This window comes from Xanthomonas sp. SS (assembly GCF_014236835.1).
Lineage (GTDB): Bacteria > Pseudomonadota > Gammaproteobacteria > Xanthomonadales > Xanthomonadaceae > Xanthomonas_A.
On sequence record NZ_CP051190.1, the window covers coordinates 1,656,938 to 1,772,280 of the forward strand.

The window sequence follows — 115,343 nt, forward strand, 5'->3', positions numbered from 1 at the left end:
TTGGTTTGTATTGGTTCCACTGATTTGGGGCGGAATTGAAGTCGCAATTTCCCTGTACGACGCATATGACACAGGGAGAACGCTGCTCGATCCCTGCGAAACCACCGAAGCCAAGGTGATCGCTGCTGTTGGATTCGGTGTGGGCCTTTTCGCACCAGGGGGCGGTTACGGCTCGGGCTCAAAGAAGGTCTATCAATATGCGCTTCGAGCAAAAGCAGATGGCTGGTATCCTGTTATGACCAGGGGAAGTAAGAGCCCAACTTCGCAAGTCTGGCTATCCGAAGGTGAAGTGTGGAAATTTGGTACGACTCAGAATCCGAATAAAAGGTATCCTAAGCAATATCTGCAAGGCATTGGAACCGGTGGTGTCGATATGGTGAAGGAGTTTGACGGGACTAGGTCCCAGGCGCTAATGCTTGAGCAAATGAAGATCGATAACTTCCATTTTCAGAATGGCCAACTCCCGCCAGGAAATAAGGTTAGAAGGTAGGTTGAGATGAAGCTAGATTTTACGGCCGACTACGACTGGGAGGCGCGGATTGATAGGATCAAAAGTCACTACGCGCGCAATGCTGATGATTTTACCCATCGATCTTACGGCAGTGAGGTGGCCACAGTGTCTCTACTTTTCATGTGCCGCGATCCGTCCATAAAATTTAAACGAAGAGTTCGGTTTTTTTCTAAAAGCGCGGAGTTTTATACCGACGTCATGTTGGATCTGCCAACCATCGTCCCGCTTTCGATGAAGGAGAAAATGCACTACGTTTCCTGTGAGCTTCTTCAGCAGCTGTCAGAACAGTTGAACAAACGAAAGTTCAAGGACTTTGATCATGCTCGGTTTCTCAACGATCTAGAGAAATGGCTCGAGGGAATTGAAGAGCGCTATGACGGCCAGACGTCGGGACCTTGGCGTTATGCGTCGGGCGAAGAGGTTGAGCAATGAACGCAATTGAGATCGGCCTTTCCTTGATGCCGTGTCCATGCTGCGGAAATCTAACGATTGAAGAGCCCGGGCAATATGAGATTTGTCCAGTATGTCAATGGGAGGATGATCCAGTTCAATCAAGCGATCCAGGATACTCTGGTGGAGCCAACGAATTGTGTCTTAATCAAGTCAGGATCCACTGGGGATTGAATAATTTAGATGTATAATCTCGGGCTAAGGATTTTGTGGCCGTTGGTTTATCTCGGGTGCCAATAAGGCTAGTGGCGAAATTGCAGTGAAGGAGGTTTATAAAATCTGAATATGAGGTAGGTCGTGAAAGCTGACGATTTCGTATCAGCAATTGAGACGTACGTGCTTGAGTCTGCCGTAGATGACACGATTTCCCTTCTCAAGCATCCGCCCGGACGCAAGGTTGCTCCTGATGTGGCGGCGCGCTCCGAATGGTTCAACAGCTTGTCTGATGCAGAGGCCGAATTGGTGCGCGCAGTCATCCACGATGCAGCGCACTCAGCGATCTTCGGATTTTTTGCGGTACTTGACCGTGCGCGTGTTATCGATGATGAGAAAGGGGTCTTCGAGCTCTACTATGTCGGTCAGAAGAAGACTTTGTTGAATCCACCTGACATTGCTCTGCACGAATTACTTCAGTGAGGAAAGAACGTACGGAGGCATGTTGCCGCTCATTTGAACTAGAGAAATCAAGCGCAACGACAGAGATGCGGGCTGCTGATGCTGGACTCTATTAGCAAATACAAGGTTTAAGAAATCGGCAGTCGCCTCCTGGACGATAAATGCGCCACCTAACTCATCTGGACGTAGGAGCCAATCTTGCTGCTGGTCGTGATGTTGAGCAGTTGCTATCCGAGCGACATGAGATGAATAAACTCGTAATTTGCTATATCTCCATGAGAGAAATAAAATCAGATGGTTGGGGGAGTCCGCCCCAAACGGAAGTGGTGCTGCCACTTCGGCTGACGCTGGCGTGGTCGGCGGCGCTCTGGCGAGTCCGCGTGTCTATTGCCGTGCTACCTCCTGGTTTGGCTGGATGGCCCTCGCGAACGCGCCTTCCGCGGGTGGCTGAAAGGGTCGTGATGCCTCGTATCCAGGCACGGCAAGAATGCTGAAGCGGGCGAGATAGGTCGTTGGCGGGAAACGTATGCTTGTAGGAGCACTACCAAGTGGCTAGCAGCCCAACAAAAATGTAAACAACTTTGGTTGGTACGCAAGGTTGTTTACACTTGTTGGATCCCGGTAAAGGCCAAGCCGTTGCCTGTCAATGCTTTTCCATGCTTGTTTACACTGTTGATACACACAACCGTTCTAGAGGATACCTTTGCGTAGATGTAAACAAAGGCTCTTGGCGCGTTTGCCAAGGGCCTTTTTTAATTGTTAACGTTTTCCTGAGGGCTGTTGGGGCACTCACAGGAGCACGAGCATGCTCATGCCCGTAGCCACGAGCGAACTTCCGAGCATGAACACGATTGTCCCAGCCTGTGAACCACGCTCAGGCGGGCAGTGCATCGGGGGCTGGAAGACTCTAACGTCGGCGTGGCTGTGCTCGCAAGATTAGAGGACGTTATCGGGGTAGGGTGGAGGTCCGCTGATGCCGTGACGGCATCTCTCCTTCAGGCTCGCCGGCGAGCGCGGCACTCGGATGTCAAAACGCGCTCAGGACCTATTGCGTGACCTCGCTGTTGACCGAGGTCGCGGCCAGCGCCGCCAGCCGTCGAATCGCCACGACGAACGCATGGGTAGGCCGGCTCCACGACGAGCGGGTGTCACGATCGCGATGCGCGAGGCGCAGCACGTGCTCGTAGACTCCCCGCCACACGGCCTTCGCCTTCGTCCGAGGCACTCTCGAACTGACGCATTAGTTTGTCATCGGCCAGTTCCGGCTCAGTCAGGAAAGCATCGGCCAAGCGACCTGGAAGTCATGTGCGATTTTTGCTCAGTTCGGAATCGCACTCGATCTCGACCAGGAAATCCAGTCGGGGCAGGTGCGCCGCCAGCGGACGCACGAAGGGCCTGACCCAACGCTGCTTCGAGTGGTCAACAGCCCACAGCACAGGCCGTTACGTCCATCCTTGGTTGCCAGATGCGTGTTAACGCCTCATCTACGTCAGGTGCACATCTGAAAAATGTGATGAGAACCACATTATTTGTGAACGCACGCTGTACGTTCGTGGGGTTATCATCGTCTGGCGGGGAAGACGTTTACGGGGAACGTTTTCCATGCCGACCGCTTGCTTCGCTGCAGGAAGCGCCGGCATCGGCGCAGTGCGATCCGTTCGCGCTCGCCACCGTCGCACGTCAATCGGTTCACAGCGAACGTACAGGCCATACGCACATCCGTTTCCGCCTTTTGAGGGGCGAGCCGGGCCGGCGCTGGACGTGGCTGGTCCGTGAACCGAATGCGCCAAACGATGCCGATTGCTGCGGTTCAGCTAGGGAAAGGCTGGGGAAAATCGTGTTGAAGCAATACCCGTTAACGTTGCGATTCGTGTTGTTCATCGTTGTTCCATTGCTGGCGCTGGCCGCCTGGGGAATCTCGCACCTCAGTTCCAGCCTGCCGCAGCAGGACGGTACGCTTGCCGTCACCGGACTGCGCGCGCCCGTGGAGATCCATCGCGACTCCGCGGGTGTTCCGAGCATCGTCGCAAGCAACGACCGCGACGCTTTTTTCGCCCTCGGCTATGCGCATGCGCAGGACCGCATGTGGCAGCTCGAGCTGCAACGACGCATCGCCAGCGGCCGCTTGAGCGAAGTCTTCGGCAAGGACAGCATCGATCAAGACATCTGGTTCCGGACGTTGGGGCTGCAAAGCTCGGCGCGCGAGGCGTGGAAGGCGTTGAGTCCGCAGGCGCGCGATTCGCTGCAGGCCTATGCGGACGGGGTCAACGCCTGGCTCGCGGGACATCCGAGCTTGCCGCTGGAGTTCTCTGCGATGGCGATCAAGCCCGAGCCCTGGTCGGTGTACGACTCGCTGGCCTGGATCAAGGTGTTCGCGCTCAATCTTGGCGGCAACTATCGCCAGGAAGTCGAGCACATGCTGGCGCGGCAGATGCTCGACCCGCACAAGTTCGCCGCGTTGTACCCGAATCTCCACGCGGAACCACCTATACCGGCGCCGCTCGCGGCCGCCTCGGTCGGCATGTCGCTGCAACGCATGGCGGATTTCCAAGAGAAACTGGAGCGCGATTTCGGCCTCGGCGGACGCTACGTAGGCAGCAATGCCTGGGCCGTGTCCGGTCACCTCACCGGCAACGGTGCGGCGATGCTGGCGAACGATCCGCACCTGGGCCTGCAGATACCCTCGCTCTGGTACATGGCGGCGATCAAGGGCGACCGCATCGATGCGCGCGGTGCGACCATCGTCGGCTTGCCGGTGGTGATCTTCGGCCGCAACCAGCACATCGCCTGGGGCGGCACCAATTCCATGGCGGACGTGCAGGACCTGTACTTCGAGGAGGCCGATCCTGACGACGCGAACCGCTATCGTACCGAGAACGGGTGGGAAGGCTTCAAGAGCACGACCGAGCTGATCGCCGTCCGCCAGGATTTTCCCGCCTTGCTCAGCCCCAAGCTGCGGCCGCTGCGCATCCAGGTCCGCAGCACGCGTCACGGCCCGGTGGTGAGCGATCTGTTCAAGGTGTTCGATGCGCCGGTGTCGATGCGGTGGACCGCGCTGGACACGGACGATACCTCCTACGAAGCGTTCTATCGGCTCAATTACGCAGAGGACTGGAGCGGCTTCCGCCACGCGCTGGCACCGTTGGTCGCGCCGGCGCTGAACCTGCTCTATGCCGACGATACCGGCAACATCGGGATGCTCACCGCCGGACGCATTCCGATCCGCACGGCCGGTGGCGGCGACGTGCCCGTCTCCGGCTGGGACGGAGGCCATGCATGGCGTGGCTACATCGCCCCGGAGGCGATGCCGAGCCGCTATAACCCGCCCAGTGGCGTGCTGGTGTCGGCGAACGAAAAATTCTTCGACTCCGATTACCCCTATCCAATCAATGGCGAATGGGCGCCGCCGGACCGCGCGCGCAGGATCGAGCACCTGCTTCTGGCCCTGAAGGACAAAGGCGGCGCGTTGACGCCACAGGCCATGGGCCGCATCCAGACCGACACGGTAAGCGAGCCGGCGCGGCGCCTGCTGGCGCGCATGCTGCGCCTGCAGCCTTCCAACGACCAGCAACGCAGGGCATTCGCGCTCCTGCGGACGTGGAACGGCGACATGTCGCGCGACAGCCGCGCGGCCAGCATCTTCAATGCGTGGGTGCAAACCCTCCGCCGCGAGTTGATGGCCGACGAGCTGGGCGGCAGCTGGAACCGGGAAACCCAGAACCGCTACGTCAAGAGCGTGGCGGGCGACGTCGACCTGGACACCCTGGGCGCGATGCTGGTGGACGGGCCGGACAGCTGGTGCCAGAACCTCGATACACCGGAACCCGATACCTGCGACGAGGTGCTCGACAGCTCGCTCAACGACGCCCTTTGGGAGCTTCTGAAGATGACCGGCGATTCATCCATGGACGATTGGGCGTGGGGCAAGTTACACGCCACGGTCTACAAGCACACGCCTTTCAGTAGCATCAACGTGCTGCGCAGCGTCTTCGAGCGCAGCATCGCCAGCGGCGGTTCGCCGGATACGGTCAACGTGGCGTCCTATCGCTACGATCGCGCAGGACGCTTCACTCAGGATTTCGGCGCCGGTTTCCGTCAGGTCATGGCGTTGGGCGGGAAGGGCGGCGCGCACCTGTACATAAACTCGACGGGCCAGTCGGGAAATGTCGTCAGTGCCCACTACGACGACATGGTCGAGCCCTTCCGCGACGGGGTGCTGCGCGCCTGGCCGTCCGCCTCCGCCGGCCAGGCGCTGCGCCTGACGCCGGCCTCCCCCGGCCACGTCCAGGATCCACGATGAAACTGTTGGGCACCTTCGCCAGGCGCGCGCCGAACCGGGTATTCCTGTCCATCGTGCTCGGCGCGCTGGCTGGCGTCAGCTACGCGCTGATCATCCCGTTGGTGCTCAGTGCCATCGACCCGGGCAAGGACCGGTTCGCCAAAGTCGATCCTGACATCGCGGTGTTCTTCGTCTGGCAGGTATCCAATTACCGCTATGCCGTGCTGTTCGTGCTGGTCTGCCTGCTGATCCTGGTCGCGCGCACCGCCTCGCAGGTCATCCTCACGCGCATCTCGATGGACGTCACCACCGATCTGCGCACCCGCATGTACCGCCGCATTTCCAGCGCGCCGATCGCCGATCTCGAGCGCGTCGGCATGCCGCGGCTGATCGCGTCGATCACCGCCGATGTCCCCGTGATCATCGCCGGCGCGCGCCTGCTGCCGGAACTGCTGACCAATGGCGTCACCCTGGTCGGCATGCTCGGCTTCCTGCTGTACCTGAATGCGGGTGTGTTCTGGTTCGTGCTGGGCTGTATCGGTTTCGGCGTGGTGACCTATCAGGTGCCGATGATGATCGGGCGCCGCTACCTGGTGCGTGCGCGGCGCAATCTCGACGACCTGCACGAGGCGATACGCGGCTTGGTCCACGGCGCCAAGGAACTCAAGCTCAACCGCGACAAGCGCGTGGATTACTTTGATTGGGTGTTGGCCCATAACGAGACGCGGGTTCGCGAAACGGCCAAGACCGGGCACTCGATCATGGGCGTGGCGGTGAACTACGGCGGACTGATCGTCTTCTTCGTGATCGGCGCGGTCAGCTTCGTGTTCGTCAACCATCATGCGATCGACAGCCAGGAGCTGAGCGGGGTGATCATGGCGCTGCTGTACGTCACCGGGCCGGTAGGCGCGCTGCTCAATTTCATTCCGCAGTTCACCACCGCGCAGATCGCGCTGAAGCGCTTCAACGAGCTGTTCGACCGCATTCCCGAGGAGTCGATCGACCATGCCGCGCCCAAGCGCAGCGGCTGGTCGACCCTGCGCCTGGAAGGCGTGACCTACCACTATCCGAATCGCGCCGACGACAGCGGTTTCGCCGTCGGACCCCTGGATCTGGAAATACGCCGCGGCGAGATCACTTTCATCGTCGGCGGCAACGGTTCGGGAAAGTCCACCCTGAGTAAGCTCGTCACGCTGCACTACCTGCCTGACGGGGGCAGCATCTACTTCGACGGCGAGCGCGTGGACCAGGACAACATCTCCGGCTTTCGCTGCGGCATCGCCGCGATCTATTCCGACTACTTCCTGTTCGACCGCCCGCTGGGGGTCGACCCCGCGCAGGCGCGCCCGCAAGTCGAAGAGTACCTGCGCGAGTTCGCCCTGGACCACAAGGTGCGCTTCGAGCATGGACGCTTCTCCACGCTGGCGCTGTCGGATGGGCAGAAGCGCCGCCTGGCGCTGGTGGTGGCGATGATCGAGGACGCCGAGATGTATCTGTTCGACGAATGGGCCGCCGATCAGGACCCTGCATTCAAGGGCGTGTTCTATAACCGCATCCTTCCCGATCTCAAGGCGCGCGGCAAGGCGGTCGTGGCGATATCGCACGACGACCGCTATTTCCACTTGGCCGATCAGATGATCGTGATGCGCGACGGAGTCGCGGTGCGCGACGATGCGCTCGCGCCCACCGTGGCGCCCGAGTCGCTGCTGGCCGCGCCATAAGGAAAGACAGGACAGTCTCATGATGAGAGCCGCATTCGCCGAATTTCCGCTGACGCTCGCGCAGTCGGATATCTATCTGGACCAGCAACGGTTCCCGGCCGACCCGATCTACAACATCGGCGGCTACATCCGGATGCAGGAAATCGACCTGGCGCGGCTGCGCGATGCGCACCGCAGGCTCGTGCTCGACAACGAGGCGTTCGGCCTGCGCATGCGCGCTGGCCGCGACGGCGTGGTGCAGTACGTCTCGGCGCAGCGAAACGCGGAACTGCCGGAGTTCGATTTTTCCGCGTTCGCCGATCCTGAGGCCGAGGCGCGGGCGTGGATGCAGGAGCGCTTCCAGCACGCGTTCGATTTGCACGACAGCGAGCTCTACCTCGCCTGCGTGTTGCGGGTTTCTTCGCGGCAGCACTGGTACTGCGTGATCGCGCACCACTTGATGATCGACGGTTGGGGCTACGCCAATCTGGCTCATTGCCTGGCGGGCCACTACCGCGGCGAGAGCCAGGCGCCGTCGCTGCAATGGCGCGAAGTGGCGAACGATGACCAGGAGTATGTGGCCGGCGCACGCTACGTTGCGGACCGGGACTATTGGGCGGCACGCATCGGTGCGGTACCCGATCCGTTGCTGCCGCCATACCATCGCCGGCGTTTTGCCGTCGAACGCGCGACGCCGAGCGGACGCGAGACCACGGTTGTGCCGCTTGCGGACTACGCGCGGCTGGCGGATCTGGCCGCGCATTATCGGGTTGGGTTGCCGCAATTGCTGCTCGGCGCGTTCGCGTTGTGCGTATCACGCCTGGCCGACAGCGAGGAGGCGGTCATCGGCCTGCCGGTGCACAATCGTCGCGGCCACGCGCAGAAGCGAGCCATCGGCGTGTTCACCGGGATGCTTCCCCTAGCGTTGCACCTGCCGAACGACACCACTTTCGCCGCGCTGTTGCAGACGCTCGCGGAGCGGCAGCGCAGCGACTACCGGCGCCAGCGCTATCCGATCGGCCACCTCGGCCGCGACCTGGGCATCGCCGGCAGCGGTCGTAGCCTGTTCGACGCCAGTTTCAACTACCTCAAGCTCGACAGCCGCTTCGAGGTCGCCGGACGAACCGCGGAGATCTACTACCTCAGCCATGGCTATAGCCAGGCGCCGTTGGCGCTCACGGTATGGGAGTACGGCCATTCGCAACCGGTCGAGTTCCATTTCGACCACAACCTAGCGTACCTGGACGCGGTGGAGGCGCGCATGTTCGCGGCGCGGTTCCACGCGGTGCTGCGGCAGCTGCTCGAGACGCCCGGGATCGCCCTGGACGACATCGTGGCGATGACCGAAGGCGAGGCGACGCGCTGCGCGGGTCTGGCACTCGGCCCACCCGCGAGCGTCGCCGGCTTCGCCTATGCGCACCAACTCTTCCAGGACTATGCATTGCGCCGGCCCGAAGCGGTCGCAGTGGTCGACGACCAGCGCAGCGTGTCCTACGGCGAACTCGAGCGTCGTGCCAATCGCCTGGCGCGCACGTTGCGCGACTATGGCGTGCGCCCGGACGACCGTGTCGCGCTTTGCGGCGAACGCGACTGGACCTTGATGCTCGGCGTGCTGGGCATTCTCAAGGCGGGCGGCGCCTACCTGCCGATTGATCCGTCGCAGCCGGATGCGCGCATCGCCGCAATACTGGCGGACGCGATGCCGGTGCTGTGCCTGACCAGTACGGCGCTACGCGAACGGATCGGGGGTATCTGCGCCAGCCCATTGCTGGCCCTGGATGCGTGGGTCGACGACGCGATGCAGGAGGCGGACGAGGGGCTGGATCCCGACGCAATCGGTCTGGACCCCGGACATCTGGCCTATGTCATCTACACCTCCGGTTCGAGTGGAACACCCAAAGGCGTCATGCTGGAGCACGCCAGCCTGGCGCACCTGACCCAGTCCCTGCGCGACGTGTACGGCCTCGGCGCGGATGATCGCGTGCTGCAGTTCTCGTCGATCGCTTTCGACGCCGCGACCTGGGACTGGGCGCGCGCGTTCGCCGCAGGGGCGACGTTGTACATCTGTCCGGAGGACGCGCGCAGTTCCGGCGAAGGCCTGGGCCGCTACCTTCTGCAACACGGCATCACCCATGCCTTGATCCCGCCTGCCGCGTTGGCCCATCTGGACACCGCGCCCGGCTATGCGCTGCGTTCGTTGATCATTGGCGGCGACGTGTGCGATGCACGGCTGGCGGATGCTTGGACGCGCAAGTGCCGGCTGTTCAACGCCTACGGCCCGACAGAAGCGACGGTGGTGGTCAGCCAGGCGGAATTGACCCCGGGGACACAGGTGACGATCGGTTCGGCACTGCCGGGCTATGCGTTGCAGGTGGTCGATCGCGCCGGTCGGCTCGCGGCGATCGGCGCGCCGGGCGAGCTGTGGATCGCCGGTCCGGGCCTGGCGCGGGGCTACCTCGGGCGTGCGGACCTCACCGCCGCGCGCTTTGGCGAGGGCCGCGGCGCATTGGCCGGGCAACGCTGGTATCGCAGCGGCGACCGCGTCCGTCGCAACGCCGACGGCGCGCTCGAATTTCTTGGGCGTGTCGACGCACAGGTCAAGATCCGCGGGTTTCGTATCGAGCCGGGCGAGGTCGAGTCCGCCTTGCATCGCTGCGAGCAGCTGGCGTCCGCGTTCGTCGGTGCGGTGGGCGAGGGCGCGGGCAAGCGCCTAGTCGCCTGGATCGTCGCTGCGGCGGACAACGCCTTGGACGATGCGGCGCTGTTTGCGGCGCTGCGTACGACCCTGCGGCGCGATCTGCCCGAGTACATGATCCCGACGGCTTGGGTGAGGCTGGAACGGATGCCCCTGAATACCAGCGGCAAGGTCGACCGGAGGGCGCTCCCCATGCCTCCCGCCGTCGACGCCGACGTGGAAAATACGCCCGACACCGAAACCGAGCGGCGCATCGAAAGGTTGTGGTGCGAAGTACTGGGAATCCCGCGCGCGGATGTCGATCGCGATTTCTTCGCGCTCGGCGGTCATTCGTTGCTGGCTGCGCGTCTGGCGGTGGCGCTCAGCGAGGAGTTCGGCCGCAGTTGCGCGCTGCGCGACGTGTTCGAGCACCGCAGCATTCGCCAGCAGGTGCTTCACCTGGAGCACGCCGCAGCGGCATCCGCGGCGATTGTGCCCGCGCCTGCCGGGACGCCGCTGCCGCTGTCGTTCCAGCAGCGGCGCCTGTGGCTGACCGACCGCATCGAGGGAGCCGGCGCGCATTACAACATTCCGGCGGCCATGCGCTTACTGGGCGAGCTGGACCGGGGCGCGCTGGCCGCGGCCCTGCAGGCCGTCGCCCAGCATCATGCGGTACTGCGCACGGTCTACGCCGAGCATGACGGCGAGCCCGTCCAGACGATCCTGCCGCGCGCCATCGTGCCGCGTATCGTCGATGCTTCCACCACCCCGGAACACGCACGCCACGCTACGTCCCTCGCGTACTGGCGAACCGAGGCGTCAACCCCCTTCGATCTGGCCGCGGACCTGCCGCTGCGCGTGGTATTGGTGGCGTTCGCGCCACGCGACCACACGCTGTTGCTGACCCTCCATCACATCGCCGCCGATGGCTGGTCGATCGAGATCCTGGTGCGCGAACTTGGAGCTGCATATGCGGCGGCAATGCGCTGCGAAGATCCGCGCACGGCCTTGCTCGCTCCGAGCGTGCAGTACGCCGACTATGCCGTCTGGCAACGGCGCACGCTCACCGATGAGGCGCTGGCGGCGTCGCTGGATTTCTGGAGCGGAGCCTTGCATGGCGCGCCGCCATTGCATGCGCTGCCGCTGGATCGGCTGCGGGCGCCGCAGCCCGACGCGTTCGGCCATCATTTCGTCACTCCTATCGCACCATCCGCCGCGGCAGCGTTGCGTGGACTGGCGCAGGCGCACGATGCCACCGTGTTCATGGCGCTGCGCGCGGCGCTGGTGGCGTTGCTGTGGCGATGGAGCGGAGAGACCGACCTGATGGTCGGCGTGCCCGTCGCCGGTCGCGACCGGCCCGAGGTCGCGCCGCTGATCGGCTTCTTCGTCAACACCTTGGCGCTGCGCAGCGACGTCTCCGGCGACCCCACCTTCACCGAATTGCTGGTGCGCAGCAGAGAGGAGGTACTGTCCGCGTTCGCGCACCAGCTGTTGCCGTTCGATCACTTGGTTCACGCGCTGGCGCCGGCTCGGGTTCCCGGAGCCGCGCCGCTGTACCAGATCATGCTGTCGTTCGGCGCCGAGCCGCTTCCGGCGCTCGAACTCTCCGGTGTGGACGTACTGCGGTACGGGGGCGACGCACAGCTGATCCCGTTGAACGTCGATCTGGATGTCGCGGTCGAACGTGACGGAGACAGCTATGCGGTCCGTTGGCATTACCGGGCCGATTTGTTCGATGCGGCCAGCGTAGAGCGATTGGCCTGCGCTTTTCATCGGTTGCTGGAGGCCGCCGTGGCGAGTCCGCAGCAGCGGATCGGCGCGTTGCCGCTGCTTGGCGTCGGCGATGCCGCCGTGCTCGATGCCTGGGAAGGAACCGGCTGCGCCGCCGCCGACAGTTGGGCGCACGAGCGCATCGCCGCGCAGGCCATGCGTGCCGGCACGCATCCCGCGCTGGTCGATGGCGGTGTCGCGCTCGACTACGCCACGCTGGACGCCCAGGCCAACCGCCTAGCCCAGTGGCTGCGGGCGCGCGGTATTGGCGAGGGCGCCTGCATCGGCGTGTGCCTGGCGCGCGGCTGGCGCCAGCCGCTGGCGGCGCTGGCGGTCCTGAAGGCGGGGGCGGCCTATGTGCCGCTGGATCCGGTGACTCCGCAGGCACGCCTGCGCGATGCGGTCGTGGATGCCGGCATCGCGGTGGTGCTGAGCACGTCCGATCTGGCGGCGGAACTCGACCTCGGCGCCGTGGAAATGGCACTGCTCGATGCGCCGGGGATCGCGGCTGAACTGGAGGCGATGCCGGCGCAAGCGCCGCCGCTCGTCGTCACCGCTGCGACGCCGGCCTACGTGATCTTCACCTCCGGCTCCAGCGGCCGTCCCAAGGGCGTGGTCGTCGGCCATGGGGCGCTCGCCGCGTATCTGGACGGATTGCAGACACAGTGCAACGTCGGGCCCGCGGACAGGTTGCTGCAGTTCGCCTCGTTCGGTTTCGACGTCTATGTCGAAGAGTGCTTCATGGCCTTGTGCCATGGCGCGACCCTGGTGCTGCGCGACGAGGAGACGCTCGCCGACGGCGAGCGCTTCTGCTCCTGGGTGATGCGCCACCGCATCAGCGTGCTGAACCTGCCGACCGCGTTCTGGCACACGTTGGTGGAGACGCTGTCGCCCGAGGTCGCGCGCATGGCCGCGGACGTGCGCCTGTGCATGATCGGCGGCGAGGCGGCGCAGCCGGGCAAGATCCTTCGCTGGAACGCGCTCATGCCGCCCACGCTGCGGCTCCTGAATGGATATGGCCCTACCGAGGCGACGGTGACCGCCACGGTGGCGGACCTGGCGGACTTCGATGCGGCCAGCGCAGCGGTGCCGATCGGGCGGCCGTTGCCGCACGTGCGCTGCCGGGTGCTGGGAACGGCGCGCGAACGGGTACCGGTCGGCGTGGCCGGCGAGCTGTATCTGGGGGGCGCCAGCCTGGCGCTCGGCTACTTGCGGCAAGAGGCGCTCACCGCCGAACGCTTCGTGCAGTTGGACGGCGAGCGTTGGTACCGCAGCGGGGACCGGGTGCGCTGGCGCAACGACGGGCAGCTGGAGTTCCTGGGGCGGCTGGACGACCAGGTGAAGCTGCGCGGGTTCCGGATCGAGCTCGGCGAAATCCGCCTTCGTCTCGAAGCCCAGGCCGGCGTCGCGTCCGCGTTCGTGCAGGTGCTCGACTGCGGCGGCGAGCCTCGCCTGGCGGCTTGGGTGGTTCCCACCGCTCCGGTCGCCGACATCGCCTCGTTCGCCGCCGAGCTGCGGCATCGCCTTGGCCTGAGCTTGCCCGGCTACATGGTGCCATGGCAGATCGTGCCGATCGATGCGTTCCCGTTGACGCCCAGCGGCAAGGTCGATGCGCGCGCATTGCCGGAGCCGGCCGTCGGACAGGCGGACTTTGTCGCGCCGTCAACCGACACCGAGCGGGTCGTCGCGCAGGTGTGGAGCGAGCTGCTCGGCGGCGGGCCGATCAGCGCGGACGACGATTTTTTCGAGCTTGGCGGGCATTCATTGCTGGCGATGCGTGTCGTCGGCCAGCTCAGCCGGGCGCTGCGCAAGCGGGTGGGCGTGCGCACGTTATTCGAGCATCCCAGTGTACGCCGCCTGGCGGCCTGTCTGGACGCAATGGCGACGACCGAGGCGGTCGCCATCGTCCCGGTCGAACGCGGCGGTTTGCTGCCGCTGTCTTCGGCGCAAGAACAACTGTGGTTCCTGGCGCAGCTGGCGCCCGACTCGACGGCCTATCACATGTCCACCGCGCTGCGCCTGCATGGGGCAATGTGCGGCGATGCGTTGCGGGCGGCGTTCGCGGCGGTGGTGGCGCGGCACGAGGCGCTGCGAACGGTGTTCGTCGATGTCGACGGCATTCCGATGCAGGCGATCCGCGACGACGCGGACTCGGCCTTGTCCTGGACCGAGATCGCCGGCGCCGACGGCGCGGCGCTCGAAGCGGCAATGCGGACGCAGGCCTGCACACCGTTCGATCTCGGAGGCGATGCGCTGCTGCGCGTATGCCTGGCGCGCGAAGCGGAGGACCGCCACGTGCTGCTGGTAAGCGTTCACCATATCGTGTTCGACGGCTGGTCGATGGCTGTGCTGATGGATGAGGTGGCGGCTTGCTATACGGCGCTGCGCGAGGGACGCACGGCGCCGTTGCCACCGTTGTCGATCCAGTACGCCGACTATGCGGTCTGGCAGAGAGCGCAAGCGGACGCGGCGCACGATGCTTGCGCTGACTACTGGACGCGCACGCTGGAGGGCGCTCCGCGCTTGCTCGAGTTGCCGACCGACCGCCCGCGGCCGGCGCGACAGGTGCTGGCCGGCGACCGCGTCCCCATCGTCCTGGACGCAGGGCTGACGGCGGCATTGAGGGCGCTGGGCAGGCGCCGCGGCGCGACCTTGTTCACCACCTTGCTGGCTGGATGGGCCACGCTGATGGCACGCCTGAGTGGGCAGGAGGACTTGGTGCTCGGCATCGCCAGCGCCAACCGCGAACGTGAGGAGGTCCAAGGCCTGATCGGATTTTTCGTCAATTCCCTGGCGTTGCGCCTCGATGCCTTGAGCACTCTCACCGTCGCGCAATGGATCGACCAGACCCAGACACGTGTACTGGAGGCGCAGTCGCAGCAGGCGTTGCCATTCGACCGTGTGGTCCAGCGCGTGGCGCCCACGCGCAACCTGACCCACAGCCCCGTGTTCCAAGCGTTCTTCGCCTGGCAGGATGGCGATGTCGCCGACCTGAGCTTGCCGGGGATGCGGGTGGAGCCGATGGCGAGCGGCGAGGTGGTCGAAGCCAAGTTCGATCTCTCGCTGGCATTGCACGAAACCGCCGGGGGCGGTGTCGAAGGCGTCCTGGAATACGCCATGGCCTTGTTCGACCGCGAGACCGTACAGCGTTTCGTGGCGTGCTGGCGCACCTTGTTGCGCGCGATGGCGGATGGCGATGCGCTGGAGTTGGCCGAGCTGCCGCTGTTGGACGATGCCCAACGCCTGTGCCTGTTGCGCGATTGGTCGGGCCGGATTCTGCCTTACGCCGACGACGAGAAACTCGAGCAACGTTTCGACCGTATCGCCGCATCGATGCCGGACGCGATCGCCATCGTCGAAGGCGAGCGCAACTGGCGCTACGCCGAACTCGCCGCGCACTCGCGCTCGTTGGCCCGGCGCTTGCGCGCGCATGGAATCGTGGCGGGCGATCGGGTGGCGATCGAAGCGCCGCGCTCGGCGCTGCTGGTAGCGGCGCAGATCGCAGCGCTACGCTGCGGTGCGATCTATGTCCCGCTGGATCCGAACGTCCCGCAGGCGCGGCGCGACTTCATGCTCGATGACAGCGCGGCCAGGGTGTTGCTCGTGCCGACCGGCGAGGCCGACGAACTCGAACTGCGCCCGTTGGCGCATGCGTCGCAGGCCATGCCGGGCGAGGGCGTGGATGCGGTCGCCTACGTGATGTACACCTCCGGGTCCACCGGCAGGCCCAAAGGCGTGGCCGTGACGCACCGGGGCGTCCGTCGCCTGGTGGTCGACGGCGGCTACGGCGATTTCAGCGCTTCGGACCGCGTGGCGTTTGCCGCGAATCCGGCCTTCGATGCCAGCACCCTGGAGGTGTGGATGCCGCTATGCAATGGCGGCCGCCTCGTGATCGTCGATCAAGACACGCTGCTGGAGCCGCTGCGGCTGGCCGCGTTGTTGGAGCGCGAAGCGGTGACCGTGCTGTGGATGACGGTAGGCCTGTTCAACCACTATGCCGAAGAGATCGGTGCCGCATTGGGACGGCTGCGCGTGTTGATGATCGGCGGCGACGCGCTGGACTCGGCGATCGTGGCGCGCTTTTTGGCTTCGCATCCGCAGGTGCGCCTGTTCAACGGCTATGGCCCGACCGAGACCACGACGTTCGCATTGACCTATCCCGTCGTCTCGGCCTCGCCCGGACAGCGTATCCCTATCGGCCTGCCGATCCGCAATACCCGTATCTACGTGCTCGATGCGCGGCGCGAACCGGTGCCGGTGGGCGTGGTAGGCGAACTGTACATCGGCGGCGACGGCGTGGCTGCCTGCTATCTCAATCTTCCTGAACTGACCGCCGAACGTTTCCTGCCCGATCCTTTCCTCGGAGACCGCAGCCGCATGTATCGCAGCGGCGACCGGGTGCGCTGGCGCAACGACGGCACGGTGGAATTCATCGGGCGTACGGACCGGCAGGTGAAGATCCGCGGCTTCCGCGTCGAACTGGGCGAGATCGAAGCCTGCATCGGCGAACATCCAGGGGTGCGCGATGCCATCGTCGTGGCGCAGCAGGGCGCGAGCGGACGCACGTTGGCGGCGTATGTCGTATTCGATGCCTCGCTGTCGGGCGTGGACGCGGCGACGACGCTGCACGCACATCTCGCTGCTCGCATGCCGGACTACATGCTGCCGCAAGGCATCGTCGCGCTCGAGCGCTTCCCGCTGACCGCCAACGGCAAGGTCGACGTACGCGCACTGCCGCAGCTTACAGGTGCCGATGGCGGCCTCCACATTGCGCCGGCCACTCGGACCGAACAGGCGCTGGCCGAGATCTGGCAGCGCCTGCTCGGGCGCGAACGCGTCGGACGCAGCGACAACTTCTTCGTGCTCGGCGGCCATTCCCTGCTGGCCACGCGCGTGGCGGCCGAGATCGGGCGGCGCATGGGGGTGAAGACGCCGGTACGCATGCTGTTCGAGCTCCCGGAGTTGCACGCGCTTGCCGCCTGGGTCGATGCCAAGGTGGCGACGGACGCCATGCCGATCGCCAAGGTCGACCGCGCCGGTAGGCTGCCGTTGTCTTCGGCGCAGGAACGGCTCTGGTTCCTGGCGCAGCTCGAGCCGGAATCGACGGCCTACCACGTTCCCTTGGGGCTGCGCTTGCGCGGCGAGCTGGATCGTGCTGCGTTGCGCATGGCACTGGAGCGCGTGGTCGCGCGGCACGATGCCTTGCGTACCGTGTTCGTCGATGTCGACGGTACGCCCGCGCAGGTAGTGACCGCGGCCGGATCCGCAGCATTCGACTGGGAGTATCTCGACGCCCGTGATACGGGCGACGCCACCGCGCACCTCGCCGTCTCGGCCCAGAAGGCCTTCGACCTGGCCCATGGCCCGCTGTTGCGCGCCTGCCTGGTACGGGAGGCGGACACGCGCTATGCACTGCGGGTAACGGTGCATCACATCGTCTTCGACGGTTGGTCCGTGGGCCTGCTGATCGACGAGATCGCGACGCAGTACACCGCGTTGCGCGCGGGTGGCGCCGACCTCTTGCCGCCGTTGCCGATCCAGTATGTCGATTACGCCGCTTGGCAACGCGCACAACGCGAAGGACCGCAACAGCGCGTAAACGCGGAGTATTGGCGTCGCGCGCTCGCCGGCGCGCCCGGCCTGCTGGAGCTGCCCACCGACAGGCCGCGCCCGATGCAGCAGTCCTTCGCCGGCCAAACCCTGCCGTTCGTCTTCGATACGGAGTTGACGTCCGCGCTGAAGGTGCTGGGCATGCGTCGCGGCACCACCTTGTTCACAGTCGTGCTGGCCAGCTGGACGGCATTGCTGGCGCGCCTGAGCGGACAGCAGGACCTGGTGGTCGGCATCGCCAGCGCGAATCGCGGGCACGAGGACGTCCACGGCCTGATCGGACTGTTCGTCAACTCGATGGCGCTGCGTTTCGACCTGTCCTGCACGCCAACGGTGGCGGCCTGGATCGAGCAGGTGCGCACCCGCCTGCTCGAGGCCCAGGCGCATCAGGATCTGCCGTTCGATCGCGTGGTCGACCTGGTCGCCCCCACGCGCAGCCCGGCCCACAGTCCCTTGTTCCAGGCCTTCTTCGCCTGGGAGGACAGCAGTGCCGTCGATCTGTCATTGCCTGGGCTGCAGGTCGAGGCGTTGGCCGAGGATGTGGACGGGGAGGCCATGTTCGATCTCAGTGCGGCGCTTGGAGAGGTCGACGGCCGCATCGTCGGCGCACTGGAATATGCGACCGCGTTGTTCGACCGGCGGACGATCGAACGTATTGTGGTCATGTGGCGCCGCCTGGCGCGCGCCATGGCCGAGGACGAACTGTGCGCGCTGTCGGTATTGCCGTTGCTGGACGACACGGATTTGTCCGTGCTGCAGTCCTGGGAAGGCCGAGGGCACGCCGGCGGCGGCGACTGGGCGCACGAGCGCATCGCCGCGCAGGCCATGCGCGCCGGCGCGCATCCAGCGTTGGTCGATGGCGAGGTGGTGCTCGACTACGCCACGCTGGAGACCCAGGCCAACCGCCTGGCGCAGTGGCTGCGGGCGCGCGGTATTGGCGAGGGCGCCTGCGTTGGCGTGTGTCTGGCGCGTAGCTGGCGCCAGCCGCTGGCGGCGCTGGCGGTCCTCAAGGCGGGTGCGGCCTATGTGCCGCTGGATCCTGCACATCCACAGGTACGCCTGCGCGATGCGGTCGAGGACGCTTGCATTGGCGTAGTGCTGAGCACGTCCGATCTGGCGGCGGAACTCGACTTGGGCGGTGTGGAAATGGCGCTGCTGGATGCGCCGGGGATTGCGGCTGAACTGGAGGCGGCGCCGGCGCATGCGCCGCCGCTCGTCGTCAGCGGTGTGACGCCGGCCTACGTGATCTTCACTTCCGGCTCCAGCGGCCGTCCCAAGGGCGTGGTCGTCGGCCATGGGGCGCTCGCCGCGTACCTCGACGGATTGCAGGCACAGTGCAATATCGGACCTGCGGACAGGTTGCTGCAGTTCGCCTCGTTCGGTTTCGATGCGTACATCGAAGAATGCTTCATGGCTCTGTGCCACGGCGCGACCCTGGTGCTGCGCGACGAGGAGACGATCACCGACGGCGAGCGCTTCTGGTCCTGGGTCCTGCGCCACCGCATCAGCGTGCTGAACCTGCCGACCGCGTTCTGGCATGTCCTGGTGGAAACGCTGCCCCCTGCAGTGGCGGAGATGGCCGCGGGCGTGCGCCTTTGCGTGATCGGCGGCGAGGCGGCGCAGGCGGCGAAGGTGCTGCGCTGGAATGCGGCCATGCCGCTTGCCCTGCGGCTATTGAACACCTATGGCCCTACCGAAGCGACGGTGACCGCCACGGCAGTGGATCTGACGACTTTCGATGCGGCCAGCGCAGCGGTACCGATCGGGCGGCCGTTGCCGCACGTGCGCTGCCGGGTGCTGGGAACGGCGCGCGAACGGGTGCCGGTCGGCGTGGCCGGCGAGCTGTATCTGGGGGGCGCCAGCCTGGCGCTCGGCTATTTGCGGCAAGAGGCGCTCACCGCCGAACGCTTCGTGCAGTTGGACGGCGAGCGTTGGTACCGCAGCGGGGACCGGGTGCGCTGGCGCAACGACGGGCAGTTGGAGTTCCTGGGACGGCTGGACGACCAGGTGAAGCTGCGCGGGTTCCGGATCGAGCTGGGGGAGATCGAGAGCCGGCTGCATGCCGAGGGTTCGGTACGCGAGGCGGTGGTGGTGGTGCGCGGGGAGGCGGCGCAGGCGCGGCTGGTGGCGTACGTGACGCAGGCTTCGGAGGTGGCGCAGGCGCAGGCGTGGATCGACGAGCTGCAGGCGGCGCTGGCGTCGTCCCTGCCGGGCTACATGCAGCCGTCGGCGTACGTGGTGCTGGAGGCGCTGCCGCTGACGGTGAACGGGAAGGTGGACAAGGGCGCGCTGCCGGAGCCGGTGCACGCGCGCGGGGAGGAGGAGGAAGCGCCGTCGACCGAGACCGAACGGGCGCTGGCGCAGATCTGGAGCGGCATCCTCGGGCACGCGGACATCGGCGTCACCGCCAACTTCTTCGCACTGGGCGGTCACTCGCTGCTGGCCACGCGGATCGTGAGCGAGATCGGGCGAGCGCTGGGCAAGCAGGTGCCGGTGCGGGCGCTGTTCGAGCAGCCGACGCTGCGGGGCTTGGCGCAGTACGTGGAGCGTCAGGCGCGCAGCGGCTATGCGCCGATCCCGAAGGTGCCGCGCGTGGATGCACTGCCGTTGTCGTTCGCGCAGCAGCGGCTGTGGTTCATCGACCGTCTGGAGGGCGGCAGCACGCAGTACAACATGCCGGTGGCGCTGCGGCTGCGCGGCGGGCTGTCGGTGGTGGCGCTGGGCCAGGCGTTGGCGGGGTTGCTGGCGCGGCACGAGGTGCTGCGCACGGTGTACCGGGAGGTGGACGGCACGCCGTGGCAGGTGATCCAGGCGCAGGCGCAGGTGCCGTTGGCGCACGAGGACCTGAGCGCGTTGCCGGCGGAGGCGCAGGACGCGGCGGTGCAGGCCTGGGTGCAGCGGGAGGCGGGTCAGGGGTTCGACCTGGCGCACGAGCCGATGCTGCGGTGCCGGGTGCTGCGGCTGGAGGCCGAGGAGCACGCGGTGCTGTTCACGCTGCACCACATTGCCAGCGACGGCTGGTCGATGGGAGTGCTGGTGCGCGAGTTCGTGGCGCTGTATGCGGGTGCGCTGCGCGGGGAGGCGGCGGCGCTGGCGCCGCTGCCGGTGCAGTACGCGGACTATGCGGCGTGGCAGCGGGAGCGGTTGCAGGGGGCGTCGCTGGAGGCGGCGCTGGGGTACTGGCGGGAGCGGTTGCAGGGCCTGCCGGCGGTGCACGGGCTGCCGCTGGACCGGCCGCGCCCGGCGCGGCAGGCCTACGCGTCGGACTCGGTGGATCGGCTGCTGTCGCCCGTGTTGCTGCAAATGTGCAAGGACTTCGCTGCCGCGCATGACGCCACACTCTTCATGGTGCTGGAAGCGGCATTGGCGGCGCTGATCGCTCGTTGGAGCGGCGAGCACGACGTCGCAATCGGCACGCCGATCTCCGGGCGCGCCCACCAGGAACTCGAACCGCTGATCGGCTTCTTCATCAACACCGTGGTTCTGCGCAACGACCTGTCTGGCGACCCCGACTTCCAGACGCTGCTCGCGCGTACGCGCCGCACCGCGCTCGACACCTATGCGCACGATATCCCGTTCGAATTGATCGTCGATGAAATCAAGCCAGAGCGCAGCCTGGCCTACAATCCGCTTTGCCAGATCAAATTCATGCTGCAACACGGGGAGTCCGAAGCGCTGGCGCTTCCCGATGCGCAGGTCGACGTGATCGATGGCCTCTCCGGCAGCATCCGTTTCGACTTCGACCTCAATGCAGTCGATACCGACGACGGGTTGCAGCTGTACTGGAGCTACCAAACAGCGCTGTTCGATCGCGAGACGCTCGAACGCATGGCGCATGGCTATGAATGCCTGCTTGCGGCTGCGTTGCGCGAACCGGGCAAGCCGTTCAACCAGCTTCCGCTGCAGGATGAAAGCTTGCGCGAGCAGTTGCTGACGCAGGGCCGTGGCCCGCACAGCGAGCGCGGCCGCGAACAGCCGTTGATCCGGCAACTGCAGGCGCAGGCGCAGGCGACGCCGGAGGCGGTGGCGGTGCGCTGCGGAGCGGCGCAGATGACCTATCGCGAGCTGGACCGGGCGTCCAACCGGCTGGCGCAGGCCTTGGCCGAGCAGGGGGTGGGGCTGGGCGCGCGGGTGGGGGTGGCGCTGGAACGGTCGTTGCCGCTGCTGGTGGCGCTGCTGGGCGTGATGAAGAGCGGTGCGGCGTATGTGCCGGTGGATGCGCAGCAGGCGCCGGCGCGGGTGCAGGCGATCCTGGAGGATGCCGAGGTGGCGCTGGTGCTGGGAACGGGGGCGGCGTTGGCCGGCACGTCGGTCCAGGTCCTGGCCATGGACGGGGCCGCGGAGGCCTCGTGGCTGTCGGCGTACCCGGACGCGGCACCGGCGGTGGCGCTGGAGGCCACGCACAGCGCGTACGTGCTGTACACCTCCGGTTCGACCGGGGTGCCCAAGGGCGTGGAGGTGCTGCAGCGCGGGCTGACCGACTACTGCGCCTTCGCGCGAGGGAACTACTACGCCGAGCATCTGGCCGGTGCGCTGGTGGCGACCTCGCCGGCGTTCGACCTGACGGTGCCGAGCTTGTACGTGCCGTTGCTGGCGGGCGGGTGCGTGACGCTGCTGGCGGAGGCGGACGCCATGGCGGGCCTGGCGGCGGCGTTGGAAGCGGCGTCGGCGCCGGGGTGGTTGCTGCGCCTGACGCCCTCGCACGTGCAGGGGCTGCTGGCGTTGTCGGATGCGCAGCCGCGGCCGGGAGCGCATGTGTTCGTGGTGGGCGGGGAGGCGTTCGCGGCGGAGTTGGCGCAGGCGCTGCGGGCGAAGTACCCGCAGGCGCAGGTGTACAACCACTACGGTCCGACCGAGGCGGTGGTGGGGAGCAGCTGGTATGCGGTAGACGGCCAGGCGCCGTGCAGCGGGATGCTGCCGATCGGCCGGGCGATGGAGAACACGACGCTGTACGTGCTGGACGCGCGGATGGGGCTGCAGCCGGCGGGGGTGGCGGGGGAGCTGTACATCGGCGGGTGGGGGGTGGCGAAGGGCTATGTGAAGCGGGAGGCGTTGACGGCCGAGCGGTTCGTGGCCAGTCCGTTCGTGGCGGGGGAGCGGTTGTACCGCAGCGGGGACCGGGTGCGCTGGCGCAACGACGGGCAGCTGGAGTTCCTGGGGCGTCTGGACGACCAGGTGAAGCTGCGCGGGTTCCGGATCGAGCTGGGGGAGATCGAGAGCCGGCTGCATGCCGAGGGTTCGGTACGCGAGGCGGTGGTGGTGGTGCGCGGGGAGGGGGTGCAGGCGCGGCTGGTGGCGTACGTGACGCCGGCTTCGGAGGTGGTGCAGGCGCAGGCGTGGATCGAGACGCTGCAGGCGGCGCTGGCGTCGTCCCTGCCGGGCTACATGCAGCCGTCGGCGTACGTGGTGCTGGAGGCGCTGCCGCTGACGGTGAACGGGAAGGTGGACAAGGGCGCGCTGCCGGAGCCGGTGCACGCACGCGGGGAGGAGGAGGAAGCGCCGTCGACCGAGACCGAACGGGCGCTGGCGCAGATCTGGAGCGGCATCCTCGGGCACGCGGACATCGGCGTCACCGCCAACTTCTTCGCACTGGGCGGTCACTCGCTGCTGGCCACGCGGATCGTGAGCGAGATCGGGCGAGCGCTGGGCAAGCAGGTGCCGGTGCGGGCGCTGTTCGAGCAGCCGACGCTGCGGGGCTTGGCGCAGTACGTGGAGCGTCAGGCGCGCAGCGGCTATGCGCCGATCCCGAAGGTGCCGCGCGTGGATGCACTGCCGTTGTCGTTCGCGCAGCAGCGGCTGTGGTTCATCGACCGTCTGGAGGGCGGCAGCACGCAGTACAACATGCCGGTGGCGCTGCGGCTGCGCGGCGGGCTGTCGGTGGTGGCGCTGGGCCAGGCGTTGGCGGGGTTGCTGGCGCGGCACGAGGTGCTGCGCACGGTGTACCGGGAGGTGGACGGCACGCCGTGGCAGGTGATCCAGGCGCAGGCGCAGGTGCCGTTGGCGCACGAGGACCTGAGCGCGTTGCCGGCGGAGGCGCAGGACGCGGCGGTGCAGGCCTGGGTGCAGCGGGAGGCGGGTCAGGGGTTCGACCTGGCGCACGAGCCGATGCTGCGGTGCCGGGTGCTGCGGCTGGAGGCCGAGGAGCACGCGGTGCTGTTCACGCTGCACCACATTGCCAGCGACGGCTGGTCGATGGGAGTGCTGGTGCGCGAGTTCGTGGCGCTGTATGCGGGTGCGCTGCGCGGGGAGGCGGCGGCGCTGGCGCCGCTGCCGGTGCAGTACGCGGACTATGCGGCGTGGCAGCGGGAGCGGTTGCAGGGGGCGTCGCTGGAGGCGGCGCTGGGGTACTGGCGGGAGCGGTTGCAGGGCCTGCCGGCGGTGCACGGGCTGCCGCTGGACCGGCCGCGCCCGGCGCGGCAGGACTTTGCCGGCGGGCGGATCGAGCAGGGGATCGCAGCGGCGACGCTGGCGGGCCTGCAGGCGCTGGCGCAGCGGCACGATGCGAGCCTGTTCATGGTGCTGGAGGCAGCGTTGGCATGGTTGCTGGCCCGCTGGAGCGGGGAGCGGGACATCGTCATCGGCACGCCGATCGCCGGGCGGGTGCACCCGGACGTGGAGCCGCTGATCGGGTTCTTCGTGAACACGCTGGTGCTGCGCACGCAGCTGAGCGGGGAGGAGACGTTCGAGGGGCTGCTGGCGACGACGCGGGAGCGGGTGCTGGAGGCGTACACGCACCAGGAGATCCCGTTCGAGATGCTGGTGGACGAGCTCAAGCCGGTGCGCAGCCTGAGCCATGCGCCGTTGTTCCAGGTGTTGCTGTCGATGCGCAACACCGAGCAGGTGGCCTTGACGCTGCCGGGGCTGGAAGTGTCCTCGCTGGGCGAGGGGTATGAGCAGGCGAAGTTCGACCTGCAGCTGGCGGTGCAGGAGACGGGGGAGGGACTGCGGTTGGTCTGGGGCTATGCGACGCGCCTGTTCGAGGCGGCGAGCATCGACCGGCTGGCGCAGGCGTATGCGCAATTGCTGGCGCAGATCGTCGTGCAGCCGGACGCGCCGTTGGCCACGCTGCCGCTGATCGAAGAGAGCGAGCGCGCGATGTTGGCGGAGTGGAATGCGAACCAGCGACCTCTCCCCGATGCGGGGTTCCATCGGTTGTTCGCGCGGCAGGCGACAGCCACGCCCGATGCGATCGCCGTGCGCTGTGGCCCGGCTCACCTGACGTATCGCGAGCTGGACGAGGCTTCCAGCCGGCTGGCGCACGATCTCCGTAACCTCGGAGTGGATCGCGGCGCCTTGGTCGCCCTGTGCCTGGAGCGAAGCATCGATCTGCCGCTGGCGATCCTCGGCGTGCTGAAGGCCGGCGCGGCGTGGCTGCCGCTGGATCCGGCCTATCCCGATGCGCATCTGCAGTATGTGCTTGGAGACAGCGCAACACCGTTCGTGCTCGGGCACGCGGCAACGGCGGAGCGTCTATCGGCGCTCGGCGTGCCGGCGCGGATGCTGGATGCGCAGGAAATCTCGCGCTGGCCGCGGACCGCTCCCGAGGTTCCGGGCGAGTCGACGGCGGATCTGGCCTATGCGATCTATACCTCGGGCAGCACAGGTCGCCCCAAGGGGGTGCTGATCGAACACAGGTCGCTGTCGAACCTGGCGCTGAATCTCGGACCCGATGGTATCGCCGACGGCGTTCTCCACGGCTGTTGGGCCTTGGTCGGCTCGCATGCCTTCGATGGCTCGATCAAGGGGCTGATGCAGCTGGCGTGGGGCGGTTCCGTGCTGATCGTGCCGGAAGCCGTGAAGACCGATCCGGCGATGCTGCGCGCGCTCTTGCGATCGCAGCCGGTGGTCCTGATGGATTGCACGCCGTCGTTGCTGGAGTCCTGGCTGGCGGCGGGGCTGGAGGATTGCCTGCCGAACCTGGTGATCGGCGGCGAAGCGATTTCTTCCGGGCTGTGGCGCGAACTGGTCGCCTGGCAATCGCGTACGGGGCGCAAGGCGATCAACGTCTACGGCCCGACGGAATGCTGCGTGGACGCGACCTGGAGCGCAGTCCTGGGCGAGGCGCCGACGATCGGCCGCAATCTGGTCAATGTCGAGTGCCGCGTGCTGTCGCCTGCCGGTGCGCAGCAGCCGATCGGGGTACCCGGCGAGCTGTATATCGGCGGAGTGGGAGTGGGCCGCGGCTATCACCGCCACCCCGAGCTCACCGCCGAACGCTTTGTGCAGTTGGACGGCGAGCGTTGGTACCGCAGCGGGGACCGGGTGCGCTGGCGCAACGACGGGCAGCTGGAGTTCCTGGGACGGCTGGACGACCAGGTGAAGCTGCGCGGTTTCCGGATCGAGCTGGGGGAGATCGAGAGCCGGCTGCATGCCGAGGGTTCGGTACGCGAGGCGGTGGTGGTGGTGCGCGGGGAGGGGGTGCAGGCGCGGCTGGTGGCGTACGTGACGCCGGCCGCTGGAGAGGCGGCGGAGGCGTGGATCGACGAGCTGCAGGCGGCGCTGGCGTCGTCCCTGCCGGGCTACATGCAGCCGTCGGCGTACGTGGTGCTGGAGGCGCTGCCGCTGACGGTGAACGGGAAGGTGGACAAGGGCGCGCTGCCGGAGCCGGTGCATGTGCGCGGGGAGGAGGAGGAAGCGCCGTCGACCGAGACCGAACGGGCGCTGGCGCAGATCTGGAGCGGCATCCTCGGGCACGCGGACATCGGCGTCACCGCCAACTTCTTCGCACTGGGCGGTCACTCGCTGCTGGCCACGCGGATCGTGAGCGAGATCGGGCGAGCGCTGGGCAAGCAGGTGCCGGTGCGGGCGCTGTTCGAGCAGCCGACGCTGCGGGGCTTGGCGCAGTACGTGGAGCGTCAGGCGCGCAGCGGCTATGCGCCGATCCCGAAGGTGCCGCGCGTGGATGCACTGCCGTTGTCGTTCGCGCAGCAGCGGCTGTGGTTCATCGACCGTCTGGAGGGCGGCAGCACGCAGTACAACATGCCGGTGGCGCTGCGGCTGCGCGGCGGGCTGTCGGTGGTGGCGCTGGGCCAGGCGTTGGCGGGGTTGCTGGCGCGGCACGAGGTGCTGCGCACGGTGTACCGGGAGGTGGACGGCACGCCGTGGCAGGTGATCCAGGCGCAGGCGCAGGTGCCGTTGGCGCACGAGGACCTGAGCGCGTTGCCGGCGGAGGCGCAGGACGCGGCGGTGCAGGCCTGGGTGCAGCGGGAGGCGGGTCAGGGGTTCGACCTGGCGCACGAGCCGATGCTGCGGTGCCGGGTGCTGCGGCTGGAGGCCGAGGAGCACGCGGTGCTGTTCACGCTGCACCACATTGCCAGCGACGGCTGGTCGATGGGAGTGCTGGTGCGCGAGTTCGTGGCGCTGTATGCGGGTGCGCTGCGCGGGGAGGCGGCGGCGCTGGCGCCGCTGCCGGTGCAGTACGCGGACTATGCGGCGTGGCAGCGGGAGCGGTTGCAGGGGGCGTCGCTGGAGGCGGCGCTGGGGTACTGGCGGGAGCGGTTGCAGGGCCTGCCGGCGGTGCACGGGCTGCCGCTGGACCGGCCGCGCCCGGCGCGGCAGGACTTTGCCGGCGGGCGGATCGAGCAGGGGATCGCAGCGGCGACGCTGGCGGGCCTGCAGGCGCTGGCGCAGCGGCACGATGCGAGCCTGTTCATGGTGCTGGAGGCAGCGTTGGCATGGTTGCTGGCCCGCTGGAGCGGGGAGCGGGACATCGTCATCGGCACGCCGATCGCCGGGCGGGTGCACCCGGACGTGGAGCCGCTGATCGGGTTCTTCGTGAACACGCTGGTGCTGCGCACGCAGCTGAGCGGGGAGGAGACGTTCGAGGGGCTGCTGGCGACGACGCGGGAGCGGGTGCTGGAGGCGTACACGCACCAGGAGATCCCGTTCGAGATGCTGGTGGACGAGCTCAAGCCGGTGCGCAGCCTGAGCCATGCGCCGTTGTTCCAGGTGTTGCTGTCGATGCGCAACACCGAGCAGGTGGCCTTGACGCTGCCGGGGCTGGAAGTGTCCTCGCTGGGCGAGGGGTATGAGCAGGCGAAGTTCGACCTGCAGCTGGCGGTGCAGGAGACGGGGGAGGGACTGCGGTTGGTCTGGGGCTATGCGACGCGCCTGTTCGAGGCGGCGAGCATCGACCGGCTGGCGCAGGCGTATGCGCAATTGCTGGCGCAGATCGTCGTGCAGCCGGACGCGCCGTTGGCCACGCTGCCGCTGATCGAAGAGAGCGAGCGCGCGATGTTGGCGGAGTGGAATGCGAACCAGCGACCTCTCCCCGATGCGGGGTTCCATCGGTTGTTCGCGCGGCAGGCGACAGCCACGCCCGATGCGATCGCCGTGCGCTGTGGCCCGGCTCACCTGACGTATCGCGAGCTGGACGAGGCTTCCAGCCGGCTGGCGCACGATCTCCGTAACCTCGGAGTGGATCGCGGCGCCTTGGTCGCCCTGTGCCTGGAGCGAAGCATCGATCTGCCGCTGGCGATCCTCGGCGTGCTGAAGGCCGGCGCGGCGTGGCTGCCGCTGGATCCGGCCTATCCCGATGCGCATCTGCAGTATGTGCTTGGAGACAGCGCAACACCGTTCGTGCTCGGGCACGCGGCAACGGCGGAGCGTCTATCGGCGCTCGGCGTGCCGGCGCGGATGCTGGATGCGCAGGAAATCTCGCGCTGGCCGCGGACCGCTCCCGAGGTTCCGGGCGAGTCGACGGCGGATCTGGCCTATGCGATCTATACCTCGGGCAGCACAGGTCGCCCCAAGGGGGTGCTGATCGAACACAGGTCGCTGTCGAACCTGGCGCTGAATCTCGGACCCGATGGTATCGCCGACGGCGTTCTCCACGGCTGTTGGGCCTTGGTCGGCTCGCATGCCTTCGATGGCTCGATCAAGGGGCTGATGCAGCTGGCGTGGGGCGGTTCCGTGCTGATCGTGCCGGAAGCCGTGAAGACCGATCCGGCGATGCTGCGCGCGCTCTTGCGATCGCAGCCGGTGGTCCTGATGGATTGCACGCCGTCGTTGCTGGAGTCCTGGCTGGCGGCGGGGCTGGAGGATTGCCTGCCGAACCTGGTGATCGGCGGCGAAGCGATTTCTTCCGGGCTGTGGCGCGAACTGGTCGCCTGGCAATCGCGTACGGGGCGCAAGGCGATCAACGTCTACGGCCCGACGGAATGCTGCGTGGACGCGACCTGGAGCGCAGTCCTGGGCGAGGCGCCGACGATCGGCCGCAATCTGGTCAATGTCGAGTGCCGCGTGCTGTCGCCTGCCGGTGCGCAGCAGCCGATCGGGGTACCCGGCGAGCTGTATATCGGCGGAGTGGGAGTGGGCCGCGGCTATCACCGCCACCCCGAGCTCACCGCCGAACGCTTTGTGCAGTTGGACGGCGAGCGTTGGTACCGCAGCGGGGACCGGGTGCGCTGGCGCAACGACGGGCAGCTGGAGTTCCTGGGGCGTCTGGACGACCAGGTGAAGCTGCGCGGGTTCCGGATCGAGCTGGGGGAGATCGAGAGCCGGCTGCATGCCGAGGGTTCGGTACGCGAGGCGGTGGTGGTGGTGCGCGGGGAGGGGGTGCAGGCGCGGCTGGTGGCGTACGTGACGCCGGCTTCGGAGGTGGTGCAGGCGCAGGCGTGGATCGAGACGCTGCAGGCGGCGCTGGCGTCGTCCCTGCCGGGCTACATGCAGCCGTCGGCGTACGTGGTGCTGGAGGCGCTGCCGCTGACGGTGAACGGGAAGGTGGACAAGGGCGCGCTGCCGGAGCCGGTGCATGTGCGCGGGGAGGAGGAGGAAGCGCCGTCGACCGAGACCGAACGGGCGTTGGCGCAGATCTGGAGCGACGTCCTCGGGCACGCGGACATCAGCGTCACCGCCAGCTTCTTCGATCTCGGCGGCCATTCGTTGCTAGCGACGAGGCTGATCAATGCTGTCCAGCGTCGCATGGAGATGGAAGTGTCGATCCGCCTGTTGTTCGAGCGTTCCGACATTCGCAGCGTGGCCGCATTGATCGATGCGGAACGGTTGCGCAGACGCAATCGCGACATGGCGATGGAAGCAGGCAACCAAGTGGAAACGGAGTGGTGATATGACGATCCTGACTGTCGTCCAGGCCTTGAACGAGCTCGGCATCTTCCCGTACGTGGAGGACGGCAAGCTCAAGACGCGCTCCGATGCGCCCATTTCCGACTCGGGAGCCATCGCCCTGATCCGTGCCCATCGCGAGGAGCTGATCGAATTCCTTGCCGGAGCGGCGGAAGGGATCAGGCAGACGACGCCGATCCTGCCGATCTCCAATCGTGCATCGCCTGCACCGCTTTCCTTCGCGCAGCAGCGGCTGTGGTTCATCCACCAGCTCGAGGGCGGCAGTTCCCAATACAACATCAATATCAACCTGGTGCTGCGTGGTGCGCTGGACATGGATGCGCTGCGTCGCACGATCGACACGATCGTCGCCAGGCACGAGACCCTGCGTACCCGCTTCATCCAGGATACCGGGGGCGATATTGTGCAGTTGCCTGCCGCCGCAGGGCCGGTGCCGGTCACCTTGATCGAACTGGGCGCGCTGCCCGAGCAGGCGCGTTGGGAGGCGGTGGCCGAGCAAAGCCGCGCCGAGTCGGCGCGCAGTTTCGACCTGGGCGAGCCTCCGCTGTTGCGGGCGACGGTACTGCGTGTGCGCGCGGACGAACATGTGGTGCTGTTCGTGACCCACCACATCGCCTCCGACGGCTGGTCGAAGGACGTGCTGGTCGAGGAGTTTTGCCAGCTGTACGCCGCGTTCCATGCCGGTAGCGAGAATCCGCTGCCGGAGTTGCCGGTCCAGTACCGGGACTATGCCGCATGGCAGCGCCATGAACTGTCCGGAAAGGCACTGGAGACGCAACTGTCGTGGTGGACGGCGCGGCTGGCAGGCCTGCCCCCGGTCCATGCGTTGCCGCTGTCGTGGCCACGGCCTGCGCAGCAGCGTTTCCACGGCGGCATGCTGCGCGTGGATGTCCCTGCTGCCACCGCGCGCAAGGCGCGCGCCTGGTGCGCCACCAAGGGCATGACGCCGTTCGTGCTGATGCACGCCACGTTCGCGCTGTTGCTGGCGCGGCTGGGCGGGGAGGACGACGTCGCCGTGGGTACGCCGGTGTCCGGGCGCGTGCATCCGGATCTGGAGCATCTGGTCGGCTTCTTCATCAACACCCTGGTGCTGAGGACGCGCCTCGATCCGGCGCAAGGATTCGGCAATTACGTGGATGCCAGCAAGCGCGAGGTTCTCGAGGCCTTCAACCACCAGACCCTTCCATTCGAGCTGTTGGTCGACGCGATCAATCCCGAGCGCAGCCTGAGCTACAGCCCGTTGTTCCAGTTGTTGTTCTCCTACCATAGCGGCACGGCACGCGAGATCGTCCTGCCGGGGCTGGAAGTCGACTCGCTGGACCAGGCCGGCAACACCAACCAGTTCGATATGGAATTCAACATCGCCGACGACGGCGACGGCATGCAGCTGGGCATTTCCTACAACCGAACGCTGTTCGAGACAGGCATGATCGCGCAGCTCGCGTCGAGCTTCTGCGTTCTGCTCGATGCAGCGCTGGACATGCCCGACTGCCCTGTAGCGGACCTGCCGCTCCTGGATGAGGTCGAGCGCTCGCGCATGCTCGATCGGAACCGCACCGATGTGGCACTCGCGCATGGCGGATGCATGCATGAGCGACTGTCCGCGATCGCCGCCGCCCACGCGGATCGGCCAGCAGTCGTCGCCGCCGAGGGGGAGCTCGACTTCCAGGCGCTGGATCGCGCCGGCAACCGCCTCGCGCACTATCTGGTCGAGCGGGGCGTACGGCCCGGCGACCGTGTCGGCATCTGCCTGCGGCGTTCGCTGGACCTGCCGGTGGCGCTGCTCGCGGTTCTCAAGGCCGGCGGTGCCTACGTGCCGATTGCGCCGGATACGCCGCAGAACCGTCTCTCGCACATGATCGAGGACGCTGGCATCCGTCTGGTACTCACCCACTCCGAGCTGTGGGATGCGCTCTCCTTCGGCGACAGCGACGCCATTCCGATGGATGTCGTCGGGCCGGTACTGGACACGCAGTCCGGGCACGCGCCTGCGCTGGCGGTCGATGCCGATGCCGTCGCCTACGTCCTGTACACGTCAGGTTCGACCGGCCAGCCCAAGGGCGTGGCGGTGCCGCACCGTGCGCTGACGAATTACCTGGACTACGCCGCACGCCACTATCTCGGCGGCGGCGTCGCTGCCGGCGTGGTCGCGACACCGTTCGCGTTCGACGCCACGGTGACGACCTTGATCGCACCGTGGTGCGCCGGCTTGCCGGTTTGTCTGCTCGACGACGAGAATGAAACCGCGCTGGAGCAATTGCTGGAGTACGCGGCGCGCCCGCAACCGCTGCTGTTCAAGCTGACACCAGCGCACCTGGATGCGCTGGCGCATCTGTCGCCAGGGCCGGTCGCGGATACGGCGCACCTGCTGGTGGTCGGTGGCGAACAGCTGGTGGCGCGCGTGCTCGAGCGTTTCCGCGCGCGCGTGCTGCCGAACGCCATCGTGGTGAACGAATACGGTCCGACCGAGGCCACGGTCGGCTGTAGCACCTTCGTCTCGCGCCCGCACAACGACCTGTCCGGCGCCGAAGCCGTCCCGATCGGCTGCCCGATCCAGAACACCAGGCTCTACGTGCTCGACGCGCATGCGCAGCCGGTGCCGGACGGCGTGACGGGCGAGCTGTACATCGGTGGCACGGGCGTGGCCCTCGGCTACCTGAATCAGGAGGCATTGACCCGGGCGAGCTTCCTGGCCGATCCATTCGCCGGCCAGGGCCGCATGTACCGCACCGGCGACCTGGTGCGCTGGCGCCGCGATGGAGAGCTGGAATTCGTCGGCCGTGCCGATGGCCAGGTCAAGCTCAACGGCTTCCGCATTGAGCCGGGCGAGATCGAAGCGGCCCTGCTGGCGCAGGCCGCGGTGGACAATGCGTGCGCCGTGGTGCATGCCGACGGCGCGGGCAGCAAGCGGTTGGTAGCCTATGTGGTGCCCTGCGGGAAACCGCCTGGCGCCGAGCACGACGAGAGCGAACTCGAGCGCTGGCGCTACCAGCGCGTGCGCGAACTGCGCGAGGCGATGCGCCGCAGCCTGCCGGAATACATGCTGCCTGCCGCGTATGTGCTGCTGGAGGCGCTGCCGCTGACGGCGAACGGCAAAGTCGACCGAGCGGCGTTGCCTGCGCCGGCGAGCGACGATTTCGACAAAGAGACCTTCACCGCAGCGAGTACCGCGACCGAAACGGCGCTGCTGGATATCTGGCGCCACGTGCTGAGACTGGAGATGATCGGCATCGACGATCACTTCTTCCGTATCGGAGGGCACTCGCTGCTGGCCACGCGTGTGGTCGGGGAAATCGCCGAACGCCTGCGCCGGCGCGTGCAGGTACGCAGCATGTTCGAACATCCCACAGTGCGCGGGCTGGCTGCCCATATCGACGCGCAGGCGGATGTGGACTATCGTCCGATCGAGCCGGTTGCGCACGACGGCGTCCTTCCGCTCTCCTACGGACAACAGCGGCTCTGGTTCATCGACCAGTTCAGCGGCGGCAGTCGCCAGTATCACATCTCCTCGGCGCTGCGCCTGAAGGGGCCGCTCGACCGCAATGCCTTGCAAGGCGCACTGGACGCGATCGTCGCGCGCCATGAGGTATTGCGTAGCCGCTTCGTGTCGGCATCCGGGACGGCGTCGCAGATCGTCGACCCTCCGGCACCGGTGCGGATGCATGCGCTCGATCTCGCGGCCGCGCCGCAGGACCGACGCGAGGCACGGATGGCGGCCATGATCGCCGAAGGCGCCGCAGCGCCGTTCGACCTGTCCGCCGATCCGATGCTGCGGATGATGCTGGTACGGATGGCGGAGGACGAGCACGTGCTGGGCCTGACCATGCACCACATCGCCTCCGACGGCTGGTCGACCGGCGTTCTGATCCGCGAGTTCACCCAACTGTACGCGGCATTCGCCCGCGGAGAGCGGCCAGCCTTGCCGCCACTGGCGATCCAGTACGGCGACTTCGTGCATTGGCAGCGGCGTGCGCTATCGCGCGAGGCGCTGCGGCCGCATCTGGAATACTGGAAGCAGCAGCTTGCCGATTTGCCGCGTCTCCATCGCCTGCCGCTCGATCGTGCGCGCCCACCGCTCCAGGACTACGCCGGCGCCGCGGTGGAGCGTTGCATCGATGTCGAGCTGTCGCGGGCGCTGCGCGACCTGTCCATCCAGCACAGCGTGAGCATGTTCATGCTGCTGCGTGCCGCGTTTGCGTTGCTGATCTCGCGCTGGAGCGGCGAGGAAGATGTCGCGATCGCCTCGCCATCGGCCGGCCGTACCCGCCGCGAACTGGAACCGTTGGTCGGATTCTTCATCAACAGCCTGATATTGCGCACCGACCTGTCGGGGAACGAAGGATTCGGCGCACTTCTCAGGCAGGTCCGGCGCTCTACGCTCGATGCGTTCGCGCACCAGGTCGTGCCGTTCGACATGTTGGTCGACGAACTCAAGCCTGAGCGCAGCCTCAACCACGCGCCGCTGGCCCAGATCAGCTTCACTCTGCACAACTTGGAAGATGCCGTACTGCAGTTGCCGGACCTGGAAATCTCGCGCGTGGACGACGGCGCTCCCGTCGCCCGCTACGACATCGAATTGCACGTCTTCGAGATCGACGGCGAACTGCACACGCGCTGGATCTATGCCACGAGCCTGTTCGATGCATCCACCATCGAGCGCCTGGCCGATAGCTTCACGGTGCTGCTTCGTGCGGTCGCCAGCGACCCGGACCAACCGACCATGACACTGCCGCTGCTGCCAGCGCACGACGCGGTGGCGCTCGCGCACTGGTCGCGGCCACGTGCCGAGGCGCTGCCGCAGGCGTGCGCGCAGCACCTGTTCGAGGCCCACGCCGAACGAGCCCCGCAGGCGTTGGCGGTAGCGTTCGAACGGCAGCGCGTGCGCTACGGGGAACTGAACGTGGTGGCCAATCAGGTGGCGCACTGGCTGCGTGCGCAGGGCGTGGTGCGCGGCGATCGCATCGGCCTGTGCGTGGAGCGCTCGCCGGAGATGTTGGTGGGATTGCTCGGCATCCTCAAGGCCGGCGCGGCCTATGTGCCGATGGACCCGACGCATCCGCAGGAAAGGCTGGAAGCGATGCTGGACGCGGCCAAGGTCGAATTGGTATTGACCCAACAGAGCGTGCTGGAGACCCAGCCGATGCTGGGCGAACGCACGGTGTTGCCGTTGGATGCGGACCTGCGCGAGCTGCTGCTTTCGGCATTTTCCGGCGACAACCCGGAGGCGAGCGAGGTCGGCGCCGGCCCGGACGATGCGGCTTACGCGATCTTCACCTCAGGCTCCACCGGGGTTCCCAAGGGGGTGCTCAACACGCATCGCGGAATGGTGAACCTCGCCACATACCAGCGGCGCGAGTTCGGCCTGGACGCAGACAGTCGCGTGATGACGTTCGCCTCCATCGGTTTCGACGGCGCGGTGTTCGAATGGCTGATGGCCCTGGCCAGCGGCGCCAGCCTGCACATCTGCCTTGAGGAAGACCGCAAGTCGCCCGAGCGCCTGGCCCAGTTCCTCGTCGCCGAGCGCATCACCCATGGCTGGATACCGCCCGCACTGCTGGCGCAGGTCCCGCTGGACCGCGACTACGCGTTGCGCGTACTCATCGTCGCCGGCGAAGCCTGCGAGGAACGCCTGGCGTGGCGGTGGGCGGAGCGCTGCCGTGTGGTGAATTCCTATGGCCCCTCGGAAGCCACGGTGGCCGCCACCCACGCCGATATCGTCCCGGGACGGCCGATCGTGCTCGGTCGCGCGCTTCCGAACGTGGAGTTGCGTGTGGTCAATGGGGCAGGCCAGCCACAACCGGTCGGTGTCGCCGGGGAGCTGATGCTCGGCGGCGCGGGGCTGGCGATCGGCTATCTCGGCCTGCCCGAATTGACCGCCGAGCGCTTTCTGGCGCATCCGGATGGCGACGGCCGCCTGTACCGCACCGGCGACTTGGCGCGGTGGAACGAGCGCGGCGAGTTGCAATTCCTTGGCCGGGTCGACGACCAGGTCAAGATCCGCGGCTTTCGCATCGAGCTCGGCGACGTCCAGACCCATTTGCTCGCGCACGCCTTGGTGCGCGAGGCCGTGGCGGTCGTGCGGGAAGACACTGGCGATCCGCGCTTGGCGGCTTACGTGGTCTGGGCCGACGGTGCCGACAGCGACGAAGAGGCGCTGCTGGCAAGGGTGCTGCGCGAGCATATGAAGGGTCGCGTGCCGGACTACATGGTGCCGGCGGCCTTCGTGGTGCTGCCCACGATTCCGTTGACCCGCAACGGCAAAGTCGACAGGCGCCGGCTGCCCAGGCCCAACTACGAAGCACAGCAGGTTTATGTGGCGCCCAGCGGCGACGTCGAGATCCGATTGGCGCAGATCTGGCAGCAGGTGCTGCGTGTCGAAAAGATCGGGGCGAACGACAACTTCTTCGAGATCGGAGGCGATTCGATCCTGTCGATCCAGGTCGTGTCCCGTGCCAACCAGGCCGGAATCGCGGTCACCACCAAGCAGCTTTTCGAGGCGCAGACCGTCGCCGAACTGGCGAAGTTGGCGGCGACCGCGACCGCGCCGCAGGTGAGCGCACCGCAGGAGCCGGTGCGGGGCGCGCTGCCGCTGTTGCCCATCCATCACCTATTCCTGGGTGCCGAGTCGCGCGATCTCCATCACTACAATCAGGCGGTGCTGCTGATGACGCCGCAGGACTTCGCCGACGACGCGCTCGCGGCCGTGGTCGAGGCACTGTACCTGCGTCACGACGCGCTGCGCCTGCGCTTCGGCGACGAAACCGGCCAGTGGTTGGCCACGCATGCGCCGCTAGATGCGGCGATGGTCGCCGACAGCTGCATCGTCGAGGCCCTGCCCGAGGCAGGCGCCGATTTCGACGACCACTTGGCAGCGCGTTGCACGCATTGGCAACGCGCCTTCGACCTCGGCGCCGGTCCATTGCTGCGTGCGGTGTATTTCCGAGCGCATGATGCGCGGCCCGGTCGCCTGCTCCTGGTCGTGCACCATATCGTCGTCGATGGCGTGTCCTGGCGAATCCTGCTTTCCGATCTGGACCGCGCCTACGGGCAGCGCCGCGCCGGGCAGTCCATCGAGCTCGACGCCAAGACGTCGTCGTTCAAGCAATGGGGCGAGGCAATGTCGCACTACGCGACATCGCAGGCCCTGGATGCCGAGCGCGGCTTCTGGCTGCGCCAGGCCGCGCTCGTGGTGCCGCCGTTGCCCGTGGACCGCCGCATCGACGGCTTCGGCGAAATCGCGAGCACGCGCACGCTCGCCGTCGGCCTCGACGAGGCGCAGACGCAGGCGCTGCTGCACCGCTGCAACGCGGCCTACCGCACCCGGATCAACGAACTGCTGCTGGCCGGGGTCTATCTCGGCATGCGTGCCTGGACCGGCGAAACCGCGCTGCGCATCCGCCTGGAAGGTCACGGCCGCGAACCCTTGTTCGACCATCTCAACACCAGCTCGACCGTGGGCTGGTTCACCAGCGTGTACCCGCTGACGCTGAGCGTGCCGCACGACGACACCGGCGCGACGATCAAGGCGGTCAAGGAGCAGTACCGCAGGATTTCTAACAATGGCATCGGTTACGGCGCGCTGCGCCATCTCGCCCGCGACGCCGAGTTGCTTGCCTGCGACGTCACCGAGCCGGAACTGGAATTCAACTACCTCGGCCAGTTCGACCATGTGCTGAACCAGGACACCCTGTTCCAGCCGGCCGCCGAAGGCGTGGGCGAGAAGATCTCCGGCCGCCGCCGCCGCATGCACCAGATCGGACTGTCCGGCAAGGTGTTCGGCGGATGCCTGAACTTCGTGCTCGACTACAGCGACGCGCAGTACGACGTGGCGACGATGCAGCGGTTGGCGACCCTGATCGGTGATGGCTGGAAACGCGTGATCACGCATTGCGTTCAGCGCGAAACCGCGGGCTTCACGCCGTCCGACTTCCCGCTGGCCAGCATCGGCCAGGATCGGCTGGATGGGTGGTGCGCGCGCTATCCATTGCTAGCGCGGCTGTATCCGGCCACGCCGATGCAGGTCGGCCTGCACTTTGAGAGCCAGATCGATCCGTCGACCTATGTCGTGCAGACGGCGTTGACCTTCCGTGGCACGCTCGATCGCCACGCGTTCCGCCGCGCCTGGCAAGGCGTGGTGCAACGGCACGACATCCTGCGAACCGCCTTCCTCGACGACGGGGAGGAGGCGCTGCACCAACTGGTGTCCGCGCAGGCCGAGCTGCCGTGGCACGAAGAGGACTGGCGCTCGCTTGTGCCGCACGAGCAGGAAACCCGCCTGGAGGCATACCGCCTGCGCGACCGTGAGCGGGGCTTCGACTTCGCGAGCGCGCCGCTGATGCGCATTGCCGTATTCCAGTTGGCCGACGACTGCAGTCAGGTGCTGTGGACGACCCATCACATCATCGTCGATGGATGGAGCAGCCCGCTGATCCAGCGCGACGTGATCGCCCTGTACCAGGCCGCCGTCGAGGGCCGTGCAGCCGCGCTGCCCGAGCCGGAGCCGTATGAGCGCTATATCGCCTGGCTGCAGCGGCAGGACGTCGCGGCCGCGCGCGCGCGATGGCGCGAACTGCTCGGCGAAGTCGAGGGATGCACGCCATTGGCCGCGTTGCGTCAGGATCCCGACGGCGACGCTGTCCCGCGCGAGTTCATGCTCGAACTCGGCCAGGCCGAGACCGCCGCGCTGCATCGCCTGGCGCAGGCATGCAGAGTCACGCCGAACACGGTCGTGCAGTGGGCCTGGGCCTATCTGCTGCATCGTTACAGCGGGGCGTCGCAAGTGGTGTTCGGCGCCACCATTTCCGGCCGTCGGCCGGAGGTGGACGGCATCGAGGACATGGTCGGCCTGTTCATCAACACCGTGCCGGTGCCGGTGGCATTTGCGCCGGATCTGGCCCTGGCCGACGCGTTGAACGCATTGCAGCGCGATTTCCAGGCGTGCAGCGATCACGGCTACCTGCCGCTGGCGGATATCCAGCGCCTGTCGGGATTACCGGCGGGCGTGGCCTTGTTCGACAGCCTGTTGGTGTTCGAGAACCTCGCGATCGATGCCGGCGCCGAAGCCGAGGCGATGGGGGCGGCGCTGCAGCTGGAGTTCGCCGCAAGCCAACGCCGCACGCAGTACGCGATGACCCTGATCGTCACGCTGGACGAGCGCCTGCGCGTGCGGATGGGCTATCGCGCCGATCAGCTCGACGATGCCGTCGTCGCGCGCATGGCGCAGCATTTTGCGGCGGTGCTGGCCGCGCTGCCGGCGCTGGCGGAGGATCGTGCGGCGGCGCCGGTGCTGCTGGATGCACAGGAGCAACGTCGCCTGGCGGCATGGCAGGCGCCCGTGCGCGCCTATGCGCAGGAGGCAACCATCCACGGCCTGTTCGAAGCCTGCGTCGACCGCCATCCCGACGCCGTCGCCCTGGTTCATGGCGAGCAGCGCATGCGCTACGGAGAGCTGGAGCATCACGCGAACCGTCTGGCACGGCATTTGCTGTCGCGTGGGATCGGACGCGACCAGGCGGTGGCCCTGCTGGTCGAGCGCAGCCCCTGCTACGTGATCGGCTTGCTCGGCATCCTGAAGGCAGGGGCCGCCTATCTGCCGATCGATGCCGAAGCGCCGGCCGAGCGCATCGCGGCGATGCTGCGCGTCAGCGACGTGCGGTGTGTGCTGGCGATGCGAACACTGGCGGACAAGGTCGCGCACCGCGGCATCGACGTGGTGTTGCTGGACGATGCGCCTGCGCTTGCTGCGCAGTCCGAGGCGCGCCCGGACGTCGCCGCGCGCATCGACGATCTGGCCTTCGTCATGCACACCTCCGGGTCCACCGGGGTGCCGAAAGGCGTGCAGTTGAGCCATCGCACCATCGTCAACCTGATGACGTCGCTGGCAGCGCGCCATCCGATGCTGGCCGAACCGGCGCCGAGCCTGCAGTTCGCCGCGATCGGCTTCGACATGTCGCTTTACGAGGTCGCCGGGGCGCTGTTCAACGGCGGCCCGCTGGTGCTGCTGGAAGAGGACGACCGCCTCGATACGCGTCGCCTGCTGGAGGTGATGCGTCGCGAACGCATCGCGCGCGCCTACCTGCCGACCGCGATGATCGACCATTTCGCGCAGACTGCGCTCGACAGCGGGGTCGAATTGCCCGATCTGAGATGCTTGCAAGCGGCCGGCGAGCAGTTGGTGGTGTCGAACGCGCTGCGCACCTGGGCTGCGCGCAGCGGTTGCATGCTGCTCAATCTGTACGGCCCCACCGAGAGCCACGTCGTCAGCGAGCACGCGCTCGACGGCGATCCCGCTGCCTGGCCGGCATTGCCGCCCATCGGCGCGCCAATCGACAATGTGGTCCTGCATATCCTAGATGCGGCATCGCAGCCGGCGCCGATCGGTGTCGTCGGCGAGCTCTACATCGGTGGCGATGGCCTGGCGCGCGGCTACGCCGGACGCGCCGACCTGACCGACGAGCGCTTCATCACCGTGCAGTTCGGCCAGGGTTGCGCTCAACGCCTGTACCGCACCGGCGACCTGGCGCGCTGGCGCACCGACGGCCGGATCGAGTATCTCGGCCGTGCCGATCGCCAGGTCAAGGTGCGCGGGTTCCGCATCGAGCCTGGCGAAATCGAGGCGCGCCTGTGCGACCACGCCGACGTATCCAAGGCGTTGGTGACCACGGCCGGCGAGGGCGCCGATCGCCAGTTGCTGGCCTACGTCGCCGCGGGCGCGGCGGACGAGACGGTGCTGGTGCCCGAACTGCGTGCGCTGCTGCAACGCCATCTTCCGCATTTCATGCTGCCTTCGGCGTTCGTGGTGCTGCCCGTACTGCCATTGACGGCCAATGGCAAGGTGGACCGGCGTGCGTTGCCTTTGCCCAAGCGGATCGGTGCCCTGGCCCGCGTCGAACCCGCGACCGCCACCGAGCGCCGGCTCGCTGCGATCTGGGAGCAATTGCTGGGACAACAATCGATCGGCGCGACGGAGCGCTTCTTCGATCTGGGCGGCCACTCGCTGTTGGCGATGCGAATGCTGTCGAAGGTCGCCTCAGAGTTCGGCTGCACCCTGAAGATCAAGGATGTATTCGCTTACCAGACGGTAGCGCTGCTGGCGCAGCTGATCGATGCCCTGACCGCAGGGCTTGCCGACGCGAATGCAAACGCCCCTGAGCGTGACGACGAAACGCTCGAAGAAACGGAGTGGTGACACGGATGGGTATCGCTGAACTGTTGCATCTCTTGCGCACGAACAGGATCGCCATCTCGGCGGCAGGCGGACGACTCAAGACCGCGGCGCCGAAGAATGCGATCACCGCCGAGCTCGCAGAATTGATCCGCAGCCACCGGACGCAGCTGCTCGAATTCCTGGAGCGTGCGTCCGAACAGACCGATGCCCCGGAACGGATCGTTCCGGCGCCGGCCATGCGCGCCTATCCGCTGTCGTTCCCGCAGCAGCGTCTGTGGTTCATCGATCGGCTGCAGGGCGGAAGCGCGCAGTACAACATTCCGATTGCCTTGCGCATGATCGGGCAGTTGGAGATCGGTGCGCTGCAGTCTGCCCTGGACGGCATCGTGGCCCGCCATGCGGTACTGCGCACGCGCTTCGAGGAACGCGACGGCGAACCCTTGCAGGTCGTCGATCCGCCGAGCGGGGTAGCGATCGACACGCTTGATCTTTCGCTGCTGGACGCCGAGCAGCGCGAGCGCCGCATCCATGTCTTGGCCGATGAGGAGGTCGACCGCAGTTTCGTTCTCGCAACCGATCCGATGCTGCGTTGCAAGCTGATCCGAGAGGCGGCCGATCGCCACGTGGTCTTGTTCACCATGCACCACATCGCCAGCGACGGCTGGTCGATGGGCGTGTTGGTACGCGAGTTCGCTGCGTTGTACTCGGCATGCCTGGGCGGCGTCGAGAAGGCCTTGCCGCCGCTGCCGATCCAGTATTTCGACTACGCCTACTGGCAACGCCGGGTGCGCGGCGAAGCCGCTTTCGAGCGGGATCTGGCCTATTGGCAACGCCGGCTGGCCGGTGCGCCGACCCTGCATGCCTTGCCGTTGGACCGACCGCGCCCGATGCAACCCAGCTCCAGCGCACAGCGCCTGTCGGTCGGCATCGCGCCCGCCGAGGCGGATGCGCTGCGCGGGTTGGCGCAGCGCTGCGATGCCACGCTGTTCATGGTGTTGCAGACGGCGCTGGCGTTGCTGATCGCACGCTGGAGCGGAACGTACGACATCGTGATCGGCACGCCGGTGTCCGGGCGCCCGCACCAGGAAGTCGAGCCCTTGATCGGTTTCTTCATCAATACCATCGCGTGCCGGATCGACGTGTCCGGCGATCCGACGGTGGAAGCGCTGATCGGACGCGTGCGTTCCGAGGTGCTGGAAGATTTCGCGCATCAGCAGTTGCCTTTCGATCTGCTCATCGACGCGCTCAGGCCCGAACGCAGCCTGGCCTACAACCCGATCTGCCAGATCAAGTTCGTGTTGCAGAACCACGAATCCACAACCCTCTCCTTGCCTGGATTGACGCTCGAGCCGGTGGCGCGCGGAGTGGAACGGGTGCGCTTCGATCTGGACCTGACCGTCGCCGAATCTGCCGAAGGACTGCACCTGAGCTGGACCTGGAAAGAGGCACTGTTCGAGCGAAGCAGCGTCGAACGCATGGCGCACGCGTACGGGCATGTCTTGCGGCAGATCGTCGAGCGCCCGCAAGCGCTGCTGTCGGCGCTGTGCTGGCAGGACGCAGCGGCGCAGGCGCAGTTGCTGACGCAGGGCCGTGGCCCGCACAGCGAGCGCGGCCGCGAACAGCCGTTGATCCGGCAACTGCAGGCGCAGGCGCAGGCGACGCCGGAGGCGGTGGCGGTGCGCTGCGGAGCGGCGCAGATGACCTATCGCGAGCTGGACCGGGCGTCCAACCGGCTGGCGCAGGCCTTGGCCGAGCAGGGGGTGGGGCTGGGCGCGCGGGTGGGGGTGGCGCTGGAACGGTCGTTGCCGCTGCTGGTGGCGCTGCTGGGCGTGATGAAGAGCGGTGCGGCGTATGTGCCGGTGGATGCGCAGCAGGCGCCGGCGCGGGTGCAGGCGATCCTGGAGGATGCCGAGGTGGCGCTGGTGCTGGGAACGGGGGCGGCGTTGGCCGGCACGTCGGTCCAGGTCCTGGCCATGGACGGGGCCGCGGAGGCCTCGTGGCTGTCGGCGTACCCGGACGCGGCACCGGCGGTGGCGCTGGAGGCCACGCACAGCGCGTACGTGCTGTACACCTCCGGTTCGACCGGGGTGCCCAAGGGCGTGGAGGTGCTGCAGCGCGGGCTGACCGACTACTGCGCCTTCGCGCGAGGGAACTACTACGCCGAGCATCTGGCCGGTGCGCTGGTGGCGACCTCGCCGGCGTTCGACCTGACGGTGCCGAGCTTGTACGTGCCGTTGCTGGCGGGCGGGTGCGTGACGCTGCTGGCGGAGGCGGACGCCATGGCGGGCCTGGCGGCGGCGTTGGAAGCGGCGTCGGCGCCGGGGTGGTTGCTGCGCCTGACGCCCTCGCACGTGCAGGGGCTGCTGGCGTTGTCGGATGCGCAGCCGCGGCCGGGAGCGCATGTGTTCGTGGTGGGCGGGGAGGCGTTCGCGGCGGAGTTGGCGCAGGCGCTGCGGGCGAAGTACCCGCAGGCGCAGGTGTACAACCACTACGGTCCGACCGAGGCGGTGGTGGGGAGCAGCTGGTATGCGGTAGACGGCCAGGCGCCGTGCAGCGGGATGCTGCCGATCGGCCGGGCGATGGAGAACACGACGCTGTACGTGCTGGACGCGCGGATGGGGCTGCAGCCGGCGGGGGTGGCGGGGGAGCTGTACATCGGCGGGTGGGGGGTGGCGAAGGGCTATGTGAAGCGGGAGGCGTTGACGGCCGAGCGGTTCGTGGCCAGTCCGTTCGTGGCGGGGGAGCGGTTGTACCGCAGCGGGGACCGGGTGCGCTGGCGCAACGACGGGCAGCTGGAGTTCCTGGGGCGTCTGGACGACCAGGTGAAGCTGCGCGGGTTCCGGATCGAGCTGGGGGAGATCGAGAGCCGGCTGCATGCCGAGGGTTCGGTACGCGAGGCGGTGGTGGTGGTGCGCGGGGAGGGGGTGCAGGCGCGGCTGGTGGCGTACGTGACGCCGGCTTCGGAGGTGGTGCAGGCGCAGGCGTGGATCGAGACGCTGCAGGCGGCGCTGGCGTCGTCCCTGCCGGGCTACATGCAGCCGTCGGCGTACGTGGTGCTGGAGGCGCTGCCGCTGACGGTGAACGGGAAGGTGGACAAGGGCGCGCTGCCGGAGCCGGTGCACGCACGCGGGGAGGAGGAGGAAGCGCCGTCGACCGAGACCGAACGGGCGCTGGCGCAGATCTGGAGCGGCATCCTCGGGCACGCGGACATCGGCGTCACCGCCAACTTCTTCGCACTGGGCGGTCACTCGCTGCTGGCCACGCGGATCGTGAGCGAGATCGGGCGAGCGCTGGGCAAGCAGGTGCCGGTGCGGGCGCTGTTCGAGCAGCCGACGCTGCGGGGCTTGGCGCAGTACGTGGAGCGTCAGGCGCGCAGCGGCTATGCGCCGATCCCGAAGGTGCCGCGCGTGGATGCACTGCCGTTGTCGTTCGCGCAGCAGCGGCTGTGGTTCATCGACCGTCTGGAGGGCGGCAGCACGCAGTACAACATGCCGGTGGCGCTGCGGCTGCGCGGCGGGCTGTCGGTGGTGGCGCTGGGCCAGGCGTTGGCGGGGTTGCTGGCGCGGCACGAGGTGCTGCGCACGGTGTACCGGGAGGTGGACGGCACGCCGTGGCAGGTGATCCAGGCGCAGGCGCAGGTGCCGTTGGCGCACGAGGACCTGAGCGCGTTGCCGGCGGAGGCGCAGGACGCGGCGGTGCAGGCCTGGGTGCAGCGGGAGGCGGGTCAGGGGTTCGACCTGGCGCACGAGCCGATGCTGCGGTGCCGGGTGCTGCGGCTGGAGGCCGAGGAGCACGCGGTGCTGTTCACGCTGCACCACATTGCCAGCGACGGCTGGTCGATGGGAGTGCTGGTGCGCGAGTTCGTGGCGCTGTATGCGGGTGCGCTGCGCGGGGAGGCGGCGGCGCTGGCGCCGCTGCCGGTGCAGTACGCGGACTATGCGGCGTGGCAGCGGGAGCGGTTGCAGGGGGCGTCGCTGGAGGCGGCGCTGGGGTACTGGCGGGAGCGGTTGCAGGGCCTGCCGGCGGTGCACGGGCTGCCGCTGGACCGGCCGCGCCCGGCGCGGCAGGACTTTGCCGGCGGGCGGATCGAGCAGGGGATCGCAGCGGCGACGCTGGCGGGCCTGCAGGCGCTGGCGCAGCGGCACGATGCGAGCCTGTTCATGGTGCTGGAGGCAGCGTTGGCATGGTTGCTGGCCCGCTGGAGCGGGGAGCGGGACATCGTCATCGGCACGCCGATCGCCGGGCGGGTGCACCCGGACGTGGAGCCGCTGATCGGGTTCTTCGTGAACACGCTGGTGCTGCGCACGCAGCTGAGCGGGGAGGAGACGTTCGAGGGGCTGCTGGCGACGACGCGGGAGCGGGTGCTGGAGGCGTACACGCACCAGGAGATCCCGTTCGAGATGCTGGTGGACGAGCTCAAGCCGGTGCGCAGCCTGAGCCATGCGCCGTTGTTCCAGGTGTTGCTGTCGATGCGCAACACCGAGCAGGTGGCCTTGACGCTGCCGGGGCTGGAAGTGTCCTCGCTGGGCGAGGGGTATGAGCAGGCGAAGTTCGACCTGCAGCTGGCGGTGCAGGAGACGGGGGAGGGACTGCGGTTGGTCTGGGGCTATGCGACGCGCCTGTTCGAGGCGGCGAGCATCGACCGGCTGGCGCAGGCGTATGCGCAATTGCTGGCGCAGATCGTCGTGCAGCCGGACGCGCCGTTGGCCGCCCTTTGCTGGCAGGACGCAGCGGCGCAGGCGCAGTTGCTGGCGCAGGGCCGTGGCCCGCACAGCGAGCGCGGCCGCGAACAGCCGTTGATCCGGCAACTGCAGGCGCAGGCACAGGCGACACCGGAGGCGGTGGCGGTACGCTGCGGGGCGGCGCAGTTGACCTATCGCGAGCTGGACCGGGCGTCCAACCGGCTGGCGCAGGCCTTGGCCGAGCAGGGGGTGGGGCTGGGCGCGCGGGTGGGGGTGGCGCTGGAACGGTCGTTGCCGCTGCTGGTGGCGCTGCTGGGCGTGATGAAGAGCGGTGCGGCGTATGTGCCGGTGGATGCGCAGCAGGCGCCGGCGCGGGTGCAGGCGATCCTGGAGGATGCCGAGGTGGCGCTGGTGCTGGGAACGGGGGCGGCGTTGGCCGGCACGTCGGTCCAGGTCCTGGCCATGGACGGGGCCGCGGAGGCCTCGTGGCTGTCGGCGTACCCGGACGCGGCACCGGCGGTGGCGCTGGAGGCCACGCACAGCGCGTACGTGCTGTACACCTCCGGTTCGACCGGGGTGCCCAAGGGCGTGGAGGTGCTGCAGCGCGGGCTGACCGACTACTGCGCCTTCGCGCGAGGGAACTACTACGCCGAGCATCTGGCCGGTGCGCTGGTGGCGACCTCGCCGGCGTTCGACCTGACGGTGCCGAGCTTGTACGTGCCGTTGCTGGCGGGCGGGTGCGTGACGCTGCTGGCGGAGGCGGACGCCATGGCGGGCCTGGCGGCGGCGTTGGAAGCGGCGTCGGCGCCGGGGTGGTTGCTGCGCCTGACGCCCTCGCACGTGCAGGGGCTGCTGGCGTTGTCGGATGCGCAGCCGCGGCCGGGAGCGCATGTGTTCGTGGTGGGCGGGGAGGCGTTCGCGGCGGAGTTGGCGCAGGCGCTGCGGGCGAAGTACCCGCAGGCGCAGGTGTACAACCACTACGGTCCGACCGAGGCGGTGGTGGGGAGCAGCTGGTATGCGGTAGACGGCCAGGCGCCGTGCAGCGGGATGCTGCCGATCGGCCGGGCGATGGAGAACACGACGCTGTACGTGCTGGACGCGCGGATGGGGCTGCAGCCGGCGGGGGTGGCGGGGGAGCTGTACATCGGCGGGTGGGGGGTGGCGAAGGGCTATGTGAAGCGGGAGGCGTTGACGGCCGAGCGGTTCGTGGCCAGTCCGTTCGTGGCGGGGGAGCGGTTGTACCGCAGCGGGGACCGGGTACGCTGGCGCAACGACGGGCAGCTGGAGTTCCTGGGGCGGCTGGACGACCAGGTGAAGCTGCGCGGGTTCCGGATCGAGCTGGGGGAGATCGAGAGCCGGCTGCATGCCGAGGGTTCGGTACGCGAGGCGGTGGTGGTGGTGCGCGGGGAGGCGGCGCAGGCGCGGCTGGTGGCGTACGTGACGCCGGCTTCGGAGGTGGCGCAGGCGCAGGCGTGGATCGAGACGCTGCAGGCGGCGCTGGCGGCGTCCCTGCCGGGCTACATGCAGCCGTCGGCGTACGTGGTGCTGGAGGCGCTGCCGCTGACGGTGAACGGGAAGGTGGACAAGGGCGCGCTGCCGGAGCCGGTGCATGTGCGCGGGGAGGAGGAGGAAGCGCCGTCGACCGAGACCGAACGGGCGTTGGCGCAGATCTGGGAGCAGGTTCTGCGACTGCCAGGCATCGGCGTGCACGACAATTTCTTCGAGATCGGCGGCGACTCAATCCTGTCGATTCAGATCGTCGCGCGCGCCAATCAGGCCGGGATCGGCATCACCACCCGGCAACTGTTCGAAGCCCAGACCATCGCGCAACTTGCGCGCTGCGCCGAACAGGCGGTGGAGCGCGCCTCGCAGGCCCCGCAGGGTCCCGTCCAGGGCGAACTGGCGCTGCTGCCGATCCAGAAACAATTCCTGGCCGAGGGCGGTCCCGGACTGCATCACTACAACCAGGCCCTGCTGCTGCGCGTGCCGCACGCGATGCAAACCGCCGATCTGCGTCGCATGATCGAGGCGCTGTACTGGCGCCACGATGCGCTGCGCCTGCGCTTCAGCCAGATCAACGGCGACTGGCATGCCGACCATGCTCCGCTCGACGCAGACACCCTCTTGCGCGCCTGCGTGACGGAAGGACTGCCAGAGCGTTCCGAAGAGGTGGCCGCATGCGTCGAAGAGCGCTGCGCCTACTGGCAATCGGCTTTCGACCTGGGCGAAGGCCCGCTGTTGCGTGCGGTCCATTTCCGCGGCGGCGGCACCGCACGTCTGTTGCTGGTGGCCCACCATGTCGTCATCGACGGCGTCTCGTGGCGCATCCTGCTGGCGGACCTGGAACGGGCCTACCGCCAGGTGGAGCGCGGCGAGCAGATCGCGCTCGCGCCCAAGACGACGTCGCTGCAGCAATGGGGACAGGCGCTGGCCGCTTACGCGCACAGCGACGCATTGCTCGCCGAACGCGAATACTGGCTTTCCCAATGCCAGCAGTCCATCGCCTCACTGCCGAGCGACCGCGCCGGGAGCGGCAATGGCTCCGTGGCCACGGCCGCCTATGTGCGGCTGGCGCTTTCCGCCGAGGACACCCAGGCGCTTCTCGCTCGATCCAATGCCGCATATCGCACCCAGATCAATGAACTCCTGCTCGCCGCGGTCGCGCTGGGGGTGCGTCGCTGGAGCGGCGCAGCAGGCGTGCGCGTCGCGCTGGAAAGCCATGGACGCAGCGGTCCGTTCGAACGTCTCGATACCACCCAGACCGTCGGCTGGTTCACCACCCACTATCCCTTGGCGCTGTGCTGCGAGCATGCCGAGGTCGGTGCGACGATCAAGGCGGTCAAGGAGCATTATCGCGCTGTGCCGTACCACGGCATCGGCTACGGTGTGCTGCGCCATCTCGCCGAAGACGCCGAACTGATCGCCGCCGAGGTGGGCAAGCGTCCCGAACTGACGTTCAACTACCTGGGACAGACGGACCGGGCTACCGACGCGGAGACGTTCCTCGAGATCGCCGAAGAGTCGATGGGACGCACCGTCAGCACATTGCGCGAGCGGCGCCATCCATTGACGTTGCGCGGCATGGTCGCGGGCGGACAACTGAGCTTCACCCTGGAATACAGCAACGAACGCTACGAAGCGGCGACCATCGCCGCATTCGCCGGGCACATCGAGCAGGCGCTGCGTGAGATCGTGGCGCATTGCGCGGGCAGGGAAAACGTCGAGTGCACGCCTTCCGACTTCCCGCTGGCGCAGGTCGCGCAGGCGCAACTCGACACGCTGCAGGCGGCGTATCCGCAGATGCTGCGGCTGTATCCGGCTACCCCGATGCAGCAGGGCCTGCATTTCCATACCAAGCTCGATCCCTCGGCCTATGTCGGCCAGACCTTCCCTGTGCTCAAGGGCGCTTTGGACGCGGTCCGGTTCCGCGCGGCGTGGCAGGCGCTTGTCGATCGGCACGACGTGTTCCGCACCGCCTTCGTCGACGAGGACGAGCGGCTGCTGCAACTGGTGTCCGCCCAGGCCACGTTGCCCTGGCACGAAGAGGACTGGCGCGACCTGCCCGCCGAGGAGCAGGATGCGCGGTTCGAGGCCTATCGCGAGTTGGACCGGGCACGCAGCTTCGACTTCCGGCAGGCGCCGCTGATGCGATGCGCGCTGTTCCGGCTGGGCGCGGACAGGCATCGCCTGCTGTGGACGCACCACCACATGCTCTCGGACGGCTGGTCGCTGCCCATCCTCTACAAGGAGGTGATGAGCCTCTACCAAGGGCTTGTGGACGGTAGCGACGCGCAACTCGCGCCGGCGCCGGCCTACGAACGCTACGTCGAGTGGCTGTCGCGGCAGGACCACGACGCGGCGGTCGGTTTCTGGCAGGAACAGTTGCGGACCGTGGAAGCGCCGACGCCGCTGGCCATCGACCGCTTGCCGGCCGAACACGACAGCGGACAACGCGAGCGCAGCCTGAGCTTGGACGAGGCGGCCAGCGAGCGCCTGTTCGCGCTCGCCCGCAAGCAACGAATCACCCTCAACACCGTGATACAGCTAGCGTGGGCCTGCGTGTTGCATCGCTACAGCGGCGAGGACGAGGTGGTGTTCGGCGCGACGATCTCCGGCCGACCGGCCGAGGTCGTCGGTGTGGAAACGATGGTCGGCCTGTTCATCAACAGCATCCCGGTACGCGTACCGTTGGGCGAGCCGCAGCTTGTGCGCGATGCGCTGGCAACGCTGCAGGCGCGCTTCGAGGCGGCCACCTCCTACGGCTACCTCTCGCTGGCGGAGATCCAGCGGCAGTCCGGGGTTACCGCTGGCATGCCGCTGTTCGACAGCCTCCTGGTGATCGGCAACTATCCGATCGAAGCGGCGATGGATGCGCGATCGGGCGAGGCCGGGCTCAGCATCGAGAGCAAGGGCCGCCGCGAGGAAACCGGATACCGGTTGGCTTTCAACATCAATCTGCGCCAGCGCATCCATCTGCAGTGCGCGTATCGGGCCGAACAGTTCGCCGACGCGACCATCGAGCGGATGCTGCACCATTTCCGCGAAGTACTGGTCACGATGCCGGATGCGCTCGATGCGGATGTGCGCAGCCTGGATCCGATGACCGATGCGGAACGCGCTGAGCGCGTCGCCTGGAATCTGCGTCCAGCGGACTATCCCCGCGATCAGTGCATCCATGCGCTGGTCGAAGCGCAAGCGGCGTTGCGTCCGGAAGCGATAGCCGCCACCTTCGGTGCAGACAGCGTGTGCTACGGCGAGTTGAACCGCCAGGCCAACCGCGTCGCGCATTACCTGCGCGGGCAGGGCGTGAGCACCGACACCCTGGTGGGCCTGTGCGTGGAACGCTCGGTGGAAATGCTGATCGGCATGCTCGGCATCCTCAAGGCCGGCGGCGCCTATGTGCCGCTGGATCCGGACTATCCGGAGGATCGCATCGCTTTCATGCTTGCGGATTCAGGGGTCGAGATCGTATTGGTCACCAGCGACCTGATGCAGGCACTGCCGGTATTCGACGACCATGCCGTGCTGCCGCTCGACGCAGGCCTGCGCGAGGGGTTGCTGGCGGGCTGTCCAGATACCGACCCCGCACGCGAGGCGGTCGGCGCACACGGCGGATCGCTGGCGTACATGATCTATACCTCAGGTTCGACCGGAACGCCGAAAGGCGCGCTGATCGAGCATCGCAGCATCGTGCGCCTGGTGCATCGCCCGGACTACGTGAGCTTGGACGCGGGCGGCGTGATGGCGCAGGCCTCCAATAGTTCGTTCGACGCCGCCACCTTCGAGATCTGGGGGGCGCTGGCCAACGGCATGCGCCTGCAGTTCGTCGCGAAAGACGTACTGCTCGACCCGAATGCCCTGGCGCGGAGCCTGGTGCGGACCGGCATCACCACGATGTTCGTCACCACCGCGATCCTCAACCAGATGTCGATCGCCAACCCGTCCGGATTCGCGCCGCTGCATTGCCTGCTGTTCGGCGGCGAAGGCGTGGACGTCGAAGCGGTGGGGCGAGTGCTCGATGCCGGCAAGCCCGGCCGCCTGGTCCATGTCTACGGCCCGACCGAGAACACCACGTTCAGTACCGCCTACGAAATCCGCGAGCGCCGCAGCGATACCTATCCGATCGGCAGGGCGATTTCCGGCAGCACCCAGCATGTACTGGGCCGCAATCTGCGACCGCTGCCTTGCGGAGTGATCGGCGAGCTCTATCTGGGCGGCGACGGCGTGGGCCGCGGCTACCACCGCCGTCCCGAGCTGAGCGCCGAGCGCTTTCTCGCCGGCGCCGGGTCCGATGCCGGTCGGTGCTACAAGACAGGCGACCTGGTACGCCAGCTGCCGGGGGGCGACATCGTCTTCGTCGGCCGCGTCGACGATCAGGTCAAGGTGCGCGGCTTCCGCATTGAACTGGGCGAGATCCAAACGCACCTGTTGGCCCACGACGCCATCCGCGACACGGTCGTGGTGGCGCGACGCGACGGCGAGACGACGCGGCTGGTCGCCTACGTGGTCGCCCATCCAGGCAACGAGCCGGTCAACGAGCTGCTGCTGGCGAAGGAACTGCGCGCCCATCTCAAGCGCCTGCTGCCTGACTACATGGTGCCGGCTGCATTCGTCGCGATGGATGAACTGCCGCTCAATCGCAATGGCAAGGTCGACAGGCAGCGCTTGCCCGAACCCGACTACCAGTACCAGTCGCAACACACCTATCTGCCGCCGCGCACGGACGCCGAGCAGGCGTTGGCCGCGATCTGGCAGCAGGTATTGCGTATCGACCAGATCGGCGTCCAGGACAACTTCTTCGAGATAGGCGGCGATTCGATCCTGCTCATCCAGGTGGTTTCGCGCGCCAACCATGCCGGATTGCGCATCAGTACCCGGCAGTTGTTCCAGAACCAGACCATCGCCGAACTGGCAGCCGCGATGGAGACCGAGGACGCGCACACCGTGCTGGTGTCTCAGGCGCCTGTGGAAGGCCCGATGCCGCTGTTGCCTGTGCAGCGAATGTTCCTGGAAGGAGAGGCGCTTGATCGCCACCATTTCAATCAGGCGATGCTGCTGGAGACGCCTCCGGATTTCGACGCGACCACGCTGGCTGCCGTGCTGGAAGCGCTGTACCTGCGCCACGACGCACTGCGCCTGCGCTTCGTGCAGAACACCGATGGCTGGGAGGCGGTCCATGCCCCGTTCGATCCAGCGATGGCGAGGGCCAGCGCGGCGATCGAGCTGCCGGTGGCGGGCGTTCCCTGGGCCGAACACGTGTCGGCGCGCTGCGCCGAGTGGCAGCGCCGTTTCCATCTTGCGGACGGTCCGTTGTTGCGCGCGGTCTACTTCCCGCCCGAACGCGCCGGTGATGCCGGTCGCTTGCTGCTGGCGGCGCACCACATCGTGGTGGACGGCGTGTCCTGGCGCATTCTGCTGGGCGACCTGGAACTCGGCTACGCGCAGCATGCGCGCGGCGACGCGGTGGCGCTTGCGCCCAAGACCTCGTCGTTGCAGCAATGGGGACGCGCTCTGGGAGAGTACGCGCGCAGCGAAACGCTGTTGCGGGAACGCGACTACTGGCTGGCGAACGCGTGCGCTGGCGGCTTGGCCACCGACGCGACGGTCGCGCAGGCGGCGGGTCCAGGGACCATCGCGACCAACCGCAGCGTGTTGTTGGGCCTGTCCAGCGAAGATACGCGGGCATTGCACCAGCAGTGCAACGCGGCCTACCGCACCCGCATCAACGAACTGCTGCTGGCCGCGGTGTACCTGGGTGTGCGCCGCTGGAACGGCCGTCGCGAACTGTGCTTGCGCCTGGAGGGGCACGGCCGCGAAGCCCTGTTCGACGAACTCGATCTCACCCAGACCGTCGGCTGGTTCACAAGCGTCTTTCCGGTAGTGCTGGACGTGGACGGCGACGGCGTCGCGGATGCGATCAAGTCGGTGAAGGAGCGCTACCGCGCCATTCCGCGCAATGGCATCGGTTATGGGGTACTGCGTTACGTCGCCGGTGACGTCGCGCTGCGCGAGGCCGCTGGCGATCAAACCGATGCGCTGCTGTTCAACTACCTGGGCCAATTCGACCAGATACTCAACGATAAGAGCCATTTCGGCCCCGCCCGGGAATCGATCGGCCCGCAGACCAGCCTGGCGCGGCAGCGCTCGGCACTTCTTGCGCTCAGCGGAAAGACCTTCGCCGGACAGTTGCAATTCACCCTGTCCTACAGCAGCGAACGCTACGAAGAAGCCTCCATGCGCGCGCTCGCCGCCGGCATCGAACAGGCGCTGGTGGAAGTGGTGCGCCATTGTCAGCGGCCTGGCGTCGGCGCCTGGACGCCTTCGGACTTCCCGCTGGCGCGGATCGACCAGCAGCGCCTGGACGCGCTGCACGCACGCCATCCCGAGCTGTCGCGGCTGTACCCGGCCACGTCGATGCAGGCCGGCATGTTGTACGAGAGCCTGCTCGACAGTGCGGCCTACGTGGTGCAGAACTTCCCGGTACTGCGCGGCAGCCTGGACCTGGCGGCATTCCGCCACGCCTGGCAGCAAGTGGTGATGCGCCACGACGCGTTCCGTACCGCCTTCGTGGGCGGGACCGACGATCTGCAGCAACTGGTGCTGAGCGCCGCGCCGCTGTCCTGGCACGAGGAAGACTGGCGCGGCCTGCCTGAGCCGGAACAGCGCCTCCGTTTCGACGCCTACCGCCAGGAGGATCGGTGTCGCGGCTTCGACTTCGAACGTCCGCCACTGATGCGCATCGCGGTATTCCGCCTCGGCGAGGGCCGGTATCAGCTGTTGTGGTCGTTGCACCACATCCTGCTCGATGGCTGGTGCTTGCCGCTGGTCTACCGCGACGTGATCGAGTTCTACCGCGCCTATGTGCAAGGCCGTGCCGCCGTGTTGCCCGTTGCGCCGGCATACGAGCGCTACATCGCCTGGTTGCTGGACTCGGATGTGGAGCGGGCGCGCGACCACTGGCATGGCGTGCTCAAGGAAATCGACGCGCCGACCCCCCTGGTGATCGACCGCCTGCCGGTGGGGGGCGGCCATGGCCAGCGCGAATACGCGTTCGAACTGGACGAGGCGCAGACGCAGACACTGCAGGCATACGCCAAGGCGCATCGCACCACGGTCAACACCCTGCTGCAGTGGGCCTGGGCCTATTTGCTGCATCGCTACAGCGCCGAACCGGAGGTCGTGTTCGGCGCAACCATCTCCGGGCGTGCGGGACAGGTGCCAGGAGTGGAGGAGATGATCGGGTTGTTCATCAACACCATTCCGGTGAAGGTCGGATTCGGGCCTGGACAGACGATCGGCGATGCGCTGGCGGCGCTGCATGCCGACTTCCAGTCCGGCAGCGAGTACGGCTATCTGTCGCTGCCGGAAATCCGCCGCCAGTCGCGCGTCAAGCAGGGCGTGCAGCTGTTCGATAGCCTGCTGGTATTCGAGAACTATCCGCTCGACGCGGTGACGGGCGATGCCGCCGCGTCCGCGGACGCGCAACTGCAGATCGAGGAGCCGGGCAACAGCGAGGCCACCACGTTCAAGCTGACGCTCGTCGCCGCGCATACCCGGACCCTGCGGGTGAAGTTCGGCTATCGCGCAGAACGCTTCAACGACGCCGCGATCGCGCGCATGGCGGGGCATCTGGGCCGGATCCTGGTGCAGATGACACGGCCGGGATGCACCCCGGCCGACATCGACCTGCTGGCGCCGGAGGAGCGGGGGCAGCTGGCGTCGTGGAACGACACCGACGCGCCTTATCCCGACACCGCCTGCATCCACGAGCTGATCCAGAGCCAGGTCGGGCGTAGCCCGGGCGCGATTGCCGTCGAATTCGGCGAAGACAGCATCACCTATGCCGAGCTCGACGCGCGCGCCAACCGTCTTGCTCACGCCCTGATCGCCGAGGGCGTCGCGCCCGACGCGATCGTCGGCATCTGCATGACCCGCTCGGTGGAGCTGGTCGTCGCCATCCTGGGCGTGCTCAAGGCCGGCGGCGCCTACCTGCCGCTGGATCCGAACTACCCGCGGACGCGGCTGGACTACATGCTGCGCGATTCCGGCGCACGTATCGTCCTCACCTTCGCCGAGCTGGCGCAAACATTGCCCGCCGATGCGGCGAAGATCCTGGCGCTGGACGCCGAAACGGTGCAATCGGTGCTCCTGGCGCAGTCCGCGGACGCTCCCGGGATGCGCAGCCGTGGTCTCGGCCCCCAGCATCTCGCCTACGCGATCTACACCTCGGGCTCGACCGGCGAGCCGAAGGGCGTGCTGAACGAACATGGGGCGTTGGTCAATCGCTTGCATTGGATGCAGGCGGCCTATGCGCTGGACGCGAACGACCGCGTGCTGCAGAAGACCCCCTACAGCTTCGACGTGTCGGTCTGGGAGTTCCTGTGGCCGTTGATGGCGGGCGCACGGCTGGTGGTGCTGGCGCCGGATGCGCATGCCGACCCGGCAGCATTGCACGCAGCGATCCGCCGGCACGGCATCACCACGCTGCACTTCGTGCCCTCGATGCTGAGCACCTTGCTGGCCAATGCCGATTGGGCCTCCTGCGACAGCGTGCGCCAGGTGATCTGCAGCGGCGAAGCGCTCGGCTCGGAGCTTGCCGCCCGCTTCTTCGCCACCGGCACGCGCGCTCGGTTGCACAATCTCTACGGTCCTACCGAAGCGGCGATCGACGTGAGTTTTTGGGAGTGTCGGCCTGAGCACGATGCGACGACCGTGCCGATCGGGCGGCCCATCCACAACATCCGTCTGCACGTACTGGACGCCCACGGGCGTCCGCAGCCGGTGGGCGTCGCCGGCGAGTTGCACATCGGCGGGGTCGGCCTGGCGCGCGGCTATTGCAACAAACCCGAACTGACGCGCGAGCGTTTCGTCTTCGGCACCGCTGGCGCCGTGGCGGACACGCGCCTGTACCGTACCGGCGACCTCGCACGGCGGTTGCCCGATGGCACGCTCGACTTCCTCGGGCGGATCGACCATCAAGTCAAGATCCGCGGTCTGAGGATCGAGCTGGGCGAGATCGAGGCATTGCTGTGCCGGCAGGACGACGTCACCGACGCCGTGGTGACGGTGCGCGGCGCGGGCGAGGACGCATCCCTCGTGGCCTACGTGGGTACGCCAGCGGCACGGGAGGCGCAGGACGGCGTCGCGGTCGCGGAGCGATTGCGGACCGCCCTGCGCGCGGCCGTTCCAGACTATATGGTGCCCTCGGCCTTCGTCGTGCTCGAACGCCTGCCGCTGAGCGCGAACGGGAAGATCGATCGCAAGGCGCTGCCGGAGCCTGGCGTGGCGCCGGGCCAGGTATGGACCAGCGCGCAGACGCCGACCGAGGAGGCGATCGCCGGCATCTGGCGCACGCTGCTGCGACTCGAGGATGTCGATGTGCTGACCGGCTTCTTCGAACTCGGTGGCCATTCGCTGCTGGCGGTGCGAATGATCGGCGAGGTGCGCGAGCGTTTCGCCATCCACATCGCCATCCGCGACGTGTTCGAGCGCACCACCGTGCGGGCGCTGGCCGATTTCGTGGACGAACAGCTGCGTCGCGAAGCGCTCCGGCGCGAACTGACGCTCGATCTCGCCGACAGCGGCGACCAGGAGTTCATCGAACTATGAGCGTCATCGATGTCTTGCAGGAATGCCGCGACGCCGGCATTCGCATCGCCGCCAGGGATGGCAAACTCCTAGTGGGCGACGCCCAGAGCCGGCTCAGCCCGGACTTGCGCCGGCGCCTGGCCGAGCACAAATCCGAGATCCTGGCGTATCTCGATGCGTCCGAACCGGCGCCGGTGCCGCGCATCGTGCACCATCCGGATGTCGCCGAACATCCGCTTTCGTACGCGCAAAGGCGGCTCTGGTTCCTTCACCAACTCGATCCCGGCAGTGTGGAATACAATCTTTCGCTCGCGCTGCGCGTGCGCGGCCGCCTGGAGACGGACGCGCTGAACGCAGCGCTCGATGCGATCGTCGCGCGCCATGCGGTGCTGCGCACCGGGTTCGCCGAGCGCGACGGCGAACCGCTGCAGGTGGTGTACCCGCATCGCCGCTTGCGCGTGGGCACGCGCGACCTGGCCGCACTCGAACCCGAGGCGCGCCAGCGCGAGGCGTTGCGCATCGCGCGCGAGGAGGCAAGGGCGCCGTTCGATCTGCTCGGCCAGGCGCCGATGCTGCGTTGCACGCTGTTGCGCCTGGGGGACGAAGAACACGCGATCGTGCTGACGATGCACCACATCGCCACCGACGGTTGGTCAATGGGCGTGCTGGTGAAGGAATTCATGGCGCACTACGCCGCGGCCGTCCAAGGCGGCAGCGCGGGGCTGCCCCCGCTGGCGATCCAGTACGGCGACTATGCCCGCTGGCAGCACGCGGCACGGGCGAGCGGCATGCTGCGCGAGTCCATGGATTACTGGGCAGCGCGCCTGGCCGGCCTCCCGGAAGTGCACGACCTGCCGCTGGACCATCCGCGCCCGCCACGGCAGCGATTCACCGCGCAACGCCACCATCAGCTGCTCGGCCGCACCGCGCTGGATGCCGCAAAACGCCTGGCCAAGGATTCGGGGGCGACCCTGTTCATGGTGCTGCAGTCCGCGTTCGCGCATCTGCTGTCGCGCTGGAGCGGCCAGCGCGAGATCGTGATCGGTACCCCGACCGCTGGCCGCGACCAGCCGGAAACCGCGCCGCTGATCGGTTTCTTCAACAATACGGTGATTTGCCGTTTCGACATCGAGCCGGGTGCCGATGCGCGAGGTCTGATCGCGCACGGCAGAACGGTTGCGCTTGACGCCTTCACCCATCAGCAGGTGCCGTTCGACCTGCTGGTGGAAACGTTCCGTCCGCGCCGCAGCCTCGCCTACAACCCGCTGTGCCAGATCAAGTTCGTGCTGCAGAATCACGATGGCGGCGCGCTGGAACTGCCAGGACTGCGCTTCGAACCGCTGGCGCCGGGGGGCGAGCATGTGCACTTCGACCTCGACCTCACTGCGACCGAACGCGAAGACGGGTTGCACCTGGGGTGGACCTTCAAGGACGAATTGTTCGAACCCGCAAGCGTCGAGCGCATGGCAGGCGCCTATGCGCGCCTGCTGCACGCGATGTGCGACGCACCCGGGCTCGCGCTGGACCGGATCGGCCTGGCCGATCCGGTCGGCACCAGGGAGCTGCTGGCGCTGGGTCGCGGACCGACTGCCGAACAAGGGCGCCACGCCACGCTCGTGCATGCCTTCGAATGTACCGCCCGGGACGTCCCCGAATGCATCGCCGTCCGCTGCGGCGAACGGAGTCTGACCTACCGCGAACTCGACCTGCGCGCAAACCGCTTGGCGCACGCCCTGATCGAGCAGGGGATGGGTAGCGGCGACCGCGTCGGTGTGCGCCTTGGGCGCTCGATCGAACTGCTGATCGGACTGCTGGCGACGCACAAGGCCGGCGCTGCCTATGTGCCGCTCGATGGCCGGCAGAGCGCGACGCAGCTGCACAGCCTCGTCGAGAATGCGCAGTTGCGCGTCGTCCTGCACCACAGCGCCGATCCAGTGCATGCCGCAGGCGTCGATACCGTGTTCATGGATGGCGCCGACAGCGATCCGCGCTGGCTGGAGGGCTACCCCTGCGTTCGTCCCGGCGTGCAGGTGACGCTGGACGACAGCGCCTATGTCCTCTATACGTCCGGCTCGACCGGCATGCCCAAGGGCGTGGAGGTGACACATCGCGGGATGGTCGACTACTGCGCGTTCGCACGCGCGGGCTACTACGCCGCGGGGTTGTCGGGCTCGTTCGTCGCCACCTCGCCGGCGTTCGACCTGACCTTGCCGACGCTGTTCGTGCCGCTGCTGGCGGGCGACAGCGTCGAAATGCTGGCCGAGGACGACGCTCTGTCCGCGCTCGCCGCGCGGCTTGCCGCTGCCGACTGCGACAACCGCCTGCTGCGGCTGACCCCATCGCATGTGCAGGGCCTGCTATATCTGCTGGACGAAGTGCCGCTGCCGCAAGCGCACTCCTTCGTGATCGGCGGCGAGCGCTTCGCGGTGGAAACCGCGCGAGCGCTGCAGGCGCGCTTCCCGGCAGCGCGGATATACAACCACTATGGCCCCACCGAAACCGTGGTCGGCTGTTGCTGGTACGACGTCAGCGCCAACCTCGGGGCCCTGGCGAGGACGGTTCCCATCGGCCGCCCGATGGACAACACCGTGCTCTACGTGCTGGATGCCGCGCTGCAACCGGTGCCGCTTGGCGTTCCAGGAGAGCTGTACATCGGCGGCGCGGGCGTGGCCCGCGGCTATCTCGGGCAGCCGGGCCTGACCGCCGAGCGCTTCCTGGAGGATCCGTTCGCCGCCGCCGAACGGGTCTACCGCAGCGGCGATCGTGTGCGTTGGCGCGCAGACGGGCAGTTGGAATTTCTCGGCCGTGCCGACGACCAGGTCAAGCTGCGCGGCTTCCGTATCGAACTCGGCGAGATCGAGCATCATCTGGCCGGCGCGCCGGGCGTGCGCCGCGCGGCTGTACGGCTGATCGGCGAGGGCGAGACCGCTCGCATCGTCGGCTACGTCGAGCCGACGTTCGCCGCCGAAGGCATCGCCGGGCTGCGTGCGGCGCTTGCGCACGCGCTGCCGGCCTACATGCTGCCGACAGCGATCGTGGCGCTGGACGCACTGCCGTTGACGGTCAACGGGAAAGTCGACCGCAGGGCATTGCCGGTGCCGGCGGAGGACGATGGCACGGCCGTAAGCGAAGCGCCGACCACCGACACCGAGCGACGCATGGCCGCGCTGTGGCAGCGCATCCTGAAGCGCGAACGCATTGACCGCGGAGCCAACTTCTTCGCGATGGGCGGCCACTCGCTGCTGGCCACGCGCCTGGTCGGCGAGATTGCGCGCGAGTTCGGCAAGCCCCTGCCGGTGCGCGCCGTCTTCGAGCACAGCACGTTGCAGGAGCTGGCTGCGCACCTGGACGCGCAAGCGCACACGCCCGGGCAGAGTATTTCAGTGGTCAAGCGCGGCGTGCCGCTGCCGCTGTCGTTCGCACAGCAACGCCTGTGGTTCGTCGATCGCCTGGAGGGCGGCAGCGCACAGTTCAACATGCCGAGCGCGCTGCGCCTGAGCGGCGCCTTCGAGCCGGCGCTGTTCCAGCGCGCCCTCGATGCGTTGGTCGAGCGCCACGAGATCCTGCGGACCGTCTACATTGAGCACGAAGACGGACCCGTCCAGCAGATCCTTGCCGCGTCGGCCTCGCCACTGACGGTGCATGATCTGCGCGAGTTGGAGGATGTCGCACGCGAGGCCCGCGTGCAGGCGTTGAGGCGCGAGGAGGCCGTGCGGCCGTTCGATCTGGCGACCGACCCCGTGCTGCGCTGCGCGCTGCTGCGTCTGCGCGAGAACGAAACGGTGGTGCTGCTCACCGTGCACCACATCGCGTCCGATGGCTGGTCCAACGGCGTGCTCGCTCGCGAACTGGTGGAACTCTATGGCGCGTTCCGCGACGGACGCGCCCCGGCGCTGGCGCCGCTGCCCGTGCAATATGCGGATTACGCGCTCTGGCAGCGCCACCGGCTGCAGGGCGGGGGCATGCGCGCAGATCTGGACTATTGGCGGCAGCGCCTGGCCGGAATTCCCTGGCTGCACAGCCTGCCGCTGGACCGGCCGCGCCCTGCGCAGCAGGACTTCTCCGGCAAGGTGCATCTGCAGTTCCTCGATGCCGGCGATACCGCAGCGCTGCGCGCCTTCTGCGCGCAGCGCGGCATCACCCTGTTCGTGTTGATGCGCGCCATCTTCTCCATGCTGATCGGGCGCGCCAGCCGCGAACAGGACATCGTGCTCGGCACCCCGGTGGCGGGCCGCGTGCACCGGGACCTGGAAGGATTGATCGGCCTTTTCGTGAACACGCTGGTGCTGCGGACCGAGCTCGATGGCAATCCGCCGTTCGATGCATTGCTCGAACACTGCCGCCGCGATTCGCTGGAGGCCTATGCGCACCAGGAGATCCCGTTCGAGACCCTGGTCGACGAGCTCAAGCCGGCGCGCAGCCTGAGCTACAACCCGTTGGTCCAGATCCTGCTCAACGTGTTCGAGTCGGTGCAGGACGATCCATCGGCCGTGGAGGGAATGGCGGCGAGCGCGGTCGGCTCGGAGGCGCCTGAATCGCTGTCCAAGGCGGACATGACCCTGTACGTGCGCCACTGCGATGACCGCCTGTTGCTGAAGTGGTCGTATCGCTCCTCGCTGTTCGAGGCCGCCACCGTGCAACGCCTCGACGCCGGCTTCTGCGAACTGCTGCGCCAGGCGATCGCCGCGCCGCAATCGCGCATCCTCGACTACGCACTGCTCTCGGAAGCCGGCCGGCGCGCCACCGTCGCACAGGCCGCGCCGACGCCGCGCGACTATGACGCGGCGCTGCTGCACGAGCGCGTTCACGCGCATGCCCAGGCCATGCCGGACGCGACGGCATTGATGCACGGACATGACCGGATCGACTACGCCACGCTCGATGCCCGAGCGCGATCCTTGGCGTCGGAACTGCAGGGGCTGGGTATTGCCGCGGGCGCAACGGTCGGCATCCTTGCCGACCGCGGTATCGACTATGCGGTGGCGGTAATGTCCTGCCTCAATGCCGGCATGGTCTACCTGCCGCTGGCGGCGGATCTGCCCCAGGCACGAATCGACTACATGCTGCGCGACGCCGAGGCCCGCGCGGTGCTGGTCCAGCCGCGCTTGCGCGAACGTGCCGACGGCATCGTCCCGGTGATCGCGCTCGGGGCGCGCAGCAGCCCGGCGTCCGAGTCTGCGACAGAACTTCCGCGCCTGCAGGCCGGCGATGGCGCGCACCTGTTGTTCACCTCCGGTTCCACCGGCCAGCCCAAGAGCGTGCTCGGTACCCATGGGGCGTTGCGCAACCGCGTGGCGTGGATGCTCGAAGCGTTCCCGTTCGCAGAAGACGAAGTCTGCTGCCTGATCACCAGCACGGCCTTCGTGCGCGCGGTGTGGGAGCTCGCGGTCCCGCTGGCCGCCGGGCGCCCGCTGCTGATCGTCGACGCGCAGACAGTGTCCGACCTGGCCGCGTTCGCGCACCTGCTCGCGGAGCACAGGGTGACGCGGATCGTCACCGCGCCGTCGTTGGCGCGTGCGCTGACCGAGCTGCCTGAGGCGGCGACGCTGCTGTCGGGACTGCGCTACTGGTTCGTCAGCGGCGAGCCGCTTCGCCCGGGCATCGCCAGGCGCATACGGTCGATGCTGCCGGGGGTCGTGCTGTGCAACCTGTACGGATCGACGGAGACGATGTCGGACGTCAGCTTCCACGTCGTGGGCGACGACGAACCGCGCGGCAGCATTCCCATCGGCAAGCCGATCGCCAACAGCGCGTTGTTGGTCCTGGACGAGCACTTGCGCCCGGTGCCGCCGGGCATGCCCGGCGAGATCTGCGTGGCTGGCGCCAACCTCGCGGTGGGCTATCCCGGGCGCGCGACACTCACCGCCGACAAGTTCGTTCGCCACGACTTCGGTATGGCGTTCGGCGAGCGCCTCTACCGCACCGGCGACCTCGGACGCGTGCTCGCCGACGGCGCCATCGAATGCCTGGGCCGTCTGGACCATCAGGTCAAGGTGCGTGGCTACCGTATCGAGTTGGGCGAAATCGAGGCCAGCCTGTTGCGCAGTACGCGGGTCAAGGACGCGGTGGTGACGGTGCATGGCGGCGGCGAGGAGGGAAGGCTGGTCGCCTATCTGGTGGCGCAGACGGCCGGCGAAGACGTGGCGGCCGCGGTCCGAGCCGAATTGCGCGCATGGCTGCCCGAGTACATGCAGCCGAGCGCCTACGTGGTGATGGAGCGCCTGCCGTTGACGGCCAACGGCAAGGTCGACCGCCGCTCGCTGCCGGCGCCGGAGCCGGCAGCGGGCGCTTATGCGCCCGCCCGCACGCCGACCGAGTCCACCGTCGCGCAGGTGTGGTGCGAGTTGCTCAAGCTCGCGCGGGTCGGGAGCGGGGACAACTTCTTCGAGATCGGCGGGCATTCGCTGTTGGCGACGCGCATGGCCAGCGCCTTGTCCGCGCGGACCGGCAAAGCCGTGTCGGTACGGATGGTGTTCGAGGCGCCGGTGCTCGCCGACATCGCGCAGCGCATCGACGCACAGACCGAGGCGGCGCAGGCACCGATCCCGCGCGCATCGCGCTCAGGCGGGATTCCGTTGTCGCTGGCGCAACAACGGCTATGGTTCGTCAGTCGCTTCGAAGGCGGCACCCAATACAACCTGCCGACATCGCTGCGGATCGTCGGCGAGCTGGATACCGCGGCGCTGCAGAGTGCGCTCGACGCGCTGGTCGCGCGCCACGAGGTGTTGCGGACGACCTATGCCGAACGCGACGGTGACGCGGTCCAGATCGTGCATCCGCCTGCGCCGGTCTCGATCACGGCCATCGATCTGTCGCGGCTCGACGATGCGCATCGCGCCGAGGAACTGCAGCGTTTGAGCCGCGACGACGCGCGCATGCCCTTCGACCTTGGCAGTGGATCGGTGCTGCGCTGCACCTTGATCGCGCTCGCGCCGCAGGAACATGCGCTGCTGTTCACCGTGCACCATATCGCCTCCGATGGCTGGTCGAAGGGCTTGCTGGTCCGCGAATTCGTCGCGGTCTATGCCGCCCAGGCCCGCGGCGAGGCGGCGAGCTTGACGCCGCTGGATGTGCAATACGCGGACTATGCCGCGTGGCAGCGTTCGCCGGAACAGGCGCGGGCCATCGCCGGGGACCTGGACTATTGGAAGGGGCAACTGGCGCAGCTGCCGCAGGTGCATGCCTTGCCGCTCGATAGGACACGCCCGGCGCGCCAGGACTATCGCGCCGGAAAGGTGGTGCGCCGGATGCAGCGCCCGGAGCTTGAACGACTGCGCCGCCTCGCCCTTGACCATGACGCCACCTTGTTCATGGCGCTGCAGGCGGGATTGGCCCTGCTGCTCGGCCGCTGGAGCGGCGAGACGGACGTGGTGATCGGCTCGCCGGTGGCCGGCCGCACGCGGCGGGAGCTTGAACCGTTGATCGGATTCTTCATCAACAGCCTGGCGTTGCGGTTCGATCTATCGGGCAACCCCGACGTGCATACGCTGCTCGCGCGCGCGCGCCGGACCGTGCTCGATGCGTTCGCGCACCAGAGCGCCTCGTTCGAGATGCTGGTGGAAACCCTGCGGCCGGAACGCCACCTCAGCCATGCGCCGCTGTTCCAGGTGGTACTGGCGCTGCAGAACCACGAGCGCGGCACGCTCAGCCTGCCCGGGCTGGCGATCACCGCGTTGTCCAACGACACTCACAGCATCGATCTCGATCTGCACGTGGCCGTGACCGAGGACGAATACGGCTTGCAGTTCCGCTGGCTATACGCAACCAGCCTGTTCGACGCCGCCACCATCGAGCGCATGGCCGAAAGCTATCTCGCCGTGCTCGCTGCGATGGCCGAGGCGCCGGACCAGCCGGCGATGGCGCTGCCGCTGCTGCCGGAAAGCGACCGCCTGGCGATCGCGCAGTGGGCGGTTCCGCAGTTGCAGGAATTGCCCGACGTCTGCGCGCATGTCCTGTTCGAACAACAGGTGGCGGCCGATCCGCAGGCGATCGCCGCGACCTTCGAAGGCGAGTGCATCAGCTACAGCGCGCTCAACGCCCAAGCCAACCGTGTCGCGCACTGGCTGCGCGGCGAGGGCGTGGGGCCAGGGCAGCGAGTCGGCCTGTGCGTCGAGCGCTCGCTCGACATGCTCGTGGGCGTGCTCGGCATCCTCAAGTCGGGCGCGGCTTATCTGCCTGTGGACCCGGCCTACCCGCAGGAGCGGGTGGAAGCGATGCTCGTGGACGGCGAGGTGGAGCATGTCCTGGCCCATGCCAGCGTGCTGGAGGCGTTGGCGCTCCTGGCCGAACGCACCTTGCTGTTGCTGGATGCCGAGTTGCGCACGCCGCTGATGGCGGGGTATCCGCAGACCGATCCGACCGATACCGGAGTCGATCCCGCGCATGCGGCCTACGCGGTCTTCACCTCCGGCTCGACCGGCGTGCCGAAGGGCGTGCTCAACACCCATCGCGGACTGGTCAATCTTGCGCTGTACCAGCGCCAGGCACTGGCGGTCGGGCCCGCCAGCCGGGTGCTGGCATTCGGCTCGATCAGCTTCGATGGCGGCGTATTCGAATGGTTGCTGGCATTGGCCCATGGCGGCAGCCTGCACATCTGCAGCGAGGACGACCGCCATTCGGTGCAGCGCCTGTCGGCCTTGCTGGTACGAGAGCGCATCACCCACGCGGCCATTCCGCCGGCGTTGCTGGCGCAGATGCCGCTCGAGCGCGACTACGCATTGCAGCTGTTGATCGTCGCCGGCGAAGCCTGCGACGAAGGTCTCGCCTGGCGCTGGGCCGAGCGCTGCCGCGTGGTCAATTCCTATGGCCCATCGGAAGCGGCGGTGGCCGCCACGCATGCGGAGATCGTACCCCAGTCCCCGGTTACCCTCGGCCGTGCGCTGCCCAACGTCGAGGCGCACGTGTTCAATGCATGCGGCCAGCCGCAGCCGCTGGGGGTGCCCGGCGAGCTCCACTTGGGCGGCGCCGGCCTGGCGCTGGGCTATCTCGGACGCCCTGCCTTGACGGCCGAACGTTTCATGCCACATCCGGAAGGCAGCGGCCGCTTATACCGCACAGGCGATCTCGTGCGCTGGCTGCCGGGCGGCGAGTTGCAGTTCCTCGGCCGTGCCGACGACCAGGTCAAGATCCGCGGCTTCCGCGTCGAGCTGGGCGAAGTCGCACAGCATCTGCTCGCGCACCCACGGGTGCGCGAGGCGGTCGCGATCGTGCGCGACGAAACCGGCGATGCGCGCCTGGTCGCCTACGTCGTGCCGGCGGGCGACGCCTGGGCGCATGCCGGGCGCGAATTGCGCGAGCACATGCGCGCTCGGGTTCCGGACTACCTGGTGCCGGTGGCTGTCATGGTCATGGAGGCGCTGCCGCTGAACCGCAACGGCAAGGTGGACAAGGCGGCCCTGCCGCAGCCCGATTACGCCGCAAAGCAAGAGTTCATCGCACCCGACGGCGACACCGCGCAACGCGTGGCGTCGATCTGGCAACGGGTCCTCAAGCAGGAGCGGATCAGTGCGGAAAGCAATTTCTTCGAGATAGGCGGCCATTCGCTGCTGGCGACCCAAGTGATCAGCCACGTCGCCGAGGAATTCGGCCGCGATATCCCGATCCGCGCCGTGTTCGAACACCCCACCATCGCCGGCTTCGCCCGCCACGTCGATGCCGTCGCGAACCGCGATGCACCGCCAACCATCGTCGCAACGGTGCGCGACCGTCCATTGCCGCTGTCGTTCTCGCAGCAACGGCTTTGGTTCATCGACCGGCTGGGCGGTGGCAGCGCGCAGTACAACATGCGTTTCGGCGTGCGCCTGACCGGAACGCTCGACGACCACGCCGTGCAACAGGCCATCGACGCGATCATCGCGCGCCATGAGGTCCTGCGCACCACCTTCGCCATCCAGGATGGCGAATCGGTGCAGATCGTGCATCCGCCTTCGCCGCAGGCCATCGGCTACCACGACCTTTCCCCTCTGGCGGATGAGGCGCGCGAGGCGGCGTTGGACCGGATCGTGCGCGCGGAGGCCGCGCGTGGGTTCGACCTGACCGCAGACCCGATGCTGCGCTGCACCTTGGTCCGCCTCGACGATGCCGGCCATGCGCTGCTGCTGTCCACGCACCACATCGCCTCCGACGGCTGGTCGATGAACGTTCTTGGCAGGGAATTCGCCGCGTTGTACGCGGGATTCCGTTGCGGCGAGCCGGTCGCCTTGGCGCCGCTGAGGGTCCAGTACGGCGACTACGCCAGTTGGCAGCGCGGTGTGCTGGAGCACAGCGGCGCACTGCGGACGCAACTCGACTATTGGCACGCCGCGTTGGCCGGCCTGCCGCCGGTGCACGCGCTACCGCTGGACAAGCCGCGGCCCCCGCTGCAGCAGTTCGACGGCGACCATGTCGCCCGGCGCCTGGATGCATCGTCGCTGAAACGCTTGAAGCAACTCGCACTCGACAACCAGGCGAGCCTGTTCATGGTGCTGCAGTCGGCGCTGGCGGTATTGATCGGGCGCTGGAGCGGGGAGACCGACATCGTGATCGGCACCCCGGTCGCCGGACGCACGCAGAGGGCACTGGAACCGCTGATCGGCTTCTTCATCAATAGCCTGGTATTGCGCACCGACCTCTCCGGCGATCCCGGCTTCCTCGACGTGGTGCGACGCGCCCGGACGACGATCCTGGACGCATACGCGCACCAGGATGTGCCGTTCGAGATGCTGGTGGAGACCCTGCGTCCGGAGCGCTCTCTCAGCCATTCGCCGCTGTATCAGATCAGCTTCACCTTGCACAACCACGAGGAAAGCCAGTTCGTTCTGCCCGGCCTGGACCTGAGCCCGCTACGCAGCGATGCGCAGCAATGTCGCTACGACCTCGAGTTGCACATGACCGAGACGGACGCTGGCATCCACATCCGCTGGGTGTACGCGACCGGTCTGTTCGAGCGGGACACGATCGAGCGCATGGCCGACGCGTTCCAGGTACTGGTGGCACATTTGCTCGACGCGCCGGGAACCTCGGTGAATGCGCTGCCGCTGCTCGACGACGAGGCGCGCGCGGCGCTGCTGCCCAGGCTTGGCGACATCCCGCACGGCTGTCCGGCAGACCTGCCGTTGCACCGCCTGTTCGAGGCACGCGCCGCCGAGCAGCCGGACGCCGTGGCAGTGACGTTTGGCGATTCCCGGTGGAGCTACGGCGAACTCAACCGGCGCGCGAATCGTGTCGCGCATGGCTTGATCGCCATGGGCATCAAGCCGGACGACCGCGTCGCGCTGTGCGCGCCGCGCGGTCCGCACCTGCTGGCCGGCCTGCTCGGCATTCTGAAGGCGGGCGGGGCATACGTGCCGCTGGATCCGGCGTATCCGCAGGAGCGACTGCACTGGCTGATCCTGGACAGCATGCCGGTGGCGCTGGTCGCCGCCCAGGGGCCCGGCCATTCGTTACCGCCAACCATGGTGGCCAGGCTGGATCTGCACGACGAAGCCGGACTCGCGCGCCATGCCGAGGACAACCCGAACGTGCCCGGGCTCGATGCAGGGCACCTGGCGTACGTGATCTATACCTCCGGTTCCACCGGCACCCCCAAGGGCGTCCAGGTGGAGCACCGCCAGGTCTCGCGCCTGCTCGCTGCGACCGAGGACCATTTCCGGTTCGGTGCAGACGAGACCTGGAGCCTGTTCCATTCCTTCGCGTTCGATTTCTCGGTCTGGGAAATCTGGGGGGCGCTGGCCTATGGCGGGCGCCTGGTCGTGGTGTCGGACGAGTGCGCCAAGTCCCCGGACGATTTCTACGCCTTGCTGTGCCGCGAACGCGTCACGATGTTGAACCAGACGCCGAGCGCATTCCGCCAACTGAGCGTGGCCCAGGCCTGCAGCGGGCAAACGCATTTCCTGCGTACGGTGATCTTTGGCGGCGAAGCGCTGGATCCGAAGACGCTCGGTCCCTGGGCCGAACGCAACGACATCGGCCGAACCAGGCTGGTCAACATGTATGGGATCACCGAAACCACGGTGCACGTCACGCTTCGCGACCTGCGCCTGGAGGACATCTTCGGCCGGGGGGGCAGCGTGATAGGGCGGCCGATTCCGGGCATGCATGTCTACATCCTCGATCCACGGATGCAGCCGACCCCGATCGGCGTCGCCGGTGAAATATACGTGGGCGGCAGCGGTGTCGCGCGCGGCTACCTGAATCGCGAGGAGTTGAACGCGCAGCGGTTCGTCCGCAACCCATTCGATGCGTCCGGAACGCACGGGCGGCTATACCGCAGCGGCGACCTCGCCAGATGGACCGCGGCAGGGGAGATCGACTACCTGGGCCGCAACGATTTCCAGGTAAAGATCCGCGGATTCCGCATCGAACTGGGAGAGATCGAAGCACGCCTGGCGCGTATGCCGGAAGTCCGCGAGGTGACGGTGTTGGCGCGCGAGGATGGGCCCGGAGAAAAACGCTTGGTCGCCTACGTCGTGGCCGAAGCCGGCGCTACGGTCGACATATCGCTGCTGCGCCAGACGTTGATCGAAGAGCTGCCAGACTATATGGTACCGAAGGCATTCGTGGCGCTCGCCGCGTTGCCGCTGACGGGAAATGGAAAGCTCGATCGGCGCGCCTTGCCGGTACCGGATCGTGCCGACGTCACACTGCGTGACTACGCGGAACCGGTCACCGACACCGAGCGTGCGATCTCGAAACTATGGACGGACTTGATGAACCTGCCGTGCGTCAGCCGCTTTGACGATTTCTTCGAACTGGGAGGGCATTCGGTCCTCGCGATCAGACTGATGGCGATGCTGTCGGAACAGTTCCAGGTCAGGCTGCACATCCGCGACCTGTTCCGCCATCCGCTTCTTGTCGATCTGGCCCGGCATGTGGACGATGTCTTGGTTCGCGGTGACAGCGACTGGGACCCGTTGGTGCAGCTGGATGCCACGCCTGGCGTCCCCTTGCTTTACTGCGTCCCCGCCGCCGGCCTCACCGCGGTTGCGTACCGACCGTTGGCCAAGGCATTGCAGGGACGGCTCGCGCTGCGGGTCTTCGAACCTTGCGGCACGGACGGGGCGATGCCGCCAAGTCGTTCCATGGAGGAGACGGTCGCGCTGAACCTGCGGGCCTTGCTTGCCTGCCAGCCGCAGGGACCGTACCTGCTGGCTGGCCATTCCTATGGAGGCGCCGTCGCCTTCGAGATGGCGCGCCTGCTCGAGATGCGCGGTCACCAGGTGCAACTGACGCTGATCGATAGCGGTGTCTACCTGCGCGAGGCCCAATGCGCCGAACATTCGCTGGGCGGCTACCTGGCACGCATGCTTGGAGCCAATGCGGAGGACGTTCAGCCTATGCAGGGATTCGACGACGAGCAGCGATTGCATGCCTTCTTCTTGCAACGCTTGCAACAGCAAGGCGTCGCCGTGGCTCCGCAGGTAGCCGTGCCGCGCGGGTTGCTGGACGTGTTCCGGGCGCAGTTGGCGATCCACCGCCACTACGGCCCGAGCGGGCGTTTCGGCGGACCGGTGGTTTCGATTCTGGCGCGCGAGGGTGCGATCGCGCGCCTGCCGTCTGGCGAACTGGCCGAGCACTATGGCGCATATGCGGCTGCGCAGGTCGAGATGCACGTTGCCGAGGGCGGGCATCTGTCGTTGTTGTCGGCCGATCACGCGCCAGGTCTGGCGGACCTGATCGCAGCCCGGCAGGCGGACCGACGCATCCAGCACGAGCTGCCGGTATGAGCTCGAACAAGCGCCTTTTCCGTTTCGCCTTGCGCGTCGTGCAAGCGCCGCCGGTCGGGGACACCGGCGGGGACATCCCTCACTTCCACACGCGTCGCCGATCCAGGCAGCCAATCACCAGGTGAACCACAAGCATGGATATTGCAAGAAAGTCTAGCGGCACCAAGCAATGGTTCCGCAAGCGGTGGGTGTGGGGCGTCGCCGCCGCGCTGGTGGTGGTGGTCGTTCTCACCCGAACCGGGTTCGGCAGCGCTGCGTACTCGGTGGACAAGGATGACGTCGTGATCGGCACGGTGCAGCGCGGCGACTTCTCGGTCCAGGTCCGCGGCATCGGCGTGCTGGTGCCCAAGGACATCCACCTGTTGGCCGTGAATGTGGACGGCCTGGTCGAACGCATCAACGTCGAGGCCGGCGCGGCGGTCAAGAAAGGCGATGTCGTTGCCATCCTGAGCAATCCGCGCCTGAACGAGCAGCTGCTGCAGGCGCAATGGGAAATCGATGCCCAGATAAAGCAGAACCGCGCGGCCGAATCGATGTTGCGCTCGCAGCTGGCCGACCTGCGCTCGGAGGCGAAGAACGCGGAACTCGACTATCTCAGCGTCAAGGTCAAGTACGACGCCGAGAAGAAGCTGGTCGAACAGAAGATCGTGTCCCGCATCACCGCCGAGCAATCCAGGATCGTGATGGAGCAGAACTTCCACAAGATCGAAGCGCAGACCGAACGGGTGAAGCGCATGCAGGAAAGCCTGGCGGCGACGACCGAGGCCAATGTCTCGGTCGTCTCGAAGCTGGAGAAATCCAAGGACCTCATTCAGCAGCAAATCGACGACCTGACCATCCGTGCCGGCATCGACGGCGTGGTGCAGCAGATGTCGCTGCAGCTCGGGCAGCGGGTGACCGCAGGCACCCAGGCCGGCCAGATCGCCCGCCAGGATGACCTGGTCGCCCTGCTCGACGTGCAGGACTTCCAGATCAACGACGTCGCGCTCCAGCAAACGGTGGTGGTCGATACCCGCACCAGCAAGATTCCCGGCCGGGTGGCGCGCATCGCGCCGTCGGCGACCAACGGTGTGGTCAAGGTCGAAGTCGTGCTGACCGGCAAGATGCCGCCGGAGGCCCGTCCCGACCTGAGCGTGGAAGGCATCATCGACATCGAGAAGAAGCGCAACGCGCTATTCGTCGAACGCCCGCCTTTCGCCAAGAGCCAGGGGAAGGTCGAGCTATACCGACTCGATGGCAGCGAGGCCTCGCGCCGCTCGGTGCAGTTCGGACGCGCATCGACGCGCTATATCGAAGTGCTGGGCGGGCTGCAGCCGGGCGATCAGGTCATCGTGTCCGACTCGTCGGCTTGGAGCAGCCACGACAAGATCTCGGTCAAGTAGGCGGAATCAGCCATGTCTGACAGCGAACCGCTCATCCAGCTGCAGGGCTTGCGCAAATCCTTCTTCACCGACGAGGTGGAGACGCGCGCCCTGGACCACATCGACCTTACCGTCAGGCGCGGGGAATATGTGGCGTTCTCCGGGCCGTCCGGTTGCGGCAAGTCCACGCTGCTGTCGCTGCTGGGGCTGCTCGACGCGCCGACCGCCGGACGCTACCTGCTCGGTGAGCATGACGTATCCACCATCGGTCGCGACGAACGCGCGCGCATCCGCAACCGCGAAATCGGATTCGTGTTCCAGTCGTTCAATCTGATCAGCGACATGACCGTCTCGGAAAATGTCGCATTGCCGCTGTCCTATCGCCGCGACCTCGGCGCCCATGAGGTCGCGACGATGGTGGAACGCGCGTTGCACCGGGTCGACATGTCGCATCGGGCGAAACACTTCCCCTCGCAGCTTTCCGGGGGTCAGCAGCAACGCGTGGCCGTCGCGCGGGCGGTGGTGGCCAGCCCGCTGCTGATCCTGGCCGACGAGCCGACAGGCAACCTCGACTCGAAGAACGCCGAAACGGTGACAGGACTTCTGGAAGGCCTGCACGCGGAAGGATCCACGATCTGCCTGGTCACCCACAATCCGGAATACGCTGCGCGGGCGAGCCGCCAGGTCGATCTTCTGGATGGACGGATCCTCTCCGATTCGGCGGCGCGGGCCGCAGGCTGAGGACCCGAATGTCCTTCCTCTCCGACCTGCGCTATGCCTTGCGTCTTTTGCTGAAGACGCCGCAGTTCACGCTGTTGACCGTGCTCGTGCTGGCCGGCGGCCTGGCGATCAGCATCTATACCTATTCGGTGCTGAACACCATGATGTACAAGGCGCTGCCGATCCCGGCCAGCGAGACCATGGTCAGGGTGCTCGGCAAGAAGGACGGCCGGACCGCCTTGATCGACGCATTCGAGCTCGCGCAATTGCGCCACACGCGCTCGCTCGGCGGGGTCGCGGCATACCAGACCGGCCGCTCGGTGATCAGCGAACTCGATGCCAGCCGCAGCGTGAAGGCGACCTTCGCCGAGTGGAGCATCTTCCAGTTCGCGCGCACGCAGCCCGCGCTAGGGAGGGGCTTTCTGCCGGAAGACGCTGTGTCCGGAGCCGAGCCGGTGGCGGTGATCGGGCACAAGATATGGCGCTCGGTGTACGGCGCCGATCCGGACATCGTGGACAAGGTGGTGGAGATCAACGGACGCGCCACGCGGATCGTGGGGGTGATGCCGAAGGGTTTCATGTTCCCCATCAGTTCCGAGATCTGGCTGCCGCTCACGCAGCGCGAGCTCAATCCGACGACCTATGGCGTGTCCTCGTTCAACGCCTACGCGCGCCTGCGCCCGGATGTCTCGCGCAACGAAGCCGAGGCCGACCTGACCACGCTGCTGCGCGCCACCTACGAGAACTATCCGCGCCGGGAAGGCGACGATGCGCTGCTGGACGACATCCGCGTGGACACCTTCCAGTCCGCGCAGACCGGTCCGGAAGGCGCCTTCGTCTTCGCAGTGCTCAACGTGGTGTCGATCTTCATTCTGCTGCTGGCCTGCGTCAACGTCGGCAACATGCTGCTGGCGCGTACCAACGAGCGCATCCGCGAAATCGCCGTGCGCGTCGCATTGGGCGCGCCACGCACGCGCCTGGTTCTGCAGATGATGATGGAAAGTGCGCTGATCTGCGTGATCGGCGGCGTCCTGGCGCTGGCGCTTGCGGGTTGGGCATTGAGCGCGAGCAACCAGTTCCTCGCCTCAACCTTCCAGGGTGACCTGCCGTTCTGGTGGGACTGGGGCCTGGACACCGGCGCGGTGCTGTCGGCACTGGGCTTCGTGTGCCTGGCCATCTTCCTGGTTTCGGTGATCCCGACCTGGAGCGCGACCAACATCAGTTCCAGCGCGCTGTTGCGCGACGGCACCCGCGGCTCGCAAGGACGGCGCAGCGGACGCGTATCGCGGATCCTGGTGATCGTCGAGATCGTGCTGATTTCCGTGGTGATGGTGATCGGCAGCGTCATGGCGATCGTCGCCTATCATGCGGCGCGTATCGATTTCGGCATCGACACCACCAACCTGTTGAACATGCCGGTGGAGCTGACGGGCGAGTCCTACAACACTCCGCAGAAGCAGCTTCAGTTCTACGAGCGGCTGATCGCCGATCTGCGCCACAATCCCGAGATCGAGACCGCAGGCGTGCTGCAGGAAGTCGGGCAGGTGCGCTTCGGCGTGGATGGAACCGAGTATCCGCGCGAAAGCGACTATCCCAAAGCCACGCTGGTCGTCGCGTCGGAGGCCCGGCAGCCGATCGGGGTACGCCTGATCGAAGGGCGTTACTTCGACACTCGCGACAACGCGACCGGCTTGAAGACCGTTGTGGTGAGCGCCAGCATGGCCAAGGCGCAGTGGCCGGTATCGGGGGCGCTGGGCCAACGCGTGCGCATCATGCAGCAGGGTGTGGAGCCGGTCGACCGCATCGTGATCGGGGTGGTGAGCGATGCCCGTCGGGGCGACCTGCTCAAGACCACATCGAGCAGCTTCGCCTCGCTGTATGTGCCGCTGCCGCAGGTGCCGCTGCAGGAAGCCGCCGTACTGATCCGGCACTACGGCAACGTCGATGCGGCGCGCAGTGCCATCTATCGGACTGTCGCCGGCATAGATCCCTACATGGCGCCGGCCAGAATCACCAGCTACGAAGAAGTGCTGCGCCAGCTGACCCTGATGGCAACCACGATGACGGACTTGTTCGTGCGCTGCGGCATCTTCGCCATGCTGCTGGCGATGACCGGTATCTATGGATTGAGCAGCAACGCCGTAGTGCAGCGTACCAACGAGATCGGCCTGCGCCGCGCCATCGGCGCGCGCGACCGCGACATCATCGCGCTGTTCCTGAAGCAGGGCGCTAGACAACTGGGAGTGGGTCTGGCGATCAGCCTGTTGCTCTCCGCGGCGATCCTGCTCGCGGTGTCGAGGTTCGTCACGGTGGGACCATGGGTGCTCGTATCGATCGGGCTGGGCGTGGCCGCCTGCGTCTCGGCGCTGGTGCTGGTGGCGATCTTTATCGCCACGCGCCGTGCCGTGTTGTACGAGCCGGGGGCGGCGCTGCGCTACGAATGACGGCGCCTCGGGCGTCGTGACGGTGTGCTGTTGCAGAGCCGCGATCCGCGGCAGACGAGCGAAATGGACGCCGCCGGCCGGGACCGGCGCCATAGGGAGAGAGGGGCAATGACAAGATTGGCAGACATCGGCATCGAAGATCTGCAGGATGTGCAGGGCACGCCCCTGCTTTTGAACGTGGCAGGCGAGGGCGTGCGCGCGACCGAGTGGGCCGCGGAGAATCGCGGGCATGTCGAACGATTGCTGATGGAGAACGGCGCGTTGCTGATACGCGGATTGACCTTCGTGGGCAGCCAGCAATTCGGCACCGCCTTGTCGACGCTGTTCGGCGAAGACCTGATCCAGTACGTCTACAGGTCCACGCCGAGGACCGAGCTGCGCGGCAATGTGTATACCGCGACCGAGTACCATCCGGACCAGGTCATTCCGCAGCACAACGAGAATTCGTACTCGAACAGGTGGGCGATGCGCCTGGGCTTCCTGTGCACCATCCCCTCGCAGACCGGAGGCGCCACGCCGATCTGCGACAGCCGCAAGGTCTATGCGCAGATGCCCGATGCGCTACGCGACCGTTTCGAGCGCAACGGGGTGATGTACGTACGCAACTATTCCGAAATCGACGTGCCTTGGACGGAGGTGTTCCAGACCAGCGACCGGGCGGACGTGGAGGCGTTCTGCCAAGCCAACCAACTGGCGTTCGAGTGGCTGGAGGACGGGCTGCGCACCTGCCAGATCAACCAGGCGTCCGCCGTCCATCCGGACAGCGGCGACAAGGTCTGGTTCAACCAGGCACACCTGTTTCACTTCACCAATCTGGACCCCGAGATCCGCGAAGCGCTGCTGACCACCATGGGCGAGCGGCGCCTACCGCGCAACACCTACTATGGCGACGGTTCTCCCATCGACATTGGAGCCCTGGACACGGTGCGTGCGCTCTACGAGCGCAATGCGATCCGTTTCGATTGGCAGCGCAACGATCTCTTGTTACTCGACAACATGCTGTATTCGCATGGTCGCGAGACCTATTCGGGCAACCGCCAGGTACTGGTCGGAATGGCGCGCGTGCACGGCACCGAAGGCGGCCGGTCCGAAGGGGCCGTGCTATGAAGAGTCCCTGGTTCATCCGTTTTCCGGCAGGGCCGCGCGTGAGTATGCGTTTGTTCTGCTTTCCCTATGCCGGTGGTCATGGGCACCTTTTCCGCGGCTGGCCTGCGCGAATGCCGCATTCGGTACAGGTGATCGGGATCCAGGCGCCGGGCAAGGGCGCGCGCGTGCTGGAAACGCCTCATGCCTCACTCGATGGCCTGGTGGACGACCTGCTCGACGCGATCCTGCCATTGCTGGCGGAAGGCCCATTCTGCTTCTTTGGCCACAGCAACGGCGCCATGGTCGCGTTCCAGCTGGCGAGCCGCCTGCAATCGCTTGGCTTGCCGGTTCCCGAGCGCCTGCTGCTCTCGGCCAGTCCCGCACCATGGACGCGGATCTTCGCCCGACCTTATTCGGCGATGGACAATGCCGAGTTCAAGCAGGTGCTGCGCGAGCTGGAGGGCACCCCGGCTGCGCTCTTCGACGACAGCGAGTTGTTCGAGCTGATGCTGCCGGGGCTGCGCGCGGACTTCGCGCTGGCCGAAAGCTATCGCCACGCCCCGGAGTTGATGCTGCGGATGCCCGTCACGGTGTTCTACGGAGCGACCGACGGGATCGAGTGGGAGAGGATCCAGGCCTGGCAGGAGCGTTTCTGCGACCCTGTCGAATTCCGGGAGATCGCGGGCGGGCATTTCTTCATCCACACGCACGAGGAATTGCTCGTGCATGAAGTGATGGGCCGCTTCGGGCAGCATCCGAGCGCCTGGGGCAGGGCGATCGCCTAGTTCGGCGATTTGGATCGACGACATGCATCCGGTCGGCGCCGCCGGCCTCCAGTAGCGAAGGAAAAGCGAGAGAAATGGACACCGAAACCCGATTGTACCTGCGCGAAGACGTGTATTTCGAACCCTTGGTCAACCAATGGTATGCCTGGCCTTATCTGCTGCCGCCGGTCACTGGCGCTCGCCACATGGTCAACACGCATCGCCGGATCATGAGTTCGTTCGTGAAGAACTACAAACTGCACATCATGGCGGTGAATCAGCCCGGCATGGCCGGTGCCGAGTTCCTGGACTGCAACGAAGACCAGGTCGACGACATCAAAGCCTTGGTCGCCCGCATCGACGAACAGCACGCGGATCTGGTAGAACTGTCCGACGCGGTTCGCCAGCTCGACGAATTGCTTCGCACGCATACCTCCGGCGAATCGATCGAGTACCTGTATGCGCAGGTGCCGCCGCCGTTGAAGGGCTATGTCGAGATCTTCATGGACCTTGAGCATCACCCTTCATACCGCCTGCTGGAAAGCCTTCTGTACAAGAGCCCGTACTACAAGCCGTCGTTGCAGAGCATTGCCTTCGGCATCCTCGGCGAACGCGGAGACCGCCCGTTCGTGCTGAGCACGCCGCGCCTGCCCACCGCCGACAGCCTGCACGTGGAAGTGGACTACAACGACCCGCTACTGGACGCGGTGTTTGCAGCACGGACGCAGCCGCTAACGGAATCCGCGCTGGATGCTTTGTTCGCCGGCAAGACTGTCTCCGGCGGACTGCACTATCGCAAGCTGTTCACCGAGACGCCCCCCGGGCACCGCAACCAGCCAGTGGAATCCGGCGTTCGCCTGCAGTATCTCGGGCATGCCGGATTCCTGCTGCAGACCTCGCAGGTGTCGATCGTCGTGGATCCCGTCATCGCGTCGCGCGGTGCGGACTTCTCCGACGAAGTCATCAGTTTCAGCCAATTGCCCGACCGCATCGACTACGTCTGCATCACCCACAACCATCAGGACCACGCCAATCTCGAATCGCTGCTGCAGCTTCGGCACAAGATCGGCAAGATCCTGGTGCCCAAGAACAACGGCGGCACCCTGTCGGACCCATCGCTGCGCCTGTTGCTCAAGCAGTTCGGCTTCGATGTCATGGAGATGGACGACATGGACGAGTTGCCGGTGCCTGGCGGGCGCATCGTCAGCGTGCCCTTCCTCGGCGAACACGGCGATCTCAACGTGCGCTCCAAGACGGCCTGGTTCTACGAATTGCTCGGCAAGAAGATCTTCATGGGAGCCGATTCGTCCAATCTGGACCCGAGCATGTACCGCCATATCGGCCGCTGGCTTGGCGAGATGGACGTGATGGCGATCGGCATGGAATGCGTCGGCGCCCCCTACACCTGGCTGTACGGCGCCCTGCACACCAAGCTGGTGAGCAAGAAGATCAAGGAATCGCGGCGCCTGAACGGATCCGACTTCGCACAGGCCTACGAGATCGCGGAGATCTTCAAGCCTTCGCAGATCTACCTGTATGCATTGGGCATGGAGCCTTGGTACAAGTACTTCATGGGCCTGGACTACGACGAATCGTCCGAGCAGATCGTGCAGACCGGCAAGATGCTGGACGCCTGCCGTGACAAGCAGATTCCTGCCGAGCGCCTGTACGGGAAAATGACTCTGGAACTCGCCGGCACCTGAAGTTCGCGTGCCCGTGCGCCTTGGGGAGGAACCGGGTCATCAGATTGGATACCAGGAAAATGCCGGGACGCAGAGAGCCGGCATTCGACGATTTTCGGTGCAGGTATGGCAGGTCACCTGTTATTTCCCGAAAACGATGTTCAGTTTGGCTCCGTCATGCTCGAATGGACATCACCTCTGGAAAGGGAAGGCCTTTCACAAAAAGATGTCCGTTCTCGATTTGTTAGAACTGTATCAAGGTTGCTGTACTTTGAGCGTTTTTCAATTGGTTGAAGCTATCCACTGGAACAGTAGGACGGGCATGTCAAACCCGGAGCAGCGCTATAACTGACATCCATTTGGATCTCATCCCGGATGAAAAGTAATGGCTCCGGTGTAGCCGCCCTCACGATTAGGCAAATTTGACGTTCGCGGCAAGCCGCGACTCTACGTTAGCGGGTGGATTATGGCAGCGTTCGTGCATTGCGCTCGCAGGCAGTTTAGGGTCCACGCCAGGATTCGCTCTCAGACTCCCTGCCGAGGGACTACTCGACTTCCCGGCGACAGGCCTGGTGTTGTATGGGTAGGTTTCTGGATTCGAAGGCTTCACCGCCACCGGCGGCGCGCTGAAGGAACCTGATCAACCTGATCGGGTGTCGACAGAATTCGACGGAGGCGGTTTAGGCGTCGTTCGGGTGGATTCGATCGGCCCGGAGGAAGATCAGGGTGGCTAGCGCGCGCGACGTCCTTCGGGAGCTGTGGGTTCATTCCTTGTGTTTGTACACGCCCGCGTCGGACGCGCTGGACTAGGCGCGGGCCGCGGGCGAGCTTCTGGTCGCCTGAAATGGCGAGCGCTTCTTGTACCCGCGCTTTCAGTGGAACGCAGAGGGGCAGCCCCTGGACAAGCCAGGATCTGATTGCGGCGCTGCCACGAGAGAGGGGCAATTCGTTGGGTGCGGACGCCGTATGTGGATGTTTGCCCCGGATATCCTGGGCGGAAGCTGGCACCTTTTGCCAGTTAACGTGCCAGATACTCCAGAATATCGCAGCGCAAGATCGCTGATCCGAATGATCTCAGCGTCTATTTTAGTAGGCGTGCCGCGGGATTGTCCTGCGCAGCACCCGTCTGGAAGTACTCAATAACGCTAGCCACCGAGCGGTGCTCGGTCATAGCCATCAATGCAGGCAGCGTCACCCCTTGCTTACCGGCCTCGGTGACAAATGCCGATCGTAGGCTATGCGCCCCGAAGTCTCCCTCCAGCCCTGCCAGCTTTGCCCGGCGCTTCACAATCGCCGCCACCGAGCCTGGGAGCAGAGCAGGGTCGACACACCCACCGAGGTGTCTGACCTGATTTCGCAAGGCGCGCCCTCTCATATGTGTAAACAACTTTCAGCCGTTGGCGGTAGTTATTTACATCTGGAGCCGGAGTGTGAGGCGGATACTTTTGTCTAGCAAGGACCTCGTAAGCTTCTTTATATCTTTGGTAAACACAACCCTTCTGAGCGACACCTGTTGCACGTGTTGATAAAGATCTTGAAGAGAGCCCCCGTTTTTACGGGGCTTTTCTTTTGCGCAATGAGTTTTCATGGCAAACAGCGAATCGACGCGCCATCGCTTGGATGGACGCGCAGGTCGCCATCGTGACGTGTCAAAGGCGCACTCATCCCGCGCGCATTCGTAGTTCGCGGGCTGCCATCCCCGCCTTTCCGCTGCACACGCGGTAGTCCATCTCCTTGCGCCGCCCGAACTCCATCTCCCGCCCTGCAGTGGCTGGCGCGACGCGCGTTGTGCCTTGCAGCATAGGTTTTCGTGCACTGCGTCTTGCAAAAAAACGATTGCCTACTTTATGGTGCAATCGATTGCATCACGGCAAATCTTCAGCGTTTGAGACCGGTTGGGAGGCCGGAAAGCGAATGTCTATCCATTCGATCGGACCGGCGCCGGCCCCGGGGTTCACGCGGCGCGATGCGCTGCGCGTCGCTGTCGCCGGGAGCCTCGGCCTGGGCGCTGCGAGCATGCTGCCTGCGTTTGTCGCCGCCGCTGCCGCGCCGCATAAGGGCAACCTGAAGCATTCCGTCGCGCGCTGGACGTTTCCGCAGCAGTCGATCGCCCAGCTTTGCCAGACCGTGAAGGGCATCGGTTTCGCCGCCATCGATCTGGTCGGGCCGGCGGATTGGCCGACGCTGAAGGCCAATGGCGTGTACAGCGCGATGTGCAACGGCGCGGAGATGGGCCTGGACAAGGGCTTCGCCGGTAGCCAGTTCCACGACCAGCTGGTCGAGCGCTACACGCGGCACATCGACCTGGTGGCCGATGCCGGCTATCGCAACCTCATCTGTTTTTCCGGCAATCGCAACGGCATGGATCCCCAGGAAGGGATGGCCAATGCCGAAGCGGGACTCAAGCGCATCCTCGGGCATGCGGAGCAGCGCGGGGTCGTGCTGGTGATGGAGCTGCTGAACTCCAAGGTCGATCATCCCGACTACCTGTGCGACCACTCCGCATGGGGCGTGGAGCTGTGCCGGCGGATCGGCTCGGAGCATTTCGGCCTGCTGTACGACATCTACCACATGCAGATCATGGAGGGCGACGTCATCGCCACCATCGGCAAGCATCACGCTTGCTTCAAGCATTACCACACCGCGGGCGTGCCTGGCCGGCACGAGATCGGAGACGATCAGGAACTCCACTATCCCGCCATCTGTCGCGCGATCCGCGCGACCGGTTTCGATGGCTATCTGGCGCAGGAATTCATTCCTACTGCGCCGGATCCCGTTGGCTCGCTGCGCGAGGCGATCCGCCTGTGCGACGTCTGAAACGCTATCCACCCAGGTGAAGTAGAACCCATGGCAGACAATCATTACGACGCCATCGTCGTTGGCTCGGGAATCAGTGGCGGTTGGGCGGCGAAGGAGCTGGCCGAGAAGGGCCTCAAGGTCCTGATGCTGGAACGCGGACGCAACATCGAGCACGTCAAGGACTATGTCAACGCGATGAAGGAGGTGTGGGATTTCCCGCACCACAACCGGCCGACCCAGGCGATGCAGGCCGACTATCCGGTGTTGCGGCGCGACTACGGCCTGGTCGAGAACCTGCAGGGCATGTGGGCCAACGAAAAGGAATCGCCCTACACCGAGACCAAGCGCTTCGACTGGTACCGCGGCTATCACGTGGGCGGTCGCTCGCTGATGTGGGGACGGCAGAGCTATCGCCTGTCGGACCTGGATTTCCAGGCGAACCTCAAGGACGGCATCGCCACCGATTGGCCGATCCGCTACGCCGATATCGCGCCCTGGTACGACTACGTGGAGAAGTTCGCCGGCATCGCCGGCACGCGCGAGGGCCTGGACGTGTTGCCCGACGGCGAGTTCCTGCCGCCGATCCCGTTGAACATCGTCGAGAAGGACGTGGCCGCGCGGATCAAGAAGGCCTTTGGCGGGACCAGGCACCTGATCCACTCGCGCACCGCGAACATCACCGAGCCCAAGGTCGAGCAGGGCCGCGTCAACTGCCAGTATCGCAACAAGTGCATCCTGGGCTGTCCCTACGGCGCCTACTTCTCGACCCAGTCGGCGACGCTGCCGGCGGCGATGAAGACCGGCAACCTGACCTTGCGGCCGTTCTCGATCGTCAAGGAAGTGCTCTACGACAAGGACCGCAAGCGTGCGCGCGGCGTGGAGATCATCGATGCCGAGAGCGGACAGACCTACCAGTACACGGCCAACGTCATCTTCCTCAATGCGTCCTCCTTCAACTCGAGCTGGCTGCTGATGAACTCGGCCACCGATGTCTGGGAAGGCGGGCTGGGCTCTTCATCCGGCGAGCTTGGGCACAACGTGATGGACCATCATTTCGGCGCCGGCGCCTCCGGTCGGGTCGAGGGCTACGAAGACAAGTACTACTTCGGACGTCGTCCCTGCGGCTTCTACATTCCCCGTTTCCGCAACGTCGCCGCGGACAGGCGCGGCTACCTGCGCGGGTTCGGCTACCAGGGCGGCGCCAGCCGCACCGGCTGGTCGCGCGAGATCGCAGAACTGAACATCGGCGCCGACCTGAAGGACGCGCTGACCCTGCCGGGCGACTGGCGCATCGGCATGACCGGATTCGGCGAAATGCTGCCTCACCACGACAATACGATTCGCCTGGACCCGCAGCGCAAGGACAAATGGGGGCTGCCGGTGCTGGCGATGGACGTGTCCATGCGCGCGAACGAAAAGGCCATGCGCAAGGACATGGCCGCCGATGCCGCGGAGATGCTGGAGGCCGCCGGCGTGAAGGATGTGAAAATGCACGATGACGACTACGCCCCGGGCAAGGGCATCCACGAGATGGGCACCGCGCGCATGGGCCGTGACCGCAAGAATTCCGTGCTGAACCAGCACAACCAGGTCTGGGACGCGCCCAACGTCTACGTGACCGATGGCGCCTGCATGACCTCCAGCGCCTGCGTGAATCCCTCGCTGACCTACATGGCGCTGACCGCACGGGCAGCGGACCACGCGGTGCGCGAGTTGAAAGCGGGGAACCTGTGATGGAACGCCGCGAACTGCTGAAGATGATCGTCGCCGCCACGGGTACGGCCATGATCGGCCTGCCCGCGCTGGGCCTTGCACAGGCGCCGGCCGAGGGGGCGAACAACGCCTTCTCCGCGGCCGAGGTCGGCACGCTGGACGAGATCGCCGAGACCATCCTGCCGCGGACCGCAACGCCGGGGGCGAAGGACGCCGGCGTCGGCTTGTTCATGGCGCAATTCGTCACCGATTGCTACACCGCCCAGCAGCAGGCGACGTTCCGCGCCGGCCTGGCCGAGATCGACAAACGCGCCGGCGGCCGATTCGTGTCGCTCGCGCCGCAGGCGCGCACCGAGCTGCTGCGCGCCCTGGATGCGGAAGCCAGGAAACACGTCGTTGCAATGACCGATACCGGCACCGCCAAAGTGGCGGACGCGATGCCGCATCACTTCACGATGATCAAGCAGCTGGCCATCTTCAGCTTCTTCACCTCGAAGGTTGCCGCGACCGACGTGCTGCGCTACGTCGCCGTGCCGGGTCGCTACGACGGCGACCTGGCCTATGCCCCCGGTACGCCCGCCTGGGCGACCAACTGATGGACCGCAGCGACTCGCCCATGCGCCACTTCCCCGGAAACACGATGACCAGACCCCTCCTGATGGCGGCCTGCCTGCTGACCACGGCGCCTGCGTTCGCGCAGGCCAGCGGCGACCCGTCGCGCGATCCGGCGCAGACCGAAGTGTGGAAGCCGGTGCCCGCGATCGTGGCCACGCCCGCGGGCGCTGCGCCCTCCGACGCGATCGTGCTGTTCGATGGCAAGGATCTCTCGGCCTGGGAGTCGGAGCAGGGCGGACGCGTGCCCTGGAGCGTCGCCGACGGTGCGCTGACCGTGGTTCCGGGAAGCAAGGGCATTCGGACCAAGCAGCGCTTCTGCGACATTCAGCTGCATGTCGAGTGGCGCACGCCCACCGCGACCGGCGGTTTCGAAGGCCAGCAGCGGGGCAACAGCGGCATCTTCCTGCAGGAACTGTACGAGCTGCAGGTGCTCGACAGCTACAACAACCCGACCTATGTCAACGGCCAGGCCGGCTCGATCTACAAGCAGGCAATTCCGCTGGTGAATGCCTCGCGGGCGCCGGGCCAGTGGCAGGCCTACGACATCATCTGGAAGGCGCCGCGCTTCTCGCAGGGAGGCGGGCTTACTTCACCCGCCCGCATCACCGTGCTGCACAACGGCGTGCTGGTGCAGGACGACACCGTCCTGTCGGGCAAGACCGAGTACATCGGCGCGCCTTCGTACGCGCCGCATGCGTGCGCGCCGATCTCCCTGCAGGAGCACGATTCCAAGGTCAGCTACCGCAACATCTGGGTGCGCGAGCTGTAGTGCCGGCGCGCAGCCGGCGCCTGCGCCCTATTGCGCCAGGAAGCTGGCGATGTTGTCGAGATCCTGTTGCGACAGCTGCGGAAAGGGCGGCATCAACCCGCCGCCCTTGCTGATCTTCTCCTTGATCTGCGCCGATTCCAGCCGCTTGCCCACGTCGGTGAGCGCGGGGAACGCGCCTGGAATGCCCGCGCGATCGGCGCCGTGGCAGGCCGTGCAGTTAGTGGCATAGAGCTGCGCGCCGGCCGCAGGGTCGTCCTTGGACCACGCCGTGGTCGCAAGCGTCGCCCCCAGTAGAACCAAGGCCGCTGTCAGGATCGTTTTCAAGCGGGGCTCCTTCGCGTGCTAGCGCTGTGTGCTTGCGGGCAGGTGTGCACGCAGGTAGTCCGCGCCGGTCTGGACGACCGTGGCCGGATCGCGCGGACGGTCGTGCTCGATGATGTACCAACGCACGCCGGCACTCGCCGCGTCAGGCAGGATCGCGTTCCAGTCGAGCACGCCCTGGCCCACGGCGGCGAAGCCGCCCTCGTCCTCGGCCTGGCCTTTCGGTGCATTGTCCTTGGCGTGTACCGCGAACATGCGGCCCTTGAACTTGCCCAGCATCACCGCCGGGTCGTAGCCCGCGCGCGCGACCCAGGCCAGGTCCAGCTCGGTCTGCAGATCGGGGCCGGCCGCGGCGAACAGCAGTTCCAGGCCGGTCTTGCCATTGAAGTCGACCAGTTCGAAATCGTGGTTGTGGTAGGCCAGGCGCATGCCCTTGGCCCGCACCCGCTTCGAGAGTTGGCCCAGTTCCTTGCCCAATGCGGTCCAGCCCGCGGCATCGGTCGGCCGATCCTTCTGGTCCAGGTAAGGCACTACCAGCGTGGTGTTGCCGATCGATCGGTTGAAGGCGACTGCGGCGTCCAGGTCCTTGCGCAGATCGGCCAGTTGCACGTGCGACGAGATCGCCTTGATCGAATACTTGTCCAGCAGTTGCTTGAGTTCCACCGCGCTGACGTTCTGCGTGCCGACCGTTTCCACCGCGCCCACGCCCGCGTCGTGGACGATCTTCAGCTGTTGCTCGAGCGAGCCGGCGTTGCGCAGCGAGTACATCTGCACCGCGATCGGCTGTTTCGGGCCAGCGGCGTCGCGTGCAAAGGCGGGCAGGGCGACGAGCAGCAGCAGTGCGAGGGTCGCGGTCCTGCGTGTAGGTGTGTTCATCAAGAAATCCTCCCGAGATTCAATCGATGGATGTCCAGGCGCGCGTCCTGGCCGATGTGATGACGCGATCGACGATCAGCGCCGAGCGCACCCCGTCTTCGAAGGTGGGCAGGCCTTCCGGCCGCTCGCCTTCGATGGCGCGATAGGTGTCGGCGACAAACGCCTCGAAGCAATCGCCGTAGCCCTGCGCGTGCCCGGCCGGCAGCACCGCCAGCCGGCGTTGTTCGGCACTGCCGGCACCCGGCCCGCGCACGAAGACTTCTTCGCGCTGGTCGGGCAGGCCGATCCACAACCGTTCCGCGTTCTCCTGATCGAACGCCACGCTGGCCCTGGCGCCATCGATCTCGAACCAGAGGCGATTGCGGCGTCCCGCCGAGACCTGGCTGACCGTCAACGACGCCAGCGTGCCGGCGCCGGTTCTGAACATCGCCGCGGCCACGTCCTCGCTCGAGACCGCCTGCATCGCGCCGCCCGCCGCCGGCGTGGTGAAGCTCTGCCCGGTGAGGGCGCCGCGCTCGGCGATCACGGTGGCGAACGCTGCGCTGACCTCGACGAAACGCTCGCCGCCGACCCATTCCACCAGGTCGCACCAGTGCGAGCCGATATCGGCGAACACGCGCGAGGTGCCGCCCAGTGCCGGGTCCACGCGCCAGTTGTTGCTCGCAGGGTCCAGCAGCCAGTCCTGCAGGTAGCTGCCATGGATCAGGCGCAGCGGCCCCAGGTCGCCCTGCGCGATGCGTGCGCGCGCCTCGCGGACCACCGGGTGGTAGCGGTAGACGAAGGGCACCGTGGCGACCAGCCCGGTCGCGGCGGCCAATGCCGCCAATGCTTGGGCGTCCTGCAAGGTCGTGGCCAGCGGCTTCTCGCAGATCACGTGCTTGCCGGCTTGCAGCGCCGCCTGCGCCATGGCGCGGTGCAGATGGTTGGGCGTGCACACGTGCACGACCTGCACCTGCGGATCGGCGATCACGTCCTCGATGTCGCGATAGGCGCGCGGCACATTCCAGGACTGCGCCACGTCGCGTGCGCGTTGCGGGGAAGAGGCGGCGACGCCGCGGACCTCGGCACCGGCCAGTAGCGCCGCGCGACGATGCACGGCGCCGATCATGCCGGTGCCGACGATGGCGATTCCGAGCTTGCTCATCGGTGGGCTCTCAATGCGTGGAGGGCGCGGCCGCGACGACCGGCCGGTCGCGGAACAGCAGCAGGAAGGCGATCAGCACGACCAGCGCCACGCCTGCCGGGAACAGCCAGATCTGCTGCCAGTCCGGGCCCGCCGCCGTGGTGTAGTGCTCCACCACCGCGCCGGACAGGAACGTGCCGATCAACATGCCCACGCCGTACGTGGCCAGGGTGATGAAGCCCTGCGCGCTGCTGCGCGCGGCGGGGCCGGCATGCGCATCGGTGTAGATCTGGCCGGTGACGAAGAAGAAGTCGTAGCAGATGCCGTGCAGCACGATGCCGATCACCAGCAGGGAGAAGCCGCCGCCCGCATCGCCGAAGGCGAACATCGCGTAGCGCACTACCCACGCGGCCATGCCCACCGCCAGCATGGTTTTGACGCCAAGCCGCACGAACAGGAACGGCATGGCCAGCATCAGCAGCACTTCGGAAACCTGGCCCAGCGACTGCAGGCCGGCCGCGCCGCGCACGCCCAGATCGTTGAGATACGGGTTGGTGAAGTTGTAGTAGAACGCCAACGGGATGCAGATGGCGATGGATGCCAGGAAGAACACCAGGTAGGAGCGCGACTTCAGCAGCCGCAGCGAGTCCAGTCCCAGGACCTGCCCCAGCCCGGCGTCGCGCTGTTGCGCCAGCGGCGGTGTGTGCGGCAGGGTGAAGGCATACAGGCCCAGCGCCAGCGATGCCATCGCCGCCATCCGGAACGTCAGCTCGAGCCGGTGCGCCTGTTCCCAGCCTAGCCAGCCGATCAGCACGCCGGCCACGATCCAGCCGACGCTGCCCGCCACCCGCACCGGCGGGAACTGTTTTTCAGGCGATTGCATGTGCCGCATCGCCACGCTGTTGGCCAGGGCCAGCGTCGGCATGAACAGCAGCATGTACCCCATGACGCAGGCGGAGAACATGCCGAAGCTGGTCGCCGTGGACGCCAGCCACATGAGCACCGCGCCGGCGAGGTGCAGCACCGCGAGGATGCGCTGCGCCGCGAAGTAGCGATCCGCGATCAGGCCGACCAGGAACGGCGCCACGATGGCGCCGATGGACTGGCTGAGGAAGGCCGTCGCCACCTGACTCGCGCTGGCGTGCAGGGGGCCCTGCACCAGGTACGTGCCCAGGGTCACGAACCATGCCCCCCAGATGAAGAACTGCAGAAACATCATCGCGCCCAAGCGCGGCATGGTGTACGTCATGGCTTCCCCTCCCAGGGCGGTATCGGCTCAGGTCCCCAGCATGCGGCGCAGCGATTCCGGATCGGCGCCGCTGTCGGCGAAATCGTCGAAGGCGCGTTCGGTCACCCGGATGATGTGCTCGCGGATGAACGCGGCACCCTCGCGAGCGCCGTCTTCCGGATGCTTCAGGCAGCACTCCCACTCCAGCACCGCCCAGCCCGGGAAATCGTATTGCGCGAACTTCGAGAAGATCGCCTTGAAGTCGATCTGGCCATCGCCGAGCGAACGGAACCGTCCCGGACGATCGATCCAGTCCTGGTAGCCGGCATAGACGCCGCTGCGCGCACTGGGGCGATACTCCGCGTCCTTGACGTGGAAGATGCCGATGCGCGCGTGATACCGGTCGATGAAGCCGAGATAGTCCATCTGCTGTAGCAGCAGGTGGCTGGGGTCGTAGAGGATCTTGGCGCGCGGATGATGGTCGACCACCTCGAGGAAGCGCTCGAAGGTCGCGCCGTCGTGCAGGTCCTCGCCCGGATGGATCTCGAAGCACAGGTCCACGCCGCAGGCGTCGAAGGCGTCGAGGATGGGGCGCCAGCGGCGGCCGAGTTCGGCGAAGGCTGCTTCCACCAGCCCGGGCGGGCGTTGCGGCCAAGGGTAGAAATAAGGCCAGGCCAGTGCGCCGGAGAACGTGGCATGCGCCGTCAGCCCCAGGCGCTGGCTGGCCTTGGCGGCCAACAGCAGCTGCTCCACCGCCCAGGCCTGGCGAGCAGCGGGATCGCCGCGCTTGTCCGGCGGTGCGAAGCCGTCGAACAGCTCGTCGTAGGCGGGATGGACCGCGACCAGTTGCCCTTGCAGATGAGTGGATAGCTCGGTGATCTGCAGGCCGTGCCCGGCCAGCATGCCGGCGACGTCGTCGCAGTACGCCTGGCTCTGCGCGGCCTGGGCCAGATCGAACAGGTGGGGCGCGATGGTCGGTACTTGTACGCCAGAATAGCCCAGGCCCGCGGCCCACTCGGCCAGCGTGTCCAAGCGATCGAAGGGAGGTGTGTCGCCGATGAACTGCGCCAGGAACAGCGCCGGACCCTTGAGCGTCTTCAACGTGATTCGCCCTGATGCAATCGATTGCATTATCCTAGCATCGCCTCCCGCAAGACCCGTTGTGCACTGCACAGCAGAAAGAAGAGCTGACGTCATGGCCACCATTTACGACATCGCAAAGCACGTCGGCGTCTCCGCCGGCACGGTGTCGCGCGCGCTTTCGCGGCCGGAAAAAGTCCTGCCGGCCACGCGCACGCGCATCGAGCAGGCCGCCGCCGCGCTGGGCTATGTCCCCAACACGGTCGCCAGGACGCTCAAGACCCAGCGCAGCGGCAAGATCCTGGTCACCGTGCCGGACATCGCCAATCCATTCTTCGCGCAGATCCTGCAGGGCGCGGAGGAAGCGGCGCAGGCCGTCGGCTATGCGGTCCTGCTGGGCGATACCCAGCACCAGCCCGACCGCGAGGAGCGCTACGCTCAGATGCTCCGGCGCAACGAAGCGGACGGGCTGATCGTGCTGGGGCACCGCCTCCCGCCGACGGCGCGCGAGATCGTCAAGCAGTTGGGCACCGCCGCGCCGGTGGTCAACGGCTGCGAGTTCGACCCGGCGCTGGGCATCCCCAGCGTCCACATCGACAACGCGGCCGCCGCGCGCGCGGTGATGGAACACCTGTACGGACTGGGGCACGAGCGGATCGCCGTGGTGGGCGGCCCACCCGACAACCCCTTGCACCAGCAGCGACTGGAAGGGACCCGCGCCGCCGGCAAGGCGCGCGGCCGCCTGCGCAACCTGAGCGTGGTGCCGGGCGATTTCTCCGTGGAATCCGGGCATGCGGCAGCGATGGCGCTCTTGGCCCGCGCGCCGGTGCCGACCGCGATCTTCTGCTTCAGCGACCAGATGGCGCTGGGCGCCCTGGCGGCCTGCCGGGACCTGGGCTTGCGCGTGCCGGACGACCTTTCCATCGTCGGCTTCGACGACCTGGCGTCATCCAGCTACCTCACGCCGCCATTGACGACCATCCGCCAACCCATGCGCGAGATCGGTATCCGCGCAGTCAACCTGCTGCTCGCCATCATCGAAAATGTAGACGTACCGCTTCAGCAGACGCTGGATTTCCGGTTGATGTTGCGCGGGTCGACTGCTGCGCCGAGGGAGTAGGTGACGGCAGGGCGGAACGGGGTTGTTGGCGCAGTCCCCGATAGTGCAGTGGCGTGGCATCGCGAAACGCACTCGGCGCGAAGCATCGCGATGGCGCACGATCGCGCTCAGGCGCGCACGCGCTTGCGCGCCGCAGGTTTGCCGGCCGGGCGTGCCGCGACACTGGTCTTCTGCCGTGGCGCGGCGCCAAGCAGGAACTGCTCGACCGCGCGTTGCGCCATCTTGCGCACCAGCGCTGGCGCCAGCGGCGGCGGATCGCGCTGGTAGATGCGCACGTCCACTTCCGCGGTGAGCAGCGCCAGGAAGTGCAGGGCGGCGATGGTCGGATCGGTCTGGCGCAGTTCGCCGCGCGCCATCGCCGCTTCCAGCACCGCGGCCACCGCCACCACCGATTCGCTGGGACCGGCCTGGTAGAACAGCTGTCCGACCTCGGAGCGGCCGGCCTCGGCCACCACCATGCGGTAGACCGCGATGGCGACCGCATCGTTGCTCACCACCTGCAGCATGCATTCGCCGAAGCGCAGTAGCATCGCATGCAGGTCGCTCTTGCCGGGCAGGGGCGCCTGCAGGCGCCGGATCGCGTCGGACAGATGCACGGTCGCCGCGGCGCGGACCACCGCGCCGAACAGTTCCTGCTTGGACGCGAAATAGCCGTACAGGGTGGCCTTGGAGCCGCCCAGCCGTTTCGCCAGTTCGTTCATCGAGGCACGCTCGTAGCCCAGTTCCTGGAACAGTTGCGTCGCCGCCTCGACGATGGCCTCGCGTCGGGCCTCGGTCCGAACCTTCATTGCGTCTCCTAAAGTGAACCCAACTGTACATTTTTCTTGGTGGTGGGGAAATGTGCTTCCAGCCTCGAACCACGCAACGATTCGCCGGAGCCGGCGGGCGTGCCTGTGACAGTCGGCGCTGCGACCCGCAGCGATCCACAGTGGACCGAACGACCCTGTTGCACGCGGTCCTTGCGATGCGCGCGCATGACATCGGGCCTGGGCGGATCCTGGCCGGGCAGGTGTAGCGTTGTGCCCGGCGATTTTCTTGCGATGGTCGGCGCTGGCCCGCTTTCGCGAAGCGCGCGGCGTATTACACTTTCGCACGCAAGCCAAACCAACATGGATACAGGGGATCAGGATGAGCGGGAGATTGGGTGCAGTCGCGTTGTGCTGTGTGCTGGGGATGGGCATCGGAATGGGGAGCGCGCAGGCGCAGGTGGACCTGGCGCCGTTCCTGATGAAGGAACAGGTCGGCGAGCTGAAGCTGTCGCCGACCGGCGAGTATTACGCGGCCACCGTGCCGCTGGCGGACCGCACCGCGCTGGCGGTGATGCGTCGCTCCGACAACAAGATCGTCGGCAGTTTCTCGATGGAGAAGAACACCCATGTCTCCGATTTCGAGTGGGTCAACGATACGCGCGTGTTGTTCAATATGGACATCAAGATCGGGGCGATGGACGAGCCGCGTTCCACCGGCGAACTGTTCGCCATCAATGCCGACGGCAGTGCGGCCGAGCTGCTGGTGGGCCAGCGCGTCACCGGCAATGGCCCGGGCACGCTGATCCAGACCAAGAAGGTGGAGGACGTCATCGCGCACATGGTCGGCCGGTTGCCTGGCGACGACCGCAACGTGGTGATCCAGGTGCGTCCGTTCAGCGTCAACAAGGATCCGTATAGCCGCAGCGAGGTGCTGGACGTGTACAGCGGCCGGCGGCGGCCGCTGGTCGGCTCTCCGAAGGTGCGCAGGGCCGATTTCTACAGCGACGAGCAAGGCAAGGTGCGTTTTGCCTCGGGTGCCGATGCGGACAATGCCAGCAAGCTGTTCTACCGCGACGCGCAAGGCGGCGACTGGCGGCTGATCAACGACGAGAACCTCAGCCATCATGCCGAAGCGCCGATCGGCTTTTCCGAAGACGGGCGCACCGCGTATCTGCAGGTCGAGCAGGACAAGGGCAGCGACGCGATCGTGGCCTGGAACGTGGACAGCAACGAGCGCAAGGAGGTGGCACGCGATGCCCTGGCCGATCGGTACCGGGTCATGTATCGCCACGGCACCCGCATTCCGGTGGGAATCCAGGTGCTGGCCGACAAGCCGCGTAGCCTGTTCTTCGACCCGACTTCGCCCGAGGCCAAGACCCAGCGCTCGCTGGAGGCCGCGTTCCCGGGGCAGGCGGTCTTTGTGACCTCCAGCACCCGCGATGGCCGGCTCAACCTGGTGCAGGTGCAGTCCGGGCGCAATCCCGGCGAGTTCTACCTGTTTGACACCGTGGCGAAGAAGGCGGACTTCGCATTCGCCAGCCGTGCCGCGTTGCAGCCGCCGAAGCTGGCCGAGGTGCGGCCGATCGCATTGCAGGCGCGCGACGGCCTGCAGCTGCACGGCTTCGTGACCCTTCCTGCGGCGGCTGCGTCCGGCAAGGTGCCGATGGTGGTGATGCCGCATGGCGGCCCGTTCGGCGTGTTCGACGATGGCCTGTTCGATCAGGATGCGCAGATCCTGGCCAGCGCCGGTTATGCGGTACTGCAGGTCAACTATCGCGGTTCGGGCAACTACGGACGCGCTTTTCACCAGGCAGGTGGCGGGAAATGGGGCGGCGCGATGCAGGACGACGTGACCGATGCCACGCGTTGGGCGATCGCCCAGGGCATCGCTGATCCTGCGCGTATCTGCATGTACGGTGCCAGTTACGGCGCCTATGCGTCGCTGATGGGCGTGGCCAAGGAACCATCGCTGTACCGCTGCGCGGCCGGCTACGTCGGCGTCTACGACTTGCCGATGCTGTACGTCAGAGGCGACACCTACCAACGCGACTCCGATCAGACGTTTCTGCGCGAATGGGTGGGATCGAGCGCCGAACTGGCCGCGGTATCGCCGGTCAATCTCGCCGACAAGATCAAGGTGCCGGTGTTCCTCGCTGCCGGCGGCGAAGACGAGCGCGCACCGATCCAGCATTCGAAGAAGATGGAAGCGGCGCTGAAGAAGGCCGGCGTGCCGGTGGAGACGCTGTATGAGCCGACCGAGGGCCACGGCTTCTATACCGAAGAACACCGCCGTGAGTTCTATACCAAGCTGCTGGCGTTCCTGAGCCGCTCGCTGGGCGGTGCGCAGGCTGCGCCGGCGCCGGTGCGCTAGTCGCTGCGGGTGTCCTCGGTGCCGATGCGCTGCGAGCGCATCGGCGCCTGCAAGCCGCGAAAGCCAATCCGCGGCCCGACGCATGGTTGGGCCGCGCTTCGCACGTAGCGATGGCGGTGCCGAGGCTCAGCGCACTCCGTGCATCATCCGCCGCAGCAGCGGCGCGGCCAGGAAGGCCAGCACCGCGCAGCCCACGCCGATCCACAGCATCAGCCAGAACAGGTGCGCGTACTTGGCGGCGGCGTCGGCGATGTTCAGCGTTTCGCCTTCGGGCACGTCGATCGCGGCGAGCTTGCCGAACAGCGCGGCCAGCGCTTCGGAGAACGCCGTGGCCAGGAACCAGGTGCCCATCATCAGGCTGACCACGCGCGGCACCGCGAGCTGGGTCACCGCCGACAGCCCGACCGGCGACAGGCACATCTCGCCTGCTTCCAGCACCAGATAGGCCAGCACCAGCCACCACACGCTGGCCATCTGCCCGCTGACGCCGACCTGTTGCGCGGCCAGCGCCAGCGGCACGAACGACAATCCCGCCAACAACAGGCCCATGGCCGACTTGGCCGGCTTGGATGGCTCCAGGCCGCGCCGTTCCAGCCACGCCCACAGCGCGGCGAACAGCGGCGCCAGCAATACCAGGAACAGCGCGCCCAGGTAGGTCAGCGAACCGGCGGTCTGCGGCAGCACCAGGCAGTCGCGCACCAGGAGCAGCAGCATCAGAACGCTGACCGCGATGAACAGCAGGCGCGGCGCGGCCGACTGCGGATTGCGGTCGGACAGCGACGCCGCGGCGACGAAGCCCAGTGGCGCCAACAGCAACGAGGCGATCGACCACGGCAGCGGAGTGCCGCCGCGGATCACCAGCGACGGCACGATGTCCTTGGTCATCAGCCGGTCGGTGAAGGTGACCCAGGAACCGTAGGTCTGCTCGTACAGGGTGAAGTACACCAGCGCCATCGCGATCAGCACCATCAGCGCGATCATCTGCTGGCGCTGCACTGGTGTGCACTGGGTGCCGGTGAACCAGGCGAACCACAGCAGCACGGCGCCGAGCACCACCAGCATCAGCAGCAAGGCCAGCGAGATCTCGCCGCCCAGGCTGAAGGCGCCGTTGGCCGCGGCCCACATCAGCCAGGCCACCGGCAGCACGCCGAGTACCGCGACCAGATAGATCGCCCATTCGCGCGGCAGCCCGGCCACGCGCTGGCGCAGCAGCGCCGGTTGCGCCGGCTCGGCATGGCCGTGCAGGTATTTCTGGCCCCACAGGAACATGCCCAGGCCGAGCAGCATGCCGATCCCGGCGGCGCCGAAACCGTAGCGCCAGCCATAGGCTTCGCCGAGGAAGCCGCACACCAGCGAGGCGAACAGCGCGCCGAGGTTGATGCCGGCGTAGAACAGCGAGAAGCCGGAGTCGCGGCGCGGATCGTCCTGGGCATACAGCTTGCCGACGATGGTGGAGATGTTCGGCTTGAGGAAGCCAACGCCCATGATGATCAGCGCCAGCGACAGGTAGGTCACGCCCAGCGACGCGGTGTCGCGCACCACCACGCCGGCGACCCGAGTTGCGGCGTGGCCCTCGAAGGCCATGCCGACATGGCCGAGCACCAGCAGGATGCCGCCGAACACCACCGCCTTGCGCATGCCCAGCCAGCGATCGGCGAGCAGGCCGCCGATCACCGGCACGCAATACACCAGGCCGCCATAGGCGCCGAGCAGGTCGAGCCCGGCCTTGTCGCCGAACAGGTGGTACTTGGTCAGGTACAACAGCAGCAGCGCCTTCATCCCATAGAAGGAGAAGCGCTCCCACATCTCGGTGAAGAAACAGACGTAGACGCCCTTGGGATGGCCGAGGAAATCGTCGCGCGCGTCGCGGGCGGGGAGGGCGGTGGCGGACACGGCTGGCCTGGGGCGGGAAGGGCAGCGGCGGAGTATAGGCGTGCTGGCGGAGGTTGGTTGAGTCTGGGTAGCAGTTCCTTCTCCCCTCGGGAGAAGGTGCCCCGCAGGGGCGGATGAGGGTACGGGCGCAGCCTCGTGAGATCGACACGGTGCGAGGCTTCGCCCCGTACCCTCACCCCAACCCCTCTCCCGGTGGGAGAGGGGCTGACACCATCGGCCGCAGGGACGCCGCTGCATTTGCGAATCCCCAATCCCAAATCCCCAATCCCCGCCTCAAGGCATGTGCCACAAGCTGGGCGCCGGGATGCTGGACTTGCCCAGCCCCAGACGCTAGCGTGGAAAACGTTTTTGTCGTTTCAGGGGTAACCATGAACAACGCTGCTGCGCCGCGTCAGCTCACTTTCCGCGCGGTCGTGCTGGCGATCGTGCTGGCCGTCGTGCTGTCGGCCGCCAATGCCTACCTGGGGCTGTTCGCCGGCCTGACCATCGCCACCGCGATCCCGGCGGCGGTGGTGTCGATGGGCGTGCTGCGCCTGCTCGGCGGAGGCACCATCCTCGAGAACAACATCGTGCAGACCGGCGCCTCGGCCGGTTCGTCGATCGCGGCGGGGGTGATCTTCACCATCCCGGCGTTGGTGATCATGGGCTACTGGCCGGACTTCAAGTACTGGTGGGTGCTCGGCATCGCCGGCATGGGCGGCCTGCTTGGGGTGCTGTTCTCGGTGCCGCTGCGGCGCTCGATGATCGTCGAGGATCCGCTGCCGTTCCCCGAGGGCAAGGCCGCGGCCGAAGTGCTCAAGGCCGGCGAGAATCCCGGGCCGGGACTGAAGATCCTGGCGCTGTCGGCGACCATCGGTGGGCTGGTCAAGCTGGCCGCAGCCAGCGGCCTGAAAGTGATTCCCGACACCTGGGCGCAGGCCACCTACCTGGGCAGCAGCAAGCTGGTCGGCTACGTCGGCACCAACCTGTCGCCGGCGCTGCTCGGCGTCGGCTATATCGTCGGGCTCAACGTCGGCATCGTGGTGCTGTCCGGTTCGATCCTGTCCTGGCACATCGCCATTCCGCTGTACCAGCAGTTCTTCATGAACTCCGATCCGGCGCTGGCGCAGAGCCTGGCCACCGCGCCGGCGGCCGAGGCCGCGTTCGGCATCTGGGCGGCCAAGGTGCGCTACCTGGGCGTGGGCGCGATGCTGATCGGCGGCGTGTGGACGCTGTTCTCGCTGCGCAAGTCGCTGCTGTCCGGGGTCAAGAGCGGCTTCGCCGCCGCGCGCAAGAGCACCGCCGGCACGGTGGTGGCGGAAACCGACCGCGACCTGCCGATGAAGTGGATGCTGGTGGCGCTGCTGCTGTGCACGCTGCCGCTGCTGGGCCTGTACCAGGCGATCGTCGGGCAGTGGCACGTCAGCATCCCGATGACCTTGATCATGATCGTCGCCGGCTTCCTGTTCGTGTCGGTGTCCGGCTACCTGGCCGGCCTGATCGGTTCGTCGAACAATCCGGTCTCGGGCATCACCATCTCCACCATCCTGTTCGCCTCGGTGGTGCTGGTGCTGCTGCTCGGGCGCGACTCGCCGATCGGCGCGGTCGCCGCGATCATGATCGGCGCAGTGGTGTGCTGCGCTGCAGCGGTGGGCGGCGACAACCTGCAGGATCTGAAGGCCGGCTACTTGGTCGGCGCCACGCCGTGGAAGCAGCAGCTGATGCTGGCCATCGGCGCGTTCTCCTGCGCCTTGATCATGGCCCCGGTGCTGAACCTGCTGGCACAGGCCTACGGCATCGGCGCGGCGACGCCGGAGCATCCGAACTCGCTGGCCGCGCCGCAGGCGACGCTGATGGCCTCGGTGGCCAAGGGCCTGTTCGGCGGCGAACTGCCGTGGACGATGATCGCGATCGGCGCTGGCGTCGGCGCGGCGATCATCGCCCTGGACGAGTGGCTCAAGCGCACCGGCAAGCGCTTCCGCGTGCCGGTGCTGGCCGCGGCGATCGGCATCTACCTGCCGCTGGAACTGATGGTGCCGATCTTCCTCGGCGGGCTGATCACCTACCTGGTCGAGCGCTTCCACAAGATCCGCGCCGACGACGAGGAAGGCCGCGACCGCGTGCACCGTCCGGGCACGCTGTTCGCCGCCGGCCTGATCACCGGCGAGGCGCTGATGGGCATCGCCATCGCCGTGCCGATCGTGGTCTCCGGCCACGCCGACGTGCTGGCGCTGCCCGTGGCGTTCCATCTGAACCAGTGGTACGGCCTGGTCCTGCTCGCCTTCGTCGGCTGGCTGCTGTACCGCACCGGCAAGAAGGGCGAGCCGACCGCGCCGCTGCCGCCGTCGGCGTAGGCTCAGTCACCCGCCAAGCAATGCAAGAAGCCCGGCCCCGCGCCGGGCTTCTTGTTTGCAGCACCATCAAGCGATCAAACCCGCAGCCATATCGCTTTCACGAATCCCCAATCCCGAATCCCAAATCCCGGCCCCTCCATGACTTCATGCCTTTGCGCCACGCCCACCCGCGCGCCTACCATCGACGTTTTGCCGTATTCCGGAGACGCCCGATGACCTTGCGCTACGCCTTGCTGCCCCTGTGCCTGCTGACCGCGCTGCCTGCGCTGGCGGCGACCCGCGGTTTCGATGTCCGCGACATGGTGGCGCTGGACCGGGTGTCCTCGCCGCTGCTGACGCCCGATGGCGGCACGGTGATCTTCGCCAAGCGGCAGGTGGACAAGGCCAGCGACAAGGCCAGCACCGGGCTGTGGCTGCGCAACCTGCGCACCCGCGATGCGGCGCCGCCGAAGCGGCTGACCCCGGACGGCTGGAACGTCAATTCGCCGGAACTGTCGGCCGACGGCAAGACCGTGTACTTCCTCAGCGCCAAGTCCGGCCGCCAGCAGCTGTACGCGCTGCCGCTGGCCGGCGGCGCGCCGCGCCAGCTCACCGATTTCGCGCTGGATGTGGACAGCTACCGCATCGCGCCGCAGGGCGACCGCGTCGCCTTCAGCGCCGGCGTGTTCCAGGACTGCGGTTCCGACCTGGGCTGCACGCAGAAGCGGCTGGATGCGAAGAAGAACGCCAAGGCCAGCGGCGTGGTGTTCGACCAGTTGTTCGTGCGCCACTGGGACACCTGGAACGATGGCCGCCGCAACAGCCTGTTCGTGGCACCGCTGTCCGGCGACGCCAAGGCCAAGCCGGTGGTCGGCGCCTCGGCGATCAGTGCGACCCTGGCCGGCGATATTCCGTCCAAGCCGTTCGGCGGCAGCGAGGACTACACCTGGGCGCCGGACGGGCAGTCGCTGGTCGCCAGCGTGCGCGTGGCCGGGCGCGAGGAGCCGTGGTCCACCAACTTCGACCTGTACCGGCTGGACGCGGCGGGCAAGGCCGCGCCGGTCAACCTGACCGCGGCCAACCCGGCCTGGGACGCCGGCCCGGTGTTCTCCGCCGACGGCAAGACCCTGTACTACCGTGCGATGAAGCGCCCCGGTTTCGAGGCCGACCGCTTCGGCCTGATGGCGATGGACGTGGCCAGCGGCAAGACCCGCGAGATCGCGCCGCAGTGGGACCGCTCGGCCGGCGAGATCGTGCCCTCGGCCGACGGCGCCACCGTGTACACCACCGCCGACGACCTCGGCCAGCATCCGCTGTTCGCGGTGGATACCGCCAGCGGCAAGGTCCGCAGCGTGGTCGATGGCGGCAGCGTCGGCGCGCCGGTGCTGGCCGGCAGCACCCTGGCGTTCACCCGCAACAGCCTCAAGAGCGGCGACCAGGTGTTCGTCGCCGACGCCGATGGCCAGCATCCGCGCGCGATCACCGCCAGCGCCGGCGAACAGCTGCCGGACGTGGCCTTCGGCGACTACGAGCAGTTCCAGTTCAAGGGCTGGAACGGTGAGACCGTGCATGGCTACGTGGTCAAGCCGTACAACTACCAGCCCGGCAAGACCTACCCGGTCGCGTTCCTGATCCACGGCGGCCCGCAGGGCAGCTTCGGCAACGGCTGGAGCAACCGCTGGAATCCGCAGACCTACGCCGGCCAGGGCTACGCGGTGGTGATGATCGATTTCCACGGCTCCACCGGCTATGGCCAGGCGTTCACCGATGCGATCAGCCAGCACTGGGGCGACCGCCCGCTGGAAGACCTGCAGAAGGGCTGGGCCGCGGCGCAGCAGCAGTACAAGTTCCTCGACGGCGACAAGGCCTGCGCGCTCGGCGCCAGCTACGGCGGCTACATGGTGTACTGGATGGCCGGCAACTGGAACCAGCCGTGGAAGTGCCTGGTCGACCACGACGGCGTGTTCGACAACCGCACGATGGGCTACGCCACCGAGGAACTGTGGTTCAGCGAGTGGGAGAACGGCGGCACGCCGTGGCAGAACCCGGCCGGCTACGAGAAGTTCAACCCGGTGCTGCACGTGGACAAGTGGAAGGTGCCGATGCTGGTGATCCACGGCCAGCAGGATTTCCGCATCCCGGTGGAGCAGGGCCTGGCCGCGTTCAGCGCGCTGCAGCGCAAGGGCATCGAGTCGAAATTCCTGTACTTCCCGGACGAGAACCACTGGGTGCTGAAGCCGCAGAACAGCATCCTGTGGCACGACACGGTCAATGGTTGGTTGAAGCAGCATATCGGGGAATGAAATCGGGACTCGGGACTCGGGACTCGGGACTCGGGACTCGGGACTCGGGACTCGGGACTCGGGACTCGGGACTCGGGACTCGGGACTCGGGACTCGGGACTCGGGACTCGGGACTCGGGACGGGTCTCACGTATGAGTGAGCCATTCCATCCGCGATGTCGATCGATTGCGCGGCGCTCGAGTTCGCGCCGTTCGGCTGTGCTTCTACGAGTCCCGAGTCCCCCGTCCCGAGTCCCGGCTTCCCAATGATCCACAACGACATCGTCATCTTCGGCCTGATCGCGGCCACGCTCGGCGCGGTGTTCTGGACCGCGGCGCGGCCGCATGGATTCTGGAAGCGCTTCTACAGCGTGGTGCCGGCGCTGCTGCTGTGCTACCTGATTCCCGGCATCTACAACACCGTCGGGCTGATCGACGGGCAGCACAACCGCCTGTACGACCCGGTCGCGCGCGACGTGTTGCTGCCCGCGGCGTTGGTGCTGCTGACGCTCACCGTCGACCTGAAAGGCATCCTGCGCCTGGGGCCGAAGCTGGTGGCGATGTACCTGGGCGCGTCCTTCAGCATCATGCTCGGCGCGGTGGTCGCGTTCCAGCTGATGAAATGGCTGCACCCGGCCACGGTGGCCGGCGATACCTGGGCCGGCATGGCCGCACTGGCCGGCAGCTGGATCGGCGGCGGCGCCAACATGCTGGCGATGCGCGAAGTGTTCAACGTCGATGCCACCACCTTCGGCCAGTTCGCGGTGGTCGATGTCGGCGTCGGTTACGTGTGGATGGCCTTGCTGATCTTCCTCGCCCCGCGCGCGGCGGCGATCGATGCGCGCAGCGGTGCCGACACCAGCGGCATCGACGATCTCAAACAGCGCATCGCGCAGTTCCAGGCGCAGCACGAACGCGTCGCCAGCCTGACCGACTTGATGCTGATCGTCGGCCTAGCGTTCGGTGCAGTTGGCCTGGCGCACGCGATCGCGGTGCCGACCGCGGCCTGGTTCGCGGCCAACGTCGCCTGGGCCAAGCAGTTCAGCCTCGGCTCGCCGTTCGTATGGGTGGTGGTGCTGTCGACCACGATCGGCCTGCTGCTCAGCTTCACCCGCGCGCGCACGTTGGAAGGCGCCGGTGCATCGCGTATCGGCTCGCTGCTGCTGTATTTCCTGATCGCCTGCATCGGCATGCAGATGGACCTGCTGGCGCTGTTCGACCGCCCGTGGATCTTCCTGCTCGGGCTGATCTGGCTGTGCGTGCACATCCTGCTGTTGCTGGCGCTGGGCAAATTGCTGCGGGTGCCGTTCTTCTATTTCGCGATCGGCTCGCAGAGCAACGTCGGCGGCCCGGCCTCGGCGCCGGTGGTGGCCGCGGCGTTTCATCCGGCGCTGGCGCCGGTCGGCGTGCTGCTGGGCACGATGGGCTATGCCACCGGCACCTATCTGGCGTACCTGGTCGGGATCACCTTGCGTGCGATGGCGGGCGCGCCGTAGTGCACCCTATGACCCTGTAGGAGCGGCTTCAGCCGCGACCGGGCTTTACCGATAGATCCTGTCGCGGCTGAAGCCGCTCCTACAGGGGATTGCGTGCGGCCTACTGCTGCAGCGCCACGCGCCGCTGCTGCTCTTCCTGCTGCGGCACGTTCGCCTGCAGGTTGTTCTGCTGCTGCAGCTGGCCGACGTTGGCCTGCGCCGGTTCGCTGGCCGCGGCCGCAGTCTGCACCTGGCTGCGCAGGTGCGCCGGATCGTCGGCGCGGCCCTGCACCGCGAACAGGCGGTCGCCGTCGCGGCTCGGTACCAACTGGTCGATCTGTTTCAGGCCATCGTGGCTGGCGTGCGCGGCGACGCTGGCGGCCGTATTGAGGAAAGCCGCGTCGTCGCGCAGGCCGAGCCGCTCGCGCTGACCGTCCAGTTGCACCACCGCATCGTTGAACAGGCGGCTGCCGGTCGGCAGCGCGCGTTCCTGGGTCTGCGCGTGGCTCTGCGATTCCAGTTCCTGCGCCTTGATCACCGAATCGATGCCGTGCAGGTCCAGCCGATGCTTGAGCATCATCCCCGGCACCAGGCGCTGGCCGAACGACAGCGGATCCGGGTCCGGCAGCTGGATCTGGTGGCCGGCGGCATCGGGCATCGCCCATTTCAGCGGGATGCTGTCTTCCTGCAGGTGGGTCAGCAGTTCGTTCTTGACGTGGTAGCCGCGGATCAATCCTTCCGAGGCATAGGCCTTGGCCGCGGATGCGTCCAAGCCTTCACGCTCCAGGGTGCGGTCGTTGACCCCGGCGGCGTTGTAGGTGACCGCCGGCACGTCGTTGACCATCGCCGAGGCCGCGGCCAGGCCGCCGCCGAGCGAATGCCCGGAGATCATCAGGTCCTGGCCGAACGCCTGCTTGGCCTGGCTGCCGAGTTGGATCGCCGAGGCGTACTGCGCATCGGCAAAGCCCAGGCCCTGGCCGATGTTGTGCTTCCAGTCCTTGCCTTCGTCGGTGCCGCAGAACGCCAGCACCACGTTGCCCTGTTGGTTGCGGTAGAACGCGGCGTCGAAGCCGCTCTTGGCGTCGTGCAGCATGCTCGGGTCGATGCCGGCGCGCTGCACCGCGCCGTCGTCCAGGCGGGCCCAGCCGTCGGGCAGCGCCGCGAAGCTTTCAGCGCCGCCGGCGCGGCGCTGGTCGGCCGTGCTGTAGAGATCCTGCAGCAGGGTGGGAAGTTGCGTGTCCACCGCCTGCGGCTGCTGGCCGCGAACGGCCTCGGCGAAGGGGGCGGACGCGGCGTTGTCGGGGAGATCGTTCTGGCTCATGCGCGGTTCCTTGCGTGTGTGCGAACAGCCGCCTCAGCGGGCCGCTTCCAGGGGGATGTCGTGGGTGCTCAACCAGTCGCGTACCGCGGCGCGTGTCTGCTGCGCGGTGCTGTTGAGCAGGCGCTCGGGCGTGGTGAAGAAATACGCCTGGAAGGTCTTCTGCTGCGCGTTGCGCAGGCCCGGATCGACCCCGGCTTGCAGCAGTTTCAGCACCCAAGGGTTGCCGGCGCTGCTCTGCGCGGCCAAGTGCAGCAGCGAGTTGCCGCTGGCATCGACCCGGTGCGGATCGGCGCCGGCCTGCAGCAGCAGCTGGATCTGCTCGTCGCGCTTGCTCTGCAGCGCGCGGAACAGCGGCGTCCAGTTGCCGCGCGGGCTGACCGGGTCTACCGGCGCGCCATGCTGCAGCAGGATCTTCAGGTATTGCGGATCCTTGGCCATCGCCGCCATGTGCACCACGGTTTCCTGGTCCATGCCCGGTTCGGCAGGATTGGCGCCGGCGTCCAGCAAGGCGCCGAGCGCGCGCGGCTGTTCGTTCCAGATCGCATATTCGAGCAGGGTGACGTTCTGGTCGCCGTGCGCGGACAAGTCCAGGCCGGGCGCGAGCGCGGCGATACGGGCGGCATCGCCGCGCGCGACGGCGGCGGCGATGTCGGCGAGATGGGGATCGCGGAACGCGACCGAGTGATCCTGCAGCGTAGCTGACATGGCAGATTGCTCCTTGGCGCCGGGCGAGGCGGCGCATGAGACCGAGATGGACATCGAGGTCGCAAGTGCGATCAGGGCGGGGAACTGCTTGCGCATGGAGGGCTCCTTTTCCTGTTCGCGTTCCTGTTGCCGGTGGCGACATTCCTTGCCACCTTCGCCGATGCTAGCAGCTGTCCGGCTCCGGTTCGGTAAGGTTTTGTTACAGGGCTGGCGCGATCCGCGTGGCGTGCCATGCGCGGTGGAACGTCGATTAACGCGAAACGACGGTTTGCGCCGAAAGCGGGGAGTGGCTCGATTGCGGCGAAGCGCACGCGTCAGTGCTGCCGCACGCAGGCGACGTACATGCGCAACTTGGCATAATGCCGATTTCCGCCGAGGCCCTTGCGATGACCGCGACCCCTTTCGACCTGCTGATCAGCGACTGCGACGGCGTGCTCGTCGACAGTGAGGTGCTGGCCGACCGGGTCATGTTCGACGCACTGGGCGCCTACGTGCCGCGGGCCGAGCTGGAGGCCTACCTGGCCGGCAGTTTCGGCCAGACCGCGCGCGAGATCGTGGAGCGGGTGCAGCGGCATTTCGCGGTGACCCTGCCGCCGGGCCTGTTCGAGGACATCCGCGAGCGTTCGGAAGCCTTGATCGCCGCCGAGGTGCAGCCGATCGACGGCGTCCGCGAGGCGCTGCTGGCGTTGCCGCTGCCGCTGGCGGTCGCCTCCAACAGCCTGCGCCACAGCGTGGTGGCGTCGGTGGCGCGCGCTGGGCTGAGCGAACGGGTGAACGGCCACATCTTCAGCGCCGACATGGTGGCGCGGCCGAAGCCGGCGCCGGACGTCTACCTGCTGGCCGCACACACGCTGGGTGCGGCGCCGCCGCGTTGCCTGGTGATCGAGGACAGCGTCACCGGCGCCAGTGCGGCGCTGGCCGCGGGCATGACCGTGATCGGTTTCACCGGCGCGGCGCATATCCCGCCGGGCCATGCCGACACGCTGCGCCAACTCGGCGTGGCCGCGGTGATGGAGCATATGCGGCAGTTGCCGCAGGTCTATGCGGAACTGGTGCGCGCGGCGGCGGCGTAGTTTCGATCGGGAGGTCGCGCTGCCGGGTGGCGGCGACGCACAAACGCAGAGTCGGGGCTGTCCGCTCGCTGGAGCCCTTGCGTAGCGTGGCGGACGGCGAGAGCGGCTGCGGACAACTTCGCGTCATCCGTGGTGCGCGTCTTCTTCGTGCTGCCTGTCGCGGCTGAAGCCGCTCCTACATGGGGTGGCGTGTGTTCAAAGCATGGCTGAGCGCATTCTCGCGCATCGAAGTGTCATGACATGCCCCGCAGCCGGGATGCCCTCAGGCGCCGCACTCCCGCCTTTGCCAATCCCCAATCCCGAATCCCAAATCCCGGCTTTTCAACAACAACGAAACCCACTCTTGCCGCCATACCGCGCTTCCTGGCGCTCGCGGAAGAAGGTCTTGTAGTCCATCGGTTGCCGGTCGGGATGTTTCTCCAGCACGTGGCGCACGTAGTTGTCGTAGTCGGGAATGCCGCAGCACAGCCGCGCGGTCTGCACCAGGCGCCGCCACAGCCGGCGGTGCGCCTGGTATTGCCCGACCGGAACCAGGTCGTTGCTCATCACACGTCCGCCATCTGGTGCGGCTGCAGCGCCACGTACGCGGTTTCCTTGTCGCTGCGCTGCGGGTTGCGGCGCGCGGCGAGGATGGTCTTGACCGAGTAGATCAGGATCGAGAACACCACGAACAGGAACAGCGCGGTCAGCCCGGTGTTGACGTAGGCGTTGGTGACGATCTGCTGCATCTGCGGCAGGGTCTTGGCCGGCGCGGTGATGGTCCCGCTGGCGATCGCGTCCTGGAACTTGTGCGCCTGCGCCAGGAAGCCCTGCGCCGGATTCGGGTCGAAGATCTTGATCAGCCCGGCGTAGGTGGTGCAGATCAGCAGCCACAGCGCCGGCACGATGGTGACCCAGGCGTAGCGGTCGCGCTTCATCTTGAACAGCACCACCGTACCCAGCATCAGCGCGATGCCGGCGAGCATCTGGTTGGAGATGCCGAACAGCGGCCACAGCGTACGGATGCCGCCGTACGGATCCTTGACTCCGGTGTACAGCAGGTAGCCCCACAACGCCACGCAGCCGCCGGTGGCGACGATGTTGGCGGCCCACGACTCGGTCCGCTTCAGCGCCGGCACGAAGTTGCCGAGCAGGTCCTGCAGCATGAAGCGTCCGGCGCGGGTGCCGGCATCGACCGCGGTGAGGATGAACAGCGCCTCGAACAGGATCGCGAAGTGGTACCAGAACGCCATCATGTCCTCGCCCGGCAGCAACTGGTGCAGGATTTGCGCGATGCCCACCGCCAGGGTCGGGGCGCCGCCGGCGCGGGCCAGGATGGTGGTCTCGCCGATGTCGCGGGCGGTGGCCTCGAGCACCTCGGGGGTGATCGCGAAGCCCCATTCGCTGACCTTGGCCGCGACCGCGACCACGTCGCTGCCGACCATCGAGGCCGGCGCGTTCATCGCGAAATACACGCCCGGCTCGATGATCGAGGCGGCGACCAGCGCCATCACCGCGACGAACGATTCCATCAGCATGCCGCCATAGCCGATGTAGCGCATGTGGCCTTCGTTGGCGAGTAGCTTGGGGGTGGTGCCGGAGGAGATCAGCGCATGGAAACCGGACACCGCGCCGCAGGCGATGGTGATGAACAGGAACGGGAAGATGCCGCCGGTCCACACCGGGCCCATGCCGTTGTGCGCGTACTGGGTCAGCGCCGGCATCTTCAGGTCGGGCATGACCACCAGGATGCCGATGGCCAGGGCGATGATGGTGCCGATCTTGAGGAAGGTGGACAGGTAGTCGCGCGGCGCCAGCAGCAGCCACACCGGCAGCACCGAGGCGACGAAGCCGTAGCCGATCAGCATCCAGGTGATCTGCACGTCGGTGAAGGTGAAGGCCGGACCCCAGGTCGGATCGGCGGCGACCTTGCCGCCGAACCAGATCGCGGCCAGCAGCAGGATCAGCCCGACCACCGAGATCTCGCCGATCTTGCCGGGGCGGATGTAGCGCATGTACACGCCCATCATGATCGCGATCGGCATCGTCGCGATCACCGTGAACATGCCCCACGGACTCTCCGCCAGCGCCTTGACCACCACCATCGCCAGCACCGCCAGGATGATGATCATGATCAGGAACGCGCCGAACAGGGCGATGGTGCCGGGCACCTGGCCCATCTCCTCGCGCACCAGGTCGCCGAGCGAGCGGCCGTTGCGGCGGCTGGACAGGAACAGCACCACGAAGTCCTGCACCGCGCCGGCGAACACCACGCCGACCACCAGCCACAGCAGCCCGGGCAGGTAGCCCATCTGTGCGGCGAGCACCGGGCCGACCAGCGGTCCGGCGCCGGCGATGGCGGCGAAGTGATGGCCGAACAGCACGTGCTTGTTGGTCGGCACGTAATCCAGGCCGTCGTTGTTGAGCACGGCGGGCGTGGCCCGGGTGGGATCCAGTTGCATCACCTTGGTGGCGATGAACAGGCTGTAGAAGCGGTAGGCGATCAGATAGATCGAGACCGCGGCGACCACGATCCACAGCGCGTTGATGTGTTCGCCGCGGCGCAGGGCGATGGTGCCCAGGCAGAACGCCGCCAGCACCGCGAGCGCAGCCCAGGCCAGTTTGGAAAACCCTTTCATGCAGATCGCTCCCCCACAAGATTCCCGCAAGGGTCGCCCCGATGGCCTGGGGGGTCAATGCCGGGACAGGCAATGGCCCTAGTACTTTGGTCGTAGACAATTGCCCCTCTCCCGCCGGGAGAGGGGGTGGGGGTGAGGGCACGAGGCGAAGTCCTCGCAAAACCAGCTTGCGCTAACGGACGCTGCACGAGGCTGCGCCCGACCCTCATCCGCCCCTGCGGGGGCACCTTCCCCCAAAAAGGGGGCCATGGTCCCGGTGGGAGAAGGAACAGCCGTAGCCCCTCTCCCATCGGGAGAAGGGTTGGGGTGAGGGTACGGTGCGAAGCGTCTCGTGGAGTTTGGGTGCACGAGGCTGCGCCTGGACCCTCATCCGCCCCTGTGGGGCACCTTCTCCCGAAAAGAGGGCCATGGTTCCGAGAGGAGAAGGGAGCAGCGGTCGGTCCGCCCCGCGATGGAACGATGGGTTGCGCGCATCGCGATTGGCCGCCGGCAGCGGCACGCCCATATTCCGTGCTTCACCAGGAGATCGCCTGCCATGACCGACACCCTCACCGCCGCCCCCGCGCGCATCGCGCGCACGATCCGTGGCCGCGCCACCGCCGACGGCGACGGGGTCAGGCTGACTCGCGTCATCGGCGGCGCCGAGCTGCCCGAGCTGGACCCGTTCCTGCTGCTCGACGAATTCGGCACCGACCGCGCCGAAGACTACATCGGCGGTTTCCCCAGCCATCCGCATCGCGGCTTCGAGACCGTCACCTACATGCTCGACGGGCGCATGCGGCACAAGGACAACCATGGCAACGAAGGCCTGCTGACCCCGGGCAGCGTGCAGTGGATGACCGCCGGTCGCGGCCTGGTGCATTCGGAGATGCCGGAACAGGAGTCCGGGCGCATGCGCGGCTTCCAGCTGTGGGTGAACCTGCCGGCGCGCGACAAGATGACCGCGCCGCGCTACCAGGAGTTCGCGCCCGAGCGCATCCCGCTGGCGCATCCGGCGCCTGGGGTGACGGTCAAGGTGATCGCCGGCGAGGTCGGCGACGTGCATGGGCCGATCGCGCAGCCGGCCACCGATCCGCTGTACCTCGACATCGCGCTGGATGCCGGCGCGCGCTGGGACTGCCTGCTGCCGGCCGGGCACAACGCGTTCGCCTACGCCTACGAAGGCGCCGCGACGCTGGGCGAGGGCGAGGCCGCGCGCGAGCTGCCGGCGCAGACCCTGGCCGTGCTCGGCGGCGGCGACCTGCTGCAGCTGCAGGCCGGAGCGGCGGGCGCGCGGCTGATCCTGGTCGCCGGCCGCCCGCTGCGCGAGCCGGTGGCGCGGCACGGGCCGTTCGTGATGAACACGCGCGAAGAACTGATGCAGGCCTTCGTGGATTTCCAGGAAGGACGGTTCTAGTGGCCTGGGGTGGCGGTCGCCAGCCCATGAAACCCCTGTAGGAGCGGCTTTAGCCGCGACAGACTCTACGGATAGAACCTGTCGCGGCTGAAGCCGCTCCTACAAGGGGTTTTTCCAGACTCAGCGATCCAGCGCCACGCTGGTCGGGCGCATGTCCAGTCCCTGCACCAGCGATTGCAGCGATTGCAGTTCCTGCACGTCGCCGGCATCGATCCAGACCTGGGCGTAGTGGTCCTTGCCCAGCTCGACCACGGTGACCCGGCGCGAGGCCAGGCCCGGCGCATCGACGCCGCCCAGGTCGGGCCGGTACCAATGCATGCTTTCGCCGGCGATGCTGCCTTTCTCTTCGCGCAGGTTGCGCGCCAGTGGGATGTTCGGGTCGCGCGAGGTCAGCATCATGCCGAGCACCTGGCGGCCGTCGGCGGCCGTCGCGCGGCACACGATGAAGCCCTTGTCGCTGCGCTCGCTCCACTGCAGCTTGGACTGCGGTGGCAGTTGCGGACAGTTCTGCGCCTGTTGCGCCATGGCCGTGGCCGCCGCCAGCACGGCAGGCAGGACCGACAGGCCGGTGAGCCAGTTTGCAACCCTCATTCGCGATGTCCCCATGCACCGTCGCGCCGCGACGGTATCGATCTTCAGCGCACGCCGACGCAGGCCGCACGGCACGTCACCCTCATTCCTTTGCGGGATCCGCGTGCAGTGCATACCCCTACGCAATGCGTGTCCCGGTGTGCGGCTGCAGTTGCCCCGGCCGCTGTCCCGAACCATAGCCCAGCTGGCGGCACTTGACAATTGGAATGCGGATCGAAATCCCACGATCTGGCGCTGGCGCGGGAGGCGCTCGCCTGAACGCGGTCAGCGGCCGCTCGCCGCTGCGGCGCCCGTGCCGCGTTGAAGCAGGGGATGCCGCGACGCCACGCGACACTGCGGCCGAATCAAGCCGATCGCGCCGGCAGGCGTTACTTGCTCGGTTCGGGCAGCGGGATGAATTCCTGGTCGTCGCCGGGGATCAGGCCGAAGCGGCCCTCTTGCCAGTCGCGCTTGGCCTGCTCGATGCGCTCGGTGGAGCTGGACACGAAGTTCCACCACAGGTGGCGCGGCCCATCCAGCGGCTCGCCGCCCATCAGCATCGCCTTCAGCGGGGTCTTGGCGCGCAGCCGGCCGCGCGCACCGGCTTCGGGCAGCACCAGGTAGCGCGCGGGAATGTCCACACCGTCCAGTTGCGCCTCGCCTTCCAGCACGTACAGCGAGCGCTGCACGTGGCCCGTGTCCAGGTCGATCTCCGCATCCGCGTCCAGGTCCAGCGCCACGTTCAGCGTGTCGGCGAACACCTTGACCGGCGATTCCTCGCCGTAGGCGCGGCCGGCGATCACTCGCAGCCACACCCCGTCGCGGCGCTGCTGCGGCAGGCTGGCGGCGGCGTGGTGGTAGAACGCCGGTGCGGTTTCCTCGGCCGACTTCGGCAGCGCGACCCAGGTCTGCATGCCGTGCAGCGGATGCGGCTGCGCGCGCAGCGGCGTGGGCGTGCGTTCGGAGTGGGCGATGCCGCGGCCGGCGGTCATCCAGTTGACGTCGCCGGCGCGGATCACCTGGTCCGAACCGAGTGTGTCGCGATGGCCGATTTCGCCGGACCACAGGAAGGTCACTGTGGCCAGGCCGATATGCGGATGCGGGCGCACGTCCACGCCGCGGCCGGGTTCGAAGATCGCCGGGCCCATGTGGTCGATGAACACGAACGGGCCGACGCTGCGCGCCTGCAGGCTGGGCACCGCGCGGCGCACTTCGAAGCCGCCGATGTCGTGGACGCGGGGAGCGATCAGGGTGGGCATGCGCGGCCTCGCGGAGCTGGGAACAAGGGGCACGAGCTTCGCATGCGCGATGGCGGAAGTGGGAGCGTTGCGGCAAGACGGACTGTCCCGGGCAGCGGTGTTTACTGCGCCGCATGGGGCGATGCCGCACAAGGCTGCGCCGGCGCCGCACCGCTAACGGCATGCGTAGTGGGTATGCCAGACAAGCGAAATCGCATAGTGCGAGAGGGCGCGCGTTTTTTGTCTGCAAATTTGTAACTTGCGGTGAAATTATCGACAGCGAACCGGAATAATCGGGCGCTGCCGGCCGGGACCGTCCTGGCCGCAGCGTTGCAGCGCGCTCGCTGCATCCGTCCCCCAACAAGCGAGAACAAGCTGATGATCCGTTCGTCGAAATCCAGCAACACCTTCACCGCCGTGCTGTCGATGGCGATGGCACTGGCGGCGTTTTACGCCATGCCGACACAGGCGCAAAGCGCCGACATCAACGTCCCCACCGTGATCATCAACTCCCTGTGGAGCGCCAAGGCGTTGATGGTGGTGGGCGGGCAGGGCAGCGGATGCTATCCGGTCAACAACGGCGGCCGCATCGCCGGCCCGACGCTGCGTACCAATATTCGTTACACCGTGATCGGTATGAGTTCGGCCGATTGTGCCGGCGGAACCGGCCTGGCCGGCGTCAACCGCCAATTCCTGGCGCGCGCACGCCCAGCCGGCATGTACATTCAGATCGTCAACGGCGGGATCAACGTCGGCAACCGCTAGCCGCCAGCGATACCTGTCGCCGGCCACGCGCGATCGCCGCGTGGCCGGCGGCATATCGCATCGCGCTGCTGCAGGCGGTGCTTGTCGCTGCCACGCCACGCAGGCTGCGTCCGACGCATCGATGCGTAGCGGCTCGATTCAGAACAACTGCCCGTTCTCGGCAGCCTGCACCGCCACCTCGCCACGGCGCGAGGCCAGCCGGTCGGCCAAGCGGGTCGGTTCCGGCAGCCGGTAGCCGCGCAGGTAGCGCAAGGTCCAGTCCAGCGCGCTGTCCACCGCGACGCGGTGGCCGGGCGAGACGATCAGCGGATTGCAGCGCGACTTGCTGCGCAGCGCCCAGCCGACGGTGTCGCCGCGGTGCACGATGGGGCTGCGGTCGCCGGCCTGCGGCCCGGGTTCGTCGTAGCGGCCAGCCAACAGCTTCTTGGCCACGCCGATGCTGGGCAGGCCGCTGATCACGCCGAAGTGCGCGGCGATGCCGAGCCGGCGCGGATGGGCGATGCCCTGGCCGTCGACGAACACCAGGTCCGGACGCTGCCGCAGCAGGGCCAGCGCGGCCAGCAGCGCCGGCAGTTCGCGAAAGCTAAGCAGTCCCGGCACGTAGGGCATCGAAGTCGGCACGCGGGCGATCTCGGCCTGCTGCGGTTGCAGGGTGTCGGCATCGATCAGCACGGCCGCGGCGCGGGTGATGCGGCCTTCGTCCTCGAAGCCGACGTCGAACCCGGCCAGCCAGCGTGGCGGGTCCGGCACCTCGTCGTGCAGCCGCACCTGCTTGGCCAGTGTGGCCTGCAGCGCCCGCGCCTGCACGATGCTGCCGTCCCAGTCGCCGAAGACCGTGTGCGAAGAAGTGTCCATGTGGCGATGATCGCGCGGTGGTCGTGGCTGTGGCGTGGAGGAGCTGGGAATGGGGAAACGGGAATGGGGAGTCGTTGAAGCAGGTTCCTGATCGATGTCTTGCGACGAGAGGTCGCGGTCTCGACAAGAGGGTGACGGTCGTCAGCGCCGATCCGCTTGCGTTCCGGCGTAGCGCCAGCCCGGCGCGCCTTGTAGGAGCGGCTTCAGCCGCGACAGATCGCCAGACGGCAAGGCGCGCTGGAACGCCAGGCCGTTTCCCATTCCCCATTCCCATTTGCCCATTCCCAGCCGTCACATCCCGCTACAATCCAGGGCCGCACGACCCACGCATCCCCCAACGGAGACCGTCGCAGTGACCCGCAAACTCGTACTGTTGCGCCATGGCCAGAGCCAGTGGAACCTGGATAACCGCTTCACCGGCTGGGTGGACGTGGAACTCACCGAACAAGGCCGCCAGGAAGCCGCCGCCGCCGGCCGCCTGCTGCGCGAGGAGGGGCTGCAGTTCGACGTGGCGCACACCTCGGTGCTCAAGCGCGCGATCCACACCCTGCAGGGCGCGCTGAATGAACTGGACCAGGACTGGTTGCCGGTGCACAAGAGCTGGCGCCTCAACGAACGCCACTACGGCGGCCTGCAGGGCCTGGACAAGGCCGAGACCGCGGCCAAGCACGGCGAGGAGCAGGTCAAGATCTGGCGCCGTTCCTACGACATCCCGCCGCCGCCGATGGACGCCGACGATCCGGGCCATCCGCTGCACGACCGCCGCTACGCCACGCTCGACCGCAACGCCCTGCCGGCCACCGAGTCGCTGGCGACCACGCTCGAGCGCGTGCTGCCGTACTGGCACGACGCGATCGCGCCGCAGCTGAAGGCCGGGCAGACCGTGCTGGTCACCGCGCACGGCAACTCGCTGCGCGCGCTGTACAAGTATTTGAACGGCGTCTCGCGCGAGGAAATCCTGGAACTCAATATCCCCACCGGCATCCCGCTGCTGTTCGAGCTGGACGACGAATTGAAGGTGCAGTCCTACCGCTATCTCGGCGATCAGGAAGCGGCGAAGAAGGCGGCCGAAGCGGTGGCCAACCAGGGCAAGGCCAAGTAACACGCTGGCGCTACGCCTCGCATCAAGGAGGATGGGATGTTCGCATTCAGCATCTGGCATTTCGTGATTCTGTTCGTCTTGCTGGCGGTGCCGGTGCTGGTGTTCGCGGCGGTGTGGCTGGCGATGCGCGCCGACCGGCGTGCGCAAGCGTCGCGTCGCGCCGCTGCGCCACCACCGCTGCCGCCCGCGGCATCGGTGGAAACGCGGTTGCGCGCGCTCGAGGCGTTGCGCGCGCAAGGTCTGGTCGACCAGGCGGAATACGAACGCCGGCGCCAGCAGATCCTCGCCGATCTGTAGGCGCGCGGCGCGGCGGCGCGCGACCTCAGTCGTTGCCGCTCGCGTCCACCCACACCCGCATCTCGCCTTCGCCGCGGTTGGCCCAGGCGAAGTAGGGCACGAAGGTCAGGGTCTGCGCCTGCCGCGACGGCGGCGGCGCGTCGTAGCGATACAGCGGCGAGGCGTCGGCCTGCGCGTCGTCGTGGCCGTGCAGGCGTTCGCCTTCGGCCTGCAGCAGCACCTGGCCGGCCAGCGTGCCGCTGCCGGGTTCGCTGCGGATCGCCGCGTCGGCGGGCAGGCGCAGCTGGTGCAGTTGCGTGCCGTTGTCGGCCTGCTCCAGGCAATAAACCAGCGGCCCGCGCTGCAGCGCGACCTTGCCGGCCAGATGGCGAACGCGCGGATGCCCGCTGACCCGCATCACCGGCATCGGCAGGTGCAGGTGCAGGGTGTCGCCGCGTTGCCAGCGCCGGCGCAGCACGCAGTAGCCGTGCTGCAGATGCGCCTCGATCGCCACCGCTTCGCCGTTGAGCCGCAGTTGCGGCGCGCGGCACCAGTCCGGCAGGCGCAGCGCCAGGGCGGCCTCGATCGGTGCCTCGCAATCCACGCTCAGTTCGACTTGCTCCTGCCACGGGTATTCGCCGCGCTGGCGCAGGGTCAGGGTCTGCCCGTCCACGTCGAACGCCGCATCGCTGCCGACGTACAGATTCACGTAGAGCGTGTCGTCGCGGCGGGTGTAGATGTAGTGGCCGAGCGAGGTCAGCACGCGGGCGATGTTCGGCGGGCAGCAGGCGCAGCCGAACCAGCGCTGGCGCACCGGCTTGACGTGGTCGAAGCCGTGGTTGCCGTGCACCGTGGGCGGATGCACTTCCAGCGGGTTGACGTAGAAGAAGTGGCGCCCGTCCAGGGCCATGCCGGCCAGCACGGTGTTGTACAGCGCACGCTCCATCACGTCGGCATAGCGGCTGTCCGGCGCCAGCTGCAGCATGCGGTTGGCGAACATCATCAGCCCGATCGAGGCGCAGCTCTCGTTGTAGGCGGTGTCGTTGGGCAGGTCATAGTCGACGCTGAAGGCCTCGCCGTAGCTCTGCGCGCCGATCGCGCCGGTGAGGTACAGCTGCCGCTGGGTGGTGTTCTGCCACAGCCGTTCGCAGGTCGCGCGCAGTTCGGCGTCGCCGCTGTGCCGCGCCAGGTGCGCCACGCCGGCGTACAGATAGACGAAGCGCACCGCGTGGCCGACCGCGGTGGTCTGCAGCGCGACCGGCACGTGCGCCTGGCTGTAGGCCTTGTCCTCGATCATCCACGCCGGCCCGTGGCCGCCCCAGAAGAAGCTGCGCCCGCGCTTTTCGTATTCCTCGTCGTAGTAGTGCGGCGCGGTGCCGCGCTGCTCGACGAAGTAGCGGGTCAGCGCCAGGTAGCGCGGTTCGCCGGTGGCCTCGTACAGGCGCATCAGCGCCAGTTCGATCTCCGGATGCCCGGGGTAGCCGTGCAACTGGTCCGGACCTGGGCCGAAGGTGGCGTCGATGTGGTCGGCGAGCCGGCACACGATGTCCAGCAGCGCGCGCTTACCGGTGGCCTGGTGGTAGGCGACGCCGGCCTCGATCATGTGTCCGGCGCAGTACAGCTCGTGGCATTCGGCCAGGTTGGTCCAGCGCTGCTCCGGCGCCTTCACCGTGAAATAGGTGTTGAGGTAGCCGTCGGCCTGCTGCGCGGCGCCGATCAGTTCGATGGTGGCGTCGGCATCGCGTTCCAGCGCCGGATCGGGATGCTGCGCGAGCAGGTAGGCCACCGCTTCCAGCCACTTGGCCACGTCGCTGTCCTGGAACACCATGCCGTAGAACGCGCCGTCGCTGCGCCCGGCGGCGATGCGGAAGTTCTCGATCGCGTGGCTGGGTTCGGCATCGGCGACGTTGTCGTTGAGGGCATCCCACTGGTACGGCAGCACCACCTCCTGCACCAGGCGCTGGTAGCGCTGCCAGAACGGGTCGGCGATGCGCAGGCGGTCGAGCGGGAGTTCGGGCGGCGGGGCGAGCGAAAGCGGCATGGAGGAGTCGATCCTGGGGAAGGAGAGAGGGAAGGGCGTCAGTGCGCCGGGCGCGCGGCCAGATCGGCGCCGATCTCGGCCAGCAGCGGCCGGCGCAGGCGGCAGCGGTAGATCACCGCGGCCAGCAGCAGGTGGATGCCCGCCGGAATCAGCGTTTCCAGCAGGGTGATCGCCTGCAGCGAGGCGGTGGTCTGGTGCTCGGCGCCGGCGCGGTAGCCCACGCGCACGAACAGGTAGCTGATCACCACCGCGCTCGAGGCCCAGGCC

Annotated in this window: 46 protein-coding genes and 1 pseudogene (2 of these 47 running past the window's edge); 30 read left to right on the plus strand and 17 right to left on the minus strand. The window is 67.2% G+C overall.

The features are described 5' to 3' along the window. The 16 genes from HEP74_RS06905 to HEP74_RS06980 all read left to right on the plus strand — a co-directional run. Positions 1–490, plus strand: the final stretch of a protein-coding gene (locus HEP74_RS06905) for an RHS repeat-associated core domain-containing protein (protein ID WP_185815781.1). 4,961 nt of this gene lie to the left of the window's left edge; the window shows 490 of its 5,451 coding nt (coding positions 4,962–5,451); the start codon falls outside the window, past its left edge; the stop codon is at positions 488–490. A 6-nt stretch (positions 491–496) separates the two neighbouring features. After that, a complete protein-coding gene (locus tag HEP74_RS06910; RefSeq protein ID WP_185815782.1) occupies positions 497–943 on the plus strand; it encodes an Imm44 family immunity protein in 447 nt (148 codons plus the stop codon). Positions 944–969: 26 nt separating this feature from the next. Further along, positions 970–1,152 (plus strand): CPCC family cysteine-rich protein, encoded by a 183-nt coding sequence (locus HEP74_RS22100; RefSeq protein ID WP_185816535.1) that lies wholly within the window; start codon positions 970–972, stop codon positions 1,150–1,152. A gap of 106 nt (positions 1,153–1,258) precedes the next feature. Then, positions 1,259–1,597, plus strand: a complete 339-nt coding sequence (locus HEP74_RS06920; protein ID WP_185815783.1) for a hypothetical protein — start codon at positions 1,259–1,261, stop codon at positions 1,595–1,597. A gap of 1,816 nt (positions 1,598–3,413) precedes the next feature. After that, on the plus strand, positions 3,414–5,876 hold the full coding sequence (locus tag HEP74_RS06925; protein ID WP_185815784.1) for a penicillin acylase family protein: 2,463 nt from the start codon (positions 3,414–3,416) through the stop codon (positions 5,874–5,876). Then, on the plus strand, positions 5,873–7,576 hold the full coding sequence (locus tag HEP74_RS06930; protein ID WP_185815785.1) for a cyclic peptide export ABC transporter: 1,704 nt from the start codon (positions 5,873–5,875) through the stop codon (positions 7,574–7,576). Before HEP74_RS06925 ends, HEP74_RS06930 begins: the two co-directional genes overlap by 4 nt. Positions 7,577–7,598: 22 nt before the next feature. Continuing rightward, positions 7,599–29,675 (plus strand): non-ribosomal peptide synthase/polyketide synthase, encoded by a 22,077-nt coding sequence (locus HEP74_RS06935; RefSeq protein WP_255427959.1) that lies wholly within the window; start codon positions 7,599–7,601, stop codon positions 29,673–29,675. Between the two features lies 1 nt (position 29,676). After that, positions 29,677–40,881 carry a non-ribosomal peptide synthetase gene (locus HEP74_RS06940; protein ID WP_185815787.1) on the plus strand — a complete coding sequence of 3,735 codons (11,205 nt, stop codon included), beginning with the start codon at positions 29,677–29,679 and terminating at the stop codon, positions 40,879–40,881. Positions 40,882–40,886: 5 nt separating this feature from the next. Further along, positions 40,887–56,651 carry a non-ribosomal peptide synthase/polyketide synthase gene (locus HEP74_RS06945; protein ID WP_221893170.1) on the plus strand — a complete coding sequence of 5,255 codons (15,765 nt, stop codon included), beginning with the start codon at positions 40,887–40,889 and terminating at the stop codon, positions 56,649–56,651. Then, complete coding sequence (locus HEP74_RS06950; protein ID WP_185815789.1) at positions 56,648–70,333, plus strand: non-ribosomal peptide synthetase; 13,686 nt, start codon at positions 56,648–56,650, stop codon at positions 70,331–70,333. Before HEP74_RS06945 ends, HEP74_RS06950 begins: the two co-directional genes overlap by 4 nt. Positions 70,334–70,467: 134 nt before the next feature. Then, the gene (locus tag HEP74_RS06955) at positions 70,468–71,715 is read left to right on the plus strand and encodes an efflux RND transporter periplasmic adaptor subunit (RefSeq protein WP_185815790.1); all 1,248 of its coding nucleotides are present in this window, start codon (positions 70,468–70,470) and stop codon (positions 71,713–71,715) included. 12 nt (positions 71,716–71,727) lie between these two features. Continuing rightward, the gene (locus HEP74_RS06960) at positions 71,728–72,435 is read left to right on the plus strand and encodes an ABC transporter ATP-binding protein (RefSeq protein WP_185815791.1); all 708 of its coding nucleotides are present in this window, start codon (positions 71,728–71,730) and stop codon (positions 72,433–72,435) included. Between the two features lie 8 nt (positions 72,436–72,443). Then, positions 72,444–74,858 carry an ABC transporter permease gene (locus tag HEP74_RS06965; RefSeq protein ID WP_185815792.1) on the plus strand — a complete coding sequence of 805 codons (2,415 nt, stop codon included), beginning with the start codon at positions 72,444–72,446 and terminating at the stop codon, positions 74,856–74,858. A 108-nt stretch (positions 74,859–74,966) separates the two neighbouring features. Then, positions 74,967–75,965 (plus strand): TauD/TfdA family dioxygenase, encoded by a 999-nt coding sequence (locus HEP74_RS06970; RefSeq protein WP_185816536.1) that lies wholly within the window; start codon positions 74,967–74,969, stop codon positions 75,963–75,965. After that, positions 75,962–76,729 carry a thioesterase II family protein gene (locus HEP74_RS06975; RefSeq protein WP_185815793.1) on the plus strand — a complete coding sequence of 256 codons (768 nt, stop codon included), beginning with the start codon at positions 75,962–75,964 and terminating at the stop codon, positions 76,727–76,729. The genes HEP74_RS06970 and HEP74_RS06975 overlap by 4 nt, the downstream gene beginning before the upstream one ends. Positions 76,730–76,803: 74 nt before the next feature. Further along, positions 76,804–78,411, plus strand: coding sequence for an MBL fold metallo-hydrolase (locus HEP74_RS06980; protein ID WP_185815794.1), 1,608 nt, complete (start codon positions 76,804–76,806; stop codon positions 78,409–78,411). 1,060 nt (positions 78,412–79,471) lie between these two features. Here HEP74_RS06980 and HEP74_RS06985 read toward each other — a convergent pair. Next, a pseudogene (locus tag HEP74_RS06985) lies at positions 79,472–79,717 on the minus strand (tyrosine-type recombinase/integrase); the annotation flags it as partial. Positions 79,718–80,304: 587 nt separating this feature from the next. On the opposite strand from HEP74_RS06985, the gene HEP74_RS06990 reads away from it, so the two are divergent. From HEP74_RS06990 to HEP74_RS07005, 4 genes are read left to right on the plus strand one after another with little or no spacing between them, the layout of a single operon-like run. Continuing rightward, complete coding sequence (locus HEP74_RS06990) at positions 80,305–81,207, plus strand: hydroxypyruvate isomerase family protein (RefSeq protein WP_185816537.1); 903 nt, start codon at positions 80,305–80,307, stop codon at positions 81,205–81,207. 30 nt (positions 81,208–81,237) lie between these two features. Beyond that, positions 81,238–82,923 carry a GMC oxidoreductase gene (locus HEP74_RS06995; RefSeq protein WP_185815795.1) on the plus strand — a complete coding sequence of 562 codons (1,686 nt, stop codon included), beginning with the start codon at positions 81,238–81,240 and terminating at the stop codon, positions 82,921–82,923. Then, the gene (locus HEP74_RS07000; protein WP_185815796.1) at positions 82,923–83,498 is read left to right on the plus strand and encodes a gluconate 2-dehydrogenase subunit 3 family protein; all 576 of its coding nucleotides are present in this window, start codon (positions 82,923–82,925) and stop codon (positions 83,496–83,498) included. Before HEP74_RS06995 ends, HEP74_RS07000 begins: the two co-directional genes overlap by 1 nt. Positions 83,499–83,542: 44 nt before the next feature. After that, positions 83,543–84,286, plus strand: a complete 744-nt coding sequence (locus HEP74_RS07005) for a 3-keto-disaccharide hydrolase (RefSeq protein ID WP_185815797.1) — start codon at positions 83,543–83,545, stop codon at positions 84,284–84,286. Positions 84,287–84,313: 27 nt separating this feature from the next. Here the strand turns inward: HEP74_RS07005 and HEP74_RS07010 are convergent, their stop codons facing one another. From HEP74_RS07010 to HEP74_RS07030, 5 genes are read right to left on the minus strand one after another with little or no spacing between them, the layout of a single operon-like run. Further along, positions 84,314–84,610 carry a c-type cytochrome gene (locus tag HEP74_RS07010; protein ID WP_185815798.1) on the minus strand — a complete coding sequence of 99 codons (297 nt, stop codon included), beginning with the start codon at positions 84,608–84,610 and terminating at the stop codon, positions 84,314–84,316. Between the two features lie 18 nt (positions 84,611–84,628). Next, on the minus strand, positions 84,629–85,483 hold the full coding sequence (locus tag HEP74_RS07015; protein WP_185815799.1) for a sugar phosphate isomerase/epimerase family protein: 855 nt from the start codon (positions 85,481–85,483) through the stop codon (positions 84,629–84,631). Positions 85,484–85,502: 19 nt separating this feature from the next. Further along, a complete protein-coding gene (locus HEP74_RS07020) occupies positions 85,503–86,627 on the minus strand; it encodes a Gfo/Idh/MocA family protein (RefSeq protein ID WP_185815800.1) in 1,125 nt (374 codons plus the stop codon). A gap of 10 nt (positions 86,628–86,637) precedes the next feature. Then, entirely contained in the window at positions 86,638–87,855 is a 1,218-nt protein-coding gene (locus tag HEP74_RS07025; protein ID WP_185815801.1) for a nucleoside permease, read from the minus strand. A gap of 27 nt (positions 87,856–87,882) precedes the next feature. Continuing rightward, on the minus strand, positions 87,883–88,935 hold the full coding sequence (locus tag HEP74_RS07030; RefSeq protein ID WP_185815802.1) for a sugar phosphate isomerase/epimerase family protein: 1,053 nt from the start codon (positions 88,933–88,935) through the stop codon (positions 87,883–87,885). 94 nt (positions 88,936–89,029) lie between these two features. Between HEP74_RS07030 and HEP74_RS07035 the strand changes: the two genes are divergently transcribed. Further along, complete coding sequence (locus HEP74_RS07035) at positions 89,030–90,034, plus strand: LacI family DNA-binding transcriptional regulator (protein ID WP_185816538.1); 1,005 nt, start codon at positions 89,030–89,032, stop codon at positions 90,032–90,034. Between the two features lie 107 nt (positions 90,035–90,141). Here the strand turns inward: HEP74_RS07035 and HEP74_RS07040 are convergent, their stop codons facing one another. After that, positions 90,142–90,822 carry a TetR/AcrR family transcriptional regulator gene (locus HEP74_RS07040; RefSeq protein WP_185815803.1) on the minus strand — a complete coding sequence of 227 codons (681 nt, stop codon included), beginning with the start codon at positions 90,820–90,822 and terminating at the stop codon, positions 90,142–90,144. Between the two features lie 397 nt (positions 90,823–91,219). Here HEP74_RS07040 and HEP74_RS07045 point away from each other — a divergent pair, with 397 nt between their 5' ends. Beyond that, positions 91,220–93,154, plus strand: coding sequence for an alpha/beta hydrolase family protein (locus HEP74_RS07045; RefSeq protein ID WP_255427909.1), 1,935 nt, complete (start codon positions 91,220–91,222; stop codon positions 93,152–93,154). A 126-nt stretch (positions 93,155–93,280) separates the two neighbouring features. Here HEP74_RS07045 and HEP74_RS07050 read toward each other — a convergent pair whose 3' ends face one another. Beyond that, positions 93,281–95,047 carry a peptide MFS transporter gene (locus HEP74_RS07050; RefSeq protein ID WP_185815805.1) on the minus strand — a complete coding sequence of 589 codons (1,767 nt, stop codon included), beginning with the start codon at positions 95,045–95,047 and terminating at the stop codon, positions 93,281–93,283. A 368-nt stretch (positions 95,048–95,415) separates the two neighbouring features. Here HEP74_RS07050 and HEP74_RS07055 point away from each other — a divergent pair, with 368 nt between their 5' ends. From HEP74_RS07055 to HEP74_RS07065, 3 genes are all read left to right on the plus strand, one after another. Beyond that, complete coding sequence (locus HEP74_RS07055; RefSeq protein ID WP_185815806.1) at positions 95,416–97,380, plus strand: OPT family oligopeptide transporter; 1,965 nt, start codon at positions 95,416–95,418, stop codon at positions 97,378–97,380. 212 nt (positions 97,381–97,592) lie between these two features. Next, positions 97,593–99,662: an alpha/beta hydrolase family protein gene (locus HEP74_RS07060; protein WP_185815807.1), complete on the plus strand. Its 2,070-nt coding sequence runs from the start codon at positions 97,593–97,595 to the stop codon at positions 99,660–99,662. 245 nt (positions 99,663–99,907) lie between these two features. Beyond that, positions 99,908–101,137: a DUF819 family protein gene (locus tag HEP74_RS07065; protein WP_185815808.1), complete on the plus strand. Its 1,230-nt coding sequence runs from the start codon at positions 99,908–99,910 to the stop codon at positions 101,135–101,137. Positions 101,138–101,237: 100 nt separating this feature from the next. Here the strand turns inward: HEP74_RS07065 and HEP74_RS07070 are convergent, their stop codons facing one another. Together HEP74_RS07070 and HEP74_RS07075 are read right to left on the minus strand one after the other, a co-directional pair. Next, positions 101,238–102,437, minus strand: a complete 1,200-nt coding sequence (locus tag HEP74_RS07070) for a Tle-like phospholipase domain-containing protein (RefSeq protein WP_185815809.1) — start codon at positions 102,435–102,437, stop codon at positions 101,238–101,240. Between the two features lie 33 nt (positions 102,438–102,470). Continuing rightward, positions 102,471–103,238: an ankyrin repeat domain-containing protein gene (locus HEP74_RS07075; RefSeq protein WP_185815810.1), complete on the minus strand. Its 768-nt coding sequence runs from the start codon at positions 103,236–103,238 to the stop codon at positions 102,471–102,473. 290 nt (positions 103,239–103,528) lie between these two features. Here HEP74_RS07075 and HEP74_RS07080 point away from each other — a divergent pair, with 290 nt between their 5' ends. Then, positions 103,529–104,215: an HAD family hydrolase gene (locus HEP74_RS07080; protein WP_185815811.1), complete on the plus strand. Its 687-nt coding sequence runs from the start codon at positions 103,529–103,531 to the stop codon at positions 104,213–104,215. A gap of 321 nt (positions 104,216–104,536) precedes the next feature. Here the strand turns inward: HEP74_RS07080 and HEP74_RS07085 are convergent, their stop codons facing one another. Together HEP74_RS07085 and HEP74_RS07090 are read right to left on the minus strand one after the other, a co-directional pair. Further along, complete coding sequence (locus tag HEP74_RS07085; RefSeq protein WP_064539465.1) at positions 104,537–104,761, minus strand: YbdD/YjiX family protein; 225 nt, start codon at positions 104,759–104,761, stop codon at positions 104,537–104,539. Then, positions 104,761–106,833, minus strand: coding sequence for a carbon starvation CstA family protein (locus HEP74_RS07090; protein ID WP_185815812.1), 2,073 nt, complete (start codon positions 106,831–106,833; stop codon positions 104,761–104,763). The genes HEP74_RS07085 and HEP74_RS07090 overlap by 1 nt, the downstream gene beginning before the upstream one ends. A gap of 535 nt (positions 106,834–107,368) precedes the next feature. On the opposite strand from HEP74_RS07090, the gene HEP74_RS07095 reads away from it, so the two are divergent. Then, complete coding sequence (locus HEP74_RS07095) at positions 107,369–108,229, plus strand: pirin family protein (RefSeq protein WP_185815813.1); 861 nt, start codon at positions 107,369–107,371, stop codon at positions 108,227–108,229. A gap of 120 nt (positions 108,230–108,349) precedes the next feature. Here the strand turns inward: HEP74_RS07095 and HEP74_RS07100 are convergent, their stop codons facing one another. Next, complete coding sequence (locus HEP74_RS07100; protein ID WP_185815814.1) at positions 108,350–108,820, minus strand: hypothetical protein; 471 nt, start codon at positions 108,818–108,820, stop codon at positions 108,350–108,352. Between the two features lie 368 nt (positions 108,821–109,188). After that, on the minus strand, positions 109,189–110,058 hold the full coding sequence (locus HEP74_RS07105; RefSeq protein WP_185815815.1) for a pirin family protein: 870 nt from the start codon (positions 110,056–110,058) through the stop codon (positions 109,189–109,191). A gap of 357 nt (positions 110,059–110,415) precedes the next feature. On the opposite strand from HEP74_RS07105, the gene HEP74_RS07110 reads away from it, so the two are divergent. Further along, positions 110,416–110,802, plus strand: a complete 387-nt coding sequence (locus HEP74_RS07110; protein ID WP_185815816.1) for a hypothetical protein — start codon at positions 110,416–110,418, stop codon at positions 110,800–110,802. Positions 110,803–110,940: 138 nt separating this feature from the next. On the opposite strand, the gene nfi is transcribed toward HEP74_RS07110, so the two are convergent. Then, on the minus strand, positions 110,941–111,657 hold the full coding sequence (gene nfi, locus HEP74_RS07115; protein ID WP_185815817.1) for a deoxyribonuclease V: 717 nt from the start codon (positions 111,655–111,657) through the stop codon (positions 110,941–110,943). A gap of 352 nt (positions 111,658–112,009) precedes the next feature. On the opposite strand from nfi, the gene gpmA reads away from it, so the two are divergent. Both gpmA and HEP74_RS07125 read left to right on the plus strand, forming a co-directional pair. Continuing rightward, the gene (gene gpmA / locus HEP74_RS07120; RefSeq protein WP_185815818.1) at positions 112,010–112,759 is read left to right on the plus strand and encodes a 2,3-diphosphoglycerate-dependent phosphoglycerate mutase; all 750 of its coding nucleotides are present in this window, start codon (positions 112,010–112,012) and stop codon (positions 112,757–112,759) included. 36 nt (positions 112,760–112,795) lie between these two features. After that, complete coding sequence (locus HEP74_RS07125) at positions 112,796–113,056, plus strand: SHOCT domain-containing protein (RefSeq protein WP_185815819.1); 261 nt, start codon at positions 112,796–112,798, stop codon at positions 113,054–113,056. 25 nt (positions 113,057–113,081) lie between these two features. On the opposite strand, the gene HEP74_RS07130 is transcribed toward HEP74_RS07125, so the two are convergent. Next, positions 113,082–115,076, minus strand: coding sequence for a glycoside hydrolase family 127 protein (locus HEP74_RS07130; protein ID WP_185815820.1), 1,995 nt, complete (start codon positions 115,074–115,076; stop codon positions 113,082–113,084). 38 nt (positions 115,077–115,114) lie between these two features. Next, positions 115,115–115,343, minus strand: the 3' end of a protein-coding gene (locus HEP74_RS07135) for an MFS transporter (protein WP_185815821.1). Its footprint extends 1,172 nt past the window's final position; 229 of the gene's 1,401 nt are visible here — the last part of the coding sequence; the start codon falls outside the window, past its right edge; the stop codon is at positions 115,115–115,117.

Coding starts and splice junctions, on each gene's coding strand:
- nfi (WP_185815817.1), bottom strand. CDS start 111,657: ATGGACACTTCTTCGCACACGGTCTTCGGCGACTGGGACGGCAGCATC.
- HEP74_RS07085 (WP_064539465.1), bottom strand. CDS start 104,761: ATGAGCAACGACCTGGTTCCGGTCGGGCAATACCAGGCGCACCGCCGG.
- HEP74_RS07060 (WP_185815807.1), top strand. CDS start 97,593: ATGACCTTGCGCTACGCCTTGCTGCCCCTGTGCCTGCTGACCGCGCTG.
- HEP74_RS07035 (WP_185816538.1), top strand. CDS start 89,030: ATGGCCACCATTTACGACATCGCAAAGCACGTCGGCGTCTCCGCCGGC.
- HEP74_RS07125 (WP_185815819.1), top strand. CDS start 112,796: ATGTTCGCATTCAGCATCTGGCATTTCGTGATTCTGTTCGTCTTGCTG.
- HEP74_RS07055 (WP_185815806.1), top strand. CDS start 95,416: ATGAACAACGCTGCTGCGCCGCGTCAGCTCACTTTCCGCGCGGTCGTG.
- HEP74_RS06980 (WP_185815794.1), top strand. CDS start 76,804: ATGGACACCGAAACCCGATTGTACCTGCGCGAAGACGTGTATTTCGAA.
- HEP74_RS06935 (WP_255427959.1), top strand. CDS start 7,599: ATGAGAGCCGCATTCGCCGAATTTCCGCTGACGCTCGCGCAGTCGGAT.
- HEP74_RS07080 (WP_185815811.1), top strand. CDS start 103,529: ATGACCGCGACCCCTTTCGACCTGCTGATCAGCGACTGCGACGGCGTG.
- HEP74_RS07005 (WP_185815797.1), top strand. CDS start 83,543: ATGACCAGACCCCTCCTGATGGCGGCCTGCCTGCTGACCACGGCGCCT.
- HEP74_RS07105 (WP_185815815.1), bottom strand. CDS start 110,058: ATGCCCACCCTGATCGCTCCCCGCGTCCACGACATCGGCGGCTTCGAA.
- HEP74_RS06955 (WP_185815790.1), top strand. CDS start 70,468: ATGGATATTGCAAGAAAGTCTAGCGGCACCAAGCAATGGTTCCGCAAG.
- HEP74_RS07110 (WP_185815816.1), top strand. CDS start 110,416: ATGATCCGTTCGTCGAAATCCAGCAACACCTTCACCGCCGTGCTGTCG.
- HEP74_RS07090 (WP_185815812.1), bottom strand. CDS start 106,833: ATGAAAGGGTTTTCCAAACTGGCCTGGGCTGCGCTCGCGGTGCTGGCG.
- HEP74_RS06950 (WP_185815789.1), top strand. CDS start 56,648: ATGAGCGTCATCGATGTCTTGCAGGAATGCCGCGACGCCGGCATTCGC.
- HEP74_RS07020 (WP_185815800.1), bottom strand. CDS start 86,627: ATGAGCAAGCTCGGAATCGCCATCGTCGGCACCGGCATGATCGGCGCC.
- HEP74_RS06940 (WP_185815787.1), top strand. CDS start 29,677: ATGACGATCCTGACTGTCGTCCAGGCCTTGAACGAGCTCGGCATCTTC.
- HEP74_RS07025 (WP_185815801.1), bottom strand. CDS start 87,855: ATGACGTACACCATGCCGCGCTTGGGCGCGATGATGTTTCTGCAGTTC.
- HEP74_RS06990 (WP_185816537.1), top strand. CDS start 80,305: ATGTCTATCCATTCGATCGGACCGGCGCCGGCCCCGGGGTTCACGCGG.
- HEP74_RS06970 (WP_185816536.1), top strand. CDS start 74,967: ATGACAAGATTGGCAGACATCGGCATCGAAGATCTGCAGGATGTGCAG.
- HEP74_RS07100 (WP_185815814.1), bottom strand. CDS start 108,820: ATGAGGGTTGCAAACTGGCTCACCGGCCTGTCGGTCCTGCCTGCCGTG.
- HEP74_RS06930 (WP_185815785.1), top strand. CDS start 5,873: ATGAAACTGTTGGGCACCTTCGCCAGGCGCGCGCCGAACCGGGTATTC.
- HEP74_RS06965 (WP_185815792.1), top strand. CDS start 72,444: ATGTCCTTCCTCTCCGACCTGCGCTATGCCTTGCGTCTTTTGCTGAAG.
- HEP74_RS07065 (WP_185815808.1), top strand. CDS start 99,908: ATGATCCACAACGACATCGTCATCTTCGGCCTGATCGCGGCCACGCTC.
- HEP74_RS07095 (WP_185815813.1), top strand. CDS start 107,369: ATGACCGACACCCTCACCGCCGCCCCCGCGCGCATCGCGCGCACGATC.
- HEP74_RS07040 (WP_185815803.1), bottom strand. CDS start 90,822: ATGAAGGTTCGGACCGAGGCCCGACGCGAGGCCATCGTCGAGGCGGCG.
- HEP74_RS06995 (WP_185815795.1), top strand. CDS start 81,238: ATGGCAGACAATCATTACGACGCCATCGTCGTTGGCTCGGGAATCAGT.
- HEP74_RS06945 (WP_221893170.1), top strand. CDS start 40,887: ATGGGTATCGCTGAACTGTTGCATCTCTTGCGCACGAACAGGATCGCC.
- HEP74_RS07000 (WP_185815796.1), top strand. CDS start 82,923: ATGGAACGCCGCGAACTGCTGAAGATGATCGTCGCCGCCACGGGTACG.
- HEP74_RS07015 (WP_185815799.1), bottom strand. CDS start 85,483: ATGAACACACCTACACGCAGGACCGCGACCCTCGCACTGCTGCTGCTC.
- HEP74_RS06960 (WP_185815791.1), top strand. CDS start 71,728: ATGTCTGACAGCGAACCGCTCATCCAGCTGCAGGGCTTGCGCAAATCC.
- HEP74_RS06975 (WP_185815793.1), top strand. CDS start 75,962: ATGAAGAGTCCCTGGTTCATCCGTTTTCCGGCAGGGCCGCGCGTGAGT.
- HEP74_RS07070 (WP_185815809.1), bottom strand. CDS start 102,437: ATGAGCCAGAACGATCTCCCCGACAACGCCGCGTCCGCCCCCTTCGCC.
- HEP74_RS22100 (WP_185816535.1), top strand. CDS start 970: ATGCCGTGTCCATGCTGCGGAAATCTAACGATTGAAGAGCCCGGGCAA.
- HEP74_RS06910 (WP_185815782.1), top strand. CDS start 497: ATGAAGCTAGATTTTACGGCCGACTACGACTGGGAGGCGCGGATTGAT.
- HEP74_RS07130 (WP_185815820.1), bottom strand. CDS start 115,076: ATGCCGCTTTCGCTCGCCCCGCCGCCCGAACTCCCGCTCGACCGCCTG.
- HEP74_RS07075 (WP_185815810.1), bottom strand. CDS start 103,238: ATGCGCAAGCAGTTCCCCGCCCTGATCGCACTTGCGACCTCGATGTCC.
- HEP74_RS07045 (WP_255427909.1), top strand. CDS start 91,220: ATGGGGAGCGCGCAGGCGCAGGTGGACCTGGCGCCGTTCCTGATGAAG.